Origin of the sequence: Paragemmobacter amnigenus, from assembly GCF_009908265.2 — a bacterium.
Classification (GTDB): domain Bacteria; phylum Pseudomonadota; class Alphaproteobacteria; order Rhodobacterales; family Rhodobacteraceae; genus Paragemmobacter; species Paragemmobacter amnigenus.
On record NZ_JAAATX020000001.1, the window covers coordinates 1 to 111572 of the forward strand.

The 111572-nt window shown below is 66.9% G+C and carries 116 protein-coding genes, 1 tRNA gene and 4 pseudogenes (1 of these 121 running past the window's edge); 51 read left to right on the top strand and 70 right to left on the bottom strand.

The features are described 5' to 3' along the window. The 4 genes from GU927_RS00005 to grxD form a co-directional block, all read left to right on the top strand. Nucleotides 1-1260 (top strand): AIR synthase-related protein (locus tag GU927_RS00005; RefSeq protein WP_232489074.1); only part of this gene is annotated, 1260 nt, incomplete at its 5' end. After that, nucleotides 1257-1763, top strand: coding sequence for a GNAT family N-acetyltransferase (locus GU927_RS00010; protein WP_161760155.1), 507 nt, complete (start codon nucleotides 1257-1259; stop codon nucleotides 1761-1763). The genes GU927_RS00005 and GU927_RS00010, both read left to right, overlap by 4 nt. Nucleotides 1764-1800: 37 nt before the next feature. Further along, nucleotides 1801-2037: a BolA/IbaG family iron-sulfur metabolism protein gene (locus tag GU927_RS00015; protein ID WP_161760156.1), complete on the top strand. Its 237-nt coding sequence runs from the start codon at nucleotides 1801-1803 to the stop codon at nucleotides 2035-2037. A gap of 13 nt (nucleotides 2038-2050) precedes the next feature. Continuing rightward, a complete protein-coding gene (gene grxD, locus GU927_RS00020; protein WP_161760157.1) occupies nucleotides 2051-2410 on the top strand; it encodes a Grx4 family monothiol glutaredoxin in 360 nt (119 codons plus the stop codon). 53 nt (nucleotides 2411-2463) lie between these two features. Here the strand turns inward: grxD and GU927_RS00025 are convergent, their stop codons facing one another. From GU927_RS00025 to GU927_RS00040, 4 genes are all read right to left on the bottom strand, one after another. After that, on the bottom strand, nucleotides 2464-2766 hold the full coding sequence (locus GU927_RS00025) for a CcdB family protein (RefSeq protein WP_161760158.1): 303 nt from the start codon (nucleotides 2764-2766) through the stop codon (nucleotides 2464-2466). A gap of 6 nt (nucleotides 2767-2772) precedes the next feature. Further along, the gene (locus GU927_RS00030; RefSeq protein WP_161760159.1) at nucleotides 2773-3000 is read right to left on the bottom strand and encodes a type II toxin-antitoxin system CcdA family antitoxin; all 228 of its coding nucleotides are present in this window, start codon (nucleotides 2998-3000) and stop codon (nucleotides 2773-2775) included. A gap of 90 nt (nucleotides 3001-3090) precedes the next feature. After that, complete coding sequence (locus tag GU927_RS00035) at nucleotides 3091-3459, bottom strand: cell division protein ZapA (RefSeq protein WP_161760160.1); 369 nt, start codon at nucleotides 3457-3459, stop codon at nucleotides 3091-3093. Next, nucleotides 3452-3976, bottom strand: a complete 525-nt coding sequence (locus GU927_RS00040) for a hypothetical protein (protein ID WP_161760161.1) — start codon at nucleotides 3974-3976, stop codon at nucleotides 3452-3454. Before GU927_RS00040 ends, GU927_RS00035 begins: the two co-directional genes overlap by 8 nt. 215 nt (nucleotides 3977-4191) lie before the next feature. Here GU927_RS00040 and tkt point away from each other — a divergent pair, with 215 nt between their 5' ends. After that, nucleotides 4192-6207 (top strand): transketolase, encoded by a 2016-nt coding sequence (tkt, locus tag GU927_RS00045; RefSeq protein ID WP_161760162.1) that lies wholly within the window; start codon nucleotides 4192-4194, stop codon nucleotides 6205-6207. 79 nt (nucleotides 6208-6286) lie between these two features. Here tkt and GU927_RS00050 read toward each other — a convergent pair whose 3' ends face one another. Then, nucleotides 6287-6592: a DUF2934 domain-containing protein gene (locus GU927_RS00050; RefSeq protein WP_161760163.1), complete on the bottom strand. Its 306-nt coding sequence runs from the start codon at nucleotides 6590-6592 to the stop codon at nucleotides 6287-6289. Nucleotides 6593-6650: 58 nt separating this feature from the next. Then, on the bottom strand, nucleotides 6651-7616 hold the full coding sequence (locus GU927_RS00055; RefSeq protein WP_161760164.1) for a DUF808 domain-containing protein: 966 nt from the start codon (nucleotides 7614-7616) through the stop codon (nucleotides 6651-6653). A gap of 194 nt (nucleotides 7617-7810) precedes the next feature. Between GU927_RS00055 and gap (GU927_RS00060) the strand changes: the two genes are divergently transcribed. The 4 genes from gap (GU927_RS00060) (at nucleotide 7811) to GU927_RS00075 (ending at nucleotide 10501) form a co-directional block, all read left to right on the top strand. Beyond that, nucleotides 7811-8815: a type I glyceraldehyde-3-phosphate dehydrogenase gene (gene gap / locus GU927_RS00060; protein WP_161760165.1), complete on the top strand. Its 1005-nt coding sequence runs from the start codon at nucleotides 7811-7813 to the stop codon at nucleotides 8813-8815. 10 nt (nucleotides 8816-8825) lie between these two features. Beyond that, nucleotides 8826-8969 carry a glyceraldehyde-3-phosphate dehydrogenase gene (locus tag GU927_RS00065; protein WP_161760166.1) on the top strand — a complete coding sequence of 48 codons (144 nt, stop codon included), beginning with the start codon at nucleotides 8826-8828 and terminating at the stop codon, nucleotides 8967-8969. A 96-nt stretch (nucleotides 8970-9065) separates the two neighbouring features. After that, nucleotides 9066-10067: a type I glyceraldehyde-3-phosphate dehydrogenase gene (gene gap / locus GU927_RS00070; protein ID WP_161760167.1), complete on the top strand. Its 1002-nt coding sequence runs from the start codon at nucleotides 9066-9068 to the stop codon at nucleotides 10065-10067. A 272-nt stretch (nucleotides 10068-10339) separates the two neighbouring features. Beyond that, nucleotides 10340-10501 (top strand): hypothetical protein, encoded by a 162-nt coding sequence (locus tag GU927_RS00075; protein WP_217765489.1) that lies wholly within the window; start codon nucleotides 10340-10342, stop codon nucleotides 10499-10501. A gap of 48 nt (nucleotides 10502-10549) precedes the next feature. On the opposite strand, the gene coaD is transcribed toward GU927_RS00075, so the two are convergent. From coaD to GU927_RS00090, 3 genes are all read right to left on the bottom strand, one after another. Next, nucleotides 10550-11044, bottom strand: coding sequence for a pantetheine-phosphate adenylyltransferase (gene coaD / locus GU927_RS00080; protein ID WP_161760168.1), 495 nt, complete (start codon nucleotides 11042-11044; stop codon nucleotides 10550-10552). 112 nt (nucleotides 11045-11156) lie between these two features. Continuing rightward, complete coding sequence (locus GU927_RS00085; RefSeq protein WP_161760169.1) at nucleotides 11157-11591, bottom strand: CBS domain-containing protein; 435 nt, start codon at nucleotides 11589-11591, stop codon at nucleotides 11157-11159. Nucleotides 11592-11642: 51 nt separating this feature from the next. Continuing rightward, nucleotides 11643-12545 (bottom strand): LysR family transcriptional regulator, encoded by a 903-nt coding sequence (locus tag GU927_RS00090; RefSeq protein ID WP_161760170.1) that lies wholly within the window; start codon nucleotides 12543-12545, stop codon nucleotides 11643-11645. 232 nt (nucleotides 12546-12777) lie between these two features. On the opposite strand from GU927_RS00090, the gene GU927_RS00095 reads away from it, so the two are divergent. From GU927_RS00095 to GU927_RS00105, 3 genes are all read left to right on the top strand, one after another. Next, the gene (locus GU927_RS00095; protein WP_161760171.1) at nucleotides 12778-14277 is read left to right on the top strand and encodes a CoA-acylating methylmalonate-semialdehyde dehydrogenase; all 1500 of its coding nucleotides are present in this window, start codon (nucleotides 12778-12780) and stop codon (nucleotides 14275-14277) included. Between the two features lie 113 nt (nucleotides 14278-14390). Further along, complete coding sequence (locus GU927_RS00100) at nucleotides 14391-15029, top strand: Crp/Fnr family transcriptional regulator (protein ID WP_161760172.1); 639 nt, start codon at nucleotides 14391-14393, stop codon at nucleotides 15027-15029. Between the two features lie 97 nt (nucleotides 15030-15126). Beyond that, nucleotides 15127-15333 carry a YgaP family membrane protein gene (locus tag GU927_RS00105; RefSeq protein WP_161760173.1) on the top strand — a complete coding sequence of 69 codons (207 nt, stop codon included), beginning with the start codon at nucleotides 15127-15129 and terminating at the stop codon, nucleotides 15331-15333. A gap of 46 nt (nucleotides 15334-15379) precedes the next feature. Here the strand turns inward: GU927_RS00105 and uvrA are convergent, their stop codons facing one another. The 3 genes from uvrA to GU927_RS00120 form a co-directional block, all read right to left on the bottom strand. After that, nucleotides 15380-18238 (bottom strand): excinuclease ABC subunit UvrA, encoded by a 2859-nt coding sequence (gene uvrA / locus GU927_RS00110; RefSeq protein WP_161760174.1) that lies wholly within the window; start codon nucleotides 18236-18238, stop codon nucleotides 15380-15382. 114 nt (nucleotides 18239-18352) lie between these two features. Further along, the gene (locus tag GU927_RS00115) at nucleotides 18353-18808 is read right to left on the bottom strand and encodes a DNA polymerase III subunit chi (protein WP_161760175.1); all 456 of its coding nucleotides are present in this window, start codon (nucleotides 18806-18808) and stop codon (nucleotides 18353-18355) included. A 7-nt stretch (nucleotides 18809-18815) separates the two neighbouring features. Further along, nucleotides 18816-20288, bottom strand: coding sequence for a leucyl aminopeptidase (locus tag GU927_RS00120; protein WP_161760176.1), 1473 nt, complete (start codon nucleotides 20286-20288; stop codon nucleotides 18816-18818). A gap of 180 nt (nucleotides 20289-20468) precedes the next feature. On the opposite strand from GU927_RS00120, the gene lptF reads away from it, so the two are divergent. The 6 genes from lptF (at nucleotide 20469) to rsmA (ending at nucleotide 28093) form a co-directional block, all read left to right on the top strand. Further along, on the top strand, nucleotides 20469-21590 hold the full coding sequence (lptF, locus tag GU927_RS00125) for an LPS export ABC transporter permease LptF (protein WP_161760177.1): 1122 nt from the start codon (nucleotides 20469-20471) through the stop codon (nucleotides 21588-21590). Continuing rightward, complete coding sequence (gene lptG, locus GU927_RS00130; RefSeq protein ID WP_161760178.1) at nucleotides 21587-22684, top strand: LPS export ABC transporter permease LptG; 1098 nt, start codon at nucleotides 21587-21589, stop codon at nucleotides 22682-22684. Before lptF ends, lptG begins: the two co-directional genes overlap by 4 nt. 1 nt (nucleotide 22685) lies before the next feature. After that, nucleotides 22686-24866, top strand: a complete 2181-nt coding sequence (locus GU927_RS00135) for an LPS-assembly protein LptD (RefSeq protein ID WP_161760179.1) — start codon at nucleotides 22686-22688, stop codon at nucleotides 24864-24866. 44 nt (nucleotides 24867-24910) lie between these two features. Beyond that, on the top strand, nucleotides 24911-26209 hold the full coding sequence (locus GU927_RS00140) for a peptidylprolyl isomerase (protein WP_161760180.1): 1299 nt from the start codon (nucleotides 24911-24913) through the stop codon (nucleotides 26207-26209). Then, nucleotides 26206-27183: a 4-hydroxythreonine-4-phosphate dehydrogenase PdxA gene (pdxA, locus tag GU927_RS00145; RefSeq protein ID WP_161760181.1), complete on the top strand. Its 978-nt coding sequence runs from the start codon at nucleotides 26206-26208 to the stop codon at nucleotides 27181-27183. The genes GU927_RS00140 and pdxA overlap by 4 nt, the downstream gene beginning before the upstream one ends. A 70-nt stretch (nucleotides 27184-27253) precedes the next feature. Further along, a complete protein-coding gene (gene rsmA, locus GU927_RS00150) occupies nucleotides 27254-28093 on the top strand; it encodes a 16S rRNA (adenine(1518)-N(6)/adenine(1519)-N(6))-dimethyltransferase RsmA (RefSeq protein WP_161760182.1) in 840 nt (279 codons plus the stop codon). A 557-nt stretch (nucleotides 28094-28650) separates the two neighbouring features. On the opposite strand, the pseudogene GU927_RS20740 reads toward rsmA, so the two are convergent. The 7 genes and pseudogenes from GU927_RS20740 to GU927_RS00185 form a co-directional block, all read right to left on the bottom strand. Then, nucleotides 28651-29139: pseudogene (locus tag GU927_RS20740) on the bottom strand (DUF4167 domain-containing protein); the annotation flags it as partial. Nucleotides 29140-29393: 254 nt separating this feature from the next. Then, on the bottom strand, nucleotides 29394-30248 hold the full coding sequence (prmC, locus tag GU927_RS00160; protein ID WP_161760183.1) for a peptide chain release factor N(5)-glutamine methyltransferase: 855 nt from the start codon (nucleotides 30246-30248) through the stop codon (nucleotides 29394-29396). Then, nucleotides 30245-31300: a peptide chain release factor 1 gene (gene prfA / locus GU927_RS00165; protein ID WP_161760184.1), complete on the bottom strand. Its 1056-nt coding sequence runs from the start codon at nucleotides 31298-31300 to the stop codon at nucleotides 30245-30247. Before prfA ends, prmC begins: the two co-directional genes overlap by 4 nt. 100 nt (nucleotides 31301-31400) lie before the next feature. After that, on the bottom strand, nucleotides 31401-31835 hold the full coding sequence (locus tag GU927_RS00170) for a DUF1499 domain-containing protein (protein WP_161760185.1): 435 nt from the start codon (nucleotides 31833-31835) through the stop codon (nucleotides 31401-31403). A gap of 24 nt (nucleotides 31836-31859) precedes the next feature. Next, complete coding sequence (gene speB / locus GU927_RS00175; protein ID WP_161760186.1) at nucleotides 31860-32825, bottom strand: agmatinase; 966 nt, start codon at nucleotides 32823-32825, stop codon at nucleotides 31860-31862. A gap of 397 nt (nucleotides 32826-33222) precedes the next feature. Further along, nucleotides 33223-34626 (bottom strand): aminotransferase, encoded by a 1404-nt coding sequence (locus tag GU927_RS00180; protein ID WP_161760187.1) that lies wholly within the window; start codon nucleotides 34624-34626, stop codon nucleotides 33223-33225. Between the two features lie 240 nt (nucleotides 34627-34866). Beyond that, complete coding sequence (locus tag GU927_RS00185; RefSeq protein ID WP_161760188.1) at nucleotides 34867-36042, bottom strand: M20 aminoacylase family protein; 1176 nt, start codon at nucleotides 36040-36042, stop codon at nucleotides 34867-34869. A gap of 57 nt (nucleotides 36043-36099) precedes the next feature. Between GU927_RS00185 and mazG the strand changes: the two genes are divergently transcribed. The 6 genes from mazG (at nucleotide 36100) to GU927_RS00215 (ending at nucleotide 43165) form a co-directional block, all read left to right on the top strand. After that, nucleotides 36100-36939, top strand: a complete 840-nt coding sequence (mazG, locus tag GU927_RS00190; RefSeq protein ID WP_161760189.1) for a nucleoside triphosphate pyrophosphohydrolase — start codon at nucleotides 36100-36102, stop codon at nucleotides 36937-36939. Nucleotides 36940-37212: 273 nt separating this feature from the next. After that, nucleotides 37213-38214, top strand: coding sequence for a Fe(3+) ABC transporter substrate-binding protein (locus GU927_RS00195; RefSeq protein WP_161760190.1), 1002 nt, complete (start codon nucleotides 37213-37215; stop codon nucleotides 38212-38214). Nucleotides 38215-38336: 122 nt separating this feature from the next. Continuing rightward, nucleotides 38337-39281: a nucleoside hydrolase gene (locus tag GU927_RS00200; RefSeq protein WP_161760191.1), complete on the top strand. Its 945-nt coding sequence runs from the start codon at nucleotides 38337-38339 to the stop codon at nucleotides 39279-39281. Nucleotides 39282-39483: 202 nt separating this feature from the next. Continuing rightward, the gene (gene pdhA / locus GU927_RS00205) at nucleotides 39484-40473 is read left to right on the top strand and encodes a pyruvate dehydrogenase (acetyl-transferring) E1 component subunit alpha (protein ID WP_161760192.1); all 990 of its coding nucleotides are present in this window, start codon (nucleotides 39484-39486) and stop codon (nucleotides 40471-40473) included. A gap of 14 nt (nucleotides 40474-40487) precedes the next feature. After that, nucleotides 40488-41864 (top strand): pyruvate dehydrogenase complex E1 component subunit beta, encoded by a 1377-nt coding sequence (locus GU927_RS00210; RefSeq protein WP_161760193.1) that lies wholly within the window; start codon nucleotides 40488-40490, stop codon nucleotides 41862-41864. A gap of 11 nt (nucleotides 41865-41875) precedes the next feature. Continuing rightward, on the top strand, nucleotides 41876-43165 hold the full coding sequence (locus GU927_RS00215; protein ID WP_161760194.1) for a pyruvate dehydrogenase complex dihydrolipoamide acetyltransferase: 1290 nt from the start codon (nucleotides 41876-41878) through the stop codon (nucleotides 43163-43165). A 72-nt stretch (nucleotides 43166-43237) separates the two neighbouring features. Here GU927_RS00215 and cysE read toward each other — a convergent pair whose 3' ends face one another. The 21 genes and pseudogenes from cysE to fabF all read right to left on the bottom strand — a co-directional run bounded on the left by cysE (nucleotide 43238) and on the right by fabF (nucleotide 60657). Beyond that, nucleotides 43238-44056: a serine O-acetyltransferase gene (gene cysE / locus GU927_RS00220; protein ID WP_161760725.1), complete on the bottom strand. Its 819-nt coding sequence runs from the start codon at nucleotides 44054-44056 to the stop codon at nucleotides 43238-43240. Nucleotides 44057-44161: 105 nt separating this feature from the next. Next, nucleotides 44162-44485: pseudogene (locus tag GU927_RS20745) on the bottom strand (DUF7742 family protein); the annotation flags it as partial. Further along, nucleotides 44392-48270 carry a baseplate multidomain protein megatron gene (locus GU927_RS00225; protein ID WP_161760195.1) on the bottom strand — a complete coding sequence of 1293 codons (3879 nt, stop codon included), beginning with the start codon at nucleotides 48268-48270 and terminating at the stop codon, nucleotides 44392-44394. The pseudogene GU927_RS20745 and the gene GU927_RS00225, both read right to left, overlap by 94 nt. A gap of 3 nt (nucleotides 48271-48273) precedes the next feature. Next, complete coding sequence (locus GU927_RS00230; RefSeq protein WP_161760196.1) at nucleotides 48274-48708, bottom strand: peptidase; 435 nt, start codon at nucleotides 48706-48708, stop codon at nucleotides 48274-48276. Beyond that, a complete protein-coding gene (locus GU927_RS00235; protein ID WP_161760197.1) occupies nucleotides 48705-49574 on the bottom strand; it encodes a DUF2163 domain-containing protein in 870 nt (289 codons plus the stop codon). The genes GU927_RS00230 and GU927_RS00235 overlap by 4 nt, the downstream gene beginning before the upstream one ends. Further along, entirely contained in the window at nucleotides 49571-50203 is a 633-nt protein-coding gene (locus GU927_RS00240) for a DUF2460 domain-containing protein (RefSeq protein WP_161760198.1), read from the bottom strand. Before GU927_RS00240 ends, GU927_RS00235 begins: the two co-directional genes overlap by 4 nt. A 9-nt stretch (nucleotides 50204-50212) precedes the next feature. After that, a complete protein-coding gene (locus GU927_RS00245; RefSeq protein ID WP_161760199.1) occupies nucleotides 50213-50854 on the bottom strand; it encodes a phage tail tape measure protein in 642 nt (213 codons plus the stop codon). Continuing rightward, nucleotides 50844-51041, bottom strand: a complete 198-nt coding sequence (locus GU927_RS00250; RefSeq protein ID WP_161760200.1) for a rcc01693 family protein — start codon at nucleotides 51039-51041, stop codon at nucleotides 50844-50846. The genes GU927_RS00245 and GU927_RS00250 overlap by 11 nt, the downstream gene beginning before the upstream one ends. Continuing rightward, on the bottom strand, nucleotides 51038-51361 hold the full coding sequence (locus GU927_RS00255; protein ID WP_161760201.1) for a gene transfer agent family protein: 324 nt from the start codon (nucleotides 51359-51361) through the stop codon (nucleotides 51038-51040). Before GU927_RS00255 ends, GU927_RS00250 begins: the two co-directional genes overlap by 4 nt. Beyond that, nucleotides 51361-51774, bottom strand: a complete 414-nt coding sequence (locus GU927_RS00260) for a phage major tail protein, TP901-1 family (protein ID WP_161760202.1) — start codon at nucleotides 51772-51774, stop codon at nucleotides 51361-51363. Before GU927_RS00260 ends, GU927_RS00255 begins: the two co-directional genes overlap by 1 nt. A 9-nt stretch (nucleotides 51775-51783) precedes the next feature. Continuing rightward, nucleotides 51784-52182, bottom strand: a complete 399-nt coding sequence (locus GU927_RS00265) for a DUF3168 domain-containing protein (RefSeq protein WP_161760203.1) — start codon at nucleotides 52180-52182, stop codon at nucleotides 51784-51786. Next, entirely contained in the window at nucleotides 52179-52514 is a 336-nt protein-coding gene (locus GU927_RS00270) for a head-tail adaptor protein (protein WP_161760204.1), read from the bottom strand. The genes GU927_RS00265 and GU927_RS00270 overlap by 4 nt, the downstream gene beginning before the upstream one ends. Continuing rightward, nucleotides 52511-53110 carry a head-tail connector protein gene (locus tag GU927_RS00275; RefSeq protein ID WP_161760205.1) on the bottom strand — a complete coding sequence of 200 codons (600 nt, stop codon included), beginning with the start codon at nucleotides 53108-53110 and terminating at the stop codon, nucleotides 52511-52513. Before GU927_RS00275 ends, GU927_RS00270 begins: the two co-directional genes overlap by 4 nt. Nucleotides 53111-53177: 67 nt before the next feature. Then, nucleotides 53178-54371: a phage major capsid protein gene (locus tag GU927_RS00280; protein ID WP_232489075.1), complete on the bottom strand. Its 1194-nt coding sequence runs from the start codon at nucleotides 54369-54371 to the stop codon at nucleotides 53178-53180. A 28-nt stretch (nucleotides 54372-54399) separates the two neighbouring features. After that, nucleotides 54400-54927 (bottom strand): HK97 family phage prohead protease, encoded by a 528-nt coding sequence (locus tag GU927_RS00285; RefSeq protein WP_161760206.1) that lies wholly within the window; start codon nucleotides 54925-54927, stop codon nucleotides 54400-54402. 2 nt (nucleotides 54928-54929) lie between these two features. After that, nucleotides 54930-55184 (bottom strand): GTA head formation protein, RCAP_rcc01685 family, encoded by a 255-nt coding sequence (locus GU927_RS00290; protein WP_161760207.1) that lies wholly within the window; start codon nucleotides 55182-55184, stop codon nucleotides 54930-54932. Beyond that, a complete protein-coding gene (locus tag GU927_RS00295) occupies nucleotides 55181-56353 on the bottom strand; it encodes a phage portal protein (protein ID WP_161760208.1) in 1173 nt (390 codons plus the stop codon). Before GU927_RS00295 ends, GU927_RS00290 begins: the two co-directional genes overlap by 4 nt. A gap of 63 nt (nucleotides 56354-56416) precedes the next feature. Beyond that, entirely contained in the window at nucleotides 56417-57760 is a 1344-nt protein-coding gene (locus GU927_RS00300) for a DNA-packaging protein (RefSeq protein WP_161760209.1), read from the bottom strand. Continuing rightward, nucleotides 57708-58037 carry a hypothetical protein gene (locus tag GU927_RS00305; protein WP_232489076.1) on the bottom strand — a complete coding sequence of 110 codons (330 nt, stop codon included), beginning with the start codon at nucleotides 58035-58037 and terminating at the stop codon, nucleotides 57708-57710. The genes GU927_RS00300 and GU927_RS00305 overlap by 53 nt, the downstream gene beginning before the upstream one ends. 182 nt (nucleotides 58038-58219) lie before the next feature. After that, nucleotides 58220-59395, bottom strand: a complete 1176-nt coding sequence (gene mltG, locus GU927_RS00310; RefSeq protein WP_161760210.1) for an endolytic transglycosylase MltG — start codon at nucleotides 59393-59395, stop codon at nucleotides 58220-58222. After that, nucleotides 59395-60657 (bottom strand): beta-ketoacyl-ACP synthase II, encoded by a 1263-nt coding sequence (fabF, locus tag GU927_RS00315; RefSeq protein WP_161760211.1) that lies wholly within the window; start codon nucleotides 60655-60657, stop codon nucleotides 59395-59397. The genes mltG and fabF overlap by 1 nt, the downstream gene beginning before the upstream one ends. Nucleotides 60658-61001: 344 nt before the next feature. Here fabF and guaA point away from each other — a divergent pair, with 344 nt between their 5' ends. From guaA to GU927_RS00365, 10 genes are all read left to right on the top strand, one after another. Beyond that, entirely contained in the window at nucleotides 61002-62579 is a 1578-nt protein-coding gene (gene guaA, locus GU927_RS00320; protein WP_161760212.1) for a glutamine-hydrolyzing GMP synthase, read from the top strand. After that, the gene (locus GU927_RS00325) at nucleotides 62576-62854 is read left to right on the top strand and encodes a putative quinol monooxygenase (protein WP_161760213.1); all 279 of its coding nucleotides are present in this window, start codon (nucleotides 62576-62578) and stop codon (nucleotides 62852-62854) included. The genes guaA and GU927_RS00325 overlap by 4 nt, the downstream gene beginning before the upstream one ends. A gap of 47 nt (nucleotides 62855-62901) precedes the next feature. After that, a complete protein-coding gene (locus GU927_RS00330) occupies nucleotides 62902-63891 on the top strand; it encodes a zinc-dependent alcohol dehydrogenase family protein (protein ID WP_161760214.1) in 990 nt (329 codons plus the stop codon). A 211-nt stretch (nucleotides 63892-64102) separates the two neighbouring features. Further along, nucleotides 64103-65008 carry a DMT family transporter gene (locus tag GU927_RS00335; RefSeq protein ID WP_217765491.1) on the top strand — a complete coding sequence of 302 codons (906 nt, stop codon included), beginning with the start codon at nucleotides 64103-64105 and terminating at the stop codon, nucleotides 65006-65008. Between the two features lie 77 nt (nucleotides 65009-65085). Beyond that, entirely contained in the window at nucleotides 65086-66138 is a 1053-nt protein-coding gene (locus GU927_RS00340) for a hypothetical protein (RefSeq protein ID WP_161760215.1), read from the top strand. Nucleotides 66139-66255: 117 nt separating this feature from the next. Beyond that, nucleotides 66256-67137 (top strand): ATPase, encoded by an 882-nt coding sequence (locus GU927_RS00345; RefSeq protein ID WP_161760216.1) that lies wholly within the window; start codon nucleotides 66256-66258, stop codon nucleotides 67135-67137. Between the two features lie 52 nt (nucleotides 67138-67189). Next, nucleotides 67190-68107: a homoserine O-acetyltransferase MetA gene (gene metA, locus GU927_RS00350; protein ID WP_161760217.1), complete on the top strand. Its 918-nt coding sequence runs from the start codon at nucleotides 67190-67192 to the stop codon at nucleotides 68105-68107. Next, nucleotides 68082-69047, top strand: coding sequence for an alpha/beta fold hydrolase (locus GU927_RS00355; protein ID WP_161760218.1), 966 nt, complete (start codon nucleotides 68082-68084; stop codon nucleotides 69045-69047). Before metA ends, GU927_RS00355 begins: the two co-directional genes overlap by 26 nt. Nucleotides 69048-69104: 57 nt before the next feature. Further along, a complete protein-coding gene (gene ppk2, locus GU927_RS00360; RefSeq protein WP_161760219.1) occupies nucleotides 69105-69980 on the top strand; it encodes a polyphosphate kinase 2 in 876 nt (291 codons plus the stop codon). Next, a complete protein-coding gene (locus tag GU927_RS00365) occupies nucleotides 69977-70591 on the top strand; it encodes a TetR/AcrR family transcriptional regulator (RefSeq protein ID WP_161760220.1) in 615 nt (204 codons plus the stop codon). Before ppk2 ends, GU927_RS00365 begins: the two co-directional genes overlap by 4 nt. Nucleotides 70592-70753: 162 nt before the next feature. Here GU927_RS00365 and GU927_RS00370 read toward each other — a convergent pair whose 3' ends face one another. The 5 genes from GU927_RS00370 to GU927_RS00390 form a co-directional block, all read right to left on the bottom strand. After that, nucleotides 70754-71830 carry an ABC transporter ATP-binding protein gene (locus GU927_RS00370; RefSeq protein ID WP_161760729.1) on the bottom strand — a complete coding sequence of 359 codons (1077 nt, stop codon included), beginning with the start codon at nucleotides 71828-71830 and terminating at the stop codon, nucleotides 70754-70756. A 14-nt stretch (nucleotides 71831-71844) separates the two neighbouring features. Then, a complete protein-coding gene (locus GU927_RS00375) occupies nucleotides 71845-72651 on the bottom strand; it encodes an ABC transporter permease (RefSeq protein ID WP_161760221.1) in 807 nt (268 codons plus the stop codon). Continuing rightward, nucleotides 72648-73520: an ABC transporter permease gene (locus tag GU927_RS00380; protein ID WP_161760222.1), complete on the bottom strand. Its 873-nt coding sequence runs from the start codon at nucleotides 73518-73520 to the stop codon at nucleotides 72648-72650. The genes GU927_RS00375 and GU927_RS00380 overlap by 4 nt, the downstream gene beginning before the upstream one ends. A 146-nt stretch (nucleotides 73521-73666) precedes the next feature. After that, nucleotides 73667-73921, bottom strand: a complete 255-nt coding sequence (locus tag GU927_RS00385; protein WP_161760223.1) for a hypothetical protein — start codon at nucleotides 73919-73921, stop codon at nucleotides 73667-73669. A 184-nt stretch (nucleotides 73922-74105) separates the two neighbouring features. Then, entirely contained in the window at nucleotides 74106-75512 is a 1407-nt protein-coding gene (locus GU927_RS00390) for an aminotransferase-like domain-containing protein (RefSeq protein ID WP_161760224.1), read from the bottom strand. A gap of 92 nt (nucleotides 75513-75604) precedes the next feature. Between GU927_RS00390 and GU927_RS00395 the strand changes: the two genes are divergently transcribed. Further along, nucleotides 75605-75817, top strand: coding sequence for a DUF1127 domain-containing protein (locus tag GU927_RS00395; protein ID WP_161760225.1), 213 nt, complete (start codon nucleotides 75605-75607; stop codon nucleotides 75815-75817). Nucleotides 75818-75942: 125 nt separating this feature from the next. Here the strand turns inward: GU927_RS00395 and GU927_RS00400 are convergent, their stop codons facing one another. The 5 genes from GU927_RS00400 to GU927_RS00420 form a co-directional block, all read right to left on the bottom strand. Further along, nucleotides 75943-76179, bottom strand: coding sequence for a hypothetical protein (locus GU927_RS00400; protein ID WP_161760226.1), 237 nt, complete (start codon nucleotides 76177-76179; stop codon nucleotides 75943-75945). Nucleotides 76180-76541: 362 nt separating this feature from the next. Beyond that, nucleotides 76542-77030, bottom strand: a complete 489-nt coding sequence (gene rpsI, locus GU927_RS00405) for a 30S ribosomal protein S9 (RefSeq protein ID WP_161760227.1) — start codon at nucleotides 77028-77030, stop codon at nucleotides 76542-76544. Nucleotides 77031-77032: 2 nt separating this feature from the next. Beyond that, nucleotides 77033-77497 carry a 50S ribosomal protein L13 gene (rplM, locus tag GU927_RS00410; RefSeq protein WP_161760228.1) on the bottom strand — a complete coding sequence of 155 codons (465 nt, stop codon included), beginning with the start codon at nucleotides 77495-77497 and terminating at the stop codon, nucleotides 77033-77035. Nucleotides 77498-77704: 207 nt separating this feature from the next. Next, on the bottom strand, nucleotides 77705-78478 hold the full coding sequence (locus GU927_RS00415) for an SseB family protein (RefSeq protein WP_161760229.1): 774 nt from the start codon (nucleotides 78476-78478) through the stop codon (nucleotides 77705-77707). Continuing rightward, nucleotides 78475-79116 carry a uracil-DNA glycosylase family protein gene (locus tag GU927_RS00420; RefSeq protein WP_161760230.1) on the bottom strand — a complete coding sequence of 214 codons (642 nt, stop codon included), beginning with the start codon at nucleotides 79114-79116 and terminating at the stop codon, nucleotides 78475-78477. The genes GU927_RS00415 and GU927_RS00420 overlap by 4 nt, the downstream gene beginning before the upstream one ends. Before the next feature lie 160 nt (nucleotides 79117-79276). Between GU927_RS00420 and GU927_RS00425 the strand changes: the two genes are divergently transcribed. The 4 genes from GU927_RS00425 (at nucleotide 79277) to kdsA (ending at nucleotide 83897) form a co-directional block, all read left to right on the top strand. Continuing rightward, nucleotides 79277-80494 carry a Na+/H+ antiporter NhaA gene (locus GU927_RS00425; protein WP_161760231.1) on the top strand — a complete coding sequence of 406 codons (1218 nt, stop codon included), beginning with the start codon at nucleotides 79277-79279 and terminating at the stop codon, nucleotides 80492-80494. A gap of 134 nt (nucleotides 80495-80628) precedes the next feature. Then, nucleotides 80629-81288 (top strand): ABC transporter ATP-binding protein, encoded by a 660-nt coding sequence (locus GU927_RS00430; protein ID WP_161760232.1) that lies wholly within the window; start codon nucleotides 80629-80631, stop codon nucleotides 81286-81288. Beyond that, nucleotides 81272-83059, top strand: coding sequence for a capsule biosynthesis protein (locus GU927_RS00435; protein ID WP_232489077.1), 1788 nt, complete (start codon nucleotides 81272-81274; stop codon nucleotides 83057-83059). Before GU927_RS00430 ends, GU927_RS00435 begins: the two co-directional genes overlap by 17 nt. Before the next feature lie 7 nt (nucleotides 83060-83066). Then, nucleotides 83067-83897 carry a 3-deoxy-8-phosphooctulonate synthase gene (gene kdsA / locus GU927_RS00440; RefSeq protein WP_161760233.1) on the top strand — a complete coding sequence of 277 codons (831 nt, stop codon included), beginning with the start codon at nucleotides 83067-83069 and terminating at the stop codon, nucleotides 83895-83897. Nucleotides 83898-84108: 211 nt separating this feature from the next. On the opposite strand, the gene GU927_RS00445 is transcribed toward kdsA, so the two are convergent. Next, the gene (locus tag GU927_RS00445; protein WP_161760234.1) at nucleotides 84109-85293 is read right to left on the bottom strand and encodes a BaiN/RdsA family NAD(P)/FAD-dependent oxidoreductase; all 1185 of its coding nucleotides are present in this window, start codon (nucleotides 85291-85293) and stop codon (nucleotides 84109-84111) included. A 103-nt stretch (nucleotides 85294-85396) separates the two neighbouring features. Here GU927_RS00445 and GU927_RS00450 point away from each other — a divergent pair. From GU927_RS00450 to GU927_RS00460, 3 genes and pseudogenes are all read left to right on the top strand, one after another. Next, nucleotides 85397-85471: transfer RNA gene (locus GU927_RS00450), tRNA-Gln, on the top strand. A gap of 145 nt (nucleotides 85472-85616) precedes the next feature. After that, a pseudogene (locus GU927_RS00455) lies at nucleotides 85617-85721 on the top strand (transposase); the annotation flags it as partial. A 65-nt stretch (nucleotides 85722-85786) separates the two neighbouring features. Further along, nucleotides 85787-87010, top strand: a pseudogene (locus tag GU927_RS00460) (IS3 family transposase). A gap of 26 nt (nucleotides 87011-87036) precedes the next feature. Here GU927_RS00460 and GU927_RS00465 read toward each other — a convergent pair. The 5 genes from GU927_RS00465 to GU927_RS00485 form a co-directional block, all read right to left on the bottom strand. Continuing rightward, nucleotides 87037-88449: an amidase gene (locus tag GU927_RS00465; protein WP_161760235.1), complete on the bottom strand. Its 1413-nt coding sequence runs from the start codon at nucleotides 88447-88449 to the stop codon at nucleotides 87037-87039. 121 nt (nucleotides 88450-88570) lie between these two features. Then, on the bottom strand, nucleotides 88571-89599 hold the full coding sequence (locus GU927_RS00470) for an extracellular solute-binding protein (protein WP_161760236.1): 1029 nt from the start codon (nucleotides 89597-89599) through the stop codon (nucleotides 88571-88573). A 19-nt stretch (nucleotides 89600-89618) separates the two neighbouring features. Continuing rightward, on the bottom strand, nucleotides 89619-90422 hold the full coding sequence (locus tag GU927_RS00475; RefSeq protein WP_161760237.1) for an ABC transporter permease: 804 nt from the start codon (nucleotides 90420-90422) through the stop codon (nucleotides 89619-89621). Further along, entirely contained in the window at nucleotides 90415-91326 is a 912-nt protein-coding gene (locus tag GU927_RS00480; RefSeq protein WP_161760238.1) for an ABC transporter permease, read from the bottom strand. The genes GU927_RS00475 and GU927_RS00480 overlap by 8 nt, the downstream gene beginning before the upstream one ends. A gap of 1 nt (nucleotide 91327) precedes the next feature. Further along, nucleotides 91328-92389 (bottom strand): ABC transporter ATP-binding protein, encoded by a 1062-nt coding sequence (locus GU927_RS00485; RefSeq protein WP_161760239.1) that lies wholly within the window; start codon nucleotides 92387-92389, stop codon nucleotides 91328-91330. A gap of 94 nt (nucleotides 92390-92483) precedes the next feature. Here GU927_RS00485 and GU927_RS00490 point away from each other — a divergent pair, with 94 nt between their 5' ends. The 4 genes from GU927_RS00490 to GU927_RS00505 are packed head-to-tail and all read left to right on the top strand — an operon-like array spanning nucleotide 92484 to nucleotide 95379. Further along, nucleotides 92484-93164: a TetR/AcrR family transcriptional regulator gene (locus GU927_RS00490; protein WP_161760240.1), complete on the top strand. Its 681-nt coding sequence runs from the start codon at nucleotides 92484-92486 to the stop codon at nucleotides 93162-93164. 23 nt (nucleotides 93165-93187) lie between these two features. Beyond that, nucleotides 93188-93673: a DUF3237 family protein gene (locus GU927_RS00495; RefSeq protein WP_161760241.1), complete on the top strand. Its 486-nt coding sequence runs from the start codon at nucleotides 93188-93190 to the stop codon at nucleotides 93671-93673. A gap of 18 nt (nucleotides 93674-93691) precedes the next feature. Next, complete coding sequence (locus GU927_RS00500) at nucleotides 93692-94942, top strand: flavin-dependent oxidoreductase (protein WP_161760242.1); 1251 nt, start codon at nucleotides 93692-93694, stop codon at nucleotides 94940-94942. Next, nucleotides 94939-95379, top strand: a complete 441-nt coding sequence (locus tag GU927_RS00505) for a DUF3237 domain-containing protein (protein ID WP_161760243.1) — start codon at nucleotides 94939-94941, stop codon at nucleotides 95377-95379. The genes GU927_RS00500 and GU927_RS00505 overlap by 4 nt, the downstream gene beginning before the upstream one ends. A 542-nt stretch (nucleotides 95380-95921) precedes the next feature. Here the strand turns inward: GU927_RS00505 and GU927_RS00510 are convergent. The 9 genes from GU927_RS00510 to GU927_RS00550 form a co-directional block, all read right to left on the bottom strand. After that, nucleotides 95922-96560, bottom strand: coding sequence for an NrsF family protein (locus GU927_RS00510; RefSeq protein WP_161760244.1), 639 nt, complete (start codon nucleotides 96558-96560; stop codon nucleotides 95922-95924). Further along, nucleotides 96557-97189 carry a sigma factor gene (locus GU927_RS00515; RefSeq protein ID WP_161760245.1) on the bottom strand — a complete coding sequence of 211 codons (633 nt, stop codon included), beginning with the start codon at nucleotides 97187-97189 and terminating at the stop codon, nucleotides 96557-96559. The genes GU927_RS00510 and GU927_RS00515 overlap by 4 nt, the downstream gene beginning before the upstream one ends. Beyond that, entirely contained in the window at nucleotides 97186-97593 is a 408-nt protein-coding gene (locus GU927_RS00520; protein WP_217765492.1) for a thioredoxin family protein, read from the bottom strand. The genes GU927_RS00515 and GU927_RS00520 overlap by 4 nt, the downstream gene beginning before the upstream one ends. Nucleotides 97594-97607: 14 nt before the next feature. Further along, a complete protein-coding gene (locus GU927_RS00525; RefSeq protein WP_161760246.1) occupies nucleotides 97608-98318 on the bottom strand; it encodes a cytochrome c biogenesis CcdA family protein in 711 nt (236 codons plus the stop codon). Next, nucleotides 98319-98750 carry a DoxX family protein gene (locus GU927_RS00530; RefSeq protein WP_232489078.1) on the bottom strand — a complete coding sequence of 144 codons (432 nt, stop codon included), beginning with the start codon at nucleotides 98748-98750 and terminating at the stop codon, nucleotides 98319-98321. A 15-nt stretch (nucleotides 98751-98765) separates the two neighbouring features. Next, nucleotides 98766-99521: an HvfC/BufC N-terminal domain-containing protein gene (locus GU927_RS00535; protein ID WP_161760248.1), complete on the bottom strand. Its 756-nt coding sequence runs from the start codon at nucleotides 99519-99521 to the stop codon at nucleotides 98766-98768. Beyond that, the gene (gene bufB, locus GU927_RS00540; RefSeq protein ID WP_161760249.1) at nucleotides 99499-100356 is read right to left on the bottom strand and encodes an MNIO family bufferin maturase; all 858 of its coding nucleotides are present in this window, start codon (nucleotides 100354-100356) and stop codon (nucleotides 99499-99501) included. Before bufB ends, GU927_RS00535 begins: the two co-directional genes overlap by 23 nt. A 54-nt stretch (nucleotides 100357-100410) precedes the next feature. Next, nucleotides 100411-100719, bottom strand: a complete 309-nt coding sequence (locus tag GU927_RS00545; RefSeq protein ID WP_394357648.1) for a BufA1 family periplasmic bufferin-type metallophore — start codon at nucleotides 100717-100719, stop codon at nucleotides 100411-100413. A gap of 156 nt (nucleotides 100720-100875) precedes the next feature. Then, entirely contained in the window at nucleotides 100876-101607 is a 732-nt protein-coding gene (locus GU927_RS00550; protein WP_161760250.1) for a heparan-alpha-glucosaminide N-acetyltransferase, read from the bottom strand. A gap of 158 nt (nucleotides 101608-101765) precedes the next feature. Here GU927_RS00550 and GU927_RS00555 point away from each other — a divergent pair, with 158 nt between their 5' ends. Beyond that, nucleotides 101766-102605, top strand: coding sequence for a cobalamin B12-binding domain-containing protein (locus GU927_RS00555; protein WP_161760251.1), 840 nt, complete (start codon nucleotides 101766-101768; stop codon nucleotides 102603-102605). A 185-nt stretch (nucleotides 102606-102790) separates the two neighbouring features. On the opposite strand, the gene GU927_RS00560 is transcribed toward GU927_RS00555, so the two are convergent. Together GU927_RS00560 and GU927_RS00565 are read right to left on the bottom strand one after the other, a co-directional pair. Then, nucleotides 102791-103801 (bottom strand): GlxA family transcriptional regulator, encoded by a 1011-nt coding sequence (locus GU927_RS00560; protein WP_161760252.1) that lies wholly within the window; start codon nucleotides 103799-103801, stop codon nucleotides 102791-102793. A gap of 1 nt (nucleotide 103802) precedes the next feature. After that, a complete protein-coding gene (locus GU927_RS00565) occupies nucleotides 103803-104720 on the bottom strand; it encodes a LysR substrate-binding domain-containing protein (RefSeq protein ID WP_161760253.1) in 918 nt (305 codons plus the stop codon). A 119-nt stretch (nucleotides 104721-104839) separates the two neighbouring features. On the opposite strand from GU927_RS00565, the gene GU927_RS00570 reads away from it, so the two are divergent. Continuing rightward, on the top strand, nucleotides 104840-106072 hold the full coding sequence (locus GU927_RS00570; protein ID WP_161760254.1) for an aminopeptidase P family protein: 1233 nt from the start codon (nucleotides 104840-104842) through the stop codon (nucleotides 106070-106072). Nucleotides 106073-106153: 81 nt separating this feature from the next. Then, entirely contained in the window at nucleotides 106154-106846 is a 693-nt protein-coding gene (locus tag GU927_RS00575) for a M48 family metallopeptidase (RefSeq protein ID WP_161760255.1), read from the top strand. On the opposite strand, the gene GU927_RS00580 is transcribed toward GU927_RS00575, so the two are convergent. Genes GU927_RS00580 through GU927_RS00590 form a run of 3 tightly spaced genes read right to left on the bottom strand, consistent with a single transcriptional unit; the run spans nucleotide 106834 to nucleotide 109348 of the window. After that, nucleotides 106834-107388, bottom strand: coding sequence for an RSP_2648 family PIN domain-containing protein (locus tag GU927_RS00580; RefSeq protein ID WP_161760256.1), 555 nt, complete (start codon nucleotides 107386-107388; stop codon nucleotides 106834-106836). The two genes, GU927_RS00575 and GU927_RS00580, sit on opposite strands and share 13 nt — an antisense overlap. After that, entirely contained in the window at nucleotides 107388-108617 is a 1230-nt protein-coding gene (locus GU927_RS00585) for an RSP_2647 family RNA methyltransferase (RefSeq protein ID WP_232489079.1), read from the bottom strand. The genes GU927_RS00580 and GU927_RS00585 overlap by 1 nt, the downstream gene beginning before the upstream one ends. Nucleotides 108618-108655: 38 nt before the next feature. Further along, a complete protein-coding gene (locus GU927_RS00590; protein WP_217765493.1) occupies nucleotides 108656-109348 on the bottom strand; it encodes a DUF6778 family protein in 693 nt (230 codons plus the stop codon). Nucleotides 109349-109610: 262 nt separating this feature from the next. Between GU927_RS00590 and edd the strand changes: the two genes are divergently transcribed. Next, complete coding sequence (gene edd, locus GU927_RS00595; protein ID WP_161760258.1) at nucleotides 109611-111428, top strand: phosphogluconate dehydratase; 1818 nt, start codon at nucleotides 109611-109613, stop codon at nucleotides 111426-111428. Nucleotides 111429-111528: 100 nt separating this feature from the next. Beyond that, nucleotides 111529-111572, top strand: partial view of a bifunctional 4-hydroxy-2-oxoglutarate aldolase/2-dehydro-3-deoxy-phosphogluconate aldolase gene (locus GU927_RS00600; protein WP_161760259.1) — the 5' portion only. Its footprint extends 595 nt past the window's final position; the window shows 44 of its 639 coding nt (coding positions 1-44); the start codon lies at nucleotides 111529-111531; its stop codon lies beyond the right edge, outside the window.

Sequence of the window (111572 nt, forward strand, 5' to 3'; positions counted from 1 at the left end):
AAGCAGAAGACGGCATACGAGATGATGCTGTCGGAAAGCCAAGAGCGGATGCTGATGGTGCTGAAGCCCGAAAAAGAGGCCGAGGCGCGGGCGATCTTCCAGAAATGGGATCTGGATTTCGCCATCGTGGGCGAGACGATCCCCGAGGACCGCTTCCTGATCCTGCATGGCAACGAGGTGAAGGCGGACCTGCCGCTGTCGAAACTGTCCTCCAGCGCGCCGGAATATGACCGCCCGTGGGTGGAGACGCCAGCGGCGGCACCGTTGAAGGACATTCCGGCGATTGCGCCCGTCGCGGGGCTGCGGGCGCTGATCGGGTCGCCCTCTTATGCCCACAAGGCCTGGGTGTGGGAGCAGTATGACAGCATGGTCATGGCCGATACGGTGGTGGCGCCGGGTCTGGGGGCGGGCGTGGTGCGGGTGCATGGCACGGGCAAGGCGCTGGCCTTCACCAGTGACGTGACGCCGCGCTATGTTAAGGCCAACCCCTTCGAGGGTGGCAAGCAGGCGGTGGCCGAAGCCTATCGCAACCTGACGGCGGTGGGGGCAAAGCCCCTTGCCACGACCGACAACCTGAATTTCGGCAATCCCGAAAAGCCCGAGATCATGGGGCAGTTCGTGGGCGCGATCAAAGGGATCGGCGCGGCGGTGGCGGCGCTGGACATGCCCATCGTGTCGGGCAACGTGTCGCTTTACAATGAAACCGACGGGTCGGCGATCCTGCCCACGCCGACGATCGGGGCGGTGGGCATCCTGTCCTCGCTGGACGAGCTGATCGCGGGGCGTCCGGTGGCGGGCGATGCGGCGGTGGTGATCGGGGCGACGGCGGGGCATCTGGGCCAGTCGGCGGTGCTGGCCGAGATGTTCGGGATCGAGGCGGGCGATGCGCCGCCGGTCGATCTGGCGGCCGAGCGCGCGCATGGCGAATTCCTGCGCGCCAACCGCGCGCTGGTGCGGGCCTGCACCGACCTTGGCGATGGCGGGCTGGCGCTGGCGGCATTCGAGATGGCCGAGGGCGCGGGTCTGGGCGTGACGCTGGACAGCGGCGATGCGGCCTTCCTGTTCGGCGAGGATCAGGCGCGCTATCTGGTGGCCACGGACAAGGCGGAGGCGCTGGTCGCGGCGGCCAAGGCGGCGGGGGTTCCCGTGGCCGTGGTTGGCCGGTTCGGCGGCGATGCGGTGGCCTTTGGCGGGGATACGGCGGCGCTGGCGGAGTTGTCGGCGCTGTATCGTTCGGCCTTTGCCAAGGCGGTGGCGTGACCCTTCGCCCTGCCCTGCCCGATGATTTCGCCTTCATCCGGTCGCTGGCGCAGCGGCCGGATTATGCGCCCTTCATCACCGACGAGGATGAGGGGCGGTTGGCCTTTTACGCCACGGATCCCGCGCACCGTTTGCTGATCTGGGAAGAGGCGGGGCGTGCGGCGGGATTCGCGCTCTGGACCGAGATCGGGGAGCCTTCGGGGCGGGTGGAGTTGCGGCGTCTGGCGCTGGCCGAGGCGGGCGGCGGGCGGGGTTTGGGCTTTGTCCATGCCCTGACGGACTACGGGTTTCGGGTGCTGGGGGCGCGCAAGGTCTGGCTGGATGCGAGCGGCGAGAACCTGCGGGCGCAGAAGGTCTATGCGCGGGCGGGATACCGGCTGGAGGGGCGGCTGGTGGATCACTGGTTCCGGCCCGTGCTGGGGCGGAATGTCGATGTGATGCTTTATGGCATCCTGCGCGACGACTGGATGGCGGCGCGGGGACTTGCGGCCCCTGCCCCGTAGGCATACATCTTCGGTCAGAAATACCGGAGACCCCCGAATGCCGATCACCGCACGCGATATCGAGAACCTGATCCGCGCAAGCTTTCCCGAAGCGAAGATCACGGTGCAGGGCGATGACGGGCAGCATTTCGCGGCAGAGGTGATCGACGCGAGCTTCAAGGGCATGAACCGGGTGCAGCAGCAGCGGGCGGTCTATGCCGCGCTGAAGGGCAAGATGGATGGCGCGCATGGGGAACTCCATGCGCTGGCGCTGACGACCAAGGCGCCGGAGTGAGAGGAACAGGAAGATGAGCGCTGAGGCACAGATCCGCGAGACGATCGAGAAGAACGACGTGGTGCTGTTCATGAAGGGCACCAAGATGATGCCGCAATGCGGGTTCTCGTCCCGCGTGGCGGGGGTGCTGAATTACATGGGCGTGAATTTCGCCGATGTGAACGTGCTGGCCGATGCGGACATCCGGCAGGGCATCAAGGATTTCAGCGACTGGCCGACGATCCCGCAGCTTTATGTGAAGGGCGAGTTCGTGGGCGGCTGCGATATCGTGACGGAAATGACGCTGTCGGGCGAGCTGGACGCGCTGTTCGAGGCGAAGGGCGTGGCCTTCGACAAGGACGCGGCGAACAAGATCCGCGAGGCGAATGCCTGAGGGTGTTCGCGGCAGCGTGACGGATGGCCCGCCTCTGGCGGGCCTTTTCCGTTTCAGGTGCCCGAATAGAGCAGATCGAAAGCCCGCGTGATGCGATCGCGCAGATGCGCGTAATTGCCCACTTTTTCCCCCATGCGGCCCAATCGCGCGGTACCCAGAAGGTGCAGCATCACGAGATAGTCCCGCTCGCCAAAGGACAGGGGCACGGAAAGCCTGTCCAGCACCGCCACGCCACCCTTCCCCGCGGGAACCACCGACGCGAAGACGCGGGTGTCGAGGGTGTCGACCGCCTCGTTCTGGAGGACGAGAAGCAGGCCGCCCTGCGGATCACGATACAGATCGAACTGGTCCGCCATGGCCGTTCACAGGATCCGGACCAAGGGATTCGGGATGCCGTTCTCGTCGATCCACCTGTTGTAAGCGGCGACGGCTTCGGCGTTTTCGTCCTTCCAGCGGCGGGCGCGTTCGGCGCGGACGCGGGCAAGGATGCCTTCCTCGGCCGCGCGCGAGAGGTTGACGCCGAGGGCGCGCGCCTCGTCCAGAAGGGCTGCGTCGAGGGTCATGGAGGTGGCGCGGCGGGTGGCGGTCATGGGCGGGCTCCGGTCCTGTGGGGGGCGATCATACCGCAGAACATACCGCATGGATAGCGGCATGTCGGCCCTGCCCCCCGCGCGGAACGGTCAGGCGGGCCTGCGGCTGTCGTCGATGCGGTCGGCCAGCGCTTCGGCCCGCGCGGCGATCTCGGCCAGTGTCTCGGTCACCTGCGGGGGGATGACGGGCACCTCGACGCGGGTTTCGGGACGGGCTTCCAGCTCTTCGATCCGCGCGCGCAGGGTGCGGATCTCGTCCTCGGCGGCGGCGGTCTTGTCGGCGAGCATCAGGCCCGCCATCAGCAGCATCCGCCCCTCGGGCAGGCGGCCCATCTGCGCCACGAGGGGCTGCGCCTCGGCATCGAGCATGGCGGCGGCGGTGCTGAGGAAATGCTCCTCTCCCTCCTGACAGGCGACAGAGAAGGCGCGGCCACCGATGGTGATGGTGAGTTCAGGCATCGAGGGGCTCCTCGCGGATGAGAGGGGTGAGTTCGGTGATGATCTCGTCCAGTTCGGCCACTTCGGACAGGCGCGTGACGCGGACGGCTTCGAGTTCGGCCATCATGGCGCGGTTGATCTGTTCGGGATCGGCAAGGTTCGCCGCCTGTGCCCGCCGCAGGCCGCGCAGGTTTTCGCGCAGTTGCACCATGGTCTTTCGCATCCGGTGCATCTCGAGCCCCTGCACATCCAGCTGGCGCGTCATCTGGTCGATCCGCGCCTGAAGGTCGGCCCCTTGGCCATCGGCAGGCGTGGGGGCGGGTTCGGTCGATTGCAGGGCCGCGATGCGGGCGCGCAGTTCGGCGGTGAGCTGGCGTTCCGCTGTCAGCGCGGCGGTCAGGCGGGCGATCTCGCCGGAGGCGTCCCCCCCCGCCGCAGGGTCCGTCGCGGGGGTGGCGGCCTGCAACGCCTCGACCCCTGCGCCGATGCGGTGCAAGGCGGCGGCGATGCGGCGTTCAAGCTCTGCCAGTTCCTGCATTCGGGTGCCTTTCCGTTGGCGTCGTTTCTTGTCGTTGCGGCTGCCCGCGCCCGGGGACGAATCGGACGGCCGCAGCCCCGCTGTCAGTGTAGCGCAAGAATATGGCGCAACTCACCCCTTTGCACCCAAGGGCTTGCGCGGATTGCTTGATCTTGCCCGACCAAGACACTAGAGCGGGGCCGCAAACCCCTTCCTTTTCAGACAGGATAACGGCCTTGGATATCGAGACGCTCCGCGCCCGCCACCCGGACCACTGGAAGCGCGCCTGCGCGATCCGCACCCTGACGCTTGACGCGGTGGCGGCCGCGAATTCGGGCCATTCGGGGATGCCGATGGGCATGGCGGATGTGGCGACGGTGCTGTTCGAGAAGCATCTGAACTTCGATCCCGCAGCACCGCGCTGGCCGAACCGCGACCGGTTCATCCTGTCGGCGGGGCATGGGTCGATGCTGATCTATTCGCTGCTTTACCTCACCGGCTATGCCGACATGACGCTGGACCAGGTGAAGAACTTCCGCCAGTGGGGCGCGATCACGGCGGGTCACCCCGAATTCGGCCATGTGGCGGGGGTCGAGACGACGACGGGGCCGCTGGGTCAGGGGATCGCGAATGCGGTCGGTTTCGCCATGGCGGAAGAGAACCTGCGCGCGCGCTGGGGGGCGAAGATCGTCGATCACTTCACTTATGTGATCGCCGGTGACGGCTGCCTGATGGAGGGCGTTTCGCAGGAGGCCATCGCGCTGGCCGGCAAGCAGCAGTTGAGCCGGCTGATCGTGCTGTGGGATGACAACGGCATCACCATCGACGGCAAGGTGTCGATCGCCGATGTGACGGATCAGAAAGCGCGCTTTGCGGCCTCGGGCTGGAACGTGCTGTCCTGCGACGGGCACGACCCCGAGGATATCGACCGCGCGCTGGTGGCGGCCAAGGCGTCGGACAAGCCCACGATGATCGCCTGCAAGACGCATATCGCCTTGGGCCATGCGGCGCAGGACACGTCCAAGGGGCATGGGGCGCTGACCGATGCGGCGCAGATGGCGGCGGCGAAGGCGGCTTATGGCTGGGATTATCCGGCGTTTGAAATTCCGGCTGATGTGAAGAAAGCATGGGAAGCCAAGGGCAAGCGCGGGGCAGCGGCCCATGCGGAATGGCAGGCGCGGCTGGGCGCGCTGTCGGCGGCCAAGCAGGCGGAATTCGCGCGCATCTTCGCGGGCGAGGCCCCGGCCAAGCTGGCCTCGGTGATCCGCGGCGTGAAGAAGGCGGCGGTGGAGGCGATGCCGAAGCTTGCCACCCGCGCGGCGTCGGAAAAGGTGCTGGCGGCGGTCAATCCGGTGATGACGGAAACCATGGGGGGGTCGGCGGACCTGACCGGGTCGAACAACACCAAGACCGCCGATCTGGGCGTCTTTACCCCCGAGGATCGCAAGGGCCGCTATGTCTATTACGGCATCCGCGAACACGGGATGGCGGCGGCGATGAACGGGATGGCGCTGCATGGCGGCGTGCGGCCCTATGGCGGCACCTTCATGTGCTTTACCGATTACGCGCGGCCTTCGATGCGCCTGTCGGCGCTGATGGGGCTGCCGGTCGTCTATGTGATGACGCATGACTCCATCGGTCTGGGCGAAGATGGGCCGACCCACCAGCCGGTCGAGCATCTGGCGATGAGCCGCGCGACGCCGAACACGCTGGTAATCCGCCCCGCCGATCTGGTGGAGACGGCGGAGGCGTGGGAAGTGGCGCTGAGCTCGAGGACGACGCCCACGGTGCTGGCGCTGTCGCGGCAGAACCTGCCTGCGGTCAGGAAGGCCCATGTGAACCAGAACCTTGTCGCCAAGGGCGCCTATGTTCTGGCCGAGGCGACGGGCAAGCGGCAGGTGATCCTGATCGCGACGGGGTCCGAGGTGGAAATCGCGCTGAAGGCGCGCGAGGCGCTGGAAGCCGAAGGGATCGGCACGCGGGTCGTGTCGATGCCGTCGATGGAGCTCTTCGCGCAACAGGACGAAGCCTATCGCAAGCGCGTGCTGCCCGGCGGGCCGGTGCGTGTGGCGATCGAGGCGGGCGTGCGTCAGGGCTGGGACCGCTGGCTCTTGGGCGAGCGCGGCAAAGAGACGAAGGCCGGGTTCGTGGGCATGTCGTCTTTCGGGGCCTCGGCACCGATGGAGCGGCTTTACAAGGAATTCGGCAACACGGCAGAGAATGCGGTGGCTGTGGCGAAGTCGCTGCTCTGACGGAGAGGCGCAAAAGTTTTCGAAAATTTTTGCAAATTTCTTCGAAGAAATTTGAAAGGCCGCGCGCTGCGCGGCCTTTTCATTTTCGCCTGACGGGGGATTCCACGGTCGCCTGTTCGTCGGGGAACAACTGGTCGTCGCCCTGATCGGTGAGCCCCGGGAATTCGCCCTGGTTTTCCACGGCGGCCAGCGGTTCGATGGCAGGTTCGGCGGCCTTTTCGGGGTCGATGCGTCCGGCATCGGGGTTTTCGGTGATGGCGACCAGTTCGCGCGCCCGATCCATGAAGCGGTCGGGGCCACCGTCGGGTTCGCCCGCCTCCTGCCACAGATGGCGGGCGCGCTGGGCGATGCGGTCTTGAAGGGCCTGAAAGGCGCGGCGGTCCATGGTGTTTCCCCCCTGTGTCGGGGGGAAACGGGGGACGGGCGGGGTGGTTCCCCCTGCCCTAATGCGCGCGCTTGCCCGTGACGGCGGCGATGGCGGGGCCGATCACGCGGGTGGCGACGGGGATCAGCGCGGCGCCGAGGATCAGGCCGAAGATGCCGTCCAGCGTCGCGGTCACCAGCCATGCGACGAAGCCCTGTGCGGCGGGGGCGGCATGGGCCACGATGTCGGCGATGTGGTGGATTTCGTGATAGAGCCACGGCCAGCCCAGCACCTCGAGCCCGTGGGTGACGATATTGCCGCCGACCCAGAGCATGGCGGCGGTGCCGACGAGTGACAGGAAGGCCATGAGTTTCGGCATGGCAAGCACCAGACCGCGCCCCGTCGCGCGCCCTGCCCCCGTGCGGCCCGTGGCGGCCATGTGCAGCCCCACGTCATCCATCTTCACGATCAGCGCCACCGCGCCGTAGACGGCAACGGTGATGAGCGCGCCGACCACGGCCAGTGTGATGGCCTGCATCCAGAAGCTGGGGCTTTCGATGGTGGCGAGCGCGATGGTCATGATCTCGGCCGACAGGATGAAGTCGGTCTTGATGGCGCCTGCGACCTTTTCCTCTTCCAGATGGGCGGGGTCTTTGGTGTCGAAATCCTCTTCGACCGCGTGGTCGGCATGGGGGGCGAAGGCGTGAAGAACCTTTTCCGCCCCTTCGAAGCAGAGATAGGCGCCGCCCAGCATCAGGAGCGGCGTGATCGCGGCAGGCAGGAAGTGGTCGAGCGCGAGGAGCGCGGGCAGCAGGATGAGGAGCTTGTTCTTGAACGACCCCAGCGAGATGCGCCAGATGATGGGCAATTCGCGGTCGGCCGAGAAGCCGTGCACGTATTTCGGCGTGACGGCGGCGTCGTCGATCACCACGCCTGCGGCCTTGGTCCCCGCCTTGGCGGCGGCGGCGGCGATGTCGTCGACCGAGGCTGCGGCGACCTTGGCGATGGCCGCGACGTCATCCAGCAGGGCAAGCAAACCACTCATGCAAATCTTCCTTCTTCCGGTGCCGACCATCTAGCGCGGCTGCGACCATTTGGCAAAGCCCGCCAATTGTTAGCGCAAACCGCGCATGTTTGCGGTAACATATTGATTTTGTGTCGTTTTTGGACTTTTCGATTCTGTCCCCCTTCGGTAAGCGCAAGGCATCCCACTGTATGCAACGGAATGGAGCGGCGCGCATGACCATCACCATCGGCATCAACGGCTTCGGACGCATCGGGCGCTGCACGCTGGCCCATATCGCCGAAAGCGCCCGCAACGACGTTCAGGTGGTGGCAATCAATGCCACGGGGCCGATCGAGACGAATGCACATCTGTTGAAATACGACTCGGTCCATGGCCGGTTCCCCGGGGTGGTGAAGGTGAAGGACAATACGCTGGATCTGGGCCGCGGGCCGATCCGCGTGATGTCGACCTACAACCCCGAAGAGCTGGACTGGGAAGGTGTGGACGTGGTGCTGGAATGCACCGGCAAGTTCAACGACCGCGACAAGGCCGCCGTCCATCTGGGCCGTGGGGCCAAGCGGGTGCTGGTGTCGGCCCCTGCCAAGCGGGCAGACAAGACGGTGGTCTACGGCGTGAACCACCGCGCCCTGACGGCCGAGCATCTGGTGGTGTCGAACGGGTCCTGCACGACCAACTGCCTTGCGCCGCTGGCAAAGGTCCTGAACGACGCGATCGGGATTGAATCGGGCATCATGACCACGATCCATTCCTATACCGGCGACCAGCCGACGCTGGACCGGCGGCACAAGGACCTGTACCGCGCGCGGGCTGCGGCCATGGCGATGATCCCGACCAGCACGGGCGCGGCCAAGGCGCTGGGCGAGGTGCTGCCGGAACTGGCGGGGCGTCTGGACGGAACCGCGATCCGCGTGCCGACGCCGAATGTCAGCGCGGTGGACCTGACCTTCGTGGCGGGGAAATCGGTGACGGTCGCCGACGTGAACGAGATCGTGCGCGAGGCGGCGGCGGGTTACATGGGCATGGTTCTGGCCTATGACCCCGAACCCAAGGTGTCGATCGACTTCAACCACACGCCGCAATCGTCTATCTTCGCGCCGGACCAGACCAAGGTGGTCGGGGGCCGCACGGTGCGCGTGCTGGCATGGTATGACAACGAGTGGGGCTTCTCCTGCCGGATGGCCGATGTGGCCGGGGTGATGGGGCGGCTCCTCCACTGATGGAGGGGTCGTGACCGACCGTATCGCGCTTGCACTCGCGCTGGCCGTCATCGGCCTTCTGGTTGCGGACTTCGCCGTCAATGGCGGCGAGGCCACGCTTTTTCTGACGAGAAAACTCTTCGTCTTTGTGGAATTCTTGGCATTCTGGCGCTGACCCTGCGAAAGTCGGGTTGAATTTCCGGTCGTTCTGCGGATGTTAGCGCTATCGGAGCGGCGGATTCGCCGCGCCTTCCCTTTTGGAGGACATGCCATGACCGTCAAGGTTGCCATCAACGGATTCGGCCGCATCGGCCGTAACGTGCTGCGCGGGATCATCGAGTCGGGTCGCAAGGATATCGAGGTCGTGGCGATCAACGATCTGGGGCCGGTCGAGACGAATGCGCACCTTCTGCGCTTCGATTCGGTGCACGGGCGGTTTCCGGCGACGGTGACGACGGGCGAGGACTGGATCGACGTCGGCCGCGGGCCGATGAAGGTGACGGCGATCAGGAACCCCGCCGAACTGCCCTGGGGCCATGTGGATATCGTGATGGAATGCACGGGCATCTTCACGTCCAAGGAAAAGTGCATGGCCCATCTGGAAAACGGGTCCAAGCGCGTGCTGATCTCGGCCCCCGGGGACGGGGCGGACAAGACCATCGTCTATGGCGTGAACCATCACACGCTGACGAAGGATGACGTGGTCGTCTCCAACGCCTCCTGCACCACCAACTGCCTGTCGCCGGTGGCGAAGGTGCTGAACGAGGTGGTGGGGATCGAGAAGGGGATGATGACGACCATCCATTCCTATACGGGCGACCAGCCGACGCTGGATACGATGCACAAGGACCTGTACCGCGCCCGCGCTGCGGCGCTGTCGATGATCCCGACCAGCACGGGGGCGGCCAAGGCCGTGGGTCTGGTTCTGCCGGAGCTGAAGGGGAAGCTGGACGGATTCGCCATCCGCGTGCCGACACCGAACGTGTCGGTCGTGGATCTGAAGTTCATCGCCAAGCGCGCGACCAGCGTGGAAGAGATCAACGCGGCGATAAAGGCGGCGGCGGACGGGCCGATGAAGGGCATTCTGGGCTATACCGAGTTCAAGAATGTCTCGATGGACTTCAACCATGACCCGCATTCGTCGGTCTTCCACATGGACCAGACCAAGGTGATGGATGGAACCTTCGTCTCCATCCTGTCCTGGTATGACAATGAATGGGGCTTCTCGAACCGCATGGCGGATACGGCCGTGGCGATGGGCAAGCTGATCTGACGGCGGAAGGATTTTCTGGCGAAAATCCTTCGGGGCGAACCTTCTTGCGAAGGTTCGGACAGCGCGGGCGGTGATCTTTCGCAGAAAGATCGGGGTCGAAATCCTTCGCCAGAAGGATTTCGGTCCTTGCGTTTCCGGACCGACCCATGCGCGGGGCGCATGGCGGCTTCCCCGCATCGGGCGTTGTTGGCGCTAACGGAAAGGTCCATCTAGGGGGCACGCCGAAGGGATAACCGAGAAGCCCTTGGCGCGTTCGTGAAAGGAACAGGACCATGAAACTGATCGAAACGCTGAAAGCCGCCCGCGCGCGCAATGCGCTGTACAAGCGGACCCGCGACGAGATCGCCCATATGCCCCGCGACGTGGCGCTGGATCTGGGGATCTTCCCCGAGGACGCGCATCGCATCGCCTGGGCGGCAGTCTACGGCAACTAGGGATTTGCGCGCCGACAGGTGCGGAAGGGGGCCGGTCGGCCCCCTTTTTCATGCGCGCAGGCGGCGGCGCAGCGCATCCTCGACCGGCGGGGTGACGAATTTCGACACATCCCCGCCAAGCCGCGCGATCTCTTTCACCAGCTTGGACGCAATCGCCTGACGGCGCGCATCGGCCATGAGGAAGACCGTCTCGATGCTGGCATCCAGCGCGCGGTTCATGCCGACCATCTGGAATTCATATTCGAAATCCGCCACGGCGCGTAGGCCGCGGACGATCACGGTGGCGCCCACGTCACGGGCGCAGTCGATCAGCAGGTTCTCGAAAGGGTGGACGACGATTTCGCCGCCGGTCCTGGCCTGGATGGCGGCGCATTCGGCGGTGACCATGGACACGCGCTCTTCCAACCCGAAGAGCGGGCCTTTGTCGCGGTTGATCGCCACGCCGATCACCAGTCGGTCTACCAGCGCCATGGCGCGCTGGATGATATCGACATGCCCCAGCGTGATGGGATCGAAGGTTCCCGGGTAAAGTCCGATGCGCATTGGGGCCCCCTTCCCTGTCGTGCCGCAATTTTACGCAACATTATTGCGCACAGGGATGCAAGGGGCAAAACCGACAGGATGCCGCGCTGCGGCACCCTGTCCGCGCGGGGGGTCAGAAGCCCTTGATCATGCCTTCGAGGGCGTCCTTTTCCATGGAAAGTTCGGTGAGCCGCGCCTTGACCACGTCACCGATGGAGATGAGGCCGACCATCTGCGTCCCCTCCATCACGGGCATGTGGCGGAAGCGGCCGTCGGTCATCTTCTGCAGCACCTCGTTGGCCTGTTCGTCGCGGCGGCAGCCGACGATGTTGGCGGTCATGATGCTGTCGACGGTGTCGGTCAGGCAGGCGGTGCCGCGGCGGCCGAGTTCGCGCACGATGTCGCGTTCCGAGACGATGCCTGCGACACGCTTGCCATCGGGCGAGACGATCACCGCGCCGATGCGGCGGCTGGAGAGCATCTCGGCGGCCTTGGCCACCGTCGTACCCGGGGTCACCGTCACCACACCGTCATCCGACTTTGTCTTGAGGATTTGCTGGACGAGCATTCGCGGACCTCCCTTTCCGATGTCCAAGGGTCTGCCCGCATTGGATTTCTGTCAAGTCGGGGATTTTGCGGAACGGGATTCGAGCCGCGCCACCTCGCGCCGCAGACCGTGGGCCAGAAGGTCGGCAAAACGGTTCAGCCGTTCGACGCGCCCGTCATCGGCGTGGCGGATCAACCAGAAGCTGCGGGTCAGCGCGACCTGTTGCGGGATGACCTGCACCAGTTCGGGGGCGGCGGGAAGCGCGAAGTCGTGCACGACCCCCACCCCTGCCCCCGCGCGGAGCCAGTTCAACTGCACCGAAACGGAGTTGGAGGCGAGCGCCACGGTCCCCGCGCCGAGTTCGGCGAGGTAGTCGAGTTCCTTGTCGTGGATCATGTCGGGGATATAGCCGACGAGGCGGTGTCGGCGTAGGTCGGCAGGGGTGTAGAGGGGCGCGGCCCGTGACAGGTAGTCGGGATGGGCGGCAAGGTGCAGGTGGTAGTCGGTCAGTTTCTGAACGGTCAGGCGGCCTGCCGTCGGGCGGCTGACGGCGATGGCGAGGTCGGCCTCTCGTTTCGACAGGTTGAAGACGCGGGGGAGTGCGACGATCTGCACCTCGAGCCCCGGGTTGGCATCGCAGATTTCGGCCAGCACCTGCGGCAGCAGGTAATTGGCGCAGCCGTCGGGGGCACCGATGCGGATCTGGCCCGACAGTCCTTCGGGGCCCGTCAGCGCCTCGCGCGCACCGTCGAGGGCGGTTTCGGCGCGTTCGGCATGGGGAAGGAGGCGGGCGCCTTCCTCGGTCAGGGCATAGCCTTGCGGGGATTTGGCGAAGAGGCGGGCACCCATCGCCTCTTCCAGACGCGCGATGCGGCGGCCCACGGTGGCGGCGTCTATCTTGAGCCGCTTGCCCGCGCCCGACAGGCTTTCGCTGCGGGCGACGGCGAGGAAGATGCGGAGGTCGTCCCAATCCATCTGTGGCTCCTGTATGTGCAACGGTGGGGGATCGACCGTGGCCAAAAGCCACGGGCGGCGGCCGTCCCGCCCCCCCGGGGCGGCCGCACGTATACGTGCAACCACCCCGGCGTGACGGCCACCGCCCTAGCGGCACGCCCCTGCAAAATTGCAAAATGCTTTTGCCTTATCTTCTCTGTTCCCCGCATTTCCGCAAGGCTATTCTGCCGCCAGAAAATCGAGGGAGGCTCCGATGAAAGAGATCGGTCACTGGATCAACGGCAAGCACGTCAAGGGCACGTCGGGCCGCTTTGCCGACGTCTTCAACCCCGCCACGGGCGAGGTCCAGGCCAAGGTGGCGCTTGCGACCAAGGCAGAGCTGGATGCCGCAACGGCGGACGCCGCCGCCGCGCAGGTGAAATGGGGTGCCACCAACCCGCAGCGCCGCGCGCGGGTGATGATGGAATTCGTCCGCCTTCTGAACCGCGACATGGACAAGCTGGCCGAAGCCCTGTCGTCCGAGCATGGCAAGACCATTCCCGACGCCAAGGGCGACATCCAGCGCGGGTTGGAGGTGATGGAATTCTGCATCGGCGCGCCGCATCTTCTGAAAGGCGAGTTCACCGACAGCGCAGGTCCGGGGATCGACATGTATTCGATGCGCCAGCCCATCGGCGTGGCGGCGGGTATCACGCCTTTCAACTTTCCGGCCATGATCCCGATGTGGAAGATGGGTCCGGCGCTGGCCTGCGGGAACGCCTTCATCCTGAAGCCTTCGGAGCGTGACCCTTCGGTCCCGCTGATGCTGGCGGAACTCATGCAGGAGGCGGGGCTGCCCGATGGCGTGCTGCAGGTGATCAACGGCGACAAGGAGGCGGTGGACGCGATCCTCGACTCGCCCATCATCGCGGGGATCGGCTTCGTCGGGTCCACCCCCATCGCGGAATACATCTATGGCCGCGGCTGTTCCAATGGCAAGCGCGTGCAGTGCTTTGGCGGTGCCAAGAACCACATGATCATCATGCCGGACGCCGACATGGATCAGGCGGCGGATGCTCTGGTCGGTGCGGGCTATGGCGCTGCGGGCGAGCGGTGCATGGCAATCTCGGTCGCGGTGCCGGTGGGCGATGCGACGGCGGATGCGCTGATCGAAAAGCTGATCCCGCGGATCGAGAAGCTGAAGGTCGGGCCCTATACCGCCGGCAACGATGTGGATTACGGCCCCGTCGTCACCGCGGCGGCGAAGGCGAACATCCTGAAGCTGGTCGAGAGTGGCGTGGCGCAAGGCGCGAAGCTGGTCGTCGACGGGCGGAACTTCAAGCTGCAGGGCTATGAGGACGGGTTCTTCGTCGGCCCGCACCTGTTCGACCATGTGACCCGCGACATGGACATCTATCGCAAGGAAATTTTCGGGCCGGTCCTGTCCACCGTCCGCGCCAAGACCTATGAGGAAGCCTTGGCCTATGCGATGGACCATGAATACGGCAACGGGACCGCGATCTTCACCCGCGACGGCGACACGGCGCGCGACTTTGCCGCCCGCGTCAATGTGGGGATGATCGGGATCAACGTGCCGATCCCGGTGCCGCTGGCCTATCACACCTTCGGCGGCTGGAAGAAATCGGCCTTCGGCGATCTGAACCAGCATGGCCCCGATGCCTTCCGCTTCTACACGCGGACGAAGACCATCACCTCGCGCTGGCCGTCGGGAATCAAGGAAGGCGCGAGCCTGAACTTCAAGCCGATGGATTGATCGCCCTTCGGCGGAATTCGGAACGGGGCTGCCGGATCGGCGGCCCCTTTTCTTTTGCCGCTTGATCGGGGCGCGGCGCGCTGTTTTCCTTTGCGAAGAAGACGGAGGCGCGCATGGACTGGATGGCGGAACTGGGGGCGATCACGGCCGAGACGCGGGGGGAACTGGGCGGGTTGCAGCGGCGCGCGCTGCCCAAGGGGTTGGACCTGTTCGCCCCCGGCGACCGGGCGCAGGGCTTTCCGCTGGTGCTGGCGGGGCGGGTGGAGGTTTATCTGACCGGCCCGTCCGGGCGCGAGATCCTGCTTTACGCGGTGGAGCCGGGGCAGAGCTGCATCCAGACAACGCTGGGCCTGTTGGGGGACGAGCCCTATTCCGGCACGGCGGCCACGGTCAGCGAGGCCGAGGTGGTGACAATCCCGAAGCCGCTGTTCCTGCGGCTGATGGATCGCGATCCGGCCTTTCGCGGATTCGTGCTGCGGTCTTTCGGGCAGCGGATGGCGGACCTGACGCGGCTGCTGGAGGCGGTGGCCTTCGGCAAGGTCGAGGCGCGGCTGGCGGGGGCGCTACTGGATCTGGCCGAGGGGGGCGTGGTGCGGGCGACGCAGTCCGACATTGCGGCGCGGATCGGGTCGGCGCGCGAGGTGGTGTCGCGCAAGCTGGATGCCTTTGCCAAGGCGGGATGGGTCGTGACCGAGCGGGGCGAGGTGCATCTGCGCGACGAGGCGGCGTTGCGACGGGCGCGGGGGCATTGAAGGCCCGTGACCTAGTCACAGACAGAAGATGCATGATTCGCTATGTTTCTGTCAGGCACCGGAAGAACCGGGCCATGAGACAGGAAAGGGAACCATCATGTTGAAGAAGAATGTCGGTGGAATCGACCGTGTGCTTCGGATCGTTGTCGGGCTGGCGCTGCTTGCAGGGTTCTTCCTGAACGCGGACGCGACCTATCGCTGGGCCTATCTGATCGGGATCGTGCCGCTGGCGACGGGGCTGCTGTCGTCTTGCCCGCTTTATTCCATCCTCGGGCTTTCGACCTGCCCGATGAAGAAGGCGTGACATTCCTTCGAAGAAAATTGGACGCCGCCCGTCGGGGCGGCGTCTTTCATTCCGCCGCCACGCGGCGGGGTTTCAGCATGTCCTTGAGGTAGCGGCCCGTATGGCTGCGGTCCACCTTGGCCACATCCTCGGGCGTGCCTTCGGCCACGATCTGCCCGCCCCCGTCACCACCTTCGGGGCCGATGTCGATGATCCAGTCGGCGGTCTTGATGACGTCAAGGTTGTGTTCGATCACCACGACCGTGTTGCCCTGATCGACAAGTTCATGCAGCACTTCAAGAAGCTTGCGCACATCCTCGAAATGCAAGCCTGTTGTCGGCTCATCAAGAATGTAAAGCGTGCGCCCCGTCGCGCGGCGCGACAGTTCCTTGGACAGTTTGACCCGCTGCGCCTCACCCCCTGAGAGGGTCGTCGCCTGTTGGCCGACCTTGATGTAGCCAAGCCCTACCTGACAGAGCGCATCCATCTTTTCGCGGATCGACGGGACGGCGGCGAAGAAGGTCTGGGCGTCTTCGCACGTCATATCAAGAACGTCTGATATGCTTTTGTTCTTGAACTTTATTTCCAGCGTTTCACGGTTGTAGCGGTGGCCCTTGCAGGTTTCGCAGGTCACATACACGTCGGGCAGGAAGTGCATCTCGATCTTGATGACGCCGTCGCCCTGGCACGCCTCGCACCGCCCACCCTTGACGTTGAAGCTGAACCGTCCGGGCTGATAGCCGCGCGCCTTGGCCTCGGGCAGGCCCGCGAACCAGTCGCGGATGGGGGTGAAGGCGCCGGTATAGGTGGCGGGGTTGGACCGGGGCGTGCGGCCTATGGGGCGCTGGTCAATGTCGATGACCTTGTCGAGATGTTCGAAGCCCTTGATCGTCTCACACGGAGCGGGGGTTTCGCGCGCGCCGTTCAGGCGCATGGCGGCGGTCTTGAAGAGCGTCTCGATGGTCAGGGTGGATTTGCCGCCGCCTGACACGCCGGTGACGCAGACGAACTTGCCCAAGGGGAAGTCCACTGTGACGTCCTTCAGGTTGTTGCCGGTGGCGCCGACGACCGTCAGCTTCTTGCCGCTGCCCTTGCGGCGGGTCTTGGGCACCGCGATCTCCCGCTGGCCCGACAGGTATTGCCCCGTCAGGCTGACCGGATCGGCCGCGACCTGCTGGGGCGTGCCGTGGCTGACCACGCGGCCGCCATGGACGCCCGCGCCGGGGCCGATGTCGAAGACGTAATCGGCTTCGCGGATCGCGTCCTCGTCATGTTCCACCACCAGCACCGTGTTGCCCTGATCGCGCAGGTTCTTCAGCGTGGTGAGCAGCCGGTCATTGTCGCGCTGGTGCAGGCCGATGGAGGGTTCGTCCAGCACGTAAAGCACGCCCGTCAGGCCGGAGCCGATCTGCGAGGCCAGACGGATACGCTGCGATTCCCCGCCCGACAGCGTGCCCGCATTGCGCGAGAGCGTGAGGTAATCCAGCCCGACATTCACAAGGAATCCAAGGCGTTCGCGGATTTCCTTGAGGATCGCGCGGGCGATTTCGTTCTTCTGGTTGGAAAGGTGGTCGGGAACCGTGCCGATCCAGGCGAAGGCCTCCTTGATCGACATGCGGACGACCTCGCCCACATGCAGCCCCGCGATCTTGACCGCCAGCGCCTCGGGCTTCAGGCGGTAGCCGTGGCAGGTGCCGCAGTCGCGGTTGTTCTGGTAACGCTCGAACTCCTCGCGCACCCAAGCCGAGTCCGTTTCGCGGTAGCGGCGTTCCATGTTGGGGATGACGCCTTCGAAGACGCGGGAGACTTCGTAGATGCGCCCGCCTTCGTCATAGCGGAACCTGATCTCCTCCTCGCCCGACCCATAGAGGAACAGCTGCTGCACATGGGCGGGCAGGTCCTTCCATTTCTTCTTGGGGTCGAATTCGTAGTGCTTCGCCAGCGCCTGGATGGTCTGGGTGAAATAGGGGCTTTTCGATTTCGCCCAAGGCGCCAGCGCGCCCTGCATCAGGGTCAGGCCCTGATCGGGGACGACAAGGCGGTCGTCGAAGAACAGCTCCACCCCCAAGCCGTCGCAGGAGGGGCAGGCGCCGAAAGGCGCGTTGAAGGAAAAGAGGCGCGGTTCGATTTCGGGGATGGTGAAACCCGAAACCGGACAGGCGAAGTTTTCCGAATAGGTGATGCGTTCCGGCTCGCCCTCACTGGGCGCGGTTTCGAGGATGGCGATGCCGTCGGCAAGGTCCAGCGCGGTGCGGAAGCTGTCGGCAAGGCGCGTCTCGATCCCTTCGCGCACGACGATGCGGTCCACCACCACGTCGATGTCGTGGCGGAATTTCTTGTCGAGGATGGGAGGCTCTTCCAGCTCGTAGAACTGCCCGTCCACCTTGACCCGCTGGAAGCCCTGTTTGCGAAGGTCGAGGAATTCCTTTTTGTACTCGCCCTTGCGGTCGCGGATGATGGGGGCGAGCAGATAGGCGCGCGTCCCTTCCGGCATGGCCATGACGGCGTCCACCATATCCTGCACCTGCATCGCGGTGATGGGCAGGCCGGTGGCGGGGCTGTAGGGGGTGCCAACGCGGGCAAAGAGCAGGCGGAGATAGTCGTAGATTTCCGTGACCGTCCCGACGGTGGAGCGGGGGTTCTTCGACGTGGTCTTCTGTTCGATCGAAATGGCCGGAGAGAGGCCCGAGATGTGGTCCACATCCGGCTTGCCCATCATGTCGAGGAATTGCCGCGCATAGGCCGAGAGCGATTCCACATAGCGGCGCTGGCCTTCGGCATAGATCGTGTCGAAGGCCAGCGAGGATTTGCCCGAACCCGACAGGCCGGTGATGACCACAAGCTTGTCGCGCGGGATGTCGACATCCACGCCCTTCAGGTTGTGTTCGCGCGCGCCGCGCACCTCGATGAACTTCTGTTCGGCCATGCCACCATCCCCGCAAGGTTGGGCCAGAGATAGGGCATCGGGCGCGAGTCTCCAATGCAAAAATGTGAACATTGGGTGAACAAGCGGGGGCTTTTGTGCGATCCGCGCGCCGGATCAGCGTTCGGCCTTCTTTTCCCAGCGGCCACTCTCTTCGGACCAGTATTGCGCGGGAAGGCCCGCCTCGGTGAGGGATTTCCATTTGGCGCGGGCATCGGCGAGTTGCGCCCCGTCGCCACCGTCGAAGAGCAGCCAGACACGGTCCAGCGGGCGCGCCTCGTCCGGTGTGGTGGCGGCGCCGTCGATCAGGAACAGGCCCTGCGCGCCGTTGGTGATGGGGCCGCGCCCGATCAGCACGGGCTGGTGGGCGTCATGCGGGCCCCCTTCCAGACCATGCGGCAGGAAGGGGTGATCCTCGGCCAGCCAGAGCCGCGCGTCGAGACGGTCGAGCGCGGCGGGATCGGTGCCGCGCAACATGACGCGCCAGCCCTGCGACAGGGCGCGGGGAAGGATGGTCATGAGCGTCTCTTCGACCGAGGAGCGCGTCAGGTGGTAGAACATGACGGTGCCCATCGGGGGCTCACTTCGCCTCGTACCGGTCGCGGATCAGGCGGTTGAGCGCCATGACACCCCAGCCCGTGGCGCCCTTGGGGGCCAGCGCCGTGTCGGATTTCAGCAGCGCGGTTCCCGCGATGTCGAGGTGGCACCACGGGGTTTCCGGCTTGACGAAGCGCTGCAGGAACTGCGCCGCGGTGATAGCCCCGCCGTCGCGGCCGCCCACGTTCATCATGTCCGCAATGCGCGATTTCAGCTTGGCGTCATACGCGTCGCCCATGGGCATGCGCCATGCGCCCTCGCCCTCGGCCTTGGCGGCCTTGAGCAGGGCGTTGCAGAAGTCGTCATTGTTGGAGAAGACGCCGGTGTTTTCATGCCCCAGCGCGATGATGATCGCGCCGGTCAGGGTGGCAAGGTCCACCATCGCGGCGGGTTTGAAGCGTTCCTGCGCGTACCAGAGCACATCGGCAAGGACGAGGCGGCCTTCGGCATCGGTGTTGATGACCTCGATCGTGTCGCCTTTCATCGAGCGGACCACGTCGCCCGGACGCTGGGCGCGGCCATCGGGCATGTTTTCCACCAGCCCGACCAGACCCACGACATTGGCCCGCGCCTTGCGGAGCGCCAGCGTGCGCATGACGCCCGCGACGACCCCTGCCCCGCCCATGTCCATCGTCATCTCTTCCATGCCCGCGGCGGGCTTGATCGAGATGCCGCCCGTGTCGAAGACGACGCCCTTGCCGACAAGGGCCAGCGGGGCCGCGCCCGCCTCGCCGCCGTTCCACTGCATGACGACGACCTTCGAGGGGCTTTCGGACCCCTGCCCCACCCCCAGAAGCGCGCCCATGCCCAGACGTTCGAGCTGCTCCTCCTCGAGGATCTCGACGTCCAGACCGAGTTCCTGCATGGCGGCAAGGCGCGCGGCGAAATCGTAGGTGGTCAGGATATTGGCCGGTTCGTTGACCAGATCGCGGGTGAAGAAGATGCCTTCGGCCACGGCGGCACCGGGGGCGGCGGCGGCGGCGACGGCTTCGGGGTTGGTCACCATGAAGGCGACGTGGCCGGGTTCCTTGCGTTCGCCGGTCTTGTGGGCGGTGAAGTCATAGGCGCGCAGCGCGATGCCGAAGGCGATTTCGGCGGCCTGCGGGTGGCCTTCGGCCAGCACGGTGGTGCCGGCGGGGGTCAGGGCGCGGCCGATGGCCCCGCCCGCCTTGCGCGCCTGCGCCATATCGGCGCGGCGCGGCAGGCGGATCACCTGCACCGCATCGGCCAGCAACCCCGAAGGCCATGCCAGTTCTGCCCCCTCGCCAGGCTTCAGCCGCGAGAAGGCGTCGCTTTCCAGAAAGCGCGAGAGCGCCCCGCGCATCAGTCGGTCGATCCGGCGCAGGGCGGGCGTAAGCCCCTTCGGTCCATCGGCAAAGGCCACGATCCGCCCCGTCAGGCGCGGCAGAGCATCAAGGTCGACGGCGCGGAAATGGATCGGAACGGGGTGGGTCATCTGGCAATCCTCGGATCAGAAGGCAGGCTGGCACGACAGCGCCGAAAGGCAGACCGGCAAAGCCCTGCCGGACGCTAGCCCGCGGGGGCCGGATTGACCAGATATGAGTTTTCCCCGCCCCCGAATTCCGCTAGCGTCGGCCCCAACGATAAACGGACAACGAGACGGGACGGAGACGGGGTGTCGCGATTCGACAGATATCTGCTGTCGCAGCTGCTTGCCCTGTTCGGCTTTTTCGCGCTTGTGCTGGTGGCGGTCTATTGGGTGAACCGCGCGGTCGGGCTGTTCGACAGGCTGATCGGGGACGGGCAATCGGCGCTGGTCTTTCTGGAATTCTCGCTTCTGATGCTGCCCAATGTGATCCGGCTGGTGCTGCCGATCGCGGCCTTTGCGGCGACGGTCTATGTCACCAACCGCCTGACGCAGGAAAGCGAACTGGTCGTGATGCAGGCGACGGGATTCTCGGCCTTTCGCCTTGCGCGTCCGGTCATGATGTTCGGCGGCATCGTCACGGCGCTGCATCTGGTGCTGATGAACGTGCTGGTGCCATGGAGCGGCGAGATGCTGTCGGCGCGCGAGGAGCAGCTGTCGCGCAACGTGACGGCGCGCTATCTGAAGGCGGGCGAGTTCATGCATCCCGCAAGCGGTGTCACGCTGTTCATTCGCGAGATCACGCCGCTGGGCGAGTTGCGCGATATCCTGTTGTCGGACGAGCGCGACAGCCAGACGCGTACCCTCTATACCGCCCGCAGCGCCCTACTGGCGCGGGGGAATGACGGGCCGGTGCTTCTGATGTTCGACGGGATCGCGCAGCGTCTGTCACGGGACGCGTCGGCGCGTCTTTCGGTCACGCGCTTTGCCGACATCACCTATGATCTTGGCGCGATGGTCGACACGGCGGTGCTGGAACGGGTGTCGATCGAAACCGTCAGCACGTGGAGCCTCGTGCAGATGGACGATGCGACGCGCGAGGCGCGGCTTGGCCTGCCGCCCGAGGTGGTGCTGGAGGAGATCCATTCCCGCCTTGCCCAGCCTTTCCTGAGCGTGGCGGCGGCGCTGGTGGGCTTTGCCTCGCTGCTGATCGGGGCCTTCAGCCGGTTCGGACTGTGGCGGCAGATTCTGGGCGCGGTGGGCATCCTGATCTTCCTGCAGCTTCTGAACACGAGCGGGGCGTCGATGGCGATGCGCGATGCGTCGGCATGGCCCGCCGTCTATGCGGCACCGGTGGCGGGGCTGGTGATCGGGGCGGGGCTTTTGTACCTGTCGCAGCGGCCGCGCCGGCGGCGGGAGGCGGCGGCATGACGCTGAGCCTGTATTTCGCGCGGCGCTTTCTGGGATCGCTCCTGCTGGTGCTGTCGATCTTTTTCGGAATCATGCTGCTGATCGGCACCATCGACGAATTGCGCGGCCTGACCGCCCGTGGCGGCGGATTGGTGATGGCGCTCAAGCTGGCGGCGCTGGATGTGCCGGACGGGCTGTACCGTATCCTTCCGCTGATCGTGGTTCTGGCCTCGATCGCCATGTTCATCGGGCTGGCGCGGTCGAGTGAGTTGGTCGTTGTGCGCGCGGCGGGGCGCAGCGGGTTGCGCTTTCTGCTGGCCCCCGTGACGGCGGCACTTGTCTTCGGGGTGCTGGCGGTGGGGGTGCTGAACCCGCTGGTGGCGGCGACGACGAAACTCTATGACACGGCACAGACCGAACTGGCGACGGGCGGTACGCAGATCCTGTCGGTCACGGGAAACGGACTTTGGCTGAGGCAAGGGGGCGAGACGGGACAGACCGTGATCCAGGCGGGGCGCACCAATCAGGACGGGACCGAGCTTTTCGGCGTGACCTTCCTGCTGCTTGATCCGAGCGGGCTTCCCTCGGCGCGGATCGAGGCCGCGAGCGCGCGGCTGGAGCCGGGCCGCTGGGTTCTGACGGGGGCGAAACGCTGGGATCTGACGGCAAGCAATCCCGAGCAGATGGCCCAGACCCTGCCCGACGGAAACGGTGTGCCGTCTGATCTGACGCGCGAACGGATCATGGACAGTTTCGGCACGCCTTCGGCGATCGCCTTCTGGGCGCTGCCTGCCTATATCGGCGGTTTGGAGCGGGCGGGATTTTCGGCGCGCACGCATGAGGTGTGGTTCCAGATGGAGCTGGCGCATCCCCTGTTGCTGATGTCGATGGTTCTGGTGGCGGCGGGCTTCACCATGCGCCATGCGCGCTTTGGCAAGACGGGGACGATGGTGCTGCTGGCGGTGCTGTCGGGCTTTGCCATCTTCTTCCTGCGGAACTTCGCGCAGGTGCTGGGCGTGAACGGGCAGATCCCCGTCATGCTGGCGGCTTGGGCACCACCGCTGGCCGCCGCCATGCTGGCGCTGGGGCTTTTGCTGCATCTGGAGGATGGCTGACATGCGGCGCCATCTTCGCCCCTTTGCCTTTGCCACGGTGCTGGCCGCGCTCTTTGCCTCGGCCAGTCCCATCGGGCTTGCGGCGCAGGAAAGCGCCACGCTGGTCGCGGACCGGCTGGAGATCGCGGCGGACCGGCAGTTGGTCGCGGAAGGCGGGGTCGAGGTCTTCTATCAGGGGCGCAGGCTGACCGCAGAGCGGATCGTCTATGACCAGACCAGCGACCGTCTGCGGATCGAGGGGCCCATCCGGCTGACCGATGCGGCGGGGACGAGCGTGATCGTCGCCGCGCAGGCCGATCTTGCGGCGGACCTGACCGAGGGCATCCTGCAAAGCGCGCGGATCGTTCTGGACCAGCAGTTGCAGATGGCCGCAGCCGAGATGCGGCGCAGCAACGGGCGCTTTCTGCAGTTGGACAATGCCGTCGCCTCGAGCTGCCGCGTCTGCGCGGGAAGTTCGACGCCACTGTGGGAAATCCGGTCGCGTCGCATCCTGCATGACCAGCAGGAACGGCAGATCTATTTCGACCACGCCCAGTTGCGCTTTGGCGGGGTGCCCGTGCTCTATATCCCGCGCCTGCGGATACCGGACCCGACGCTGGACCGCAGTACGGGGTTCCTGATGCCCTCCTTCTCCAGCCGGACGGGTTTGGGCTTCGGGGTGACGGTGCCCTATTTCGTCACGCTCGGCCCGTCGCGGGACCTGACCTTCTCGCCCACGATCACGGCGGCGGGGGGGCGGACGCTGGGACTGCGCTACCGGCAGGCCTTTGCCGGCGGACAGATCGACGTGACGGGGGCGGTGTCGCGTGACGACATCCAGCCCGGCGAGATGCGGGGCTATGTCATGGCCGATGGCAGCTTTGCCTTGCCAAAGGGATTCCGCCTGTCCTTCCACGGCGAGGGGGTCAGCGATGATGCCTATCTGGCGGATTACGGGATTTCCGATCAGGACCGGCTGACGAATACGGTGCAGGTCGATCGCACGCGCCGCAAGGATTACGCCGAGGCGCGGATCGTGAATTTCGACAGCCTGCGGGCGGGCGAATTGCCGTCCGCCACGCCATATCTGGTGACCGATTCCACCTATATCCGGCGGTTCCAGCTGGGGCCGCTGGGGGGCGAGGGCAACCTGCGCTTTGGCACGCATACCCATACGCGGCAGTCGTCGAACGGGGTGGATGACGCCACACCCACGGGGGATGCGGATGACATCGCGGAAGGCGCGGATATGCAGCGGCTGTCGCTGGGCGCGGACTGGCGGCGGGATTGGGTGACCGGCGGCGGGCTGGTCGTGGCCGTGCTGGGCGAGCTGCGCGCGGACAGCTTCAACGTGACCGACGACGTGGTCTATGCGGGCCAGACAACGCGGCTTTATGGCGGGGGCGCGGTGGAGTTGCGCTATCCGCTGGTGCGGGGCGGTGCGGGCGGCGCGATGCAGGTTCTGGAACCCGTTGTGCAACTGGCCTGGACCGATGACGGCAGCGCGGGGCCGATCCCGAACGAGGACAGCCGTCTGGCGGAGTTCGACGAGGCCAATCTCTTCTCGCTCAGCCGGTTTCCGGGGATGGATGCGGTCGAGACGGGGGTACGCGCGAATGTCGGCCTGTCCTGGACGCGGATCGATCCGGCGGGCTGGAGCATGGGCGTGACCGTCGGCCGCATCTTCCGCGACCGGCCCGCAACGGACTTCAGCACGGCATCGGGCTTGTCGGGGACGACCTCGGACTGGCTGCTGGCCATGACGGCGGAAACGGCGGGGGGGCTGGAACTGGCCGGACGGCTGATCGCGCAGGACGACCTTTCGGTGACGCGGGGCGAGATGCGGGTGGATTACGGGGCCGAGCGCTTTTCGGTAAGTTCCACCTATATCTGGTCCATCGCGGATACCGCCGAAAGCCGCCCCGAGGCCGTTTCGGACCTTGTCCTTGGCGGCAGTTACCGGTTGACCCCCTATTGGCAGGCCAGTGCGGCGGGTCGCTACGATTTCCAAGGGGACAGCTACCGCAGTGCGGATTTCGGGCTGACCTTCCGTAACGAGTGCCTGAATGTCGATCTTTCTCTCTCGCGTCGGTTCACGACGTCGACTAGTGTACGGCCCGGAACAACGGTGGATCTGTCGGTGGAGCTTCTGGGCTTTGGCGGCGGCACCGAGGCCGGACCGTCGCGGACGTGCAGACGATGAGCGGGCAGACGGCAGGGGCAAGAAGGCAGGAGACGGTATTGCGAATGACGGAACGTCCGTTCAAGACATCGGCAGGATCGCTGCGGGCCCTGCTGCTTTGCCTTTCGGTCTCGGGTCTGGGGCTGGGGGCGGTGGGCGGTGCGGCCCTAGCGCAGGAGGGGATGTTCGCCCCGCGCATGATCATCAACGGCCAGACCGTGACGAATTTCGAGGTGGAGCAGCGGATGCTGTTCCTGCGCGCGCTGCGCGCGCCCGGCGATCTGGAGAAAGAGGCGCTGCGGGCGTTGCAGCGCGACCGTCTGGCGGCGCAGGCGGCAGAGGATCTGAAGATTTCGGTGACGGCCGAGCAGGTCAAGGACGGCATGAGCGAATTCGCCAGCCGCGCCAACCTGTCGGTCGAGGAGTTCACCAAGGCGCTGGGGGACGAGGGCGTGGCGCCCGAGACCTTCCGCGATTTCGTGGCCAATGGCGTTCTGTGGCGCGAGGTGGTGCGGGCCAAGTTCGGCCAGCAGGTGAAGATTTCCGAGGCGCAGGTCGACCGCGCCCTGGCCGAGAATGCCAAGACCACGCAGGTGCAGGTCCTGCTGTCCGAACTGATCCTTCCGGTGCAGGGGGACGAGGTGGGCGTCGTGGTCGATCAGGCGCGTGAAATCCGCGCCGGCGTCGCCTCGGAGCAGGGGTTTGCTGCGGCGGCGCGCCAGTATTCGGCGGCGCCGACGGCCGATAATGGCGGGCGGCTGGACTGGTTGCCCATCTCGAACCTTCCTCCCGCGATTGTCGAGCAGGTGCTGACGCTGTCGCCGGGCGAAGTGTCCGACCCGATCGTTGCCCCGCAGGCGGTGGTGCTGTTCCAGCTCAACGGGATCAGCGATGTGGAAAGCCGGATGCCCGCGCGGGTCGAGGTGGAATATGCCCGCTTCGCCCTGTCCGCTTCGGCCGATCCGGCGGCGATCCGGGCGCAGGCGGATGATTGCGGCGACCTTTATCCGCTGGCGCGCGGCCTGCCGGCCGAGGCCCTGCAGGTGGTGACGCAGGATATGGGCGCGGTGCCGCAGGATATCGGGCTGGACCTGGCCAAGCTCGACCCGGGCGAGAGTGTGCTGCGGGTGAACGGGGCGGCGCGCGAGCTGTTGATGCTCTGCCTGCGGACGGGGATTCCCGAGGCGGACCCCGCGGCCGAGACCGCCGTTCCGGTCACGACCGAAGAGGGCGAGGCGGCCGAGGATAAGCCTGCCGTCGACCGCGAGGCGGTACGGAGCCGTCTGGGCAACCAGCAGCTCAACGCGCTGGCCGAGGCCTTCATGGAAGAGCTGCGGTCGGAAGCCATCATCGAAGAGCCGTGAGCGCGGGGCGTCCCGTCGCGCTGACCTGCGGCGATCCGGCGGGGATCGGGGCGGAGATCGCGCTGGCCGCGCGGGCGCGGCTGGGGGACGAGGTGCCGTTCTTCTGGATCGGGGACCCGTCGCATCTGCCGCAGGGCGCGGCGTTTCAGGTGATTGCCGCGCCGGACGAGGCAGTATCGGTCGCGGCAGGGCGGATGGCGGTTCTGGCGCATGACTTCCCGCGCCCTGCCCTGCCGGGGCAGCCCGATCCGGCCAATGCGCAGGGTGTCATCGACGTCATAGCGCGGGCGGTGGCGCTGGTGCAGGGGGGGCAGGCGTCGGCCGTCTGCACGCTGCCCATCAACAAGAAGGTGCTGAAGGACGGGGCGGGATTCGCCTTTCCCGGCCATACCGAGTTTCTGGCCCATCTGGGCGGTGTCGGCCGGGTGGTGATGATGCTGGCCTGCCCTGCCCTGCGCGTGGTGCCCGCGACGATCCATATCGCGCTGTCCGAGGTGCCACGGGTGCTGACGCCGGAGCTGCTGGAAGAGACGATCCGCATCACGGTCGCGGGGCTGCGGCGGGATTTCGGGATCGCGGCACCGCGCGTGGCGGTGGCGGGGTTGAACCCCCATGCGGGCGAAGGCGGGGCCATGGGGCGCGAGGAGATCGACTGGATCGCGCCCTTGCTGGAGCGGTTGCGGGCCGGGGGTTTCGACCTGCGCGGGCCGATGCCGCCCGACACGATGTTCCACGCGGCGGCGCGGGCGCGCTATGACGTGGCGGTCTGCATGTATCATGATCAGGCGCTGATCCCGATCAAGACGGTGGATTTCGACGGGGGCGTGAATGTCACGCTGGGGCTGCCCTTCATCCGCACCTCGCCCGACCACGGCACGGCCTATGACATCGCGGGGCGCGGGATTGCCAATCCGTCAAGCCTTGTGGCGGCGTTGAAGATGGCGCAACAGATGGCGGCGGCGCGCGGGGTCTAGGGCGTCGTGGCGGGGGCCAGCCCCCGCACCCCCGGAGTATTTGGGCCGAGATGAAGGGGCTGTGTCAGGGATGGCGACGATCGACGGGCTTCCGCCCCTGCGCGAGGTGATCCGCGCGCATGATCTGGTGGCGAAGAAGCAGCTGGGGCAGAACTTCCTGCTGGACCTGAACCTGACGGCGAAGATCGCGCGGCAGGCGGGCGACCTGTCGGCCTGCGACGTGCTGGAGGTGGGGCCGGGTCCCGGCGGGTTGACGCGGGGGCTGCTGGCCGAGGGCGCGCGGCGCGTGCTGGCGGTGGAGAAGGACGCGCGCTGTCTGCCCGCGCTGGCGGAGGTGGCGGCGGCCTATCCCGGGCGGCTGGAGGTCATCAACGGCGACGCGCTGGAGGTGGATGCCCTGTCGCATCTGACACCGCCGGTGCGGGTGGTGGCGAACCTGCCCTATAATGTGGGGACGGAACTGCTGATCCGCTGGCTGACGCCTGCGGTCTGGCCGCCCTTCTGGGAGAGCCTGACGCTGATGTTCCAGAAGGAGGTGGCCGAGCGGATCGTGGCCAAGCCGCGCAGCGACCATTACGGGCGGCTGGCCTTGCTGGTGCAATGGCGGGCGGAGGCGAAGATCGTGCTGCACCTGCCGCCCGAGGCATTCACCCCTGCGCCGAAGGTCCATTCGTCGGTCGTGCATATCACGCGGCTGGCCGAGCCGCGCTATCCCGCCGACGGGGCGGTGTTGCAGCGGATCACGGCGATGGCCTTCAACCAGCGGCGCAAGATGCTGCGATCCTCGCTCAAGGGGTTGGGGGGCGATGTGGAGGGGATGCTGGTCGCGGCGGGGATCGAACCCACGGCGCGGGCGGAGGAGATTTCGCTGGAGAAGTTCTGCGCGCTGGCCCGCGTCGTGGCGGGATGAGAAAGGCCGGGCGCAGGGCCCGGCCTTTGAATGGTTAACGAAACCTTTACGCCTTATTCGGCGGCCTCGGCGGGGCCGTTGCCGCCGCCTTCGCCACCCTTGTCAGCCTTGGGCTTGCGCGGGGCGCGGGGTTTCTTGGGGGCCTCGGGCGCGGCGGCCTCAGGGGCCGGAGCCGGTGCGGGGGCCGGCGCGGGCTGTGGCGCGGGCTGTGGCGCGGGGGCTTCGGCGGCTGCGGCGGCCTGTTCGCGGGCTTCGCGCGGCTGGTCGGGGCGGTTGTCGCGGTCGCGGTTGCGATCACGGTCGCGGTCGCGGCGGAAGTTGCGGTCCCCGCGATCCTCGCGCCGTTCACCGCCCTGCTGGCCTTGCGGACGGTCGCCACGGTCGTCGCGACGCTCGCCGCCCTGCTGGCCTTGCGGACGGTCGCCGCGGTCATCGCGACGCTCGCCCTGCGGGCGGTCGCCACCTCGATCACCACCGCGATCGCCACGGTCGCCGTCGCGGCGTTCGTAACGGTCGCCGCGATCCCCGCGGTCGTCACGGTCGCGGCGGTTCTGGTAGGGGCGGGCTTCGGGGGTTTCGACCAGCGTTGTCTCGCCGTCGGCCAGTTCGATCACGTCGGCGGTCTGGCTGTCGTCGCCGCCACGGTCGTCGCGGTAGTCGCCGCGATCCTGACGGTCGCGCCAATGGTCACGGTTGCCGTCGCGGTCGCGGTAGCCGCCGCCATTGCCGTTGTTGCCCTGCTGCCCGCCGCCGCCATTCTGCTGCTGCTGGCGCTGGCGTTCCTCCTGCTCGGCGGCCATTTCGCGCTGCGCCTCGCCCAGCATGCGGGTGTAGTGTTCGGCGTGCTGGAGGAAGTTCTCGGCGGCCACACGGTCATTGGACAGCTGCGCGTCACGGGCGAGAAGCTGGTACTTCTCGATGATCTGCTGCGGGGTGCCGCGCACCTTGCCTTCGGGGCCGGAGCTGTCGAAGACGCGGTTGATGATGTTGCCGAGGGTGCGCGGGCGGTTCGCCTTGTTGCGCGAGCGGGACTTGGAAGATCTCATCTTGTCCTTTGGTCCAGATGACCTGGCTTTCTGCGAGCGCCTCTGGTCTTGTGATCCCTTGCGGGACCGGGAGGCGTTCAAGCTGTCTGGCAGTTCCGGCGCGGGGGAGCCTGCGCCCGGCCCCGTCACCTGAGAGCGACTAAACATTCTCTGTGCCGCATGACAAGGGGATTCTGCGGGATTCTGTTCCGAGCGCGCGGCGCGCGGTGTTTTTGCCGCAGGGAACGGGCGGGATGTGGCCGATTTCGCGCAGGTCAGGCCGTGCCGCAGCCAGTGTCGTCCTGCGGTTTGCGTGCCGTGACAACGCGGTCGCGTCCGTCGAGGTCGGGCAGGATGCGGATGTCGGTCAGGCCGTGCGCGGCGAAGAGGGCGGCGACGGCGGCGCCTTGGGTGGGGCCGATTTCCACGATCAGGCGGCCTTGCGGCATCAGGCGGGCGGGGGCGCCGCGCGCAATGGCGCGGTAGGGGTCGAGCCCGTCACCCCCCGGCGTCAGGGCGCGGCGGGGTTCGTGCAGGACTTCGGGCGAGAGGTCGGCCATTTCGTCTTCGGTGATGTAGGGGGGGTTGGAGACGATCAGGTCGAAGCGGCCCGGGATCGCGGTGAACCAGTCGGACAGGACGAAGCGCGCGCGGGGCGCGAGGTTCAGGCTGCGGGCGTTTTCCTCGGCCACGGTCAGGGTGGCGGGGTGGATGTCGGTGCCGGTGCCCGTCGCCATGGGCATCCCCGCAAGGCAGGAGAGCAGGATGCAGCCCGTGCCGGTGCCAAGGTCGAGGAGTTTCAGGAAGGGTTCCTGTAACGCCTCCTCAACAAGGATTTCGGTTTCGGGGCGGGGGTCGAGCGTGTCGGGCGTCACGCGGAAGGGGCGGCCCCAGAACAGGCGGGTGCCGGTGATGTGGCTGACGGGTTCGCGGTTGGTGCGGCGGGTGATGGCGGTGGCGAAGGCTGTTTCGGCCTCGGGCGTCAGGGGGTCGGCAAGGTGAAGCGTCAGGCGGTCGGGCGCGATGCCTGCGGCATGGGCCAGCAGCGCGCGGGCGTCGCGGGGGGCGTCGGTTATGCCTGCGGCCTGCAGGCGGGGAATGGCAAGGCGGAGCGCCTCGTTCCCTGTCACCCTTCCATCTCCGCCAGTTTTTCGGCCTGGTCATGGGCCACCAGCGCATTGACCACGGCGTCGAGGTCGCCCGCCATGATCTGCGGCAGGGAATAGAGCGTCAGGTTGATGCGGTGGTCGGTCAGGCGGCCTTGCGGGAAGTTGTAGGTGCGGATGCGTTCGGAGCGGTCGCCGGAGCCGACCTGCGATTTGCGTTCGGCGGCGCGTTCGTTGGCCTGACGGTCACGCTCCATCTCGTAAAGGCGCGCGCGCAGGACCTGCATGGCGATGGCGCGGTTCTGGTGCTGGGATTTCTCCGACGAGGTCACCACGATTCCCGTCGGGATATGGGTGATCCGGACGGCGGAATCGGTGGTGTTGACGTGCTGGCCCCCTGCCCCGCTGGAGCGCATGGTGTCGATGCGGATGTCGGATGCGGGGATGTCGATATCCACTTCCTCGGCCTCGGGCAGGACGGCGACGGTGGCGGCGGAGGTGTGGATGCGGCCCCCTGCCTCGGTTTCTGGCACGCGCTGGACGCGGTGGACGCCGGATTCGAATTTCAGTTTGGCAAAGACCCCCTCGCCCTGGATATGGGCGGTGAGTTCGCGGATCCCGCCAAGGTCGGAGAGTTGCTGTTCGAGGATCTCGAAGCGCCAGCCCTGACGTTCGGCGTAGCGTTGATACATGCGGAGGAGGTCGCATGCGAAGAGCGATGCCTCCTCGCCGCCCGTGCCGGGGCGGATTTCGAGGATGGCGGGGCGGGCGTCGGCGGCGTCCTTGGGCAGGAGGGCGATGCGCAGCGCCTGTTCGTAATCGGGGATCAGGGCGCGCAGGCGGGGAAGTTCGTCCTCGGCCAGCGCGCGCATTTCGGGGTCGCAGAGCATCGCCTCGGCCTCGGCCAGATCGTCCAGCGCGCGGCGATAGGCGGCGATCTGGTCGGCCACGGGGCGCAGGTCGCTGTATTCGCGCGAGATTTTCGCGATCTCCGCCGGATCGGCGCCAGCGTTGAGGCGCGCCTCGAGATATTCGAAGCGCTGGGTGATCTGGGCGAGTTTGTCGAGCGGGACCATGGGGGGGGTTTGGCGCGATAAGGGGGGCCGGTCAAGGGGTGGCTGGCCTCCGGGGCGCTGCCCCGGACCCCGGAGTATTTGGGCCGAGATGAAGGCGCTGTCAGAGCCTTGGCAGCCAGTCGCGCAGGCGGGCGGCGTTGATGCCCATGTCGCTGCTGCCGAAGCGGAGGCGGGCGTGGACGGTCAGACGGGTGCCGGTGGCATCGGGCGCGGCCTCGGCCGTGGTGTAGTCGGGAAAGCCCCAGAGGGCGGAGCGGGTGATCCATGTAATACGCCCCTCTCCGGCCGAACCGGCGAGGCGGGTGGTGCGGGGGGTGGCCATGGCGATGGCGTCGAGGGCGGCCAGAGCCTCGGCCGGTTTGGCGGGCAGGAGGCAGGTGGCGCGGGCGTCGCCTTCGCCCTGTTCCACCGTGCAATCCTGCGTGGCGGCGGGCGCGGGCATGACGTGCCAGCGCGCGGGGTCGGAGGGGGCGAGGCGGACGTAAAGGGCAAAGCCCAGAACCAGAAGGGCCAGCGCCCCGACTATCATGCCCATCCTGCCCACCCCGTTTGCCCTTCTTCAGCGTTGCGTCCGCGCCCAGTGATAGAGGCAGATCAGGTCATAGGCCACATGCGCCCCCGCCACCGCCGTCGCCCCCGTCGTATCATAGGGGGGCGAGACTTCCACCACATCGCCGCCCACCATGTTGATCCCCGCAAGGTCGCGCAGGATGGCGGCGGCCTGCCACGAATGCAGCCCGCCCCAGACGGGGGTTCCCGTGCCCGGCGCGTAGGCGGGGTCGAGCGCGTCGATGTCGAAGGTGACATAGGTCGGGCGGTCGCCCACGATGTCCTTGGCCAGCGCCACGGCATGGGCCGTGCCCTTTTCGTGCAACTCGCGCGCCGTCAGGACATGGACACCCAGATAATCCTCGGTCGTCGTGCGGATGCCGATCTGGAGCGAGCGTTTCGGGTCGACATAGCCCGCCTTCACCGCCTTGTAGAGCATGGTGCCGTGGTCGATCCGGTCGGGGTTGTCGTCGGGCCAGAGGTCGGAATGCGCGTCGAAATGGATCAGGCCGAGGGGGCCGTATTTTTCCGCATAGGCGCGCAGGATGGGGAAGGTGATGTAATGGTCGCCGCCAAGGGTGATGGCCCCTGCCCCTGCGGCAAGGATGGTGGCGATGTGGTCGGTCAGCGCGGCGGGAAAGCCTGCGGTATGGGCGTAGTCGAAGGCGAGGTCGCCGTAGTCGATCACCGCCATGTCCGAGAGCGGATCGGTGCCCCAGCCGAAGGGCGCGTCGGCGGCGAGGAGCGTGGACGCCTCGCGCAGGGCGCGGGGGCCGAAGCGCGTGCCGGGGCGGTGGGTGGTGGCCTGATCGAAAGCGACGCCGGTGATGGCGAGGTCCACGCCGGACAGGTCCTTGGTATAGGTCCGCCGCAGGAAAGAGGTGGCGCCCGCGAAGGCGTTTTCGAAGGAGGGGCCGCGCAGACCCTTGCGGGTGAAGGCGGTGTCGATGTCGGACTTAGCGTCTTCCAGTGCCATGAGGGGAATCCCTGAACGCGAGGCGCAGTCGTTTGGAGGCCGAGACGCGCGGATCGGGTGGGTGGAGGGTGCCAGTTGCGGGGCGGTTGTCAAGCAACGGGGCGGAGGGACGGCGCGCGGTGGGGTAATGTTTTGATCCTGTGGGGTTTTCCCAAAACGGGGCTGTGCAGGCGGTTGTGCAGAGGGCTGTGCCGCAAACTGTCAGCACGCAGCGGGCGGCGGGTTAAGCCTTAGGGGGCGTTAACCATGCGGGACGAATCGGAGGGGCGGAGGCGATTTCTGACGCAGAAATCGCACCGAAATCTGACGCAGATTTCGGAGACCCACGGGCGGCACAGGGGGCGGGAAAATCCTGCGTCAGGATTTTCCGCGATTTCTACGTCAGAAATCGCCTTGCTCAGCCGATGCGGTGGCCTTCGCGGACCAGTTCGTCGGTGACCTGGCGGATCGCCTTTTCCAGCGTGGTGGCTATGAAGTCGACCTCGTCTTCCGTGATGGTCAGGGGGGGCGACATGACGTTCAGATGCGCCATCGGGCGGACCATCAGGCCCATCGCCTCGGCCGCGTTGGAGATGCGTTTGGATTCGTTCACGCCGTCGGGCAGCGGTTCGCGGGTCGCCTTGTCCGCCACATTCTCGGTGCAGAGCATGAGGCCCCTGCCCCGCACCTGACCGACGAGGGGCAGGTCTTCCAGCCGTTTCAGGCGGGACTGGAACAGCGCGCCCATGCGGGTGGCGTTGGTGAGAAGGTCCTCGCGTTCCATGATCTCGATGTTCTTCAGGGCGGCGGCGCAGGCGACGGGGTGGCCGGAATAGGTGAAGCCTGCGGTGAACCAGCGGTCGGGGTCCTGTTCCATGATCGACCAGAGCCGGTCGGAGAAGATCATGGCGCCAAGGGGGATGTAGCCCGAGGTCAGGCCCTTGGCGGTGCAGATGATGTCGGGCTGGACGTCGAAGAGATCGCGCGAGGCGAACCAGTGGCCGAGGCGGCCGAAGGCGGTGACGACCTCGTCCGCGATGAAGAGGATGCCGTGGCGCTGGCAGACCTGCCACATGGCGTGGAGGTAGCCGTCGGGGGGCACGATGACGCCGCCGCTGGCCTGGATCGGTTCGGCGATGAAGCCGCCGATGCGGTCGGCGCCGACGGTGGCGATCAGGGTTTCGAATTCATCGACCAGCCAGTCGCGGAATTCGGTCTCGGTCATGCCCGACGGGCGGCGGTAGGGGTTGGGGGGCGTCAGGTGCCAGATGCCGTCTTCCTTGTAGCGGAATTCGGGGACGCGGTCGCCGGGGCGTTTGCCAACGGATTGCGAGAGGTAGGTGGAGCCGTGATAGCTGTGGTCGCGGGCGACGATGCCGGTTTTCGACGGCTGGCCGAGGCAGGATTGCACATAGGCCACCATGCGCACGGCGGTGTCCACGGCGGTGGAGCCGCCGGTGGTGAACATCACGCGGTTGAGGTCGCCGGGGGCAAGGGCGGCGAGTTTCGCGGCAAGGCGGGCGGAGGGGTCGTTGGCCATGTCGACGAAGGTGTTGGAGAAGGCCAGCCGTTCGGCCTGTTCCGCGATGGCCTGCGCCATCTCGCGCCGTCCAAGGCCGATATTGGTGCACCACAGCCCCCCCACCGCGTCGAGATAGCGGCGGCCTTCGGCATCCCAGAGCCAGCAGCCCTCACCCTTCGTGATGACGAGGGCGCCTTCGCGCTGGAAGCTGCCGAAATTCGTCCATGGGTGGAGGGAATGGCGGTGGTCCATCTGCCACAGGTCCTGCGGGGCGGGCGAATTCAGGGCGGCGGGGGGCATTGCGGACTCCGTCTCGAATATGTTGCACAAACGTATAACAAATCCGGGGTGATCTTTCCAGAGCGGCCGACGGGGGCGTGAGGTTCCTCTGACGAAAGGGCGCGGCGGCAGGGTGGCGGCCGTCACGCCGGGGTGGCTGCACGGACCCCGTGCGGCCGCCCCGGGGGGGGCGGGACGGCCGCCACCCGGGGCTTTGGCCCCGGGTGAGACCTGACCGTTGCGATTTGGATGATTTGGAAGTCAGGCCACCGGCTGGGCGCGTTCCACGAGCCTTGCGAAGAAGCTGGCGCCGACGGGGGCGGCCTCGTCGTTGAAGTCATAGGCGGGGTGGTGCAGGCCCGCACCGGGGCCGGTGCCGAGGAAGAGATAGGCGCCGGGACGCGATTCCAGCATGTAGGAGAAATCCTCGGACCCCATCTCGCGGTTGGCCTTGTCGTTCACCGCGCCCTCGCCCGACACCTCGCGCGCGACATCGGCGGCGAAGGCGGCGGCGTCGGCATGGTTCACGGTGGCGGGATAGCCCCAGTCATAGTCGATGCGGGCGGTGACGTTGTAGGCCAGCGCATGGCCTTCGACGATCTCGTGGAAGCGGCGCTTCAGGAGCGCGCGGACCTCGGGGTTGAAGCAGCGGATGGTGGCGCAGAACATCGCCTCTTCGGGGATGATGTTGGACGCCGTGCCGGTGTGGATCTGGGTGACCGAAATCACCGCCTCGTCCAGCGCATAGACGTTGCGGGGGATGATGGTCTGCACCGCCTGCACCATGCCCACCACGGCGACGACGGGGTCGATGCAGTCATGCGGCGTGGCACCGTGGCCGCCCTTGCCGGTGATATAGACAAAGGCCGTGTCGACCGAGGCCATGAGCGCGCCGGGATTGGTGTGGAAATGGCCGAATTCGACGTTGGGGGCGTTGTGGATGCCATAGACCGTGTCGATGCCGAAACGGTCCATCACGCCTTCCTTCACCATGACCTCGCCGCCGCCGCCATCTTCCTCGGCCGGCTGGAACAGCAGCGCGACGCGGCCCCGGAAGCGGCGCGTCTCGGTCAGGTATTTGGCGGCGCCGAGCAGCATGGTGACATGGCCGTCATGGCCGCAGGCATGCATCTTGCCGGGGATGGTGGAGGCGTGGTCGGCCCCCGTGATCTCGTGGATCGGGAGCGCGTCCATGTCGGCGCGCAGGCCGATGACGGGGGCGTCGGGGTCGTCGGCCCCCTGCCCCTTGATGATGGCGACGATGCCGGAGGTGGCGATGCCGGTGTGGATTTCGTCCACGCCAAAGTCGCGCAGGCGGTCGGTGATGAAGGCCGCTGTCTGGTGGCAGTCGAAGCCAAGCTCGGGATGGGCGTGCAGATGGCGACGCCAGACCTTCATTTCCTCGGCATAAGCGGCGATACGGTTGAGGACGGGCATTGCGGTTTCCTTGCGCGTGGTGGTCTTTGATCAAATCTTAAAACGGAGGGGGCTGCAATGGCCGCACCTGAAAGTGACGCGACGGCAGGCGGGAAGCTGATCAATGATCCCGAAGGGGGGATGGACAGGCTGCGCGCGATCATGCGGGCGCTGCGCGATCCGGTGACGGGGTGCCCGTGGGATATCGAGCAGGATTTCGCCTCGATCGCGCCCTATACGATCGAGGAGGCGCATGAGGTGGCCGACGCCATCACGCGGCGGGCCTGGGGGGAATTGCCGGGCGAGTTGGGCGATCTGCTGTTGCAGGTGGTCTATCACGCGCAGATGGCCGAGGAGGCGGGGCTGTTCGCCTTTGACGATGTCGTGCGGGCGATTGCCGACAAGATGGTGGCGCGGCATCCGCATGTCTTTGGCGACGAAAGCCGCGAGAAGAGCGCGGCGCAGCAGACCGCCGACTGGGAGCGGATCAAGGCCGCCGAACGGGGGCCAGCGCGGGTGCTGGAGGGCGTCGCGCTGGGCCTGCCTGCGCTGACGCGGGCGGTGAAGCTGCAAAAGCGCGCGGCGCGGGTGGGGTTCGACTGGCCCTCGACCGACGAGGTGGTGGCGAAGATCGCGGAAGAGGCGGCGGAGCTGGTGGAGGCGCGGGAGAGGCTGACGGCGGCGGAGGTGGAGGAGGAATTCGGCGACCTGCTGTTCGTCATGGCCAATCTGGCGCGGCATCTGGGGGTGGACCCCGAGGCGGCCCTGCGCGGGGCGAATGCGAAGTTCACGCGGCGCTTCGGGCGGATCGAGGATTGGCTGGAGGAGGCGGGCAAGCGGCCTGCGGACAGCGATCTGGCCGAGATGGATGCGCTGTGGAACCGCGCGAAGGCGGAGGAGAAGGCGGGGAAAACCTGAAGCTTTTCGCAACGGTGGGGTTTGGCCCGTGGCCCAAAGCCACGGGCCGCGCACGACCCGCCCCCACGGGTCGTGCGCCAGAGGCGCCCGCCCCGGCGGGTCATGCGCGCCCCTACCGGCGGACGGACGAAACGCGCCACTGGCGCCTTTCCTCCGTCCTCGACCTGTCACAGGGATGCTCACTTTTTTGTTTAGCATTTCACTCGGATATTGACCTGAGTGAAATTGTAAGGTTTATCACCCGCATCGGATTTCTGACCAAAGGACTCGACAATGCGCCTTCCGTTTCTGGCCCTTGCCCTTGCCACCACCGCCCTTCCCGCGCTGGCCGAGGAGATCAACGTCTATTCCCACCGCCAGCCCGAGCTGATCCAGCCGCTGGTCGATGCCTTCACCGCCGAGACGGGGATCACCGTCAATGTGGCCTTCGTGGACAAGGGGATGGCCGAGCGTCTGGTGGCCGAGGGCGACCGGTCGCCCGCCGATCTGGTGCTGACCGTCGACATCGCGCGGCTGACGCAGATCGTGGATGCGGGGGTGACGCAGGCCGTGCAGTCGGACGTGCTGGAGGCCAATATCCCCGAGACGCTGCGCGATGCGGGGGACCAGTGGTTCGGCCTGACCAGCCGCGCGCGGATCGTCTATGCCAGCAAGGACCGCGTGGCCCCGGGCGAGGTGACGACCTATGAGGATCTGGCGGACCCGAAATGGCAGGGGCGCATCTGCATCCGGTCGGGGACCAATGACTATAACGTGGCGCTGGTGGCCGCGATGATCGCCCATCATGGCGAGGATTACGCGCGGACCTGGCTGGAAGGCGTGAAGGCCAATCTGGCGCGCAAGCCCGATGGCGGCGACCGTGACCAGGTCAAGGCCATTGCGGCGGGCGAATGCGACATCGCGGTCGGCAATACCTATTACATCGGCCAGATGCTGAAAGACCCCGAGCAGCAGGCGGCGGCCGAGGCGGTGCGGATCGACTTTCCCGTCTTCGAAGGCGACGGCACCCATCTGAACGTGTCGGGCATCGCCATGACCAAGGCCGCGCCGAACCGCGAGGCGGCGCTGAAATTCATGGAATGGCTGTCGGGCGACGAGGCGCAGCGCATCTATGCCGAGACGAACAGCGAATTCCCCGTGAAGCCCGGCGTGGCCAAGTCGGAACTCGTGGCAAGCTGGGGCGAATTCACGCCGGACAGCATGGCGCTGACCGAGGTGGCGAAGCTGCGCCCCGACGCGCTGAAGCTGGTGGAGCAGGTGGATTTCGACGGCTGATCCGCCGCGACGGGCCACAGGACGCCAAAGGGGGGCCCTTGCGCCCCCCTTTTTCCTTGACCGTCTGGACAATAATCGCGCCTTCGGTTTTCCTGCGCCGCGCGAGCAGGACAGGACACAAGATGACACAGCCGAGAAAGATCATCATCGACACCGATCCCGGTCAGGATGATGCCGTGGCGATCCTTCTGGCGCTGGCCAGCCCCGGGGATGTGGAGGTGCTGGGCATCACCGCCGTGGCGGGGAACGTGCCGTTGGCGCTGACGCAGAAGAATGCGCGGATCGTCTGCGAACTTGCGGGCAAGCCCGACATGCGGGTCTTTGCGGGCTGCGACCGGCCGATGCGGCGCAAGCTGGTCACGGCGGAACATGTGCATGGCAAGACGGGGCTGGACGGGCCGCAGATGGCCGATCCGGTGATGCCCTTGCAGGCCGAGCATGCGGTCGATTTCATCATCGACACGCTGCGGCGCGAACCGGCGCATACGGTGACGCTCTGCCCTCTTGGTCCCTTGACCAACATCGCCACAGCCTTCGAGCGCGCGCCGGATATCGTGGGGCGGGTGCAGCAGATCGTGCTGATGGGTGGCGCCTATTTCGAGGTGGGCAACATCACCCCCGCCGCCGAGTTCAACATCTATGTCGACCCCGAGGCGGCAGGGATCGTTTTCCGGTCGGGCGTGCCGCTGGTCGTGATGCCGCTGGATGTGACGCACAAGGCGCTGACCACGCGGGCGCGGGTCGAGGCGTTCCGCGCGCTGGGCAACGAGCCGGGGCGGATGGTGGCGGAGTGGACGGATTTCTTCGAACGCTTCGACATGCAGAAATACGGCAGCGAGGGCGCGCCGCTGCATGACCCCTGCGTCATCGCCTATCTGATCCGGCCCGAGCTGTTTGCGGGGCGGCATATCAATGTCGAGATCGAGACGCAGTCCGAACTGACGCTGGGCATGACGGTGGCCGACTGGTGGGGCGTGACCGACCGTCCGGCCAATGCGCTGTTCATCGGGTCGGTCGATGCCGACGGCTTCTATGCCCTGCTGACCGAACGGATCGGGCGGCTGTAGCGCCCTCCCCCTTCCCCGTCCGTCCTGACCGTCAGGTCCGCCCCCCGGGCGGGCCGCGGCACCCTTTCGCCTGATGCATGGCTGCCATGCGCGGATGCGGTGATCTGTCCGGTTTTTTGTTTTGACCCAAGAAACCCCGATGCTGTATGGGTCGTTTAACGTTGAACTACTTTTACAGCCAGCCGAGGGGAGGACACCGCCGATGGCCGCGAAGATGCCAGCCGATCGACCGAATGTGTCGAAGGACGAATTGCTGAAATTCTACCGCGAGATGCTGCTGATCCGCCGGTTCGAGGAGAAGGCGGGACAGCTTTACGGGATGGGCCTGATCGGGGGGTTCTGCCACCTCTATATCGGGCAGGAGGCGGTGGTCGTGGGGCTGGAAGCCGCGGCCAAAGAGGGCGACAAGCGCATCACCTCTTACCGCGATCACGGGCATATGCTGGCCTGCGGGATGGATGCCAAGGGCGTGATGGCCGAATTGACGGGGCGCATCGGCGGCTATTCCAAGGGCAAGGGCGGGTCGATGCACATGTTCTCGAAGGAGCGCCATTTCTACGGCGGCCACGGGATCGTGGGCGCGCAGGTGCCGCTGGGCGCGGGTCTGGCCTTTGCCGACAAGTATCTGGGCAATGACAACGTGACGTTTGCCTATTTCGGCGATGGTGCGGCGAACCAGGGTCAGGTCTACGAGACCTACAACATGGCCGAGCTCTGGTCGCTGCCGGTGATCTTTGTCATCGAGAACAACCAGTATGCGATGGGGACCAGCGTGAAGCGGTCGACCAAGTCCACCACGCTGTTCGGGCGGGGTCTGGCCTATGGCATTCCGGGCGAGCAGGTGGATGGCATGGATGTGCTGGCGGTGAAGGCGGCGGGCGAGAAGGCCGTGGCGCACTGCCGCGCGGGGAATGGTCCCTATATCCTTGAAATGATGACCTACCGCTATCGCGGCCATTCCATGTCGGACCCGGCCAAATACCGGACGCGGGAAGAGGTGGAGAAGATGCGGTCGGAGAAGGACGCGATCGAGCATGTGCGCGACCTGCTGCTGCAGGGCGGCCTTGCCTCGGACGACGATCTGAAGGCGATCGACAAGGAGATCAAGGCGCTGGTCAACGAAAGCGCCGAGTTCGCCAAGGACAGCCCGGAGCCCCCGCTTGAGGAGCTCTGGACGGATATCTACGCGTAAGGGGGGAAAGACAGATGGCAACGCAAGTTCTGATGCCCGCGCTTTCTCCGACGATGGAGGAAGGCACGCTGGCCAAATGGCTGGTGAAAGAGGGTGATGTGGTCAAATCCGGCCAGATCATCGCCGAGATCGAGACCGACAAGGCCACGATGGAATTCGAGGCCGTGGATGAAGGGATCGTGGGCAAGCTGCTGGTGGCCGAAGGCACGGCGGCGGTGAAGGTGAACACGCCCATCGCCGTGCTGGTGGAAGAGGGTGAAAAGGCCGATGCGGCCCCTGCCCCCGCTGCGGCGGCGGCTCCGGCTTCCGCGCCTGCGGCCTCCGCTCCGGCGGAGGCGGCTCCGGCGGCGACCCCTGCCCCCGTGGCGGCGCAGGGCTGGCCCCATTCCGACCTGCCCGAAGGCGTGCCGACCAAGACCATGACGGTCCGCGAGGCGCTGCGCGAGGCGATGGCCGAAGAGATGCGCGCCGATCCGTCCGTCTTCCTGATGGGCGAGGAAGTGGGCGAATATCAGGGCGCCTACAAGATTTCCCAAGGTCTGCTGGACGAATTCGGGGCCAAGCGCGTGGTGGACACCCCCATCACCGAGCACGGCTTTGCCGGTATCGCGGTCGGCGCAAGCTGGGGCGGGGTCCGGCCCATCGTCGAATTCATGACCTTCAACTTCGCAATGCAGGCCATCGACCATATCATCAACTCGGCGGCCAAGACGCTCTATATGTCCGGCGGGCAGATGGGCAGCCCGATCGTGTTCCGCGGCCCGAACGGGGCGGCGGCGCGGGTGGGGGCACAGCACAGCCAGGACTATGCCGCATGGTATGCGGCCATTCCGGGGATCAAGGTGGCGATGCCCTATTCGGCGGCGGATGCAAAGGGTCTGCTGAAATCCGCGATCCGCGATCCGAATCCGGTGATCTTCCTTGAGAACGAAATCCTCTACGGGCGGTCCTTCGAGGTGCCCGCCGAGGGCGATTTCACCATCCCCTTCGGCAAGGCGTCGATCCTGCGGGCGGGGACGGATGTGACCGTCGTCTCCTTCGGCATCGGCCTGACCTATGCGCTGCAGGCGGCGGAAGAACTGGCGAAAGAGGGGATCAGCGCCGAGGTCATCAACCTGCGGACCCTGCGCCCCATCGACTATGACACGGTGCTGGCGTCGGTGATGAAGACCAACCGCTGCGTGACGGTCGAGGAAGGTTTCCCCGTGGGTTCCATCGGCAACCATATCGCCGCGACGATCATGCAGCGCGCCTTCGACCATCTGGACGCGCCTGTGGTGAACTGCACAGGGAAAGACGTGCCGATGCCCTATGCGGCGAACCTTGAAAAACTGGCCCTGACGACGACCGCCGAGGTTGTCGCCGCCGTCAAATCCGTCTGCTACCGGTAAGGGAGGGGATCATGGCAACCGAAATCCTGATGCCCGCCCTGTCCCCCACGATGGAGGAAGGGACGCTGGCAAAATGGCTGGTCAAGGAAGGCGATACCGTCAAATCCGGCCAGATCATCGCAGAGATCGAAACCGACAAGGCCACGATGGAATTCGAGGCCGTGGATGAGGGGATCGTGGGCCGCATCCTCGTCTCCGAAGGGACGGCAGGGGTGAAGGTCAACACGCCCATCGCGGTGCTGGTCGAAGAGGGCGAAAGCGCCGATGCCGCGCCCGCGCCGGTGAAGGCGGCGGCTCCGGCTGCTGCTGCCCCTGCGGCGGCTCCGGTCGCGGCGGCGGCCCCTGCGCCTGCGGCCCCCAAGGTCGCCGGTGCGCGGGTCTTTGCCTCGCCTCTGGCCCGTCGCATCGCGGCGGAAAAGGGTTTGGACCTGACCAAGGTTGCAGGCTCCGGCCCGCATGGCCGCATCGTGAAGGCGGATGTCGAGGGGGCAAAGCCCATGGCGGCTGCGTCCGCTCCGGCAGCGGCGGCCCCTGTCACGGCGGCCCCAGCGCCTGCGGCAATGCCTGCGGGTCCGGCGGCGGAAACGGTGCTGAAGATGTACCAAGGCCGCGAGTTCACGGAAATGCCGCTGGACGGCATGCGCCGCACCATCGCGGCCCGCCTGACCGAGGCCAAGCAGACCATCCCGCATTTCTACCTGCGCCGCGAGGTGCGTCTGGACGCGCTGATGGTCTTCCGCGAACAGATCAACAAGCAGCTGGAACCGCGCGGCGTGAAGCTGTCGGTCAACGACTTCATCATCAAGGCCTGTGCGCTGGCGTTGCAGGCGGTGCCGGATGCCAATGCCGTCTGGGCGGGCGACCGTATCCTGAAGCTGAAACCGTCGGATGTGGCGGTTGCGGTGGCGGTGGACGGTGGCCTCTTCACCCCCGTCCTGAAGGACGCGCAGCAGAAATCGCTCTCGGCGCTCTCGGCGGAAATGAAGGATCTGGCGACGCGCGCCAAGACCAAGAAGCTCGCCCCGCACGAATATCAGGGCGGCAGCTTCGCCATCTCGAACCTCGGGATGATGGGGATCGAGAATTTCGATGCCGTCATCAACCCGCCGCACGGGGCGATCCTCGCCGTGGGCGCGGGCATCAAGAAGCCGGTGGTGATGAAGGATGGCACGATCGGCGTGGCGACGGTCATGTCCATGACGCTGTCGGTCGATCACCGCGTGATCGACGGCGCGCTGGGGGCGCAACTCCTGCAAGCCATCGTCGACAATCTGGAAAACCCGATGGCGATGCTGGCCTGAGCCACGCGCGGGACAGGAAAAAACCCCCGGAAGCCAGCGCTTCCGGGGGTTTTGCTTTGCCCGCAGGACAGGTCAGTCGCAGTCGACGCAACCCGTCAGCTTGTGGTCCATCGACACCGCGGGTTGCGAGCATCCCGCCTCGCCCACGATCTTGGCAGGCACACCCGCCACAGTCTTCATCGGCGGGATGTCCTGCAACACCACCGAACCGGCGGCGATGCGCGAGCAGTTGCCGATGGTGATGTTGCCCAGCACCTTCGCCCCCGCCCCGATCAGCACGCCATTGCCGATCTTCGGGTGGCGGTCGCCATCCTCTTTCCCTGTCCCGCCCAGCGTGACGGAATGCAGCATCGACACGTTGTCGCCCACCACTGCGGTTTCCCCGATCACGATGGAATGGGCATGGTCGATCATCAGCCCCTTGCCCACCTTCGCTGCGGGGTGGATGTCCACCCCAAATACCTCGGACACCCGCATCTGCACGAAATAGGCCAGATCCTTGCGCCCCTCGGTCCACAGCCAATGGCCGATGCGATAGGCCTGCACGGCCTGATAGCCCTTGAAGAACAGGATGGGCTGGATGAAGCGGTGGCAGGCGGGATCGCGGTCATAGACCGCCATCAGGTCGGCCCGCGCCGCGGCACCCAGTTCGGGATCGCTGTCATAGGCCTGATCCGCGATCTCGCGCAGGATCTGCTCGCTCATCTCGCCCGAGGCAAGCTTCAGCGAAAAGCGGTAGGCCAGCGCGCGCTCCATGCCGGAATGGTGCAGAAGGCTGGAATGGATCAGCCCGCCCAGCAGCGGTTCCGCCGCAATGGCGTCGCGCGCCTCGTCGCAGACGCGGGTCCAGACCGGATCGACGGCGGTGACTTTCGGTTTGATCTCGGCCATGCGGTGCCCTCCGTTCCGGACTTCGCTTCTATCATACAGGCAAATGCAGGGACAGGCCAAGCCGTCACCGACCCGCGCAAGGATCGCCCCGCAGACAGCCGCCAGAGCCTGCAGCGCGGGCCTGTCCAGCGGCCGCGACGGCACCCCACCCTCGGCCAGCACCCGCGCCATCAGGCTGCCATTGCCCCAGCGCGGATGCGCCCTGCCGAAACGGCGCATATAGCGGTGGGCGGCGTGGGCCTCGTCCACCCATCGCCCCGCCAGCCGCGCCGGATCGGCCTGCCCCGCCAGACGGTCCGCCGCGACCAGAAGATCGCCCGCCACCACCCGCCGCATCAGAGCGCAAGGTCGCGGAACCGCCCCGCCCCGAAACGCGCCGAAAGCTGCGCCACCCTCAGCACCACCCCCGGCCCATCCGCCGCCCGCCATGCAGCGGGGTAAAGCCAGACCGGAACGGTCGTCTCCACCTCGTGCAGCACGGCACCGCCCCGCTCCAGCCGCAGGACATAGGCTTCGCGCTCCTCGCCCAGCGGAACTTCGGGGGCGGTCCAGCTGTCGCCGTCCACCCGCGTGCGGCGGATCCAGCGGATTTCGGTACCACCCGCCACAGCCCGCGCGCGCAGATGCGCCACCGAATAGGGACGCAGACCGATCCCGTCGAAACTGTCGATCCGTTCCACGACATCGGCATCGTCAAAGCCCTGCGCGGCATCGCCGATCCGCCATGTCCGCTGCAGCCCGCGTTTTTCTGGCGACAGGGAAATCTGGCCGACTGCGGGCGTCATCAGCACCACAAGACTGCCCGCGGGCCAGAGATCGGGCATCCCCGCATCGCTGCCGAACTGTCCGCGCAGACGCATCCCCAGCGCCCATTCCCCCGCTCCCACCGGCTCGGCACCGGCGAACTGGAACAACTCCCACCCCGACGCGCTGCCATCCCCGATGGCCGCCAGATTGGCCCCGTTCAGCACCGCCCGCTCGGCCGCCGCCGATACTGCGCCTGCCGCAAAGCGCACCCGCAGCGCCGGTCCGCGATCCCACAGCCCCGCCCGCGCGGCGGCCAGCGGCTCTTGCGTCTGCCCGATCACCGCCCGCGCGGTGAAGGTGCCGTCCAGCTGGAACCCGGCCCCGCCATCCGACGACCACAGCGCCACCCGCCCCGGCCATGGCTCGGCCGTCACCGCCAGATGCGGCGCGTGCGGCTGCTCCTGCCCCGTCATCAGCGGCAGGTCGAGGAAGACGGGCCAGACCGGACCCGCCGGATCGAAGCGCGCGGCACGGCTGCTCCGCCGCCCCTCGGGGCCGGGCAGATAGACCCCCGGCTCCACCCGCACCGCCTCGACCGCCAGCGCCTCGGCCTGTTCGATGCGGTCGATCCGCCAGCGCCGCCCGTCCAGCAGTGCCACATCCCCCACCGACAGCGGCAGGGCCGACCGGGGCAGGGTCATCCGCAGGCTATCCCGCGACACCCGCACCTCGGTCAGCCAGCGGTCGGCCAGACGCTGCGCCTCGTCCGGCAGCAGGGCGAGCGGCACCTCCTGATCCTGCACCGCGCCAAAGCTTCCCTCGCGCTGCGCCTCGACCACGCTGCGGTCCAGATCACCGCCCGCGTCCAGCGTGACCACCCGCACCCGCGCCGCACCCTCGGCATCCGACCCGCGCAGGGTTTCGGTCACCGCCGCCTCGCCATCCGCCACCAGCCGCGCCCGGTCCAGCACATGGTCGACCCGCGCGGTCCGGTCACGAAAGGCCACCTTGCCCGCGCGCTCGGCCACATCGAACCCCACCGCCAGCATCAGCGGCTGCAGCGCGGCGCGCGCCGTGGCAGGCTCGCCCACCGCAAAGCCGCGCACCAGTCCCGTCAACCCGTCCAGATCCGGCGCGGGCAGCCCCGCGCGCCCCACGATCTCGGCCACCACGGCCCCCACCGGCTGCGCCGTCGCCCGCCCGTTCAGCCAGTGCCCGCGCTCGTAATTCGGCCCGTCCGACCAGACATCCGTCCGCAGCGGAAAGGCCGGATGCGGCCGCGCATCCCACGCCCAGGCATGGGCGCGCGCCATGTCGATCATCGGCCCGCCATAAAGCGGCGAGACGGGATTCACCCCCGCCCTGCCCCAATAGGCGTTGATGGCGCGGAAATACTGCATCTGCGCCAGATCGTCCCGCTGCCCCGTCGAGGCCCGCGGCAGCGCCGATTCCGACGAGACCCCGTCGAAGAACAGGTTGGGCTGGTTTGTCCCGCGGTCGATCGCCGCGCAGCCATATTCGGTGAACCGGATCGGCTTGGACATCGGCACCCAGCCCGTCGGCTGCTCCGACCGCGCGCCGTCGATGCGCGGATGGTGCGGCTGCGCCCACCAGTTCCGCATATCCTTCACGCGCCAGATCCACGGCTCTCCCGCGTCATCCGTGATGGGCTCGCGCCGCTGCGCCGCCTCCCCCTCGACCGAGGAATAGTACCAGTCATAGCCCTCGCCCCCCTCGACCCCGGCCATCAGGTAACGCAGGTCATGGGCCGACCGCGCGGCATCCGCCTGCGCCTCGCTGTCGCGCCAGTCGGTCAGGGGCAGGTAATTGTCGATCCCCACGAAATCCACCGCCGGATGCGACCACAGATCGTCCAGATGGAAATAGCGGTTCCCGTCGCGGGCAAAGCCGGAATACTCGCTCCAGTCCGCCGCATAGCTGATCGCGCAATCCGGACCGAGGATCGCCCGCACCTCCGCCGCCAGCTGGCAGAGCGCCGCCACCGCCGGAAAACTGTCCGCCGCGCCGCGTATCTCGGTCAATCCGCGCAGCTCGGACCCGATGCAAAAGGCATCCACCCCGCCTGCCAGCACGCAAAGATGCGCGTAATGCAGGATGAACCGCCGGAATCCCCAATCCGTCGCGGGACCGCTGTAACTCACCCGCCCGCCACTGCGAGAGAAGTGCCACGGCTGGGCCGCGCCGAAAAAGGCCGCCACCTCCGCCTCTGCCGCCGCCGTCCGGTCCGGCGTCCCCGCCCGTCCCGGCGCGGTGGACAGCGTGATCCGCCCGCGCCACGGCAGCGCAGGCTGTCCTTGCGTGCCCCCGTAGGGATCGGGCAGCGTATTGCCCGCCAGCTGGTCCATCAGGATGAAGGGATAGAACATCACCTCCTGCCCGCCCGCACGGATCGCGCGGATCGCCTCGACCACCGCCGCATCGGCGGGCGTTCCGCCATAGACCGGCCGCCCCTCGCGCTGCGGCACCTCGGCCGCCGCCGATCGCGCGATCCCGCCCGACCGCCACGGCATGTCGCGGCTGTCGCTTGCCCTCTGCTCCACCTTCGGGCGCAGCTTGCACTGCCCGCAGCGCAGATCGTCCCCGAACCACGACACCACCAGCGACACCGACCCGCACTGCGACAGCTCGCGCCGCAACTGGCGCAGCGAGACGGCCAGATCGCTCCCGCCCCCCGCGCTGTGACGGTTGACGGCGCGGCCCGAGGCGAACAGCCCACTGCCCATCCGCACCGTGCGTTCCGCCAGCGTGTATTCCCCCGTTCCCGGGATCAGGGCGACGGCGCGTATCGCCGCGGCAAAGGGTTCCACCTCCTCCGCCAGTGGCCCCTGCGCGGGACGGATCACCTCGAAACTCATCTGCGGCACGCGGTTGCCAAAGGGCGCCAGCGCAAGGTTCTCGAAGACGACATAGGCGGTGCCACGATAGGCGGGCGCGTTTTCAGTGCCCAGCACGGCGGCAATCTTGGGGTCGGGCAGCTGCGTCTCGGAACCGGTATAGACACGCATCTCCAGCTTGGACGTGTCGATCTCGGACCCGTCCGCCCAGACCCGACCGATCCCCGTGATCTCCCCCTCGCACAGGGCGACGGCAAAGCTCACGGCATAGCTGTAGCTGGTGACAGTCGGGCTCGGCGCGCCCTTCCCGCCGCCGCCCGTCGTCGTGACCGTCTCGGTAAAGGGACCGGCCCAGATCACCTGTCCACCCACCCGCATCCGGCCCCAGAGCACCGGCAGCGCCACACCCTCGCCCGACGCCATCACGCGCAGCCGGTCCATCCGGCCCACTTCCACCGGCTCGGACCCCGCCCCCATCAGCCGCGCATCGATCGCACGCCCCAGCGTCGCCCCCACCGCACGCCCGATCACCGCCCCCGACAGCCCCAGCACCGTGCCGCCGAAGCCTCCACCGATGAAGGCACCGACCGCCCCCAGTAGGATCGTCGCCATCGCTCACTCCTGAATCGGAAAGGAATAGCGCGCCACGATCCGGCGCGCCCATGGGGCCGAAAGGGGGCTCTCCACCACCCCGTGGCCGTTATAGGCGTGAATGAACGTCTCCATCCCGTCGCGCCGCGCCGATATGCCCAGATGCTTTGCCACGGCATCGGACCGCATCCGGAACAGCAGCGCCTGCCCCTCGCCCTCCTGCCCCGCCGGAACCGGCCGCAGCCAGCGCGCGGCGGCCTGCGCCAGAACCTCGGCCCGCGCCGCCTCGTCCCAGTCGGCGGTATAGGGCGGCACGGGTTCGGGCTCGGGCCCCACGACCTCGCGCCAGACCCCGCGCAACAGGCCCAGACAATCTGTCCCGACGCCCCTGACGCTCGCCTGATGCAGATAGGGCGTCCCGATCCAGCCCCGCGCGGCCGTGACGACCCGCGCGCTCATCCGCCCCTCCCCGCCGCCACCTCGCGCGGGGGCGAGGCGACGATCCAGTCCTCGCGCGGCACATCGGGAAAGCCGCGGAAATTGGCAAAATTGGCGAATTTCGTCCGGCAGGTCGCCGCCGTCCGGTCACATCCCGCCCGCAGATCGACCGCGTCGCCCACCGCAGGCAGCGCGCCGGGTTCCTGCCACAGCTCGATCTCGCGCCCCTCGGGGCCGAAGCGGTCGGTCTTGATGTCGCCAGACAGCCCCGCCGCCGCGCCACCCGTGAACCGGCACCGCCCCCGCGCGAAGAACCCCGCCGCAAAGCCCGCCCCCCCCGCCACCACAAGCACCCGCCGCTCGCGGAGCGCCACGATGCGATAGGCCCCGCCATAGTCGGCACCCTCCAGCGCAACGCCACAGCGCGCATCGCCCAGAACCGCGTCGCAGGCGGACTGGATCACCCGCCCCTGCACACGGTTCAGGCCATCCGTCAGGCCGCGCAGCTCGGCGCGGAAGGCCCCGTCGCTTTCCGCCACCTCGCCGATGCTTCCGGCAAAGCGCAGCATCCGCTGCTCCGGATCGGCCCAGTTGACCAGCCACATCGTCACCGCTGCCCCGTCGAAACGCCCCGCCCGCAGATCCGCCTCCGCGATCCCCTCGTCCGACAGCGCGCCCGCCGCCTCGGAATTGTCCACCGCCAGCCCCGCCACCTGTTGCAGCGCCCGCGCCGTCAGTCCCGTGCCCGCGCGGAACACGACGCCCCCGAAGGCCAGATCGCGGTCATGATCGGTGAACCCCATCCGGACCCCGTCCCGCCGCACCACCTCCCAGCAGAAGCAGGTCGTCGTGACCCCGCCCGCCAGATGCTCTACCAGCCCGCTCAAATCCGCACCTCCACCACCGGCACCGACGGCACCTCGCCCGCCTGAAAGGACGCCACCGACACGGCGATCCGGTCCGTGTCGAACCGCACCGGCACGTCGAATTCGAACCCCGCCGTGATCACCGTCCCCAGATCGGGCGCCAGCGCAAAGCGCACCACCCCTGCCGCTGTATCCAGCGTGTAATCCACCGTCTCGACCTGCGGATCGCCCGACAGCGCCACCAGCACCGTCCCCGCCACCGGCTTCAGGATCGGGCGGCGATAGGCATTGCCGTCCGGGTCATAGGTCTTGGCCAGCGCGAACTCCCGCGTCTCGCCATCCCCCGTCCCCAGCACCTGATCCAGCGCCGACACCGTCCCCGAAGGCCGGCACGACTTGAAATCCGCCCAGTCCTTCCAGCGGAACCCGTAAAGCTGCCCCCGCCGCGCCTCGAAGAACGCGACCAGCGCCGCCACATCGTCCAGCGACCGCAACCCCAGCCCCGCGTCATAGCGCCGCCGCGACTGCGCCCATGGCGTGTTGCGCTCCTCGAACCCGTTGGCCAGCGTGACGATCTCGGTCCGCCGCTCCGGCCCGCCGGTCGACCCGAAACTCAGGTTCGCCGGAAACCGCACCTCATGAAACGCCATGCCCCGCCCTCACCTGTTCCGCTGCCCGCGCGCCAGCGCCCGCGACGCCTGCGCCGCGATCTGGCTCTGGCTGCGCTGGAATCCCTGCACATCCGGCGTGGTGATGTTCATCACCACCGTCACCGGCCGCCCTGCGCCGCCGCCCGCCTGCACGCCCAGCCGCCCGTCCGCGCCCCGCGCCAGCGGCAAGATCGCCTCGGGCCCCGCCTCGCCCATCAGCCCGATCCCGCCCCGCATGGGAAAGGTGACCGGAGAGCTGACCACGCCCCCCTTGGCAAAGGGCATCACCCGCCCCGCCGAGAAAGTCCCCCCCTTGGCAAAGGGCAGCACCCCCGACAGCATCGCGTTGATCCCCTCGGCCAGCGCGCCGCCCACCGCATTCTGCACAGGCCGCATGGCGACGTTGTAGACCGCCCCCACCATCGACTGCGCCACGCCCTTCAAAGCATCCGACAGCCGCATCCCGTCGAACACCACCCCGTCAAAGGCCCGCCGCAGCCCCGTTCCCAAGGCCCCCGACAGGCTCGACACCTCGCGCCCCGTGAACAGCATCGTCTGCCCCAGCCGCGCCAGTTCCTGCTCGAAGGCCACCGTCACCGGCACCGCCCCCTCCAGCCGCGCCTCCAGCGCCGCCAGCCCGTCATTCTCCATCCGCCCTCTCCCTGTCCGGAAACGCCGCCGCCAGTTCCTCCAGCCGCGCGCGCGACAGGGGCGGCACCAAGGCCGCCCCCATCCCCATCATCAGCCGCAACTCCGCAGGCGTCAGCGCCCAGAACTCCGCAGGCCGCAACCGCAGCCCCCCGATCCCCGCCCGCATCAGCCCCGCCCAATCCATCATGCCCCCTCGCCCGGCATCGCGAAGGCCCGCGCCAGCAACTCCGCCGCCGCCCGCGCCGCGCCCACGGGGCCGCCGCCGATCTCCACCGTCACCAGATCGCCCGCACCGCCCCGCCAGCCGCCCCCGCGCAACCCCGCCACCAGCAGCGCCAGCACGTCGCGGCTGGAAAACCGCCCAGCCTCGAACCGCGCCACCAGCTCCATCAGCGACCCCTCGCCCAAAAGCGCCTCCAGCTCGGCGAGCGCCCCCAGCGTCAACTTCGCGCGGTGCGGAACCCCGTCCAGCACCACCTCCACCTCGCCCGCAAAAGGGTTCGCCATCACAGCGCCGTAAAGGTCAAAGCCCCGGCCGAGGCCAGCGTCAGCTCGTAACTCGCCTCGCCATTGAAACTCCCCGCATATTCGATCGCGGTGATCTGGAACGGCCCCTCCACCACGCCGAAATCGGGGATGATGACCTGGAATTCGGGCATCTCGCCGTCAAAGAAGATCTGCCGCGCGCGTTCATCCGTGCCCGCATCGCGGAACACCCCCGCCCCGCTCACCTGCGCCGACCGCACGCCCGCGCCCGCCAGCAGCTCGCGCCACCCCCCCGCACTTTCCAGCGAGGTCACATCCACCGTCTCGGCGTTAAAGCTGATGCGCGTCGCGCGCAGCCCCGCCACCGTCTCGAACTGCCCGTCCCCCGTCAGATCGACCTTCAGCAACAGGTCCTTGCCATTCTGAACCGCCATCGCGCCCTCCTAGAAATCCACCCGCACGCGGAACGCCAGATCGATCCGCCGCACCGCCCCGTCCTCCAGCCGCCGCGCGACCGCCTTCTGGAAGGCCACGCCCACCACCCGCCCCGCAGGCGCGGGCAGCGAAAGCCCCTCCATCGCGTCGCAGACCGCCGCCGCCGCCGCCTTGGCCGCCAGAAACCCCGCCGCGTCCGACAGGACCGACACATCCACCCGATGCGCCACCCCCGCCCCCGTCGCATCGGATGCATCCCGCGCCTCCTCCGGTCCGATCAGGACGAAGGTTCCCGTCCCGCCCCCCGTCGGCACCGCATCCACCACAGGCACGCCCGCCAGATCGGGATGCCCCGCCAGCGCGGCATGCACCGCCGCCTGCACCGCCCCCGCCGCCCGATAGCTCATCCCGTCACCTCCTCGGCGGAACACAAGAGATGCCGCCCCGTCCCGTCGCTCTCGGTCACAGCCAGCACGCGGAACACCCGCGCCCCATCGCGGAACCGCTGCCCCGCCACGGGCCGCAGCGCATGCCCCTGCGCCAGCCCCCGCACCACGATCCGCAACGCCTGGACCGAGGCTGCCGCCCCCATCCCCGCCGCCTCGCGCCCCGCCCCGGGCCGCACATGTGCCCAGAGCGTGCCGCGCGGAACCCATGTCTCCACCCAGCCGCCCGCCCCGTCGCCCGCGCGCTCCATCGCCTCCAGAACCAGCGGACGGTCCAGCCGCGGCCCGCTCATGCGCCACCCCCGCCCAGCAGACGCACCGTCCGCCACCGCCCGATCAGCGCCAGCACCGAGGCAGGCATCCCGCCCCGCCCGTCGCCCGGATCGTGCCGGTTCTCGTAGAACTCGGCGGCCAGCAGCAGCACCGCCTGCGCCAGATCGTCCGGCACATCCTCCCACAGGGCGGCGAACCCCGCCGTCAGCCCGATCTCCACATGCCCGCCCGCAGGGATCGCGGGCAGCGCGCCCGCCACCGCCACCAGCCTTGGCCGATGCGCATCGGGCACCAGTGCAAAGCGCCCCGCCTCCGCGACCACCCGCGCGCCATCGGCGCCGATCACCGCCACCTCGCCCAGCACCGCCACCGGCGCCACGGGCAGCGGCTGCACCCCCGCCTCGCGCCAGCGTTCCAGCCGCAGCCGGAACCCCCGCCGGATCAGCGCCTTTCCCGTCCGCGCCTCGATCGCCGCCATCGCCGCGCGCAGGTGGCTTGCCAGCAACCCCGCCTGCAACCCCTCGGGTTCAAAGGCCGTCCCCAGCCGCAGATGCCCCGCCAGCGCCGCCACCGGCAGCACCGCATCCGGCACCGCCCCGACCTCTTCCAACACCATCACCGCCTCCGCACCGACACCCGCGAAAAAACCGGGCCGGCCCCCTGCGGGACCGGCCCCACACCGCTTACGACACCGCGAATTTCAACAGCTTGATCGCCGCATAGTCGGTCACGTCGCCCCCCACGCGCTTGGACGCATAGAACAGGACATGCGGCTTGGCACTGAACGGATCGCGCAGGATGCGCAGGTCGGGACGTTCCGCGATGGTGTAACCCGCGCGGAAATCGCCGAAGGCGATGGCATGGGCATTGGCGGCGATATCCGGCATGTCCTCGCAGACCAGCACCGGATAGCCCATCAACCGCGCAGGCTCCCCCGCCGCCAGCCCGTCCGACCACAGGAAGCGCCCGTCGGCATCCTTCATCTTCCGCACCGCGCCGGCGGTCTTGGAATTCATCACGAAGGACGCGTTGGCGCGGTATTCCGCCCCCAGCGCATAGACGAGGTTGATGATGCAATCCGCCGGATTGGTCGTCGCGAAATCCGACGCCGCCCCCGACGGGACATAGCCCAGACTGCCCCACGCCCAGGTCGCATTCGCCACCTTCGGCACCGTCAGGAACCCGCGCGGCTTGTCCACGCCATCCCCGCTGACGAAGGCCGCCGATTCCGCGCGCAGGAACCGCGTCGCGATCTTGCCCGCAAGCCAGCCCTCCACGTCGAAGGCGCTGTCATCCAGCAGGCGCTGGCTCGCCTTCGGCATGGCCGACAGCTCGTGCAGCGCGATCGACACGCGCTCCAGCAGCGGCGTCGCCGTCTCGGCCTGCGCCCCCGTCTCGGTCGCCCAGCCCGACCCGACCTCGGACCGGTCCACCAGCACGTCGAAGGACGCCGCCTCCACCTGCACCACCTGCGCGATGGCGCGCAGCGACGCGGTCGAGACCAGCATGGACTTCACCGTCTCGGCCGTCTGCGGATCGACCAGATAGCCGCCATCCGCCGCGACCGAAGACGTCATCGCCTTCCCCTCCAGCACCAGCCCGCGCAGCCCGTCATCATCGCCCGTCCGCAGATAGGCGCCAAAGGCCCTGCGATGGGGCACCCCCACCTCGGCCGCCTGCGACAGGGGCGGACGCCCGTAACCCGTCATCTTCCGGTCCAGCATCACCACACGCTCTTCCTGCTGTTTCACCAAAGCCTTCACCTCGCCCTGGAACTCCCTGACCTCGCCCAGAAATCCCTCCAGCGCGTCCTTCACGTCCAACGCCGCCGCCATCCCGTCCGGGTCCATCCCGGCGGGTCCGTTCCGCTCGTCCATGCCGTATCCTTCCCTCAAAGACGCGGGATCACCGCGCCGCCAAACCGGCCCGCGCCGCACGCAGCGCCGCCGCCACCTCGCGCAGGGGATGCGCCCCCTTCGCCGCCACCCGCGCCTCGGGCAGCATGGGGAATGTCACCAAGGACACCTCCCACAGATCGACCTCGGCCAGCAGCCGCCGCCCCCGCCCGTCCCGCTCGGCCCTGACCGTGCGATAGCCGATCGACAACCCGTCGATCGCCCCCGCCGCCAGCAGCTCCGCCGCCTCGCGACCGCGCGCCAGTCCGGTCAGCAACCGCCCCGACACCCGCAGCCCGCGCGCATCCTCCACCACCTCGTCCCAGACCCCGATGGGCTGGGCCGGGTCATGCTGCCACAGCATCTTCACCCGCCGCCCCGCCGCCGCCAGCCGCGCCAGCGACGCGCCATAGGCCCCCGCCAGCACCACATCCCCGCCCTGATCCGCTACCCCGAAGACCGAGGCATAGCCCGCCACCCGCGCGCCCTCGACCACCAGCCCGCCCTCGCCTGCGGTGAACTTCCGCTCCAGTCCCATCCTCATCTCCCCATCGCCGCCGACAGCACCGCCTCCGCCCCCTGCGCCAGCAGGAAGGCCGCCACCCCGTAGACCATCACCCAGATCCGCCGCTCCAGCCGCTCCAGCGACCCTTCGATATGGGCCAGCCGGTAATCCAGCGCGGCCCAGCGTTCCTCGGCCACCCGCTCGTTCGCCTCGATCCGCGCGGCGGCGGCGTCGAAACTGTCGAACAGGAACCGCGACCCGCCCGCAGGGCGCGGGGACCGCCCGCTCATTCCGCCTCGACCGGCGGCAGACCCAGCGCCCGCCGCTTCTCTGCCGCCGTCAGGAAATCCGCCGCCGCCACCCGCGCCCAGGCCGCATCCCGCTCCACCGCCAGCGCGGGGATCAGGTCCAGATCGGGCCGCATCTCCACCGCCTCGCCCGTGAACCCCGCCAGCCAATGCGACACCGCCGCCAGCACCCGCCCCGCCAGCGGCAGCACCGTCAGCCGGTAGAACGCCCGGTTCGCCTCGGCATAATTGGCATAGGTCGCATCCCCCGGTATCCCTAGCATCATCGGCGGCACGCCGAAGGCCGTGGCGATCTCGCGCGCCGCCGCCTCCTTGGTCTTCTGGAATTCCATGTCGCTGGGCGAAAACCCCATCGGCTTCCAGTCCAGCCCCCCTTCCAGAAGCATCGGCCGCCCCGCATTGCGCGCGCCCTGATGATGCGCCTCCATCTCGGCCACCAGCCGCTCGTACTGGTCCTCGCTCAGCCCCTGCCCGTCCGCGCCGCGATAGACGATCGCCCCCGAAGGCCGCGCCGCATTGTCCAGAAGAGCCTTTGACCACGCACTCGCGCTGTTATGCACGTCGATCGCCACCGCCGCCGCCTGCAGGGGCGAAAACCCGTAATGGTCGTCCTGCGGGTGGAAACTGCGGATATGGCAGACCGGCACCACCCCGCCGCCCAGCGTGAAACGGTGCGTCCGCCCCCCCACCGAATAGTCATACCCCACCGGCCAGCCATCCGCGCCGGGCACCACCGCCATCCGGTCCGACCGTAGCACGTGCAACTCCGACGGCAGCGCGCCCTCCCCCGGCACCGCCTCCAGATAGGCATTCCCCGTCAGCAGGATCTGCCCATAGACCGCCTCCAGCAGCTCCGCCCGCCCCTGCGCCGGATTGGGCCGCGCCAGCAGCGCCGCCAGCGGATGCACGTCATAGCGCCGCTCGGCATCCTGCACGACCACGGGCAGCGCCGCCGCCGCCTCCGCGATCAGCCGCACCGCGCGGAACCCCACGGGATTGCCCATGAACCCCGTGCGCCCCAGCGATCCCGTATCCCGCGCCGACCAGGCCACGCGCCCCGACGTGCCCCAGGCGATCACGCGCCCCGCCGCACTCGCCTTGCGCTCCACCGCTGCCACCTCGGGCGCCTTCCTCAGAAACCGCAACACCATGCACGCCTCCACCCTCCGGCCCGCCACAGGCGTCCGGTTCCCCGTCCAAATCCGTCGAAAAGCCTACAGCGACCGCACCTGCGGCCGCCGCCAGCGGCCCGCCCGATCCAGCATCAGATCGGTCAAGGCCCAGACCAGCGCATCCACGCGGTCGGGCGATCCGCGCCCGACATAGCCGCCCCGCGTCATCTGCCCCATCTGCGCCTCCAGCCGGCCCAGACCCGCCAGATGCGCCACCCGCCCCTGCTCGTAAAGCGCGGCAACGGGTTCGGCGCGCACCGATTTTCCCTTGCTCGCCCGCACCATCTTCAACGGCAGGAACGCGTCCTGCTGGCGGATCACGGCGGCGACCAGATCGCCGCCCATGTTCACCTCGGCCACCATCCGGTCCGCGCCATGGCGGCGGAAGGCATCGACGGCCACCGCCGCCCATTCCGCCGCCCCCTTGCCCTGGACGCTCGCATCCTCGATCACCACCGCCCGCCATTCCTGCGGCGGCCCCTCCAGACAGGCGCCCACGACAAGGATGCCGCATTCATCCGCCGCGGCCCCCGCACTGGCGGGCGGGTCCACGGCGACGACCACCTCGGTCAACCCTTCGGCCTTGCCACCCTGCGCCCGCGCGATCACCTCGCGGCTCCACAGCGCGCCTTCGGCATCCTCGACCAGCAGCCCCTCCAGCTCCTCCATCCCCTGCCGCGTGCCGCCATAGCGCGCCTCCATCTCGTGCAGGAAGGACGCCGCCAGATTGGCCTTGTTCGCCTCAGTCGGGGCATGGCTGACGACGGTCGACGGGTTCTTCAGCACCGCCTTCAGAACCGCCACATTGCGCGGCGTCGTCGTCACCACCGCCTGCGGCAGCGGCCCCAGCCGCAGTGCGAACTGCAGCATGTCCCAGGTCTCCTGCGCCTTGGGCCACTTGGCCAGCTCATCCGCCCAGGCCGCATCGAATTGCGGCCCGCGCAGGCTGTCGGGATCATGCGCCGACACCACCTGCGCCACCGCACCATTGGGCCAGAGCAGCCGCTTGCGCCCCGCCTCCCACACCGGCCTCCGGTCGGGCGGCGCGCAGGCCATGATCCCGCTCTCGCCAAAGACCATCACCTCGCGCACCTGATCCACCGTCTCGCCCACCAGCGCCACCCGCCGCGCGCGCCCCGCATCCGCAGGCCCCGCGCCCTCGACCTGCGCGCGCACCCATTCCGCGCCCGCCCGCGTCTTGCCCGCGCCCCGCCCGCCCATCACCACCCATGTCCGCCACGCCCCGTCGGGGGCGATCTGGTGCGGCAGCGCCCAGAACTCGAACAGCCAGGGCAGCGCCAGAAAGGCCCCGTCGCTCAACCCCGACAGGAACTCATGCACCGTCTCCGGCGTCGCGGAGGCGAGCCAGACGGCGCCCGATCTCATCGCGCGCAGCGTCGAGGTCGAGAGCACGCTCTCCGACGACGCCGGCAACTTCACTGCGAAGCCTGTCAACTTTCACCCTCTCGTCCATCAGCACCATCAGCGCGGCCTGCAACTCGCGCACGGCCTGCACCGTCCGCTGCGGCCCGTCCGCATGGTTCGCCCTCAGCCGACCGATCGCCAGCGCCACCTCCTCGGCGGCCCGCTCGAACACCCGCAACGCCCGCTCCAGGATTTCCGCCTGCGTCGGGGGCGCCGGTCCCCCTTCCCTGTCCCGCATAGAACTCCGCCCCCTGCCAACCCGAACGGCGGAAAAGGCAAAAGCGGCGAGGGGTGTCACCCCTGCCGCTTGCCCACCTGTTCCATCATGTCACAAGTCCTACACCGGACCGGACGCCAAAGTCAAGGAAATTCACCCGCCAAATCAAAGACTTGCCGCGCGCCGCCTTAACCTTTCGTCAATCAGTCCTGCACACCGCCCGCGCCATCCTCGCCCTGCTGCCGCTCGATCTCGCGCCAGCGCGCCACGTTCTCGTTATGCTCGGCCAGAGTGCGGGCAAAGGCATGGCCCCCGCTGCCATCCGCCACGAAATACAACAGGTCCGTCGTCTCGGGGTTCAGCGCCGCCTCGATGGACAGCCGCCCGGGATTGGCAATCGGCGTCGGCGGCATCCCGTCGATGACATAGGTGTTATAGGGCGTCTCGCGGCGCAGCTCGCTCTGCCGCAGCCCGCGCCCCAGCACGCCCTCGCCCTTGGTAATGCCATAGATCACCGTCGGGTCCGTCTGCAGCCGCATCCCCTGCGCCAGACGGTTGATGAACACGCTCGCCACACGCTTGCGTTCCTCGGCGATCCCCGTCTCCTTCTCGACGATCGACGCCATGATCAGCGCCTCCTCCGGCGTCTCGTAAGGCAGCCCCTCGGCCCGCGCCGCCCAAAGCTCGGCCAAGGTCGCCGCCTGCCGCTCGGCCATCTGGCCCAGCAGCGCCGCACGGTCCGCGCCCCGCTCCACCTCGTAACTGTCCGGCGCCAGCGACCCCTCGGGCGGCACCTCTGCGATCTCGCCCGTCAGGAACTCAGCCCGCCGCAGCGAATCCACCACCTGCCAGCTTGTCACCCCTTCGGCCAGCGTCACCCGCCAGCGGATATCATCCGCCTCGGCCACATCCAGATATTCCGCAGGCACCGCCTCGGCGGCGGGATCGAACTTCACCACATCGACATAGCGGTTGGTCTCGGGGTCCAGCTCGCGCAGCACCACCTCGGCACTCGCCACCGAAATGCGGTAATTCACCTCGCGGCCACAGGTCGACTGCCCGCCCACCGTCACGCTTTCCAGCACCTGCGCCATCGACTGGCCGGGCATGACAAGGTACGAGCCGAATTTCAACCCGTCCGCCTTGCCGGAATACTCCGCCCCGATCCGGAAGATGCGCGCATCACTGACCGCGCCCTGCTCCTCCAGCGCGCGGCTCACCGCCGACAGCGACGCCCCCCGCTCCACGCGGAAACAGATCGCCTGCGTCAACGGCCCCGGCCCCGTGAACTGCTCGCGCCCCCAGGCCAGCAGGCCCGCCGCCGCGACCAGCAGAACGATGAACAGCGTCAGCGCGTTCGAGGCGACCGACCGCCACATCAGCCCGCCACCTTGCCCAGCACGAGGCTCGCATTCGTCCCGCCAAAGCCGAAGGAATTGGACAGCGCCACGTCGATCTTCCGCTTCACCGCCTTGTTCGGCGCAAGGTCCAGCTTCGGCTGCACCGCCGGATTGTCCAGATTGATCGTCGGCGGCGCGATCTGGTCACGGATCGCCAGCACGCAGAAGATCGCCTCCACCGCGCCCGCCGCGCCCAGAAGATGCCCGATGGACGACTTGGTCGACGACATGGTGGCCTTGCCCGCCGCATCCCCCATCAGCCGCTCCACCGCGCCCAGCTCGATGGTATCCGCCATGGTGCTCGTGCCATGCGCGTTGATGTAATCGATATCCGAAGGTTGCAGCCCCGCCCGCTTCAGCGCGGCAGACATCGACCGGAAGCCCCCGTCGCCATCCTCGGACGGCGCCGTGATGTGATAGGCATCGCCCGACAGGCCATAGCCCAGCACTTCAGCGTAAATCTTCGCGCCCCGCGCCTTGGCGTGCTCGTATTCCTCCAGCACGACCACACCCGCGCCCTCGCCCATGACGAACCCGTCGCGGTCCGCGTCGTAGGGACGGCTTGCCTTGGCCGGATCATCCGCCCGCTTGGTCGACAGCGCCTTGCAGGCGTTGAACCCCGCAATCCCGATCTCGCTGATGGGGCTTTCCGCTCCGCCCGCGACCATCACATCCGCATCGCCCCACTGGATCAGCCGCGCCGCGTCGCCAATGGCATGGGCCCCCGTGGAACAGGCCGTCACCACCGCATGGTTCGGCCCCTTGAAGCCGAACCGGATCGACACCTGCCCCGAGATCAGGTTGATCAGCGCGCCGGGGATGAAGAAGGGCGACACCCGCTTCGGCCCCTTCTCCTTGATCAGCACCGCCGTCTCGGCGATCGAGGTCAACCCCCCGATCCCCGACCCGATCATCACGCCCGTGCGCAACCGGCCTTCCTCGTCCTCTGGCATCCAGCCCGAATCCCGCACCGCCTGCTCGGCCGCGGCCATGCCATAGAGGATGAAGTCATCCACCTTGCGGCGATCCTTGGGCTCCATCCAGTCATCGGGATTGAAGGTGCCGTCGCTGCCATCCCCGAACGGGATCTCGCAGGCATATTGCGTCACGACATTGGACGCATCAAAGCGCGTGATCGGCCCCGCGCCGGATTTCCCCGCCAGCAGACGGCTCCAGGTTTCCTCCACCCCGCAAGCCAGCGGCGTGACCATCCCCAGACCCGTGACAACGACCCGACGCATTCCGTCCTCCGCGCAAGTGGCATATCCAGTCGCGTGATACACGCCCCCCCGTGCCCGCGCAACATGGCGCCCCCCTGAGCGGCACGCCGAACGGCATTCCCGCCCACAACCCGCGCGCCCCTCCACCCGCGCCGCGCGAATCCCGCGCGCCGGAAAAGTTAACGCCCCCCGACCCCGCCGCGCGTATGTACAGCCTGCGGTACAGCCATCGGCACAGCCACCGGTCCTCTTCCCCGCTGCCCTCGCCGGAAATAAACCCAGCGCGCGCAACCCCTTGGGCGCTCCGCCCCGCGCCCCCCGATCCCGCCTCTTGAAGATTCCGCCGCATAAGGCTACGCGGGCGCATGACCCAGACCTCCCATGACCGCCTCCTGATCATCGACTTCGGCAGCCAGGTGACGCAGCTCATCGCCCGTCGCCTGCGCGAGTTGAACGTCTATTGCGAAATCCACCCTTTCAACCGCGTGGACGACGCCTTCCTCACGGCCTTCGCTCCCAGGGCGGTGATCTTCTCCGGCGGCCCCGCCTCGGTCTTCACCGAAGGCGCGCCGATGCCGCCAGCAGGGGTTTTCGACCTTGGCGTGCCGATCCTCGGCATCTGCTACGGCCAGCAGGTCATGATGCACTGCCTCGGCGGCAAGGTCGAACGCGGCCACGGCACCGCCGAATTCGGCCGCGCCTACGTCACCCCGACCGCCACCACCCACCCGATCCTGTCAGGCTGGTTCGACACCGATGACGGCAACGGCGGGCGCGAGCAGGTCTGGATGAGCCATGGCGACCATGTCTCTGAAATCGCACCTGGATTCCAGGTTCTCGGCACCTCGCCCAACGCCCCCTTCGCCATCACCGCGAACCCCGAACGGCACTTCTACGCCGTCCAGTTCCACCCCGAGGTGCACCACACCCCCAAGGGCGCAAAGCTCTACGAGAACTTCGTCCGGCTGGCCGGCTTCAAGGGCGACTGGACGATGGGCGCCTACCGCGAAGAGGCCATCCGCAAGATCCGCGAACAGGTGGGCGACCAAAAGGTCATCTGCGGCCTCTCGGGCGGCGTCGACAGCTCCGTCGCGGCGGTCCTGATCCACGAGGCGATCGGGGACCAGCTCACCTGCGTCTTCGTCGATCACGGCCTTCTGCGGCTGGGCGAGGCGGAACAGGTCGTCACCATGTTCCGCGACCATTACAACATGCCGCTGATCCATGCGGATGAAAGCGACCTCTTCCTCGGCGCGCTCGAAGGCATCTCCGACCCCGAGGTGAAACGCAAGACCATCGGTCGGCTCTTCATCGAGGTCTTTGAAAAACATGCCAAATCCGTTGGCGGCGCGACCTTCCTCGCGCAAGGCACGCTCTACCCCGACGTGATCGAATCCGTCTCCTTCTCGGGCGGCCCCTCCGTCACCATCAAGTCGCATCACAACGTGGGCGGCCTGCCGGAAAAGATGGGGATGAAGCTTGTCGAACCCCTGCGCGAACTCTTCAAGGACGAAGTCCGCGCACTGGGTCGCGAACTCGGCCTGCCCGATGCCTTCATCGGCCGCCACCCCTTCCCCGGCCCCGGCCTTGCGATCCGTTGCCCGGGCGAGATCACGCGCGAGAAACTCGACATCCTGCGCCGCGCCGATGCCGTCTATATCGACCAGATCCGCAAGCACGGGCTTTACGACGAGATCTGGCAAGCCTTCGCCGCGATCCTGCCCATGCGCACCGTGGGCGTGATGGGCGACGGGCGCACGTATGACTACGCGCTGGCCCTGCGCGCCGTGACCTCGGTCGATGGCATGACGGCGGATTACTACCCCTTCACCCATGACTTCCTTGGCGAGACGGCAACCCGGATCATCAATGAAGTCCAAGGGGTTAACCGCGTCTTCTACGACTGTACATCAAAACCGCCGGGAACGATCGAACTGGAATGATCCGCCTCTCCGGCCGCCTTGTCTGCATGACCGGGGAGGAGCGCGCCGCCGTGCTCCTCCACCGCCCCGCCCACATTCAGGCAACGCTGGCCGAAGCGGGCTGCCTCTCCTTCACCATCGACGACACCGACGATCCCCTGATCTTCGACGTGCGCGAATCCTTCCGAGACCGCGCCGCCTTCGACGCCCACCAGTCCCGCACCCGCGAAAGCGCGTGGTTCGCCGCCACCCGCCACATCCTGCGCGACTTCCGGGTCGAGGAACTGCGGGATTGACGAAAGCCCCCGCTTTGCGCCCCAATGCGAGCCGGGGGGAACAGCACATGCGCGCCACACGCCTTTTCGCCATAAATGACATCCGCACCGTCGATGTCCCCGTCCCCGTCCCAGCGGCGGGCGAGGTTCTGGTACAGGTCGAAGCCTGCGGCATCTGCGGCACCGACCGCCACCTCCTGCACGGGGAATTCCCGTCAAAACCGCCCCTCACGCTGGGGCATGAATTCTCCGGCATCGTCGTAGGCCGCGGCGCGGGCGTGTCGATCCCCGAAGGCACCCGCGTCACCTGCGATCCCAACACATGGTGCGGCACCTGCGAGAATTGCCTGCGCGGGCGGGTGAACCTCTGCCTGAACAACGTGGCGACCGGCATCCACCGCGACGGCGGCTTTGCCGAATTCTGCGCCTATCCCGCCCACAAGGCCCACCCCCTCCCCGCCGACCTCGACCCGCTGCACGGCGCCTTTTGCGAACCGCTGGCCTGCACGATCCACGGCGTCGACATGGGCGCGCCGAAAGCGGGCGAGCGCGCCCTCATCCTCGGCGGCGGCGTCATCGGCATGCTGGCGCTGCAACTCTGCGTCGCCGCGGGGTCCGAGGTGATGCTGCTCACCCGTTCCCCCGCGAAACAGGCGCTCGGCCGCAGCCTGGGCGCCGCCATCACTGCCGCGACCGAGGAAGAGGCCCGCGCGCTCTGGCCCAAGGGGGCGGATCTGGTGATCGAATGCGCGGGCGTCACCGACACGGTGGAATGCGCCCCGCGACTGACCCGTTCGGGCGGGCGCGTCGTGATCCTCGGCGTCCTGCCTGCGGGCCAGACCGTGCGGATCGAACCCTTCGACCTTCTGTTCCGCGAGGTGCAGCTCCTTTCCTCCTTCATCAACCCCTTCACGCAGGACCGCGCCGCCCGCATGATCGCCACGGGGGCGATCCGCATCGACCCGGTCATCTCGCGCATCCTGCCGCTGGAAGAGGCCGCAGCCGCAATCATCGCCCCCGCCCCGCCGGGCGAGATCCGCGCCATCGTCCGCCCCTGAGGCCAGCGCGCCCGTCTGCTGCTTGCGCCCGTCCCGCCAGTGCGGCGCGTCTTCGGTGCAACCGGCTTCATGGTGGAACCGGTCAGAGGCTGTCCGACCGCCCTGCCACTCTGCCTTTCCCTGCTTGGTCCCGGCGCTGATGCTGTGTCGGCACCACGCCTGACAGGTTGCGGGGCTGGACAATCGCCCGCACCAGACCGACAGTGCCGCCATGACCACCCATCGCCCCCTTGCCGCCGCGCTGTGGATGTCCGGCGCGATCTTCTCCTTCACGGCGATGGCGATTGCTGGCCGCGCCGTGGCCGACGCGCATGACACGTTCGAGATCATGATGTGGCGCTCGGTTGTAGGCTTCGCGCTGGTCCTTGCCGTTGCCGGCTCGCTCGGTCGGTTGCGAGAGGTCCGGCGCGACCGGATGGCACAACATCTTGTCCGCAACCTCTTCCACTTCTCGGGGCAGAACCTGTGGTTCTGGTCGCTGACCATGATCCCGCTGGCGCAGGTCTTCGCGCTGGAATTCACCTCGCCCATCTGGGTGATCCTGCTCTCGCCGCTGGTTCTGGGCGAGCGTCTGACCCGCCCCCGCCTCATTGCGGCGGGCCTTGGTTTCGTGGGCATCCTGATCGTGGCCCGCCCCGATTTCGCGGCGCTGGATGCGGGCGTGCTTGCCGCCGCCGGATCGGCGGTCTGCTTTGCCGCGACGACGCTGATGACAAAGCGCCTGACGCGGGGGGAAAGCATTGTGTCCATCCTGTTCTGGCTGACCTTGATGCAAGGCTGCTTCGGTGCCGTCATGGCGGGCCATGACGGGGTCGTCACCCTGCCTACCGCCGCAACCCTGCCGTGGCTGGCCCTGATCGGCTTCTGCGGGCTTCTGGCCCATACCTGCCTGACCACGGCCCTTTCGCTCGCCCCGGCCAGCTATGTGGTTCCCGTCGACTTCATCCGCCTGCCGGTGATCGCGGTGGTGGGGGTGATGCTCTATTCCGAACCGCTCGACCCGCTCGTCCTGCTGGGCGCGCTGGTCATCTTTGCGGGCAACTGGATCAACATCCGCGCCGAGACGCGCAAGTCTGCCACAGTCGCGAATTCACAAATCCGTGACGCCGCGTCATGAATTGACCTCAAATCTGCCCGAACCTAGCGTTAAGAAAGATGGGCCCGTGGGGATGGGTCCGGGAGGAGTTTGGGGATATGACAGTTATCAAGACAGTAATGGGTGCAACGTTGGTGCTGGCAGCAGGCACGATGGCAGCACAGGCCGGCGGCATCGACCGCTCCGGTCAATCGATCGGTACGATCTTCGAGAAGACCGGGCAAACGGGCAACTTCTTCCAGCTTTCATACGGATCGATCACGCCGAGTACTAATACGTCGACGGGCGGCAATCCCCTCTTGGATTACTCGCTGCTCGGACTGACCTACAAGCGCCAGTTTGACGAGAATTTCAGCCTGACCGTAATCTATGACGAACCCTACGGTGCTGCCGTGCAATATCCTGCCGGAGCGCCCTTCCTTGGGTCTTTCGCGACGGTCGAAAGTCAAGCCGTCACCATGGTCGGACGGTATGAAACCGGCAGCGGTTTCAGCGTCCATGGCGGCCTGCGAGCACAGAAGCTTTCGGGTTCGATCCAGACCTCGCAACGTCTTGTCGCGGAAAGCGGTTATGACCTCGGGTACGTCGTCGGCGCTGCCTACGAGATTCCGGACATCGCACTTCGCGTCGCGGTGACGTACAATTCCGAGATCGACAACGAACTCACCGGTACCGAAACAGTATTGATCCCCCCTGTATCGTCCGCGGCGACGTCCTTCACGGTCACTACGCCGGAGAGCGTCAATCTCGACTTTCAGTCGGGAATCGCGAAGGACACGCTGCTTTTCGGCTCGATCCGCCATGTGCGCTGGGCAGGGTTCAACCTGACCACCCCAACGCTGGCCTATGCGAGTTTCACGGACAATACGACCACCTACACGCTTGGTATTGGTCGCAAATTCAACGACAACTGGTCGGGCGCAGTTTCCATCGGTTATGAGGCCGAGGGTACAAAGCCCACGACCACCGCTCTCGCTCCCTATACGGGCAGCAAGAGCATAACGGTCGGGGCGACCTACACCCAGGACACCTTGAAGATTACAGGCGGGGTAACCTACGCCAAGCTGGGTGATACCTTCCTTGGAGGCCCGATCTCTTGGTCGGACGGAAAGGCGGTCGGCGTCGGCCTGCGGATAGGCTACTCCTTCTAACGCCGCTACGACACATCCCAAAAGGCCCCGCCCCTGCGCGGGGCCTTTTGCCATTTTCCGCGTGAATTCCCCCGCACCCTTGGCTAATCATCGCGCCAGACAAACGGGGGACGGGTGATGATCTACCAGACCGGCGCAGAGTTCCGCGCGGCCAAGGAAAAGCGGGTGGTGCTCTTCGGCATGTCGGGGCTGGGCAAGACGCACCTCTCGAACCTCCTGCGCGACGCGCCCAAGGATCAGGGCGGCGGCTGGTTCCACTATTCCGTCGATTACCGCATCGGCACCCGCTACATGGGCGAATACATCGCCGACAACTTCAAGCGCGAGGCGATGAAGGTCCCGCTCCTGCGCGAATTGCTGATGACCGACAGCGTCTACATCGCCTCGAACATCACCTTCGACAATCTTGCCCCCCTCTCCACCTATCTGGGCAAGCCGGGTGATCCCGCGCGCGGCGGCGTCCCCTTCGCCGAATATTGCAAGCGTCAGGCCCAGCACCGCGAGGCCGAGATCGCGGCGCTGCTGGACACCACGCGCTTCATCGACCGCGCGCATGACATCTACGGCTATGACAACTTCGTCTGCGATAGCGGCGGTTCGATCTGCGAGGTGGTGGACCCCGCCGATCCGGACGATCCCGTGATGCGCGCGCTGTCGGAGCGGTTGCTGATGGTCTGGATCAAGGGCTCGGACGCGCACCGCGACGAATTGATCCGCCGCTTCGACAAGGCCCCCAAGCCGATCTATTACCAGCCCGACTTCCTTGCCACGCTCTGGGAAGAATATCTCGCCCTGCAAGGCCAGCCCGCCGAAAAGGTCGACCCCGATGCCTTCCTGCGCTTCGGCTATGCGCGCATCCTGAACCACCGCCAGCCGCGCTATGCCGCCATGGCCGACTGGGGCGTGACCGTCACCGCCGAGGAGGTGGCCACGATCCGCAATCCCGCCGGTTTCGCCGACCTTATCGCTGCCGCTATCGACCGCCACCGCGCGACTTGAACCTGCTGCTCTTTGCCATTACCTCACCGCCCCTGACCTGACAGAGGATCCCATGCCCATCACCCTGCCCGAGACCCTGCCCGCCTATGACGTTCTGCGGAACGAAGGCGTCATGGTCATGTCGCCGGAACGGGCGGCGCGGCAGGACATCCGGCCCCTGCGCATCGGCCTGCTGAACCTGATGCCCAAGAAGATCCAGACGGAAAACCAGTTCGCCCGCCTGATCGGGGCCACGCCGTTGCAGATCGACCTGCATCTGATCCGCATGACGGAACACCAGACCCGCAACACCGCCGCCGAACATATGGAAACCTTCTACCGCCCCTTCCAGGAGGTGAAGGGAGAGAAGTTCGACGGCCTGATCATCACCGGCGCCCCCATCGAACACCTGCCCTTCGAGGAGGTGACCTATTGGGACGAGCTGTGTCAGGTCTTCGACTGGACCCAGACCAATGTTCAATCCACCTTCGGCGTCTGCTGGGGCGGCATGGCGATGATCAACCATTTCCACGGGGTGAAGAAACACATGCTGCCGAAAAAGGCCTTCGGCTGCTTCCGGCACAGGAACCTCGCCCCCACCTCGCCCTATCTGCGTGGCTTCTCGGATGATTTCGTCATCCCCGTCAGCCGCTGGACCGAGATGCGGCAGGACGAGATTGACGCCCGCGCGGGCCTGCGCACGCTGCTCGGCTCCGAAGAGGTTGGCCCCTGTCTGGTCGAGGATGCGGGCCACCGCGCGCTCTATATCTTCAACCATTTCGAATATGACAGCGACACGCTGAAACAGGAATATGACCGCGACATCGCCAACGGCACACCGATCAACGTGCCGCTGAACTATTACCCCGATGACAATCCCGCGATGCCCCCCCTGAACCGGTGGAGAAGCCACGCCCACCTTCTATATGGCAACTGGATCAACGAGATTTACCAGTCCACGCCATATGAGATCGCCGAGATTGGCACTTAGCATCCTGATTGCCGCAACCGCCATCGGCGGTTGCGCGCTTCTGACCGACCGCCGCGCCACCGCGCGCGAGATGACGGCCGAAGCCGCCTTCCCCCCCACGGGCCGGATCATCGACGTGCAGGGCATCAAGGTCCACGCCCATGTGCAGGGCATCGGGCCGGACCTCGTCCTGATCCACGGCGCCAGCGGCAACACGCGTGACTTCACCTTCTCGCTCGTCGACCGTCTGGCGCGGGATTATCGCGTCATCGCCTTCGACCGCCCCGGTCTGGGCTGGAGCGAGAGCCTCGGCCCCGACGGGGTCAGCCCGCTGTTGCAGGCGCGGCTGTTGCAGAAGGCGGCGGACGAACTCGGCGTCACACGCCCCGTGGTGCTGGGCCACAGCTATGGCGGCGCGGTCGCCATGGCCTGGGGCCTGACCGACACGCCCGATACGGCGGCGCTGGTGATCGTCTCGGGCGCGACCATGCCTTGGCCGGGGGGCCTCGGTCCCTTCTACGCCGTGACGGGCAGCCGTCTGGGGGCTGCGACCGTGATCCCCGCCATCACCGCCTTCGCCTCGCCCGACCAGGCGCAAAGCGTCATCGCCGGCATCTTCGCCCCCGACGCAGCCCCCGCAGGCTATGCCGATTATGTCGGCGCCGCCCTGACCATGCGGCGCGGCACGCTGCGCGACAACGCCATGCAGGTGAGCGGGCTGAAACCCCATGTCACCCTCATGGCGGAAAAGTACCCCGCCCTGAACATCCCCGTCGAACTGCTCCACGGCACGGCCGACACCATCGTTCCCGCCTCCATCCACGCCATTCCCCTGTCGGACAGCCTGCCCGACGCCAACCTCGTGCTGGTCGACGGCATGGGCCACATGCCGCACCACACCCATCCCGACGCCGTCATCGCCGCTATCCACCGCGCCGCCACCCGCGCCGGATTGCGCTGACCGCCCGCATCGCCATACTGGCCCCGTGCCCGACCCCGTAACCAGCGCGAGGATGCCATGACCGACCTGCCCTTCGACGGCGCCATCACCCGTTACTTCGAAAAGGGCGCCCCCAAGGCGATCCGCAGGGCCATCGAGAAGGCCGGCAAGGACGACATCCTCACCCCCGGCTACCCCTATGCCGAAGAGATCAAGCGCAAGGCCTATGACGCCGCGATGGACGGATTGCAGCGCCAGCTTGTCCGGATGCAGGCCGACATCAAGGCGACCGGCAAACGCGTGATCGTCGTCTTCGAGGGCCGCGACGCGGCAGGCAAGGGCGGCACCATCGACACGATGCGCGAAAACCTGAACCCGCGCGTCTGCAACGTCGTCGCCCTCTCCAAACCCTCGGACCGCGAGGCGGCAAGCTGGTATTTCCAGCGCTATGTGGACTGGCTGCCCGCCGCGGGGGAAATGGCGATGTTCGACCGCTCCTGGTACAACCGCGCGATGGTCGAACATGTCTTCGGCTTCTGCACACCCGACCAGCGCGAAAAGTTCTTCCGCCAACTCCCCGAATTCGAACACATGCTGGTGGATGAAGGCATCACCCTCGTAAAACTCTGGCTGGAAGTGGGCCGCGCCGAACAGCTCCGCCGGTTCCTCGCGCGCGAGCGGGACCCGCTGAAACAGTGGAAACTCTCGCCCATCGACATCCACGGGCTGGGCAAATGGGACGACTATTGCACCGCCATCAACGACACGATGGAACGGTCACATTTCCCCTTCGCCCCTTGGACGGTGATCCTGTCCGACGACAAGAAGCGCGCCCGCATCGCAGCCATCCAGACCGTGCTGAACGCGGTCGACTTCAAGGGCAAGGATGCCGCCCTCATCGGCCAGCCCGACCCCGCCATCTGCGGCGGACCAGATCTCAGGCCAAGGGAATGAAACACGGCTACCACCACGGCAATCTCCGGCAGGCGCTGGTGGATGCGGCGCTTGCCCTGATCGCAGAGCGTGGCCCCACCGGCTTTACCCTGTCCGAGGCGGCGAAACGCGCCGATGTCACCCCCGCCGCCGTCTACCGCCATTTCGCAGGCCGCGACGACCTGATCGCCGAAGTGGCGCGGCAGGGCTATGACATCTTCGCCGCGCTTATGGAATTCGCCTATGACGACGGCAAGCCCACTGCGCTCGCGGCGTTCGAGGCGACGGGCCGCGCCTACCTTGCCTTCGCGCGCAAATATCCGGGCCATTACATGGCGATGTTCGAAAGCGGGTTGAGCTTCAACGCCCATCCCGACCTCGCGTTGGTGGCGGGCAAGGCCCGCGCCGTGCTGGAAAGGGCGGCCGAGAAACTGTCGGACCAGATGCCCCCCGACCGCAGGCCGCCTGCCACCATGTTTTCTGCCCATGTCTGGGCCATGTCGCACGGGGTGGTGGAACTCTACATGCGCGGCGCCCCGGGGGCGAAATCGCCCTTCACGCCCGAGGACCTGCTGGAAGCGGGCATAGGCATCTATCTGCGCGGGCTGGGGCTGCTGCCACCGGACTGCTAGGCGGAAGGATTTTCTGGCGAAAATCCTTTCGCCAAACTTTCTGCGAAAGTTTGCCACCCCGGAACCCGATCCTTCGCCAGAAGGATCGTTCGCAAGATTTTTCGCAGAAAAATCTTGCGCCAACGTCAGGCGGGGTTCACCCCGCCTTCACCGCCCCCGCCCTTACCGGAACAGCACCAGCGCGCCCGGCGACCAGCCGACCCGCGCCCGCGCGCCGCGATCCAGAACAGGACGGCCAAAGACGTTGCGCATGGAAATCCGCACCGGCGTCTCGGTCCCGTCGATCCGCACGTCGTAATAGGTCATGTCACCGAAATAGACGACCTCCTCGATGGTCGCCATGCTTTCGCGGTCCGTGGCCGCGCTGCTGTCATAAAGGATGGTCAGCGTCTCGGGCCGGAAGCCCACCGTCGCCCCCTCGGCCGTCGCCCCGCCCATCACCTGCGACGCCTCGACATGGATACGGCCAAAACCCGCTGCTTCAATCTCCACCGCGCCCGCGCCTTCCTCCAGCACCTTGGCGGGCAGGAAGTTCATCGTCCCGATGAAATCCGCCACCTTCCGGCTGTTCGGACGGCGATACAGCGTCTCTGGATCGGCCAGCTGCGCGATCTCGCCCTCGAACATCACGGCGATCCGGTCGGACATGACCAGCGCCTCTTCCTGATCGTGGGTGACAAGGATGAAGGTAATCCCCACCTGACGCTGCAGGCGGATCAGCTCCACCTGCATCTGCTCGCGCATCTTCTTGTCCAGCGCCGACAGGGGTTCATCCAGCAGCAGCACCTTCGGCTTCAGGATCAGCGCCCGCGCCAGCGCCACGCGCTGCCGCTGCCCGCCCGACAGGGCATGCGCCGCCCGCTTGCCATATCCCTTCAGCCCCACCATCTCCAGCGCCTCGCCCACGGCGCGCGCCTTCTCCTCCTTCGACCGCGGGTCGCGGCGCAGGCCGAAGCCCACGTTCTCTTCCACCGACAGGTGGGGGAAGATCGCATAGGACTGGAACACCATGTTCGTCGGACGCTTGTTCGCAGGAACCCCCGCCATGTCGCGCCCGTCCACCAGCACCGCGCCCGAGGAAATGTCCTCGAACCCCGCGATGGTGCGCAGCAGCGTGGTCTTACCACAGCCCGACGGCCCGAGCAGCGAGAAGAACTCCCCCGGACGGATCGTCGCGGTGATCCCGCGCAGCGCGTGATAGTCGCCGTAATATTTGTGGACGTCCCGGAACTCGATCATGGGGTCAGACGTGGTCACAGGAAGCCTCCGGTATCCTTGCCGCCCGATTTCGCGATACCGCGACGGCGGAAATATTCTGCAGTAGCAAGCAGGGTGATGGACAAGAGGACGAGGATCGTCCCCAGCGCCATGATGGCGGGAACCTTGGCCGGGAAACGGAACTGGCCGTAGATATAGACAGAAAGCACCGTCTCGTTGCCGCCAAGGAAATAGGCGATGATGAATTCGTCCAGACTGATCGTGAAACAGATCAACAGGGACGAGATGATCCCCGGCATCACCAAGGGCAGGATGATCAGCCAGAAGGTGGAAATCGGCGTCTCGCCCAGATCATAGGCCGCCTCTTCCAGCGACTGGTCCAGCGACTGGAAGGCCGAGGACAGGATCGCCACGGCAAAGGGCGTGCAGATCAGCACATGGCCCATGATGATGGTCAGGATCGACAGCTCGATCCCCACCGCCAGCAGCACGACCAGCATCGACATGGCCACGATCATCTCGGGCAGGACGAGGGGCAGCATGATCAGCCCCATGATCCCCGCCTTGGCCGGAAATCTGAACCGCGTCGACGACCGCGCCGCGAACAGGCCCAACACCGTGGACAAGACCGCGACCGAGACCGAGATGATCACCGAATTGCGGACCGCGTTCCACAGCGTCGTGTCCTGCCACATCTCGCCGAACCACGCCGTGGTAAAGCCCTGCAGCGGAAAGGCGATCACCTTGCTGTCGTTGAAGGCAAAGATCGGCAACAGGACGATCGGCGCGTAAAGGAAGACCAGATAGGCGATGGCATAGCCTTTGAAGACGGGCGACTTCATTTCGTACCCCGCAGGAACCGGCGGTTCAGAAAGAGAAAGACGATGCTCACCAAGGCCACGATCATCATCGCGGACACGGCGATCGCCGACCCCAGTTCGCGGTTGTTCTGCTTCAGCATGGTCCCCTCGATCCGGTTGGCGATCATGGGCAGTTTGCCCCCGCCGATCAGGTCGGGCGTCACATAGTCGCCCACCGTGGGGATGAAGACGATCAGCACCGCCGCGATCACCCCCGGCATGGACAGGGGCAAGGTCACCCGCAGGAAGGTCATGAACTGACTTTCGCCCAGATCGCGCCCCGCCTCGAGGAAGGAGCGGTCGATCTTCTCGAGCGCGACGAAGATCGGCAGGATGGCGAAGGGCGCATAGGCATGGGCCAGCGTCATGACCAGCGCGGGCACGTTGTAATTGATCACCTGCAACGGCTCGTCGATGATCCCCAGCGAGATCAGGCCGGAATTGATCACCCCGTTATAGCCGAGGATCACCTTCCACAGGAAAACGCGGATCAGATAGCTCGTCCAGAACGGAATGGTTATCAGGAACAGCCAGAGCGATTTCTTCTCCGGTCTGACATGGAAGCTGACGAAGTAGGCAACCGGATAGGCCAGCAGCACGGTGGCCAGCGTCACGGACATGGACACGGTCAGAGAGCGCATCATCAGCAGACGGTTGATCCGGTCGGACCAGACCTCGGCATAGTTGCCCAGACCGAAGCCGCCATCGGGCAGCGACAGCGAATAGACCAGCACCATGAACAGTGGAGCGGCCAGAAGAAGCACGGCATAGACCAGCGGCGGGCTGACCAGAAGCAGGCCACTCGCCGCCTCGGAGCGGCCTCCGCCGCCCGTTCCCCCATTCGATGCCATTGCGCCCCCTGTCGGCCCGTTCTTCGCGTTCTTTGATCAAATTTAGACGCAAGACGGACCGTCACGCAAGTGACAGGAAGGAACGTCGTTGCGGCAGGACGGTGGAATGCACCGCAGCTGCCGCAAAATCAAGCACTTCGCCGCGATCAGCCCGCGATGCGTTCGACCGAGATCGCGCGCTTCTTCAGCTCGTCATAGAGCGTTGGCACAACCCGCAGGCTGCCCACCGCCACGCGCAGCGCGTCGGACAGCTTGCCGTCCTGCGCCTCGCCCTCGACCCGCCAGACCATGCGCCGCGTCACGCCGTCATCATAGACGATCTCGGTCGCCCCGTTGCGCGCCTGCCGGATACCAAGAAAATCCGCCCCGCCATGCGGGGCATGAAAGAATGCCTGTCCCATTTTCGGGTCCGTTCTGCTGCTCTTGTTATGCAGACAGGAAAATCCGCAGCCCCCCTTGCGTCAACGAATCTTTCCACACCCGCGGCAAGAAGCGATCAAACCGAGACTCGATTGCCACAATTCCGCCCTTTCGGGCCGCAATTGTGGCGCGGCTCGCCGCCTTGCCGCCACAATCCCGCCACAATCAGACCGCCGGCGGGTCATAGGGCGGGCGCGACAGAAGCCCCGCCAGCCGGTCCATCGCCCCGGCGAAATCCGCGTCCGACACATGCCCCGCCAGCGCAAGCCGCACCGCCTGCGGTGCCCGCCCGTGGCTCAGCGCATATTCGTCCGCCGACCGGACCAGCACGCCCTCGGCCTCGGCCATCCGCGTGAAGGTCGAGGCCCGCCATCCCAGCGGCAGACGCAGGAAGGCGAAACGCAGCCCCGGCTGCCAGGCCAGATCGAAACGCCCGATCGTGTTGACCATCACCTTGATCCGGCCCGCCAGTTCCTCTCCGACGCGCCGACGGATATCCACGGCAGCGCCACTCTGGAACAGATGCAAGCAAAGGTCGCTCACCGGACGGGGCAAGGCAAAGAAGGCGTGCTGCGCGGTCAGCCGCCCCGTCTCTCCCATGCCCGCCGGACAGACGATAAAGCCGAACCGAAGCGCGGCCGAGATCGTCTTGGACAGGCTGCCCACATGCCAGACCCGTTCCGGCGCCAGCGCGCGCAGCGACGGCCACGTGCTTTCCGACAGCGTGTAGCAATCGTCCTCGATCACCTGAAGGTCGAAATGACGGGCAATCGCCGCGATCCGCTGGCGGCGTTCCATCCCCATCCGCGCCGTCGTCGGGTTCTGCGCCTCGGTCGTCAGGCACAGCACCTGCGCCCCGTGGCGGCGACAGGCGGCCTCCAGTGCCTCGGGGATCATCCCTTCGGCATCAGTCTCCACCCCCACCACCTCGGCCCGCGCCAGCCGCGCGGCATGGCGGAACCCGGGATAGGCCAGCTCCTCGGTCAGCACGACCGGCCTGTCCCCGCGCAGACAGCACAGCAGGATCAGGTTGATGGCATTCTGCCCCCCCGCCGTCAGCGCGATATCCTCCGGCCCGAAACTGCCAAGCGCGCGGTCCGACAGCCAGCCGCAAACCGCCTCGCGCAAGGGCGCCTCGCTGCGCTGGGTGGTATAGTCGATCCAGTCCTCGTCCAACCGCGCCGAGATTGCCTGCATCGCGCTGCGGAACGCCGGTATCTGGCCCACATCCGGCAGGCGCGGCGCGCGCAGGTCGATGCGGCCCCGCACGTATTCCGGATCCCGTTCGATCAGCAAAGGCTGCGTCGGCCCCAGCTTCGGCGCGCGGGCCGCCACGAAGGTCCCCCGCCCCACGGTCGCGGCCAGAAGCCCCTCCTGCGTGGCCAGCGCATAGGCGCGGCTCACCGTGCCCGGCGTCACGCCCAGAACCCAGGCCAGATCGCGCACCGTGGGCAGCTGCTCCCCTTCGGCCAGTTCGCCCGACCGTATCGCCTCGCGCAGCGCGCGCGACAGGGCCAGATATTTCGGCCCCGGATAGGCCGCCAGATCGGGTTTCCAGATTGTATCGGCCACAATGTTCCTCTGGCAGATGTACGCCGCCTATTGTATCTATCCATATAGACAGATCATCCACATTGTATCAACACAAAAGATCGGAGCTTCCCATGTCCTCGCGGACCGCCTACGCCGCCCTGCCCGTCACCCTGCCGCCGCTGTCGCGCGCGCTGGTTTCGCTGGCACTGGCCGTCGCGCGCTGGGAAGACCGCCGCCGCACCCGCAGCGCCCTCGCGCGTCTGGACAGCCACATCCTTGCCGATATCGGCCTGACATCTGCCGCCGCGCAGGTCGAATGCCGCAAGCCCTTCTGGCGCGACTGACCCGCGCTTTCCTTTCGATCCCCTGACTGGGCCGGGCATACCGGCCCTTCTTTTTTGCCCGAAGGCAGACAGGAACGGGGCGGACCAAGGCCCGCCCCGCCATCCGTCACCGGCCGCTATCCGCCTCAGCCTTGGGCAAGGATCGACCGGATCAGGGCAGCAGCCCCGCTTTCGTCGCTGTGGACAGCATTCGAGATGGCCAGAGCCTGCGCCGGAGTCAGGTTATCCAGATCGGCATTCGGCACCAATTGGCGCGCCTCCATCTTTGTTGCGGTGGACAGGGTGCCATCCATCCCCGTCATGGCAAAGGACGGCAGCGCCGAAGCAAGGACCAGCGCGGAAACGGTCGCAAGGTTTTTCATTTCAAGCCTCTCTTTCTTTCTGAAATCATCGCGGACCGTCGCGGTCCGTGGCAATGACTATGGTGCGATCGGGCAAAGGGTTGAAATCACATGCCAATCGCGCGACCTCACGCAGATTTGGACGGTGTGAGCGAAACTTCCTCCCGCACCCCGCGTTCCCCGCCGCCGCATGGTCTGGACCGCAGCATCCGGCCGTTGCAGCCGCGCCCTCGCCTCGCATCCCGTACGGGGCGCCAGTCACGGGCGCGCGAGCAACAGCCTCGCAAGGCCCGCTGCGCCATCCCTGTGCATCCGCGCACAGATCCGGACCCAAAGCAAAAGGCCCGCCAAGCGGCGGGCCTTTCGAACACATATCTTCCGGATCAGCGCTTGGAGAACTGGAAGGACCGGCGCGCCTTGCGCTTGCCGTACTTCTTCCGTTCGACGACGCGCGAGTCGCGGGTCAGGAAGCCCGCAGCCTTCAGCGCCGGACGCAGCGAGGGTTCATAAAGCTGCAGCGCCTTCGAGATGCCATGCTTCACCGCGCCCGCCTGACCCGACAGACCGCCACCGGCGACCGTCGCGTAGACGTCGAACTGGCCTTCGACATTGGCGATCTGGAAGGGCTGCTTCAGGATCATCTGCAGCACGGGACGGGCGAAATAGGCCGCCATATCCTTGCCGTTGACCACAACCTTGCCGGAGCCGGGCTTCACCCACACACGGGCGACGGCATCCTTGCGCTTGCCGGTCGCATAGGACCGACCCAGCGCATCACGGACCGGAGCCTTGGGCGCAGCCGCTTCCGCAGCGGCGGGGGCCGAACCGGCGACGGCCGACTTCAGATCGTCGAGGGATTTGATATCGGCCATGATCAGGCGCTCCGCGTGTTCTTCGGGTTCAGGACGCGCAGGTCCAGAACGGTGGGCTGCTGGGCTTCATGCGGATGGGCCGCACCTGCATAGACGCGCAGGTTGGTCATCTGCTGGCGGCCCAGACGGTTGCGGGTGATCATGCGCTCGACGGCCTTGATCACAACGCGCTCGGGATGGTTGCCTTCCAGCACCTGCCGCGCGGTGCGCTGCTTGATCCCGCCCGGATGGCCGGTGTGCCAGTAATAGACCTTGTCGTCGCGCTTCTTGCCGGTCATCTGGATCTTGTCGGCATTGATCACGATGACGTTGTCACCCATGTCCATGTGGGGGGTGAAGGTCGGCTTGTTCTTGCCGCGCAGGATGTTGGCGACGATCGTGGCGAGGCGGCCCAGAACGATGCCTTCGGCATCGATCAGGATCCACTTCTTCTCGATGTCCGCCGGCGTAGCCGTGAAGGTTTTCATCTCGAACCCTGTGAAGTTGAAGCGGGGGCTGCCCCCCGGAATCTCGGATGGCGGCTTATCGCGTGAAGCGCCGCGCAGGTCAAGCGCCGGAAACGGAATAGTTTTATTGTATTTCAATAGCTTGTGATTTGCGGTATTATTTTACCCCAAATCCTCCGCCCCGACACCAGCCACCCGCGCCCGATTTTTCGCAGAAAAATCGCCCCTTCACCGCAGGCGCGGCGGTTTCGCCGGATCCGATCCCGGCGCAACCGGCGCGGCCGGTTCTGCCCGCACCGGCGCGGGCAGGTCAAAGCGCAACGCCACCTTCGCCATGCTGGCCGTCGCCGGATCGTTTCCCGCGAGGAAGGTCACGTCCATCTCGCCAGCCTCGACGCCCGAGAAAGCCAGCGCCTCGCCCGCCGCGCGCGCCAGCGCCGCCTCGGCCCCCGCCACCGCATCGACGAAGGCCAGCATGTGCCCCCGCCGCCCGCCGCGATAGGTCACCCCCGCCAGCAGCGCCGCCCCCGCCAGACCGCCCGCGCGCGCAAGCTTGGCATCCAGCCCCTCGACCAGCCGTTGCGGCAGCCCCTTCGGCGCGTGGAACGCCTCGGCCACCGCCTCGGCCTCTTCCGGCGCGGCCTCCAGCATCCCCGCCAGCCAGTCCACCGCCTCGGGCGGCAGCACCATGGCCGAGGGCGCCACGCCCAGATTGATCCCCAGCCCGATCCCCTGCCCCGCCAATTGCTGCGCGATCACGCGCCCCGGCAAGGCGGCATAGGGCTGTATCCCGCCCGCGAATTCCGCCAGCCGCTCCTCGAGGTCAAAGACCAGAACCACCGGCCCGTCCTCCAGCGGAAAGACGCGCGGGCGGATGTCCGCCCCGGCCGCCTCTTCCTCCAGCATCAGGAACATCTCGCCATCGGCCAGCCGCTCATAGAATTGCAGACGGTTGTCCTCGTCCTCGGCCATTGCGGCATAGGCTGCGTCCAGCGGGGTCATTGCCCGTCCTCCATCACATCGCGCACGGCCTGACGCAGCGCGGGCACCAGCTCGGCCCCGAACCACGGGTTACGCTTCAGCCATCCGGTATTCCGCCACGACGGATGCGGCAAGGGCCAGATGCCCCGCGCGGCATGGTCGCGCCATTCCGCCACGGCCTGCGTCACATTCCCGGTCCCCAGATGCCAGCGCTGCGCCGCGCCCCCCACCGCCAGCACCAGCCGCAGACCGGGCATGGCCGCCATCACCCGTCCCCGCCACTCCCGTGCACAGACCGGCGGCGGCGGCAGGTCCGCCCCCTTGGCATCATAACCCGGAAAGCAGAAGGCCATGGGCACCACCGCCACGCGGTCAAGATCATAGAACGCGGCCTCCGACAGGCCCGTCCAGTCGCGCAGCCGGTCCCCCGAGGGATCGGTGAAGGGCCGGCCCGAGGCATGGACCCGCGCCCCCGGCGCCTGCCCCGCGATCAGCAACCGCGCGGCGGGCCGGAACCAGACCACGGGGCGCGGCTCATGCGCCGTCGCGGTCGCGGCGAAACGTCCGGCACAGATCCTGCATCCGCGGATCGCCCCGGCAAGAGCCGTGGCACAGACCGATCCGGCAGCGGCGGGATCATCGAAAGGGGGTGTGGGCATGGCAGCATCATCCGCAGGGGGCGCAGGGCACGGCCATCACAGATGGTCTTCCGGATGCGCGGGGGCAACACCGGCGCGGCAATCGGTCCGCGCCGCCTTGCGGCTTCCCGCTGCCCTGTTTACCTCGCCGCCGGTTCCCCAACACACCGGCGCCCCGCAGATGTATCGCGTCTCACCCTTCGTCCGCCATTTCGCCTGGGCCCTGCTCGGCGGCATCGGCCTTGCGACGCTCTGGGTCAATATCGACCCTGCCGGCTATTACGACCTTGTCGAATACCGCCTGATCGACCTGCCCAAACCCGTCTGGATCGCGGGCGAGACGCTGGTCATCACCCCGCAAACCGTCACGGCCGATCTGCTGATGGCCTTCTTCCTGTTCTTCGTCGCCAAGGAACTGTGGGAGGCGCTGATCCTCACCCGCGGGGCCCTTTCGGGGCGGCGGGCTCTCTTGCCTGCCGGGGCCGTTGCAGGCGGACTGGCGGGCGCGGTTGCGATCTGGCTGCTGCATTCGGCGCTTTTCGTGACGGATGAATTCGTCCCGACCGGCAGCGGCTGGCCCCTGCCCGTCGGGTCCGAGATCGTGCTGGGCTTCGTCGCGGGACGCATGGTCTTCGGCCCCGGGCATCCTGCGCTGCACCTTCTGCTTCTGCTCTCCATCGCCTCGACCATCCTCGGGATCCTCATCCTCGGCCTCGCCTATCCGGGCGAAGGGCTACAGCTTCTGTGGCTGCTGCTGCCGCTGGCCTCGTCGCTGGCCGTCTGGCGGCTGCACGGACGCCAGACCCGCACGGGCGGGACCGAACGCGACCGTCGCCGCGCCCTCACGCTCTGGCCCTATCTGCTGGCCGGAGCGGCGGGATGGCTGGGCGTCACCTTCGCGGGCCTTCCGGGGGCGCTGGGGCTTCTGCCGGTGATCCCTGCCATTCCCCATGCCGACCGCGCCTTCGGCCTCTTTGCCGAGGCCGAGGAATATCTACACGACCCGCTCAACCGTCTGGCCCACATGCTGGTCCGCCCGCTCGCGGTCGTTCTGCTGCTTGTGGGCTTCACGCAGGGCGCGGTCGATCCCTCTGCCTTCGACGTGACAACCCTGACCGTCCTCGCCTCGCTCTGGATCGGCAAGCCACTGGGCCTGATGCTGGGCGCACTCCTTGTCGCGCAGCTCTTCCGCCTGCCCATGCCCGCAGGAATCCGCATCCGCGATCTCCTGCTCGTCGCGATGCTCTCGGGCATGGCCTTCACGGCGCCCGTCCTTGCGCTCGACACCGCCCTCCCCGGTGGCGCCATGGCCGAGGCGGCGCGCCTTGGCCTTGTCCTGTCGCTTCTCGCATGGCCGGCGGCGCACCTTCTGGCACGATTCCTGCCCCGCAAGCGCTGACCGGTGGTGTGGACAATCCGCCCCGCCGGGGCGGCATTGTCATCTTGGTGGAACTTCCGACATAATGATGCCCGAAAGTATGGCTAGCAGGGCCAAAGGTCAGGCGACGTCGCGTTGCAGGTAAAGGGGCAGGAATGATCGAGTTCGAAAACGTCTCGAAGTCCTTCTGGACCGGCAAGACGCGCAAGGTCATTCTCGATCAGGCCAGCTTCCGCGTCGAACTCGGCAATTCGCTGGGAATCCTCGCGCCCAACGGCACGGGCAAGACCACGATCGTCAACATGATGTCGGGGCTCGAACAGCCGGACGAAGGGCGGATCACGCGGTCGGCGCGAATCTCCTTTCCGCTCGGCTTCATGGGCGGCGTCGTTGGCCGCCACAGCGCGACCGAGAACGCCCGCTACATCGCGCGGCTCTACGGGCTTGATCCCGACTATGTCGAAAGCTTCTGCCGGTGGCTCTGCGACATCGGCGAATATTTCGACATGCCCGTGGGCACCTACTCGTCGGGGATGCGGGGGCGCTTCAACTTCGCCCTGCTCCTCGCGCTCGAATTCGACATCTATCTGATAGACGAGGGAATGCCCGGCACGACCGATGCCGAATTCAACCGCAAGGCCGGAACCATCCTGCGCCAGCGGCTGGAGAACGCGACCGTCGTCATCGTCTCCCATCAGGCCTCCACGCTCGAAAAGTTCTGCCGTTCGGCGGCAGTCTTGCGGAACGGACGGCTGCACATGTTCGACACTCTGGAAGAAGCGAAACGGCTGTATAATTATGAAACTCAAGGTTAAGCGGTACCACACCCGCCGTCCCGAGCCGTTGCCGCAGCCCGTGCCGCGCCGCCCCGCGCCCGACCGGATGGAACAGGCCGCGCCCTCCGCCATGCCCGCAGCCGTCCGCGCGTCCCTTGCCACCGGAGCGATGGCCGCCCAGCCCCCACGCGCCGCCGCGCCGCGCAGCCCGATTCCCGCCGCCACGAACGAGGCGCTCTTCGAACAGTCCGAGGACGGCTTCGGCAGCCAGCCCTATCCCACCGCGGCAGGCGCGGCCCCGACCGCAAACACGGATGCCGTGGCGCTTCCCGCCGACGGACCGGCAGGTGCCGAACTCGACGCGATCCGGCGCGAGGGGCTGACCGGCCGCCAGCTTCGCCTCGCCCGTCGCATGGCCCAGAAATACGGGCTTCCCGCCACGTCGGACTTCGACGCCGTGCGCCTCTTGCGGCAGGCGGGGCTCGATCCCTTCCGCAGCACGCCGGTCGTCGACATCGTCGCCGCCGCCGGCGCCGAGATGGAGGCCGCAGGCCCGGACGCCCCCCCCGCACGGGGCGGCATGGTGCCCGTCCCCGCAGGCCAGCGCCTGCCCCAGACGATCAAGCCGGTGCAGGTTCCCGCGCCGATGCCGGAAATCAACCCCGCGGCCGAGATCATGCAGATGCAGCTCGATCTGCAACGCCGCCGCCGCCGCCGCTCTCTCCTGCTCATGGCGCGGCTCTTCTTCTTTGTCCTCCTGCCCACCGTCCTTGCGGGCTTCTATTACTACGTCGTGGCAACGCCCCTCTATGCCACGCGCACGGAATTCGTGATCCAGCAGGCCATGCCGCAGACACCCGGCAGCAGCAGTCTGGGCGGGCTGGCCACCACACCGATGGCCAACATGCAGGATTCGATCACCGTGCAGGGCTATCTGCAATCGCGCGACGCGATGCTGCGCCTCGACCGCGACATCGGCTTCCGCGAGGTGTTCTCGGCCCCTCATATCGACCCGATCCAGCGCCTCGAACCCGACGCCACCAACGAAGCCGCCTACAAGATCTACCAGCGCAACGTCCTCGTCTCCTACGACCCGACCGAAGGCATCATCCGGATGGAGGTGATCGCCCCCGATCCGCAGACCTCGGTCCAGTTCTCGCAGGCCCTCATCGGCTATGCCGAGGAACAGGTGGACCAGTTGACCCAGCGCCTGCGCGAGGATGCCATGAAGGGCGCCCGCGACAGCTATGCCGAGGCAGAGCAGGCCCTGCTCGACGCCCGCCAGCGCTCGGTCCAGTTGCAGGAACGCTTCAAGGTGCTCTCCTCCGATGTCGAGGTCAGCCTGATCACCGGCCAGATCGGCCAGCTCGAAGGCCAGCTCACCGCCGACAAACTGTCGCTGGCGCAGATGGAGTCGAACGCCAACCCCAATGCCGCGCGGATGGAACCGCTGAAACGCCGCATCGCCACGCTGGAATCCGAAATCGCCACCCTGCGGTCCAAGCTGGTGGAAGAGGATGCCTCGGGCCAGTCGCTTGCCCGCGTGCAATCCGAACTCGCCGTGGCCGAAGCCGATGCCGAAACCCGCCAGATGATGCTGGCCCAGTCGCTTCAGGCGATGGAGACCGCGCGGATTGAGGCAAACCGTCAGGCCCGATATATCTCGCTCTCCGTCGCGCCCGTCGCACCGGACGAGGCGACCTATCCCCGCGCATTCGAGAACACGGTGGTGGCGATGCTGATTTTTGCCGGTATATACCTCATCCTGTCGATGACCGCCGCAATCCTGCGCGAACAGGTCTCGGCCTGAGGACAAGATGAAGACAGTAAAGATCGGCGGGCTGACCGTCAGCAACGACAGCCCGCTTCTGGTGATCGCAGGCCCCTGCCAGCTCGAATCCCTCGACCACGCCCAGATGATCGCGGGGAAGATGGCCGAAGCCTGCGCCGCATCCGGCGCGCAGTATGTGTTCAAGGCCAGCTACGACAAGGCCAACCGCACCTCGCTCAAGGGCAGGCGGGGCTTGGGCATCGACGCGGGGCTGAAGGTGCTGGAGGCGGTCCGCGCGATGGGGATGCCGGTGCTGACCGATATCCACGACCCCGAACAGGCCCGCATGGCGGCCGCCGTGGTGGACGTGATCCAGATTCCCGCCTTCCTCTGCCGCCAGACTGACCTGCTGCTTGCGGCGGGCGAAACCGGCGCGGTGGTCAACATCAAGAAGGGCCAGTTCCTTGCCCCGTGGGACATGGACAATGTGGCCGAAAAGGTCGCCTCCACCGGCAATGACCGCATCCTTTTGACCGAACGCGGCACCAGCTTCGGCTACAACACGCTGGTGGCCGACATGCGCGCCCTGCCCCGCATGGCAAAAACGGGCTGGCCCGTCATCATGGACGCCACCCATTCCGTGCAGCAGCCGGGCGGTCAGGGCGGATCAAGCGGCGGGCAGCGCGAATACGCGCCCCTCATGGCGCGCTGTGCCGTGGCCGTGGGCATCGCGGGGGTCTTCATCGAAACTCACGAAAACCCCGACAGCGCCCCCTCGGACGGGCCGAACATGGTCCACCTGTCGGACATGCCTGCACTGGTCGACACGCTGATGGCCTTCGACCATCTGGCCAAGGCAAACCCGCTCCGCGTCTGACGCGCGCGAAGGAATTTCTGCGAAATTCCTTCGCCACGATCCTTCTGGCGAAGGATCGCCCAGACGCCCCGCGCCGGCGGCACCGTCGCAGAAACACTGCCCACCACCTGCCCGCAGCCTTGGTTCAGAGTAGTGCCCGATCCTTCGCCAGAAGGATCGCACTTAAGATTTTTCGCCAGAAAAATCTTCGGCGGCACGGCTCAGGCACGGCTCACGCCACCTGCCCCGCCACCCAGCCCGACGACCAGGCCCACTGGAAATTGTATCCCCCCAGCCAGCCCGTCACATCCACGACCTCGCCCACGAAATAAAGCCCCGGCACGCCCTTGGCCTCCATCGTCCGGCCATCCAGCGCCTCCGTATCGACCCCGCCCAGCGTCACCTCTGCCGTGCGATAGCCCTCGCTGCCTACGGGCCGCAACTCCCAGCCCGACACCTGCGCCGCGACGCGGTCCAGCACCGCCCGCCCGACCTCGGCCATGGGCCCACCCGTCGCGCCCGCCTGCGCCTCGATCAGCCGCGCCAGCTTTTCCGGCAGCAGCTTTCCCAGCGCCGTACGCAGCGCCGCCCGACCCGCCGCCTGCTTCTCGGCCCGCAGGAACGCCGCCACATCCAACCCCGGCGCAAGGTCGACGCGGATCGCCTCCCCCTCGCGCCAATAGGACGAAATCTGCAGCACCGCAGGCCCCGACAACCCGCGATGGGTGAAAAGCAACGCCTCGTCGAACCCCGTCTTGCCGCGGCTCACCCGCCCCTGCACGGCCACACCGGCCAGCGGGCGCATCCAGTCCAGTTCCTGCTCGGCGAATGTCAGCGGCACCAGCGCGGGCCGCGTCTCGGTCACGGGCAGGCCGAAGGCCGCCGCCACCTGATAGCCGTATCCCGTGGCCCCCATCTTGGGGATCGACTTCCCCCCGGTCGCCACGATGACCGAGGCAGCACCCACCACACCCCGCCCCGTCTCGACCTCGAACCCGCCGCCCGCCGCTTGCCGGACCGCGCCCAGCGTGCAGCCCAGCCAAAGCTCCACCCCCCGGCGCGCCATATCCCCCAGCAGCATGTCGACGATCTGCTTTGCCGACCCGTCGCAAAACAGCTGCCCGAGGGTCTTCTCATGCCAGGCGATTCCCGCCGCATCGACGCGCGCGATGAAATCCTGCGCGGTGAAGCGGCGCAGCGCCGACAGGGCGAAGCGCGGGTTCTTCCCCAAGAACCGTTCGACCCCGAAACCGGTATTGGTAAAGTTGCACCGCCCCCCGCCCGAGATGCGGATCTTCTCGCCCGCCGCCGCCGCATGGTCGACGACCAGCACCCGCCGCCCGCGCCGCCCCGCCTCGATCGCGGCGAACATTCCGGCCGCTCCGGCCCCAAGCACGATGACATCCACGCGTTTCATGCCCCTTGCCTAGCCCCTCTGCCCGACCTTCACAATCCGGCAGATTTTTCCATCGGCCCCCCTTGCACGCCCGAAAACCCTTCGCTAAACACCCCCCCACGGTTGGGGCGTCGCCAAGTGGTAAGGCAGCGGTTTTTGGTACCGCCATACCTAGGTTCGAATCCTAGCGCCCCAGCCAAGAAACCTCCGCGACATGAATGAAATCAATGGGTTGCATGGTGCCGCCTCGGCGCTTCGGGTGCCCCGCTTCACCTTTCTGCTGACCTGCCACGGGATTTTTCCTCCATCTACGATTAGAGTCCGGCCCAAGGAGAGGACGGACGATGAAGAAGGCGCGACTGACGGAAGAGCAGATCATTGGCATCCTGCAGGAGCATGAGGCGGGCGCGAAGTGTGCCGATCTCTGCCGCAAGCACGGGATGTCTGAGGGTGAGCTGCTGCTGGTTTCGTGGCCACGAAGATAAGATCGTGACCAAGGAACTGGAGAGTGGATATGACGAGATGGAAGTTCAGCCGTGAGTTCAAGATCGAGGCCGTAAGGCTGGTGACGGATCGGGGCGTCGCGGTGGCGCAGGCGGCCCGTGATCTGGATGTGGCCGAGAGCGTTCTTCGTCGCTGGATGCGGGAACTGACCGCGACACCGGTGACGGCGTTTCCCGGGAACGGACAGATGCAGGCCGATCTGGCCGAGATTGCAGCCCCGAAGATAAGGTGAGCGGGGCTGCGCCACCGGTTCGAGCAGACCCGCGAACGCGCGTCTTCGTGCGGAGCGTGACATCCTGAAGAAAGCGGCAACTTTTTTCGCGCGCGAGGCGACATGAGGTTCGCCTTCATCGCCAAGCGTCGTCACATCTGGCCCGTCACCTGGCTGTGCGAAGTGCTGGAGGTCTCGCGATCCGGCTTCCATGCCTGGCTCAATCGTCCGACCAGCGCCCGCGAGATCCATGACGCCAAGCTTGTCACGGCAATCGAGACGAGCTTCAAGGCCAGCGACCGGACCTACGGGGCTCGCCGCGTCTGGCACGATGTGCTGGAAGAGGGGCTGGCCTGCGGCCTTCACCGGATCGAACGGCTGATGCGGATCAATGCCTTGCGCGCAAGGCCAAGACGCCGCGGAAAGCCGAAGGACGACGGCGAACGGTCGGTCATCGCCGACAATATCCTCAAGCGCGACTTCCAGGCCGACCGGCCAAACCAGAAGTGGCTGGCCGACTTCACCTATATCTGTACCGCGGAAGGCTGGCTCTACGTCGCAGCCGTCCTTGATCTGTATTCACGGCGCATCGTCGGTTGGTCCATGAAGGCCGAACGAGATGCATCTCTGGTCATGGACGCGCTGATGATGGCCGTCTGGCGAAGAGGAAAGGCTGACGCGCTGCTTCATCACTCGGACCAGGGATCGCAATACACAAGCGAGCAGTTCCAGCGTCTGCTGGCCGACAACGGCATCACCTGCTCGATGAGCCGCGCGGGCAACGTCTGGGATCGAGCCATGGTCGCGCAACTGGTCCAAGCGACCATGGCGAGGTCCGCGATGGAGAGCTTCTTTTCCTCGCTGAAGACCGAACGGATGGCACGGAAGGTCTACCGCACCCGCAACGAAGCCCGTGCCGATGTCTTCGATTACATCGAGCGCTTCTACAACCCGCGCAGGCGGCATTCGAAACTCGGCTACCTCAGCCCCATGGAGTTCGAGGCCCGCGCTATGCTAGCTTAACCTGCCTCCACGAAACCAGCAGCAGCTCAATCCACGGGCTCTACTGGCAAGAGCGACCCGATCCGGCGCTCCATGACTTCGGCAGCCGAAAGGCAGCGTTCATCCTCGAACCAGCGCGCGATGATCTGCACGCCGACCGGCAGACCTCCCACCTTGCCTGCCGGAACGGTCAGCCCCGGCACGCCAAGGCCCGCCACCAGCGGCAAGGGACGGTAGGCGCGGATGATCTGGCCCATCGTCGCAAGGTCCACCGTGTCGTGGTCGATGGGCAAGGGCGGCACGCAGGTTGTGGGCGTCAGCACCAGGGGCCATGTCTGGAAGAACATCGCCCAAGCGCGGCGGATCGCCATGCGGCGGACCCAACCCTCGGTATGGGCGTTCTGGTCCAGCTTGGGCAAGCTGTCCGAGGTGAACAGGAACGACCGTCGGAAGGCCTCGTCGCCCAGCTCCATGAAGACAGCGCGCACCGGGTCGGAGGCATCGGCATACAAGAGCGCCATCCAAAGCTCGGCCATTTCCGACAGATGCGGAGGAGTCACCTCTTCGACGACATATCCCGCCTCCGACAGCCAGCCTGCCGCCTGCCGCACCACGGCGGCCACGTCTGGATCAACCGGCGTATCGCCATCACCCAGCCACATCGCAACACGGCAAGGCAGGCGCTGTGCGGGCGTCACTTCGGGCGCGGGCACCTGGTCGGGGTCGCGTGGATCGGGCTGGGCCAGGACCGACATACCCAGGCGCAGATCGCGGACGGAACGGGTGATCACGCCATCAGATGCACCGATCTGCAGCCCGATGGTGGCTTCACCGGTTTGCGACGGGTTGAAGGTGGGGATGAGACCCATTGTTCCTTTAATCGCGTAGACGCCGTTGACCGATCCGGGCAGGCGCAAGGATCCTGCCACATCATTGCCGTGCGCCAGCGCCCCGATCCCCGCCGCCACCGCCGCCCCCGCCCCCCCCGAAGACCCGCCCGGCGAGCGGGTCAGATCATGGGGATTGCGCGTGATGCCATGCAGATCGTTCGACGCGAACCAGCGATAGCAGAAGGCCGGCACATTGGTCTGCCCGATGATCACCGCGCCTGCCCTTTTCAGATTGGCCGTAGGAATTCCATCCTCGGCAACCCGGGCGTCTTTCAGCGCGACCAGCCCCGTGGTCGTGGCATGGCCTGCAAGGTCCGTGTCGATCTTCGTGGTGACCGGTACGCCATGCAGCGGGCCGAGCGGCAGGCCGTCGCGCACTGCGCGGTCGGCTGCATCGGCCGCGGCAAGGGCTTCCCCGTCGAACCGGTGCACGACGGCGTTCAGGGACGGGTTCACCGCGTCCATCCGTGCGAGGGCGGCCTCGGTCACCGCGCGGCTGCTGACGCGGCCCGCGCGGATCGCGGCGGCGGTGGCCGAGGCGTCAAGCTTGTAAAGATCGTCGGTTGCCATCGCGGTCCTCTCGAAGGGTGGGAACAGGGCCGTGCCGTCTACCCCGAGGCATCGGGCAGGCGTTACAGGTTGTGGTGGCGGCGCCTCGCCCCGGGTCACCCCGGCGCGAGGGCTGTGCGGATCACTTGGTCAGGTCGGTCCAGATCCGGCTGTAAAGGTCCTGCACTTCGGTCGAGCAGGTTTGCTGGAACCGGGCCACCGGCGCGGCATCGTCAGGGATGGTCATTTCCGGAGCCGCCAGCAGGTCGGCGGACATGAAGGCCTCGCTGCCGGCAATCCCGTTGCCATATCCGGTGTAGTCCGAGATCATCGCGGCGTTTTCCGGATCCATGATGAAATTCAGGAACAGCTTCGCGTTCCGGACGTTCTGGGCGTCGGCCAGAATGGCGACATTGTCCTGCCATTTCAGGAAGCCTTCCTTGGGAAAGCCGTAGGTGAAGCCCGAGTTTTCCGCGCGGATACGCATGGCGGCACCGCTCCAGAAGACCGAGGCCTGCAGGTCTTCATTGATGAACTTCTCGAAACTCGCGTAGTCGATCGACGCCCAATGCTCTTTCGCGGCAACCAGCTTGTCCCGCGCGGCTTTCAGCACCTCCTTGTCCGTCGTGCAGGGCTGGCCGCCCACATACATGATCGCAAGATCGATCACGTCGTTCATGGATGGGACGACGTTGATCTTGCCTTTCAGCTCGTCCGGCGGGTCAAGGAAGATGGCCGAGGTGTTGATGTCGCCCGCGTAGACGTCCTTGTTGACCATGATGCCGGTCGTGCCCCAGACCCACGGCACGGTATAGGATCGGTCCGGGTCCCACTCCACGCTGACCCATTCCGGCGCGACGTGCTTGAAATTCTCCATCGTGTTCGGGTCGGACTTCAGCAGAAGGCCCTTCCCGATGTAGATCGGCACGACCGAGGCCGAGGGCACCACGATGTCAAAGCCGTGCCCGCCCGCCTCGATCTTGGCCATGGCGGTTTCGTTGCTGTCATATTCCGTAAGAGTGACCTCGACACCATAGGTCGTCTCGAACTTCTCGATCAGGTCCGGAGGCGTATACAGGCCGAAATTGTAGATGTTCAGCACGCCTTCCGCAAAGGCAGGAAGCGTGGTTGCAGAAAGGATGGCCGTGGTCAGGACAAGTCTGGTCTTCATGGCAGGCTCCTCTATCGGGTCAGGTCTTTTTTCTTGTCAGCAGCCACGACCCCGCAACAATCAGCACGCTGATCAGCAGAAGAAGCGAGGAGATGGCGTAGATTTCCGAGGTCAGGTTGCGTTTCAGCTGGCCCAGAAGATACGTGGGCAGCGTGTCCTGGCCGGGCGATTTCAGGAATTCCGAGATGACGACGTCGTCCAGCGACACCACGAAGGCCAGCATGAAACCCGCAAGGATCGCCGGTGCCAGAAGCGGCAAGGTCACCTTGCGGAACGTGTAGAACCGGCTGGCGTAAAGGTCGGCAGCGGCGGTTTCCAGCGTCAGGTCCATGCCCTGCAGCCGCGCGCGGATCGGCATGTAGGCGAAGGGGATGCAGAAGGCGCTATGCGCGACGACCAGATAGCCAAGACCCATATAGCCGGTCGCCTGCTTGATCTGGGCAAGGATGATCAGCAGCGCGATGGCCAGCACGATCTCGGGCACCATGAGGGGCTGGTTCAGGATCAGGTTGATCGCGCCTTCGCCCCGGAATCCCCTGCTGCGCGTGGTAGCGAGCGCCGCCATCGTCGCGGTCACCGTCGCCACAAGCGCGGCCGTCGTGGCGAGGATCAACGAGGTCTTTGCGGCGTTCAGAAACCCCTCGTTCTGCAGTGCGACGGCGTACCAGCGCAGCGACACGCCCTCCCACAGGCTGATCGACTGGCCCCCGTTCAGCGAGTTCACAACCAGTATGACCATCGGGATGTAAAGGATCACGAAGCAGGCAATCGCCAGCGTCGCCGCTCCGGGAAGGCGGCGGATGTCAAAGCCGCGCTCAACCATCGCGCCGCTCCCGCGTTGTCAGGCGCGTGTACCAGACCAGCGCCACAAGAACCAAGGCCGTCAGCGTAAGCGACAGTGCCGCACCCAGGGGCCAGTCGCGGCCCTGGCCGAACTGCGTCTCGATCAGGTTTCCAAGCATGAGCGTCGTGCCGCCGCCCATGATGCGCGGGGTGACATAGGCACCAAGCGAGGGCACGAAGACCAGGATCGAGCCCGCAATGATCCCCGCCTTCACCTGCGGCAGGACCACCTTGCGCAGACAGTAAAGCCGCGAGGCATAAAGGTCATATCCGGCCTCGGCCAGCCGGAAGTCGAACCGCTCGATCGCGGCATAGACCGGCAGCACCATTAGGGGCAGGAACACATAGGCCATGCCAAGCAGGATGGCGAAATTGGTGAACATCATCTGGATCGGGGCGTCGATCAGGCCAAGCCAAAGAAGCAGCCGGTTCACGATGCCGTCGCTGCGGATCATCTCCTGCACCGCGATGGTGCGCACCAGAAGGTTCGTCCAGAACGGAATGGTGATGAGAAACAGCCAGAACGCCCGCTGCCTTTGCGGCCGGGTGGCGATGAACCAGGCCGTCGGCACACCGAGGACCAGCGTGATGCCCGTCGTTGCCAGAGACAACAGGACCGACCTTACAACAATGGTCAAATGTGCATCGGAGAGGCTGACCGTGTCGTCGAAGATGTCGCGCTCGAACAGAACATGAAACCAGCCCTCGAACGAAATGATCCATTTCACGTTGCCGTAATCGCCGGGCGTCAGGAATGAATAGGCAACGACGACGCCGAGCGGCAGGATCGAGAACAGGGTAATGATCGTGACGGCGGGCAGAGCGAGGACCCAGCGACGGCGCGTATCCGCGCGGATGGACAGGGTTTCGGCATCCGTCGCCATGTCAGCCAGCCTCTTTGGGCAGAAGCCGAAGGGCATCGGTCGGCAGTGTGACTTCGATCACGTCGTCTTCGGCGCAGGGCGCACCGCCGCGCAGGGCGTTCTGGACACGCGCCACCATCCTTGCCCCATCCGCCAGCAACAGGTGCACATGCGTGTCCGTACCGAAATAGACCAGCCGTTCGACCCTTGCCGCGAGGGTCAGCCCACCGCCGCGCGCGGAGCCGAGGACCACATGCTCGGGCCGGACCATGAGCGTAACCGGCCCGTCGGGATGTGAGACGGGCAGTGGACCCGCTGCCTGCGAAAGCACGAGCCTTCCCCGAGCGCAGGTGGCGTCGAGAAAGTTGCTCTCGCCGATGAAGCTTGCGACAAAGCGGTTGGCGGGTTGGTCGTACAGTTCGCGCGGGGTGGCGATCTGCTGGATGCGTCCGCCGTTCATCACCGCGATGCGGTCGGACATGGTCAGCGCCTCTTCCTGGTCATGCGTAACGAAGATGAAGGTGAGGCCGGTTTCCTGCTGCAGCCGTTTCAGTTCGACCTGCATGTCCTTGCGCAGCTTCATGTCCAGGGCGGACAGCGGCTCGTCCAGAAGCAGGATACGCGGCTTCGGCGCCAGCGCGCGTGCCAATGCCACCCGCTGCTGCTGACCGCCCGACAACTCGCCGCTCTTGCGGTGTGCCAGATGACCCAGCTGCACCAGCGCCAGCATCCGTTCGACCGTCGCGGCAATCTCTGAACGCGGCCGCCCCTGCGCTCCCAGCGCAAAGCCCACGTTCTCGGCGACGGTCATGTGCGGAAACAGGGCGTAGTTCTGGAAGACCGTGTTCACCGGCCGCTTGTTGGGAGGCAACCGGGCGATGTCACGACCGTCCAGCACAAGCTGGCCACCGCTGGGCGGCTCGAACCCCGCAATCAGGCGCAGAAGCGTGGTCTTGCCACAGCCTGACGGTCCAAGAAGCGTGAAGAACTCCCCTTCCGCAATCGGGAACGTGACTTCGCTCAAGGCGGTCACGGACGTCGCACCCCTCCCGAAGCTCTTCGTCAGGTTTCGAATCTCGAGCATCAGACCCATCCCGCTGGATGGTCTAGGCGTATTGACAAAATAACTTTAGTCAATCAAAAGTTTTATCGACATAAGTTTTTGGGATGTAGGGCCGATGGAACATCTGGCAGACAGTGCCAAGCCTGGCCTGCGGGATCGCAAAAAGGCACGGCGCCGGGACGAGATCATCGCCGCCGCCCGAGACCTGTTCACCCTGCAAGGCATCGACGCCACGACCATGGCCGAGATCGCGGCGGCGGCAGAAGTGTCGACACCGACCGTCTTCAACTACTTCGGCTCGAAGGACGGCATCCTGATCGCGATGATTTCGGAAGGGACCAGAGAGGCGCGCGAGCGGGACAAGGGCCTGCATTGGCGCGAGGGGGCCGATCTGGTCACCCTCATTGTCGATCTGTTCCTGCGCGTCTCGTCGCGGACCTTGGATGTCGCGGGCAAACGCGTGTGGCGCTACGCCGAAGCAGCCGCCATCCGGCATCCGGAAACCGGTCTGTCGAAGGAATACCGAAATGTCTCCAACGCGTTGCATGTCTTCCTCACCGACTTTCTGGCAGAGCTTGACCTGCAGACCCGGGCGGCAGGCGACTGCCCGCCCGCTTTCCTTGCCGAAGTGCTGATCGAACGCTGGATGCCCTGTTTCATCCACCTGATCACCTCGGAAGAGCAGACTTTGACCCAACACAGGGCCGTGCTTCAGGCACAATTTGAACCGCTGATCGACCTCATCTTCACCGACGCCTGCGTGGAACGCCCGCACCGCAAGGGTGCAACGGCATGACGGCAGAACGGAAAGGATCGGACATGCCATCTGACGGTCTGGCCGCGGACATCACCTCTCTGGGTGCCCGGACTTCGCCGGGTCAGCCAAGGGTCCGGCGCGCCTGCGTGATCCGCGCGGATCTGGGGCAGGCCCTGGAATTCTCCGCCGCCAGCGGCAGGGTCCGCGCCATGTTCCCGATTGCCGGCGGCGAGGCGCGCGGTATCGGCTGGTCGGCACGCATCCTGCCCGGCGGGGCGGATTTCGCCGTCCGTCTGCCCGACGGCACCTACGAGATCGAGGCGCGCTATTGTCTGGAACTTGAGGACGGCACACCTGTGATGGTGACCAATGCCGGACGCATGTTCCCGCAACCCGACGGCAGCTATGCCGGCCGGACGCGCGCCATGCTCGAGGTTCCGGACGGGCCGCACCGGACACTGGGGGACGCCGTCTACTTGGGCACGGCCTTGGCCGAGCCGGGTGACGAAAACCATGTCTACATCGAACTGTGGGAGGCGCCCGTCTGAGGCGGGCGGGAAAGACCAATGATTCTGATTGCCGGGGCTGGCATTGCCGGACTGACCTTGGGGCTGACCCTGCATCAACTTGGCCTGCCCTTCCGCATCCTTGAACGCGTCGCGGGCCTTCGCCCCTTGGGCGTCGGGATAAACATCCAGCCCAACGCCGTGCGCGAGCTTTTCGACCTCGGTCTGGAGGCAGAGCTTGACCGGATCGGCATCCGGACCCGGCAATATGGATTTTACACCAAGACCGGCCTGCCTATCTGGGTCGAACCGCGCGGGCTAGCTGCGGGCTATGCCTGGCCGCAATTCTCGCTGCATCGCGGCCAGTTCCAGATGCTGCTCCTGAAGGTGCTTCAGGACCGCGCGGGCGATGTGGTCGAGACGGGCGCCGGTATCGCCGGAGTCGAAACCGGTGACCGCGGCGCAACCCTGATCCTGACGGACGGTCGGCGGGTGTCGGGCGATGTGGCGATTGCCGCCGACGGCATCCACTCGGCGATCCGCAAGCAGATGGTGCCGGATGAAGGAGAGCCGATCTGGAACGGCGCCATCATGTGGCGCGGTACCTCGCCGGGGCGGCATTTCCTTGGCGGGAATGCGATGTTCCTTGCCGGACATGATACCCAGCGCTTCGTAGCCTATCCGCTGACGCCCGAAGACCCCGCGACCGGCATGGCAACGATCAACTGGATTGCCGAGATGCGGGTGGATCCAGCCCGCGCGATGGCCAAGGGCGACTGGAACCGTCCGGCCGACAAGGCCGATTTCCTTCCGGCTTTCGAGGGCTGGGATTTCGGCTGGGTCGATTGCCCCGGTCTGATCCGCGCCTCCGGCCTGGTTTACGAATATCCCATGGTAGACCGCGAGCCGCTGCCCTCATGGACCGACGGCTGCGTCACCCTGATGGGCGATGCGGCGCATGCGACCTATCCCGTGGGCTCGAACGGCGCGACTCAGGCGATCATCGACGCCCGCAAGCTCGGCGCGGCCATCCGCGATCATGGCCCGAACCGCACGGCCCTTCTTGCCTACGAGGCCGAGATGCGCCCCCGCGCCGAAGGCATCCTGCGCGCCAATCGCGGCAAGGGACCGGATGCGGTGATGCAGATGGTCGAGGACCTGTGCGGCGGCGTCTTTGACGACCTTGAACCGATCCTGCCGCGCGAAAAGCTGGCGGCCCATGCCGAACACTACAAGCGCCTGTCGGGCTTCTCGGTCGAGGTGCTGAACGCCCAGCCGCCGATCATCGGGGCCATGGAGCGGGTGGCATGACCCTCTTTGCCGAATTCCGCCTGCAGGTCGGTCGCCCCGTCGCTCTGGGCAATGACGGCTTTGGCGAGGCGCGGATCGTGCCCATCTTGGGCGGAACGGTCAGCGGCCCCGGCCTGACGGGCACGATCCTGCCCGGCGGGGCCGACGAACAGCGCATCCGCGCCGATGGCCTGACCCGCATCCATGCACGCTATGTCATCCGCGCCGAAGACGGGTGTCTCATTCGGGTCGACAGCCAGGGCCTGCGTCACGCCCCTCCCGAGGTGATGGCTGCCATGATGCGCGGGGAACGCGTCGACCCGACCCAGGTCTACTTCCGCACGGTGATCCGGTTCGAAACTGCTACCGAAGTGCACGACCACCTGAACCGAAGCCTTTTCCTGTCCGAGGGACAGCGTGAACCCGATGCCGTCGTTCTGCGGTTGACTCGCCTTTGAACTCCCAAGCGTTTTCTCAGGGTTGAACATCGGATTCTGCACAGCGTCTTCCTGAAATCTTTTCTCCAGAGGAAACGAGCCACGCTGAGTACCGCGCCCGACAAAAACGTCTTTCGAGAGGGAAAAGCGATCTGTAGCTTCGGTCCCTGCTAGCGATCGCATAACCAATATTCGCGCTTTCTCGCCCGTACTCGCTCGTTGATTTGGGCGTGCTGAGACAGCGCTTCCTTTCCCGCCGTTTCGTAATCATCGACGGACCTCATGGACCGAAAGTGACTACGTTGCGCTATCTGAGAGACGTGCCATGCGTCCGGAAGCTTTCATCAAAAAATCAGACAGACTTTGGTGAAACTTCGATTTATCCAATATCCTGCGACCGTCTAATTTAATATTATAATCAAATACTTAAATTCGCACCCCAGCTTTTCAGCCAATAACCTTCCCGAAAATGCGCGCATGATGCGCTATGGCAGGCGCTTCAAGCCTTTTGCCTGATCCGTTCGGTATGGGGCAGCCAGCCTGCAGCCACCGCCGCCGAACCTTTACCAGCGCAGGAAGCGATGTCCCGCCACGGCGCCGATTCCGCCGACAAGGCAGATCGCCCCCCCGTACCACGCCACGAAGAAAAGCGGTGAATCCTCGGTGCAATGCAGGGCATAACCCGACGCGACCGCCGCCGCCGTCGCAAGGCCAAGCAGTGCACCGGTCACGACGGGCCGCGTCGGTGCGGACCGGCGGAACAGGACGATGCCTGCGGCAAGGGGCAGCGCCGACAGCAACACGATGGATCCCAGACAGGCCAGCGCCGTCTGTCCCGCCATTTCGGCAAAGGAAAGCCCGTCCGCACCGGCCAGACGGTACAGCACCATCGCGCCAGCCACGGCACCGGGAAGGGCCAGCAGCCACAGCATGACCCGCCCCTCCGGCCTTGCCGACCTCAGGGCAAGCCAGATGGCCGACAGCGACAACAGCGCAGGCAGGATCGTCTTGGCCTGCACCGCCAGTTCGGCCCAGGCTGCGCCCAGATCGGGGCGGATCCCGAAGATCGCAAGGTACAGGCCAAGACCCGCCAGCATGACACAAAGCATCGCAGCCAGCGTCCGGCCGGGCCTGAACGGCTCCGGCAAGGGCGCCGCGGCAAGCGCGCCGATCAGGTCTTCCGTGCGTCGCCTGTCATTCATTTCATCATCCTTTCGGCCAAGCCCGACAGCCGCTGCATCGCGCGGTGCAGCGCGACACGTGCGGCACCTGCCGTCATCCCCACCGTCTCACCCGCCTCACCGGCGGTCTTTCCATCCAGCGCCACCGCCCTGACCAGCATGGCAGACCGCGTGTCGATCAGTCCCAGCATCACCTCGGCGTCCCGCGCCGAAAGCGGCGCTGCGGCATCCTCCCCGGGCAGGATCTCGGCGAAATCCTCGATCGGCAGGGTCACCGCCGCCCCGCGCTTGCGGAAAGCATCCACCACCTTGTAGCGGGCCAGCGCATAAAGCCACGGCCTGACCGGCGCATCCGGCCGCCATGTCCGGCGCTTCAGATGGACGGCCAGCAGAACCTCCTGCAGGATATCCTCGTGCTGGTCGGGGGGCAGCCCGTCGCCCCTGCGCCGGATCACGGCGCGCAGCGTGGGCGTGACGGCATGCAGGAAACGGGCAAAGGCCGCGCCATCCCCGTCATTGGCGCGGGCCAGCAGAACCTCCCAGACCTCGTCCTGCCGCAACCGCTCCTCCACCCCTGACGGCCCAACCGTAACAGGGGCAGAGAGGGTGGCACAGTCACGCCTCGGTGAAAGGGCGAAGGCCGCCGTCATCCCGCCGCCGCCAGCGCCGCATCGAACAGCGCCTTGATCTCGGCCCTGCCGGTTCCCGCAACGATGCGCCCGATCTCCTCCCGCCCTTTCAGCGCGACAAGCGTCGACCGGCGCGGGATCTTCAGTGCACGGGACAACTCGCCCTCGCCATGCTGGTCCCAGTCCACGACGATGAAACGGATGCTCCGGCCATAAGCGGGGGTCTCGGCCATAAGCCCCGCGATCACCCGTTCCTGCGCCGCGCAGGTGCTGCACCAGCTCGCCCAGAAATCGAGGATCACGACCTCCCCCGCATCCATCGCCGCCTCGGCAAGTCCGGGCGTGTAGAAGGTCCGCCCGTCCGCATGCAACGGGCCGGCAAGGATCGACATGGCAGAAGACAAAAGCAGGGTTCGACGGTTCACGGGATGTCTCCTTCTCAGATGCTGACGGACAGATCGACAAGCCACGCAGGCAGGATTTGCAGGGCAGCGGCGTCAAGGATGTGGTTCAGGCCAAGAAACAGCGCGGCCCCCACGGCGATGAAGACCCAGCCCATCACGGGCCGCGCGCGGGCCGACAGCGCCACCGCGCGGCCCATGTTCCGCCGCAGCCAGCCCCGCAGGCCATAGGCGGCGGACAGGAACAGCGTTGCCACACCGGCAGCGAAAGCCGCCATCACGGCGGCTGCGTGACCGATACCCTCTCCCGTACTGGCCAGCGCGATGGCCGCCCCCAGCGTGGGGCCGATGCAGGGGCTCCAGACCGCACCCAGCAGCGCGCCCCCTGCAAACTCGGCCCCGATCCCGCGCGGCGTCGCGGCGATGCGCGCATCCGCCGCCGCCGCGATCCCCGCCGAGGCGAGGGAAAACCGCCGCGCCAGCACGGGCAGGACCATGACCAGCCCGAAGCCGACCATGACCAGCGCCGCGATCCGCGTGACGTCCTCGGGATAGATGCCCAAGGCCGGACCGATGGCCGCCACGCCCGTTCCCACCGCCACGAAGGACAGCCCCATCCCCGCCGCAAGGGCCAGCGGCGCCCGCGGATCGGTCTGCAGGCTGCCTGCCAGAACGATGGGCAGCACCGGCAGGACGCAGGGATTGATCAGCGTCAGAAGTCCTGCGAGGTAGCCAAGGATCAGGTCCATCTAAGCCCTCGCCCCGCGCTCCAGCCCGATCAGATGGTCAAGGGACCACCGCCCCGCCCCCCGCGCCACCACCGCCAGCAGCATCGCGGCCCAAAGACCATGCGTCATCCAGGCATCGGGATAGACGAAGATCTGGATCACCGCCGTCATCCCCAGAAGGCCAAGCGCCGACAGTCGCGCGCACAGGCCAAGCACCAGCAGGACGGGCAGCAGATGCTCTGACACCGTCGCCATCACCGCCGCCATTTCAGGCGGGATCAGCGGCAGGGCATATTCATGCTCGAACAGGAACCATGTTGAGTCCTTGATCGAGACCCCCTCCACCTTCGTCCGTCCCGATTGCCAGAACACCAAGGCCGGAAAGACGCGCAGCAAAAGGGCCACCGGCGCATCGGGGATACGGGCCAGCGTCAGGTTCAGTTTGTGAATCATGTGGATCATTCTCCCTCACGCCCCCGCATCGACAATCGCCCCGGCCCGCATCAGCGAGACGAGCAGCGCCTGCGGTTCGTGCCCCGCGTCAACCTTGCGTGCCTTCCCCGCCGCAACCGCCAGAGGGTCACCCGCCAGAACGGATCGCACCATGACGCCATCCCCGCGCCCCACCCGCCAGACCGGCACGCCAAAGGCGGCATCGCGCAGGATCAGCGCGATTTCGGGTCCATGGGCCAAGGGCACATCCTCCCCGCCCGGCTGGTTGCGCGCCCAGATCGACACGGCAGGATGGGCAAGCCACAGGAGCGTGACGGACGGATGCAGCCGCAACCGGACGCGTTCGGGATCGGCCCCCGCAAGACGCGCCGGATCGACGGCCCGCGCATCCGCCGCATGGAACGCCCGCCCCCGCGCGAACTCGATCCGCGCCACATCGCCCAGATAGGGATAGGCCGCCAAGGGCGCGAACCCCTCCACAAACGCCGCAAAGCCTTCGCCCCATTCCGCAAGGACGGGAGAGCACGGGCGCTCCATCTTGGCATAAAGCAGCGCGAGCGGGGCAAAGAACGCCTCGCCCACCACCCTGCGGATCACGGGAAAACGGGTCGCCAGCGCGCCGGTCAGGCCGACGGCCACGTTGTTGCGGTAGACGCTGAACCGCCGCCCGATCTCTGCGGGGTCGCGGGCGGTCAGACCGGCGGGAACCGGCCCTCCGCTGAGCGCCTCGCCGAAGGCCGCGACGAACTCAGGATGCGTGTGCAAGGCCATGCCCCCCGCCCGCCAGTATCTCCCCCGCCCGCGCGGCCTCGGCCGCCAGAACCGGCCAGTCGGGCAGGTCATTGTCCCACTCCACCAGCGTGGGCAAAGCCCCCGCCCTGTCGATCACCGCGGCAAACAGCTCCCAGACCGGATCGGCCACCGCCGCCCCGTGGCTGTCGATCAGCAACGGGCCTAAGGGCAATTCCTCCGCGTCATGCCCGCCAAGATGGATTTCCCCCACCAGATGCAGCGGACAGGCCGCCAGCCATGCGCGGGGATCATCGCCATGATTGGTGCAGGACACGAAGACATTGTTCACATCCAGAAGCAGCCCGCACCCCGTCCGCCGCGCCACCTCGCCCAGAAACTCGGTCTCGGGGATCGTCGATTGCGCGAAACGCAGATAGGTCGCGGGATTTTCCAGCAGGATCCGCCGACCCAGCACAGCCTGCACCTGATCGACATGGTCACAGACCAGCCGCAGCGTTTCCTCGGTATAGGGCAAGGGCAGCAGGTCGTTCAGATACTCCGCCCCGTGACTGGACCATGCCAGATGTTCGGAAAAGCTTTCGGGCTGATACCGGTCGCACAGCCGCTTCACGCGGGAAAGATGGTCCCCGTCCAACCCCCGCGCCCCGCCTATGGACAGCCCCACCCCGTGGATCGACAGCGCATGGTCCGCCCGTATCGCCCCGAGCATCGCATGGGGCAGTCCGCCCGCACCCATGTAATTCTCGGCATGCACCTCGAAAAAACCGATCCCCGCCGCCCCCTCGCGGATCGCGGCGAAATGTTCCGGCTTGAAGCCCACTCCGGGCAGAGGGGGAAGGAAGGCTGGCAGCATGGCGCATCCACTCGGATGGAAACGGGCGCGCGGAACATCCGCGCGCCCCAAGGATCAGGCCTCGGGAACATCCCGCTCCAGCGCCTCGAGCGATCCGCTCCGCGCCATGCCATCCTCGGCCGCCGGCAGTTCCATGGTCAGGCAGGTGCCCGCCGGAACCAGCTTCCATGCGTTGCCCTGATAATCGACCTTCGACGTGCCGGCACAGGTCGTGCCCGGACCGGCAGCGCAGTCATTCTGCCCCGCCAGCGCCACGCCAAAGCACTTTTCCATCTCCTCGGCCATCACCGGCGTCACGGCCATCGCGCCAAGCGCGCAAGCCAGCGAGGCACCAAAGACGAAACGGGACGTCATCGCAGTCATGTCTATCTCCCTGTCATACCCGAAAGGCCATCTGCCCTTCCCCAGACAGTTCGCAGGCAGGTGCCGCAGCATTACAGCAGTCGCGGTTTCGTGATGGACGCGCTCGCCAGCAGGTCCGGCCGTCGCCGTCTCGGAACCCTGCCGCAGCCGTCCGCGCTATGCCCGCACCAGCTGCGTGCCCAGCCAGACCAGCGCGATCAGCACAGGCTGGTGCAGCAGATAGATAGCCAGCGAATGCCGCCCCGGCCAGGCCAGACGCCGCGCCAGCGGGCCGCCCTGCCCCAGCCGGTCCCAAAGCCCCGCCCGCGCCGCCAGTTTCGCCGTCCCCATCCCCGCCAGCAGCGCGCCGGTCCACGGAAAGACGGGCACGAAATCCATCGTCCATGGCAATTGCGTGCCCAGCCCGATCCAGACCAGCCCGCGCCCGTTCATTGCGTCAAACCCGAACTTCCGGTCCACCCAGACCACCCCCAGTGCCAGCACCACCAAGGCCACCCCCGGCAGGCGGATCAGCGCGATCCCCAGCAGCGAGGCCAGCACGATGGAATGCAGGATGCCGAAAAAGATGAAGGCCTCGGGAATCGCCAGCCGCGTCGCCACCGTCACGGCAAGGGCGGCCAGCCCCACCCGCAGCAACCTGCGCGCGAAGGCGCTCCAGCGCACTCCCGCGCCATGAGCCAGAACCAGACTGACCCCCGCCAGAAACAGGAAACTTCCCGCCACAACCCGCGCCAGAACGGCCCAGCCCCCCGTCACCGTCGTGCCCGCGGGCAGATGGCCGAAAAGTTCGAGATCGAATGTGAAGTGGAACAAGACCATACCGGCCAGCGCGACCGTCCGCGCCACATCCACCGCCACCAGCCGCCCCGCCGCATCCGCCCTGCCCAAACCCGCCTCCTGCCTGCGAAACCGTGCGATCGGGCGCAGTTTTGCGGGCAAAAACGCCGCTTCACAAGTGCAACACGCTGCCCGGGGCCGCGCAACGCGACCTTTCGCGGATTGACTTCCCCCCTGCGCTGTGCGCCGATGGCCGCAGGGAACCGAGGGTGACCGTCAACCAACCCGTACATGCTTCGATGTCTGCCGAATTTGACGACCAGAGTACAAGTGCCACGCTGTCGGAGCCCCAATCCGCCAGACACCGACGTTTTGACCAGCGCGACCACGTCACGGCGCTGGCCTCGGAAGTGCTGCATCAGGTCGCCCGCCGCGCCGTCGAGATCCGCAAGGCCCGCGACCGCGAGGCCATCCTTGCCGCCGCCGTCGCCCTGACCTCCGGCACAGAGGAAGACGCCGCGCTCTCGCTCGAATCGCTGGACGATCCGCTGCACGAGCTGGACTGGTTCCTTGCCGAACGGCTGGGTCCCATCGCCAAACAGATCGGCAACCTCTGGACCGCCGACAAGGTCTCGTTCCTCGAGGCGACGGTGGGCGCCTCGCGCATCTATTCCTATCTGCGTTACCGCCGCCGCCCGCCGCGTCTGCCGGAAAGCGGAGTGCGGAAATCGGCCACCTTCGCGCTCGTCCCCGGCGACATGCACACGCTGGGCATATCGGCCGCCACCGATGTCTTCCGCGCCCGTGGCTGGGACATCACCCTGCTCATCGGCCACAGCCATGACGAGCTTTCAGCCCATTTCGAAACCTCGCAGGACATGCTCTACGGCTTCTCCGCAGGCTCCTCCCACTCGCTCGAGGCGCTGGGGCGGCTGGTCGTGGCACTCACCGTCGCGCGGCCTGCCGCGCAGGTCATGGTCAGCGGCCAGATCACCACCGATCCTGCTGCCGTTCTGGCCCTGCCCGGCATCGACCATTGCGAGACGGACCTCGACTCCGCCTGCCGCTGGTTCGAAGACCACACCCGCGCCGCCAAGACCCCCGCCTGACGGCGGATTTCCGCTCTATGTCAGGGGTTTAGACCGCTAAACCGATGCATCGGGCAGCGCGCCTATGCCTTGCGTCGGATCGACAGACAGACCTGCCCGCGCCAGTCTCTTCCCACGCACCCGCTCCCCCGGGTGCACGTCCCCGAGTCCGGCGCGGGGGGTCAACCGGCCCCCCGCGTCCGCCCTCAGCCCTCGGCCAGTTGGCGGTTCGACAGGCGGCGCGGCGATACGCCATAGCGCTGGCGGAAGGCCTTGGTGAAGGTGTTGGTCGCGTTGAACCCGCAGCCATAGGCCACTTCCGCCACCGGCATGTCCGTCTCGGTCAGCAAGGCCCGCGCCCGCTCCAGCCGCAGCCCGTTCAGGTACTGCTTGGGCGACATGCCGACATAGCGCTGGAACAGCCGCTCCACCTGCCGCCGCGACACGCCCATCTTCTCGGCCAGCGCCTGGATATCGACGCCCGCCTCCAGATTCTCCTCGAAACTGCGGATCACCTCGACCAGCACCGGATTGCGGATACCAAGGGTCGAGGACAGCGACATCCGCTGCCGCAGGTCGGCAGGCCGCTGCTGGCCGTGCAGGCACATCTTCAGCACCGCATCCGACAGCCGGTCGCCATAGTTCTGCGCCACGATCTCGATGAACAGGTCGGTCGCCGCCGCGCCCCCCGCACAGGTCAGGATACGCCCGTCGATGCAGTAAAGCTGCTCCAGCGGCCGCAGATGGCCGAAGGTCTCGACGAAAGGCGGCAGGTTCTCCCAATGCAGGGTGAAGCTCCGCCCCTCCAGTATCCCCGCCTTGGCCAGCGCATAGGCCCCAGTGCACATGCCGCCCACGGTCCGCCCCTGCCGCCACTGCTGGCGCACCCAGTCCGCCACGCGGCGCGAGGTCGACTTCTCCGGCTCCACGCCCGCGCAGACGAACACCATCGACTTGGGCTTTGTATCCCCCAGCGGCCCGTCCACCTGCACCTTCAACCCGTTGGAACAGCCCACCGCCTCGCCCGTCTCGGACAGCACGTCCCATTCGAACAGCGCCTGCCCCGCCAGCTGGTTGGCGATTCTCAACGGCTCGATGGCCGAAGAGAACGCGATGAGCGAGAAGTTGGGCAACAGCACAAAGGTCATCCGGACCGGTTCGCCCACGCTCGGCACCGGCACATGCGCCACACCCTTGGGAACAAAATTCGCGGTCATCTCACGCTCCATGTCCAGTCGCCGCCTCGGGGGTCGCACCATCGCGCGACGCAAAGGCCCAGTCGCGGAAAGCCCGCGCATCCCGTGCCCGCGCCGGATCGTCCATTTCTGCCGTCAGCAGATGATAGCCGTATTCCTCCAGTACCGACACATCCGACAATTGCACCAGCCGCCCCGCATCCAGATCGGGCCGGATCATCGCGGCGGGACACAGCGCCACCCCCTGCCCTGCCAGCGCCGCCGCGCGCAGCAGGTTGAAATCCTCGAACACCGCCGCCCCCGTCTGCACGGGCATCGGCACGCCCATCCGGCGAAACCACGCGGCCCATCCGCTCTGGTCCGTGTCATGCAACAGGCCCAGCGCCAGATATTCCGACGGGCGCACCGGACGCCCGCCGCGCAGGATGGTCGGGCTGCACACCGGCACGCTTTCCCCGCCAAGGAAGGGCTCCGATTCCACCGACAGGAAATCCGGCCGGCCCTTCGCAAAGACGAAGGCCAGATGGACATCCCGGAAATCTATATCCCTACCGTGCATGGCATAAACCACCCTTATCTCCACCTCCGGATGCGCCGCGCGAAACCCCGCAAGCCGCGGGATCAGCCAGCACACCGCCACCGACGGGATCGCCGCGATGACCAGCGGCCCCGCCCGTTGCCCCACCTTCGCCCGCGTGCAGGCCGCCTCCATCTCGGCCAGCGACAGGCTGACCGCCCGCGCCAGCTCCGCCCCGTGCGGCAACAGCTTCGGCCTTCCGCCCTCGCGGTCGAACAGCGGCCCGCCCAACCAGTCCTCCAGATGCCGGATCTGGTGGCTGACCGCCGACTGCGTGACGAAAAGTAAATCCGCAGCCGCCTTGAACGAACCCGTCTTTGCAACTGCCTCGAAGGCACGCAAGGCATTTAGGGGAATCTGCATGAACCACCGCCCAAGGCCAAATGAGATTTTCTCACCCATTGCATGAGAAACCGTCTTTTGACAACCGCCCCCCGATTAACCGAGTTTGCCCCCAACCAATCAGCAGAGGGGTCCATCACATGGAACGCGAAAGACTTCAGAACTACGTGGGCAACGGCGAACCCGTCACCCCCACCTTCTCGGCCGCCGAGATGCAGCGCCGCCTCGACGCAATCCGCAAGGTGATGGCGGACAAGGGCATCGACGCCGCGCTCTTCACCTCCTACCACTGCATCAACTACTACTCGGACTTCCTGTTCTGCTACTTCGGCCGCCGCTACGGCCTCTTGGTGGACCACAACATCTCCACCTCCATCTCGGCCGGCATCGACGGCGGCCAGCCGTGGCGCCGGACCTTCGGTGGCAAGAACGTCACCTACACCGACTGGCAGAAGGACAACTACTTCCACGCCATCCGCCAGCTCACCGGCGGCGTGAAGCGTCTGGGGATCGAATTCGACCACATCACCATCGACACGCTGAACCTGCTCAAGGCCGAATTCCCGAACATGGAATTCGTCGACATCGCCGGCCCCTCGATGCGCCTGCGGATGATCAAGTCGGCCGAGGAAATCGCCCATATCGAAAAGATGACCCGCATCGCCGACATCGGCGGCGCCGCCTGCGTCGAAGCCACCCAGGTGGGCGTGCCGGAGCATGAGGTCGCGCTGCACTCCACCGCGACGATGGTGCGCGAAATCGCCAAGGTCTGGCCGCATGGCGAACTGCTCGACACCTGGACCTGGTTCCAGTCGGGCATCAACACCGACGGCGCGCACAACCCCGTCACATCGCGCAAGATCGAACGCGGCGACATCCTGTCGCTCAACTGCTTCCCGATGGTCGCGGGCTACTACGTCGCGCTGGAGCGGACGCTCTTTGCCGAAACCGCCACCGACGAACACATCCGCCTGTGGGAATTCAACTGCAAGGTCCACGATCGCGGCAAGGAACTGCTGGTGCCGGGCAACAAGTGCAGCGACATCGCCAAGGAACTGAACGCGATGTATGCCGAAGCGAACCTGCTGCAGTACCGCAGCTTCGGCTACGGCCACTCCTTCGGCGTGCTGTGCCACTACTACGGCCGCGAAGCGGGCCTCGAACTGCGCGAGGATTGCGACACCGTGCTGGAGCCGGGCATGGTCATCTCGATGGAACCGATGATCACCATCCCGAACCACCTGCCGGGCGCCGGTGGCTACCGCGAGCATGACATCCTCGTCATCACCGACGACAACAACAAGGGCAACCGCAACATCACGGGCTTCCCCTATGGCCCCGAGCATCTGATCGTCGGCAAGAAAGCCGCCTGATCCGCCCTTTGCAGAACATGGAACGGGGCCGCCGCAAGGTGGCCCCTTTTCCTTTCCGCCGCGCTGCCCATATCCTGTGGCATGACCGCGCTCCTCATCCCCACGCTCATCGCCATAGGCTACGCGCTGCTGATGTGGCGCTTCTCCGTCTGGCGGACGGGCAAGATGCTGGACCAGCAGTCCCGCCCCCTGACCGACCCCGCCATCACCCGCCTTGCCGACCGCATGGCCGCGGCCCTCGACGTGCCCTCCATCCCAGTGCATGTGTTCGAGGTGGACCCCGTCAACGGCCTTGCCGCCCCCGACGGGCGCATCTTCCTGACGCGCGGCTTCCTGAACCGGAAAATGCGGGGCGAGGTGACGGCCGAGGAACTCGCCGCCGTCATCGCCCATGAACTGGGCCACGTGGCCCTTGGCCATACCCGCCGAAGGATGATCGACTTCACCGGCCAGAACGCGGTGTTCGTCGTGCTGTCGGCGGTCCTGAACCGTTTTCTTCCCTTCATCGGCGTCTGGATCGCGAACCTGATCTCCGCCGCCCTTGCCGCACGCCTGTCCCAGCGCGACGAATTCGAAGCCGACGCCTATGCCACCGCGCTCCTGCTGAAATCCGGCATCGGCACCGGCCCGCAAAAGACGCTCTTCCGCAAACTCGATGCGATGACCAAGGGCAACAGGGGCGACATGCCGGCATGGCTGCTCTCGCACCCTTCCAGCGCCGAACGCATCGCCGCGATCGAGGCGAACGAACGCCGCTGGCTTCAGCCCGCCTGATCCGCCGTCACGGCCTTGGCCAGCCGCGGCAGACCCGCCCGCTTCAACAGCGCCTTCAGCGACACAGGCCCCCCCGCCATCTCGCAGGCCCGCGCATGGACCCGCGCGATCACCGCGCCCGCCGCCACGGGATCACCCGACCACAGCTCCCACAGGAACCCGTCCGGATCGCGCCGCGCCACCCCCTCGCCCGCCAGCACATGGCGCGGGAAATCGGCCGCGTTGAAGGTCACGATGGCATCCGCCCCGCCCGCCACCGCCACGGCCAGAACATGCGTGTCATTCGGATCGGGCAGCACCAGCCGCGCCTCCACCCCCGGTGCCGCCGCCACCATGGCGCGCGGAAACACCTCGCGCATCAGCGCGGCCATTCCCCGCGCCTGCGCCTCGGCCCCCGGGCCCAGCTTCACCACTGCCCGCGCCCATTCCTCGAGGATGCGCTCCGACCATTTCGGCTCGTAAAGCCCCGCCTCGGCACAGCCCAACAGGATGTCCCGCAGCACCGGCGGGAACAGCACGCAGGCATCCAGAACCGCCCGCATCAATCCAGACGGAAGAACAGCGACTTCAGATACCCCGACTCGGCCAGTTGCGGCAGCATCGGATGGTCCGCCCCGGCGAAACCCGTGTGCAACAACTGCCCCCGCCGCCCCCCGCGCCCGATCCCGCGGGCCGATGCATTGCGAAAGGCCGACAGGTCCGCCGCATGGGAACAGGAACACAGGCCCAGATACCCCCCCGGCGCCACCAGCGGCGCCGCCAGCCGCGCCACCCGCTCATAGGCGCGCAACCCCGCCTCCAGCGCATTCTTCGACGGCGCAAAGGCGGGCGGATCGCAGATCACCAGATCGAACCGCTCCCCTTCGCCCGCCAAAGCCTCCAGCACGGCAAAGGCATCGCCCTGCCGCACGGCAAACCGGTCCGCCACGCCAGAGGCCGCAGCCCCCGCCTCGGCCAATCCCAAAGCCGCCGCCGACGCATCCACCGCCAGCGCGGACGAAGCCCCGCCCGCCAGCGCCGCCAGACCGAACCCGCCCACATGGGCAAAGACATCCAGCACCCGCGCACCCTTGGCCAGCCGCGCCGCAAAGGCATGGTTGGGCCGCTGGTCATAGAACAGCCCCGTCTTCTGCCCGCCCGTCACATCGGCCATATAGGTGGCCCCGTTCATCGGCACCGCCACCGGCCCCGCGACCGCACCGCACAGGACCACCGTCTCCTCCGCCAACCCTTCAAGGCCGCGCGACCGTCCCGTGCCGTTCTTGACGACCGTCGAAACCCCCGTCACCGCGCGCAGCGCCGCCACCAGCGGCTCCAGCAGTATCTCGGCCCATGCGGCATTGGGCTGCACCACCGCCACATCCCCGAACCGGTCGATCACCACGCCGGGCAGGCCATCCGCCTCGGCATGGACCAGCCGGTAGAAGGGCGCATCGTAAAGCCGCGCGCGCAACTCCAGCGCCCGCGACAGCCGCGCCGCGAACCACGCCTGATCCACCACCGCCCCGGGATCGCGGTCCAGCATCCGCGCCACGATCTTGGACTTCACGTTCACCGTGACCAGCCCCAGCTCCCGCCGCTCGCCATCCTCCAGCACGCACAGCGTGCCGGGCGCGATATTCCCCGTCCGCCGGTCCATGACCAGCTCGTCGGCATAGACCCAAGGAAAACCATGGCGGATCGCCCGCGCCTCGGCCTTGGGTTTCAGCCGCACCACGGGGCGGCCACGGGCGGGTCCGTCATCGGAAATGGAAGAAGGGGAGGACATCATGCCCTCCCCTTACCCGTTCCTGCCCGATTGTGAAAGTCTCAGCGCAGCGCGACCGTCGCGGGCGACCCCACCGCCCGCGCCACCAGCGCGGGGTCCGTCACCGGCCCCGACAGCTCGCGCCGCAGCGTCTCGACCAGCTTCTCGGTCACGACCACCTTCTGCGTGCGGCCCGCCTGCTCCTCGGCAATGGCGGCCTGACCGCCCGCCGCCTTGGCATCCGCCGCCACGCGGCGCGGCCCGTCGATCACCGCCCCCGTCGCCGCATCGCGCACCGTCAGGTCAAAGACCATGTTATGGGTGCCCCCGACCGTATAGCGCGTCTTCTCCGTCACCCCGTGGAACCGCACAAGCGTCAGTTCCAGCACCGCCGGACGCGGCCCGTTCATCGACGCCGCCGCCTGCTGGCCCGCGGTCTGGAAGATGGCCGCGATCTGGCTGTGACGGTCGCCGGGCGCATCGCCGCGCCAGACGATGTCCGCGATCGGATAGAACACATTGGCCTCCGACACCCGCAGCGACCGCGGAACCGCAACGCGCACATCCGCGATGGAATAAAGCGGTGCCACCACCCGCACGCCGGTCCCCACATCCGGGATGGACCCCGTCCCGCGCGACGCCAGCGTCAGCGCATCCGGCGCGACCCCGCGGCTGGCCGGTTCGGTGGCCACGCAGGCCGACAGGACCAGCACGGCAGCAAGCGAGGCGAATTTCATCAGGGCGTTCATAACCATACCTCCGGTCAATATGACCCATACGTCTGGATGCATGTATGGGAATCAAATGTGGCGCAAATTGGTTAACGGCAGAACATTTCCGCGGTTTATGCTTGGCATGGAAACAATCGGCCACATTATCGCCCGATAGGACACGCTGCTATACAGATGGCCAACAAGGGGCTCTGGCCTCCTCACCGGCCCACGCCCCCCTTGAACTGGTTGTTAGCGCTAACAACATCTGTTAGAACCCCGCCAGCCGCCGCCGAAGGAGTCGCCCATGTCACGCCCGCAGTCGCTGCATCCTGCCATCGCCCGCGTCACGGACCGGATTCGCGCCCGGTCCGCCGCCACGCGTGCCGCCTATCTCGACCGCATGGGTCGGGCGGCACAGGCCGGACCCGCGCGCGGCCACCTCGCCTGCGGCAACCAGGCCCATGCCTATGCCGCGATGGGCACGGACAAGGACATGCTCGCCGCCGGTCGCGCCCCGAATATCGGGATCGTCACCGCCTATAACGACATGCTCTCGGCCCACCAGCCCTTCGAAACCTACCCCGCCCTGATCCGCGCCGCCGCCCGCAAGGCCGGTGCCACGGCACAGGTGGCAGGCGGAGTGCCCGCCATGTGCGACGGCGTGACCCAAGGCCAGCCCGGCATGGAACTCTCGCTCTTCTCCCGCGACGTCATCGCGCTCGCCGCGGGCGTCGCCATGTCCCACAACACCTTCGACAGCGCCCTCTACCTCGGCGTCTGCGACAAGATCGTGCCGGGCCTCATCATCGCCGCCTCCACCTTCGGCCATGTCCCCTCGATCTTCGTCCCCGCGGGCCCCATGACCTCGGGCCTGCCCAATGACGAAAAGGCCCGCGTCCGCAACGCCTATGCCGCAGGCGAAATCGGCCGCGACAAACTGATGGAGGCAGAGATGGCCTCCTATCACGGCCCCGGCACCTGCACCTTCTACGGCACCGCCAACACCAACCAGATGCTGATGGAGTTCATGGGCCTCCACCTCCCCGGCGCCTCCTTCGTCAACCCCGGCACGCCGTTGCGCGAGGCGCTGACGACGGCGGCCGTGGAACGCGCGGCCCAGATCACGGCGCTCGGCAACGACTACCGCCCCGTGGGCGAAATCCTCGACGAACGCGCCTATGTGAACGGGCTCGTGGGCCTCATGGCCACGGGCGGCTCCACCAACCTCGTGCTGCACCTGCCCGCCATGGCCCGCGCCTCGGGCGTGATCCTCGACCTGCAGGACTTCGCCGACATCTCCGAAACCGTCCCGCTCATGGCCAAGGTCTACCCCAACGGCCTTGCCGACGTGAACCACTTCCACGCCGCGGGGGGCCTGTCCTACATGATCGGCCAACTCCTCGACGCGGGCCTCCTCCACCCCGACGCCAAGACGGTGGCGGGCGACGGCCTCTCCCTCTACCGTCAGGAACCGAAGCTCCGGGACGGCAAACTCCACTGGGAAGACGGCGCCAACGCCACCCTCAACGACAAGATCCTGCGCCCCGCCACCGATCCGTTCCAGCCGACGGGCGGGCTGAAACAACTCACCGGCAACCTCGGGCGCGGCGTCATCAAGGTCTCTGCCGTCGCCCCCGACCGCCACGTGATCGAAGCCCCCGCCCGCATCTTCCACGATCAGGACAGCGTGAAGGCCGCCTTCAAGCGCGGCGAATTCACTTCCGACACCGTGGTCGTCGTCCGCTTTCAGGGGCCGCAGGCCAACGGGATGCCGGAACTCCACTCCCTCACCCCCACGCTCTCGGTGCTGCAGGAACGCGGCCTGAAAGTCGCCCTCGTAACCGACGGCCGCATGTCCGGCGCCTCGGGCAAGGTTCCCGCCGCCATCCACGTCTCGCCCGAGGCGGCGTCGGGCGGCCCGCTGGCGCGCCTGCGCGACGGCGACATCATCCGCCTCGATGCCACACAAGGCACCCTCACCGTCCTCGCCCCCGATTTCGACAGCCGCACCCCCGTGACCGTGGACCTGACGGCCAATGGCTTCGGCATCGGACGCGAGCTTTTCGCCGCCTTCCGCGCCCATGTCGGCCCCGCAGAAACCGGGGGGGCTGTCGTCGTCTGACGGAACGCCCCCGCATTTTCCGTCCCCAAATATCCTGCGGGGGTCCGGGGGTGCAAAACCCCCGGCGCTCGCCGCCAGCGCACCGTCGAAAGGAATCGCCATGACCCCCGCCGAACAATCCGCCGCCGCGCTCCGCGTCTGCCA

Coding starts and splice junctions, on each gene's coding strand:
- kdsA (WP_161760233.1), top strand. CDS start 83,067: ATGAAGACAGTAAAGATCGGCGGGCTGACCGTCAGCAACGACAGCCCG.
- GU927_RS00275 (WP_161760205.1), bottom strand. CDS start 53,110: ATGGTGTTGGAAGAGGTCGGGGCGGTGCCGGATGCGGTGCTGCCGGTG.
- GU927_RS00330 (WP_161760214.1), top strand. CDS start 62,902: ATGCGCGCCACACGCCTTTTCGCCATAAATGACATCCGCACCGTCGAT.
- ppk2 (WP_161760219.1), top strand. CDS start 69,105: ATGACCGACCTGCCCTTCGACGGCGCCATCACCCGTTACTTCGAAAAG.
- GU927_RS00105 (WP_161760173.1), top strand. CDS start 15,127: ATGTTGAAGAAGAATGTCGGTGGAATCGACCGTGTGCTTCGGATCGTT.
- GU927_RS00170 (WP_161760185.1), bottom strand. CDS start 31,835: ATGGGCATGATAGTCGGGGCGCTGGCCCTTCTGGTTCTGGGCTTTGCC.
- GU927_RS00195 (WP_161760190.1), top strand. CDS start 37,213: ATGCGCCTTCCGTTTCTGGCCCTTGCCCTTGCCACCACCGCCCTTCCC.
- GU927_RS00530 (WP_232489078.1), bottom strand. CDS start 98,750: ATGATTCACAAACTGAACCTGACGCTGGCCCGTATCCCCGATGCGCCG.
- GU927_RS00545 (WP_394357648.1), bottom strand. CDS start 100,719: ATGACTGCGATGACGTCCCGTTTCGTCTTTGGTGCCTCGCTGGCTTGC.
- GU927_RS00500 (WP_161760242.1), top strand. CDS start 93,692: ATGATTCTGATTGCCGGGGCTGGCATTGCCGGACTGACCTTGGGGCTG.
- GU927_RS00085 (WP_161760169.1), bottom strand. CDS start 11,591: ATGCTCGTCCAGCAAATCCTCAAGACAAAGTCGGATGACGGTGTGGTG.
- GU927_RS00265 (WP_161760203.1), bottom strand. CDS start 52,182: ATGAGCTATCGGGCGGCGGGGGCGGTGCAGGCGGCGGTGCATGCCGCG.
- GU927_RS00280 (WP_232489075.1), bottom strand. CDS start 54,371: ATGGACGAGCGGAACGGACCCGCCGGGATGGACCCGGACGGGATGGCG.
- GU927_RS00210 (WP_161760193.1), top strand. CDS start 40,488: ATGGCAACGCAAGTTCTGATGCCCGCGCTTTCTCCGACGATGGAGGAA.
- GU927_RS00465 (WP_161760235.1), bottom strand. CDS start 88,449: ATGGCAACCGACGATCTTTACAAGCTTGACGCCTCGGCCACCGCCGCC.
- GU927_RS00400 (WP_161760226.1), bottom strand. CDS start 76,179: ATGAAAAACCTTGCGACCGTTTCCGCGCTGGTCCTTGCTTCGGCGCTG.
- GU927_RS00395 (WP_161760225.1), top strand. CDS start 75,605: ATGTCCTCGCGGACCGCCTACGCCGCCCTGCCCGTCACCCTGCCGCCG.
- GU927_RS00580 (WP_161760256.1), bottom strand. CDS start 107,388: ATGCGGGCGGTTCTGGATGCCTGCGTGCTGTTCCCGCCGGTGCTGCGG.
- speB (WP_161760186.1), bottom strand. CDS start 32,825: ATGGCACTGGAAGACGCTAAGTCCGACATCGACACCGCCTTCACCCGC.
- GU927_RS00380 (WP_161760222.1), bottom strand. CDS start 73,520: ATGGCATCGAATGGGGGAACGGGCGGCGGAGGCCGCTCCGAGGCGGCG.
- metA (WP_161760217.1), top strand. CDS start 67,190: ATGCCCATCACCCTGCCCGAGACCCTGCCCGCCTATGACGTTCTGCGG.
- GU927_RS00285 (WP_161760206.1), bottom strand. CDS start 54,927: ATGGGACTGGAGCGGAAGTTCACCGCAGGCGAGGGCGGGCTGGTGGTC.
- GU927_RS00415 (WP_161760229.1), bottom strand. CDS start 78,478: ATGACCCCGCTGGACGCAGCCTATGCCGCAATGGCCGAGGACGAGGAC.
- GU927_RS00185 (WP_161760188.1), bottom strand. CDS start 36,042: ATGCCCGTCCTCAACCGTATCGCCGCTTATGCCGAGGAAATGAAGGTC.
- GU927_RS00370 (WP_161760729.1), bottom strand. CDS start 71,830: ATGATCGAGTTCCGGGACGTCCACAAATATTACGGCGACTATCACGCG.
- GU927_RS00040 (WP_161760161.1), bottom strand. CDS start 3,976: ATGCAGGAACTGGCAGAGCTTGAACGCCGCATCGCCGCCGCCTTGCAC.
- mazG (WP_161760189.1), top strand. CDS start 36,100: ATGGCCGCACCTGAAAGTGACGCGACGGCAGGCGGGAAGCTGATCAAT.
- GU927_RS00090 (WP_161760170.1), bottom strand. CDS start 12,545: ATGGATTGGGACGACCTCCGCATCTTCCTCGCCGTCGCCCGCAGCGAA.
- gap (WP_161760167.1), top strand. CDS start 9,066: ATGACCGTCAAGGTTGCCATCAACGGATTCGGCCGCATCGGCCGTAAC.
- GU927_RS00240 (WP_161760198.1), bottom strand. CDS start 50,203: ATGGCGTTTCATGAGGTGCGGTTTCCGGCGAACCTGAGTTTCGGGTCG.
- GU927_RS00180 (WP_161760187.1), bottom strand. CDS start 34,626: ATGCCCCCCGCCGCCCTGAATTCGCCCGCCCCGCAGGACCTGTGGCAG.
- GU927_RS00585 (WP_232489079.1), bottom strand. CDS start 108,617: ATGATGTCCTCCCCTTCTTCCATTTCCGATGACGGACCCGCCCGTGGC.
- GU927_RS00215 (WP_161760194.1), top strand. CDS start 41,876: ATGGCAACCGAAATCCTGATGCCCGCCCTGTCCCCCACGATGGAGGAA.
- GU927_RS00430 (WP_161760232.1), top strand. CDS start 80,629: ATGATCGAGTTCGAAAACGTCTCGAAGTCCTTCTGGACCGGCAAGACG.
- GU927_RS00565 (WP_161760253.1), bottom strand. CDS start 104,720: ATGCAGATTCCCCTAAATGCCTTGCGTGCCTTCGAGGCAGTTGCAAAG.
- GU927_RS00420 (WP_161760230.1), bottom strand. CDS start 79,116: ATGCCCACACCCCCTTTCGATGATCCCGCCGCTGCCGGATCGGTCTGT.
- rsmA (WP_161760182.1), top strand. CDS start 27,254: ATGGCGACGATCGACGGGCTTCCGCCCCTGCGCGAGGTGATCCGCGCG.
- GU927_RS00340 (WP_161760215.1), top strand. CDS start 65,086: ATGACAGTTATCAAGACAGTAATGGGTGCAACGTTGGTGCTGGCAGCA.
- GU927_RS00120 (WP_161760176.1), bottom strand. CDS start 20,288: ATGACCCACCCCGTTCCGATCCATTTCCGCGCCGTCGACCTTGATGCT.
- GU927_RS00525 (WP_161760246.1), bottom strand. CDS start 98,318: ATGGACCTGATCCTTGGCTACCTCGCAGGACTTCTGACGCTGATCAAT.
- GU927_RS00435 (WP_232489077.1), top strand. CDS start 81,272: ATGAAACTCAAGGTTAAGCGGTACCACACCCGCCGTCCCGAGCCGTTG.
- fabF (WP_161760211.1), bottom strand. CDS start 60,657: ATGCGTCGGGTCGTTGTCACGGGTCTGGGGATGGTCACGCCGCTGGCT.
- GU927_RS00270 (WP_161760204.1), bottom strand. CDS start 52,514: ATGAGCGGGCCGCGGCTGGACCGTCCGCTGGTTCTGGAGGCGATGGAG.
- GU927_RS00055 (WP_161760164.1), bottom strand. CDS start 7,616: ATGAGTGGTTTGCTTGCCCTGCTGGATGACGTCGCGGCCATCGCCAAG.
- GU927_RS00575 (WP_161760255.1), top strand. CDS start 106,154: ATGACCGCGCTCCTCATCCCCACGCTCATCGCCATAGGCTACGCGCTG.
- GU927_RS00480 (WP_161760238.1), bottom strand. CDS start 91,326: ATGGCGACGGATGCCGAAACCCTGTCCATCCGCGCGGATACGCGCCGT.
- GU927_RS00025 (WP_161760158.1), bottom strand. CDS start 2,766: ATGGCGGACCAGTTCGATCTGTATCGTGATCCGCAGGGCGGCCTGCTT.
- GU927_RS00490 (WP_161760240.1), top strand. CDS start 92,484: ATGGAACATCTGGCAGACAGTGCCAAGCCTGGCCTGCGGGATCGCAAA.
- GU927_RS00590 (WP_217765493.1), bottom strand. CDS start 109,348: ATGGTTATGAACGCCCTGATGAAATTCGCCTCGCTTGCTGCCGTGCTG.
- lptG (WP_161760178.1), top strand. CDS start 21,587: ATGACGCTGAGCCTGTATTTCGCGCGGCGCTTTCTGGGATCGCTCCTG.
- GU927_RS00535 (WP_161760248.1), bottom strand. CDS start 99,521: ATGGCCTTGCACACGCATCCTGAGTTCGTCGCGGCCTTCGGCGAGGCG.
- cysE (WP_161760725.1), bottom strand. CDS start 44,056: ATGGCCGAGATCAAACCGAAAGTCACCGCCGTCGATCCGGTCTGGACC.
- mltG (WP_161760210.1), bottom strand. CDS start 59,395: ATGTGGCGGTCGGTCGCCTCGAACGCGCTGACGCTGTTCATCGTTCTG.
- GU927_RS00260 (WP_161760202.1), bottom strand. CDS start 51,774: ATGGCGGTTCAGAATGGCAAGGACCTGTTGCTGAAGGTCGATCTGACG.
- GU927_RS00365 (WP_161760220.1), top strand. CDS start 69,977: ATGAAACACGGCTACCACCACGGCAATCTCCGGCAGGCGCTGGTGGAT.
- GU927_RS00050 (WP_161760163.1), bottom strand. CDS start 6,592: ATGGACCGCCGCGCCTTTCAGGCCCTTCAAGACCGCATCGCCCAGCGC.
- GU927_RS00015 (WP_161760156.1), top strand. CDS start 1,801: ATGCCGATCACCGCACGCGATATCGAGAACCTGATCCGCGCAAGCTTT.
- GU927_RS00570 (WP_161760254.1), top strand. CDS start 104,840: ATGGAACGCGAAAGACTTCAGAACTACGTGGGCAACGGCGAACCCGTC.
- grxD (WP_161760157.1), top strand. CDS start 2,051: ATGAGCGCTGAGGCACAGATCCGCGAGACGATCGAGAAGAACGACGTG.
- uvrA (WP_161760174.1), bottom strand. CDS start 18,238: ATGGCCGAACAGAAGTTCATCGAGGTGCGCGGCGCGCGCGAACACAAC.
- GU927_RS00345 (WP_161760216.1), top strand. CDS start 66,256: ATGATCTACCAGACCGGCGCAGAGTTCCGCGCGGCCAAGGAAAAGCGG.
- GU927_RS00505 (WP_161760243.1), top strand. CDS start 94,939: ATGACCCTCTTTGCCGAATTCCGCCTGCAGGTCGGTCGCCCCGTCGCT.
- prfA (WP_161760184.1), bottom strand. CDS start 31,300: ATGGTCCCGCTCGACAAACTCGCCCAGATCACCCAGCGCTTCGAATAT.
- GU927_RS00300 (WP_161760209.1), bottom strand. CDS start 57,760: ATGAGATCGGGCGCCGTCTGGCTCGCCTCCGCGACGCCGGAGACGGTG.
- GU927_RS00255 (WP_161760201.1), bottom strand. CDS start 51,361: ATGGCGAACCCTTTTGCGGGCGAGGTGGAGGTGGTGCTGGACGGGGTT.
- GU927_RS00245 (WP_161760199.1), bottom strand. CDS start 50,854: ATGGAGAATGACGGGCTGGCGGCGCTGGAGGCGCGGCTGGAGGGGGCG.
- edd (WP_161760258.1), top strand. CDS start 109,611: ATGTCACGCCCGCAGTCGCTGCATCCTGCCATCGCCCGCGTCACGGAC.
- GU927_RS00305 (WP_232489076.1), bottom strand. CDS start 58,037: ATGCGGGACAGGGAAGGGGGACCGGCGCCCCCGACGCAGGCGGAAATC.
- guaA (WP_161760212.1), top strand. CDS start 61,002: ATGACCCAGACCTCCCATGACCGCCTCCTGATCATCGACTTCGGCAGC.
- GU927_RS00135 (WP_161760179.1), top strand. CDS start 22,686: ATGCGGCGCCATCTTCGCCCCTTTGCCTTTGCCACGGTGCTGGCCGCG.
- rplM (WP_161760228.1), bottom strand. CDS start 77,497: ATGAAAACCTTCACGGCTACGCCGGCGGACATCGAGAAGAAGTGGATC.
- GU927_RS00475 (WP_161760237.1), bottom strand. CDS start 90,422: ATGGTTGAGCGCGGCTTTGACATCCGCCGCCTTCCCGGAGCGGCGACG.
- GU927_RS00425 (WP_161760231.1), top strand. CDS start 79,277: ATGTATCGCGTCTCACCCTTCGTCCGCCATTTCGCCTGGGCCCTGCTC.
- GU927_RS00075 (WP_217765489.1), top strand. CDS start 10,340: ATGAAACTGATCGAAACGCTGAAAGCCGCCCGCGCGCGCAATGCGCTG.
- GU927_RS00335 (WP_217765491.1), top strand. CDS start 64,103: ATGACCACCCATCGCCCCCTTGCCGCCGCGCTGTGGATGTCCGGCGCG.
- bufB (WP_161760249.1), bottom strand. CDS start 100,356: ATGCTGCCAGCCTTCCTTCCCCCTCTGCCCGGAGTGGGCTTCAAGCCG.
- GU927_RS00560 (WP_161760252.1), bottom strand. CDS start 103,801: ATGACCGCGAATTTTGTTCCCAAGGGTGTGGCGCATGTGCCGGTGCCG.
- GU927_RS00295 (WP_161760208.1), bottom strand. CDS start 56,353: ATGGTGTTGCGGTTTCTGAGGAAGGCGCCCGAGGTGGCAGCGGTGGAG.
- GU927_RS00100 (WP_161760172.1), top strand. CDS start 14,391: ATGGACTGGATGGCGGAACTGGGGGCGATCACGGCCGAGACGCGGGGG.
- GU927_RS00485 (WP_161760239.1), bottom strand. CDS start 92,389: ATGCTCGAGATTCGAAACCTGACGAAGAGCTTCGGGAGGGGTGCGACG.
- GU927_RS00140 (WP_161760180.1), top strand. CDS start 24,911: ATGACGGAACGTCCGTTCAAGACATCGGCAGGATCGCTGCGGGCCCTG.
- GU927_RS00225 (WP_161760195.1), bottom strand. CDS start 48,270: ATGGCGACGATCCTACTGGGGGCGGTCGGTGCCTTCATCGGTGGAGGC.
- GU927_RS00515 (WP_161760245.1), bottom strand. CDS start 97,189: ATGACGGCGGCCTTCGCCCTTTCACCGAGGCGTGACTGTGCCACCCTC.
- coaD (WP_161760168.1), bottom strand. CDS start 11,044: ATGCGCATCGGACTTTACCCGGGAACCTTCGATCCCATCACGCTGGGG.
- GU927_RS00290 (WP_161760207.1), bottom strand. CDS start 55,184: ATGAGCGGGCGGTCCCCGCGCCCTGCGGGCGGGTCGCGGTTCCTGTTC.
- GU927_RS00250 (WP_161760200.1), bottom strand. CDS start 51,041: ATGATGGATTGGGCGGGGCTGATGCGGGCGGGGATCGGGGGGCTGCGG.
- GU927_RS00355 (WP_161760218.1), top strand. CDS start 68,082: ATGAGATCGCCGAGATTGGCACTTAGCATCCTGATTGCCGCAACCGCC.
- GU927_RS00510 (WP_161760244.1), bottom strand. CDS start 96,560: ATGAATGACAGGCGACGCACGGAAGACCTGATCGGCGCGCTTGCCGCG.
- GU927_RS00115 (WP_161760175.1), bottom strand. CDS start 18,808: ATGGGCACCGTCATGTTCTACCACCTGACGCGCTCCTCGGTCGAAGAG.
- pdhA (WP_161760192.1), top strand. CDS start 39,484: ATGGCCGCGAAGATGCCAGCCGATCGACCGAATGTGTCGAAGGACGAA.
- GU927_RS00230 (WP_161760196.1), bottom strand. CDS start 48,708: ATGAGCGCGCGGGTCGTCACGGCCGCGCGGGGCTGGATCGGGACGCCC.
- GU927_RS00375 (WP_161760221.1), bottom strand. CDS start 72,651: ATGAAGTCGCCCGTCTTCAAAGGCTATGCCATCGCCTATCTGGTCTTC.
- GU927_RS00470 (WP_161760236.1), bottom strand. CDS start 89,599: ATGAAGACCAGACTTGTCCTGACCACGGCCATCCTTTCTGCAACCACG.
- rpsI (WP_161760227.1), bottom strand. CDS start 77,030: ATGGCCGATATCAAATCCCTCGACGATCTGAAGTCGGCCGTCGCCGGT.
- GU927_RS00095 (WP_161760171.1), top strand. CDS start 12,778: ATGAAAGAGATCGGTCACTGGATCAACGGCAAGCACGTCAAGGGCACG.
- GU927_RS00030 (WP_161760159.1), bottom strand. CDS start 3,000: ATGACCGCCACCCGCCGCGCCACCTCCATGACCCTCGACGCAGCCCTT.
- gap (WP_161760165.1), top strand. CDS start 7,811: ATGACCATCACCATCGGCATCAACGGCTTCGGACGCATCGGGCGCTGC.
- GU927_RS00325 (WP_161760213.1), top strand. CDS start 62,576: ATGATCCGCCTCTCCGGCCGCCTTGTCTGCATGACCGGGGAGGAGCGC.
- GU927_RS00495 (WP_161760241.1), top strand. CDS start 93,188: ATGCCATCTGACGGTCTGGCCGCGGACATCACCTCTCTGGGTGCCCGG.
- GU927_RS00385 (WP_161760223.1), bottom strand. CDS start 73,921: ATGGGACAGGCATTCTTTCATGCCCCGCATGGCGGGGCGGATTTTCTT.
- GU927_RS00445 (WP_161760234.1), bottom strand. CDS start 85,293: ATGAAACGCGTGGATGTCATCGTGCTTGGGGCCGGAGCGGCCGGAATG.
- GU927_RS00200 (WP_161760191.1), top strand. CDS start 38,337: ATGACACAGCCGAGAAAGATCATCATCGACACCGATCCCGGTCAGGAT.
- GU927_RS00035 (WP_161760160.1), bottom strand. CDS start 3,459: ATGCCTGAACTCACCATCACCATCGGTGGCCGCGCCTTCTCTGTCGCC.